This window comes from Achromobacter sp. 1011791174 (assembly GCF_059760925.1).
In genome coordinates this window covers 1-87,556 of sequence record NZ_JCBANH010000016.1, presented here as the reverse complement: position 1 = coordinate 87,556, position 87,556 = coordinate 1, and the positions used below count along the sequence as shown (strand labels likewise).

The following is an 87,556-nucleotide window of genomic DNA, read 5'->3' as shown; positions in this document are numbered from 1 at the left end:
CCCGGGAGGGGAAAGCGGCGTGGCCCTTTTTCTATCGTTGGGCCGCGCGCGGCGCCGGGTTCAGGCGCTTTCGAAGATGCGGGTCAGGACGAACTCGCGATGGCCCAGCGCCTCGGCCGCCGTCCAGCGGCCGTTGGCGGTGGCCAGCATGCAGGCCAACAGCTGATCGCCGGCCTGGTCCAGGTCGATCTCGCGTTGCAGCAGCCCGCTGGTGTCCACGTCGATGTGCTCGGACATGGTGCGCACCGTGCGCGGGTTGGCGCAGATCTTGATGACCGGCAGGATCGGGTTGCCGATCACGTTGCCCTGCCCGGTGGGGAAGAAATGCACGGCATAGCCCGAGGCCGCGCAGAGCGTCACCATCTCGGCCGCCGCCGAGGACGAGTCCATGAACCACAGTCCGGGACCGTCCGGAATCTCGGCCTTGTCCAGCACGCCGTCGACGCGGCAGCGCTTGCCGATCTTCTGGATGTTGCCCAGCGCCTTTTCCTCGATGGTGGTCAGGCCGCCGGCGATGTTGCCCTTGGTTGGCTGCGATTCGGACAGGTCGCTGGTTTTCCAGCGGTCGATCATGGCCTGGTAGCGGTTGAACATGAACATGAAGCGCTCGCGCACCGCGTCGTTGGCGCAGCGTTCGGCCACGATGTGCTCGCCGCCGGTCAGCTCCGAGGTTTCGCCGAACACCAGCGTGGAGCCCAGCGCGTAGAGCTTGTCGAAGGCGTTGCCCACGGTGGGGTTGGCGCCGCAGCCCGAGGTGGTGTCCGATTCGCCGCATTTGGTCGAGACCCACAGATCGGCGATGGGGCACTCGCTGCGCGACAGCGAGGTCGCGTAGTGCACATATTCCTTGGCCTGGCGCGAGGCCCGCATGATGGTGTCGTGGTCGCCGTGCAGCTCGATGCTGAAGCCGGCCACGGGTTTGCCGGTGGCGGCGATGCCGTCGACCACGCGACGGGTCCAGCCTTCCTCGATGCCGATGACCACGACGGCCGCGACGTTGGGATTGCAGCCGGTGCCGATCAGCGTGCGGAAATGCAGCTCCAGGTCTTCGCCGAATTGCAGGCGGCCGTAGGGATGGGGCAGGGCCAGCGTGCCCTTGATGTTGTGGGCGATGGCCTCGGCCGCCGCGTTAGAGATGTCGTCCACGGGCAGCACGATGACGTGGTTGCGCACGCCGACGCGGCCGTTGTCGCGGCGATAGCCCTGGAAGGTGGTGGAAGCGGTGATGAGGGACATGGCGGATTCCTCTGTGCGTGGGCGGGAGCCGCGGGCTACCAGCGCTTGGTCTTGATGTTGTGCACGTGGGCGTGCTGGCCGGCCTGGATCGGCGCGACCACGCGGCCGATGTCCACGCCGTACTTGTAGACCGTGTCGCCCACGGCCATGTCCTTCATGGCGACCTTGTGGCCAATGGGGATGTCCTGCGAGGCGCGCACATGGACGATCCTGTCCTCGTCCATGATCCAGGCGCTGAGTTCGGTTCCGGCCGTCAGGCCTTCCACCACGGCGACCGCCACGGTGTCCTTCGCATCGTGCAATACGGCGTGAATCATGGTCTTGCTCTCCTGGTGTCGGGCGCCGCGGGCGCTGCCGCCCGGTGCGCGGATAACAACGTCCGGCAAATCTTATGGCCGCGTTTATCGTATGTCAACTAAATCATATATATGAATTGTATGAATGAAGATGCCACACTTGAGCGTCGGGTTTGGCCGCCGCTACACTGTCGGCTCCTTGATCACTGCGACGCATCCATGAACACCAGCCTGTCTGCGACTGAGTCTTTGGGCAGTCCCTTGTACGAGCAGGTCAAGCAAGCCGTGCTGGCCGCGCTGGCGCAGGGCGAATGGAAGCAGGGCGACGCCATCCCTCCGGAAAAACTCCTGGCCGAGCGCTTCGGCGTGTCGATCGGCACGCTGCGCAAGGCCATCGACGAACTGGCGGCCGAGAACATCCTGGTGCGCCACCAGGGACGCGGCACTTACGTGGCCGCGCATACGCGCAACCATCATTTCTTCAAGTTCTTCCGCATCCTGCGGCAGGACGGGCACAAGAGCTATCCCGTCACCGAGCTGTTGCGTTTCCGGCGCGTGCGCGCCTCGGCCGCCGCGCGCGAGAAGCTGGAGCTGCCGGCCGGCGCGCAGGTGTTCGAATTCGTGAACCTGCTGTCGCTCAACGGCGACGTGGTGATGACGGACGAGATCTGCCTGCCTGAATCGCGCTTTCCCGGCCTGACGGAAGCGCACCTGCGCGAGCGGCCCAGCACGCTGTACGCGCTGTACCAGGACGTGTTCGGGGTGAACGTCATCGGCACCGACGAACGGTTGCGCGCGGGCCTGGCGGACCGCGCGCAGGCGCGCTGGCTGGGCGTGCAGGAAGGCGAGCCGCTGCTGGAGATCCGGCGCGTGGCGTACTCCTACAACCGGCAGCCGGTCGAATGGCGGATTTCGCGCGTGAACACGGCGGCATACGAGTATCTGGGCAATCAACCCTGGGGCTAGAGTCCCCCCCGCAGCGCCTGCGGCGCTTCCCCCCAGGGGGCGCCGCTACGGACCGGCGGAGCCGGATCCGTGCGGCCTGGATTTGGGAGGGCGTGCCGCGATGAGGCGCGTTTCTTCTGTTTGGCGGCCAGCTGGCTTGGGGGCGGATCGTGTGCCCGCGATGAGAATGCATCTGTGGGATGGATGCGTTGGCGCTTCGCGGCAATGCCGCGCAGCGGCTTCAAAGCCGCTGGCAAGCAGTGCTAGAATGCTCCGGCATTACCTAATTCGGCGCCGATTTGCCTGATCCGCTTGCGGGCGCCTTCCAATAAATCCAGCTAAAGAGGTCTGTATGACCACTCCTGCCCAGAATCCGGCCGGTGATTCGGCCAGCGGGTTCGCGCCCGCTACCCTTACGCGATCCGACGCCGTTGATCCCGGCTCCGTCGGCCTCGTTTCTCCCGTCTTCCTTCGTTTCGACGAGCCGCTGCCCCTGGCCAGCGGACAGTCGCTGGCCGCCTATGAGCTGGCGGTCGAGACCTACGGCACGCTCAATGCCGAGCGCAGCAACGCGGTGCTGATCTGTCATGCGCTGAACGCCTCGCATCACGTGGCGGGCCAGGCGGCGGACACGCCCAGCGATGTCGGCTGGTGGGACAACATGGTCGGTCCCGGCAAGCCGGTGGACACCAATGTGTTCTTCGTGATCGGCGTCAACAACCTGGGCTCCTGCTTCGGCTCGACCGGCCCGGCCAGCATCAATCCGGCCACGGGCAAGCCCTGGGGCGCGGCCTTTCCGGTGCTGACCGTGGAGGACTGGGTGCAGGCGCAGGCGCGCGTGGCCGACCACTTCGGCATCGCGCGCTTCGCCGCCGTCATGGGCGGATCGTTGGGCGGCATGCAGGCGTTGAGCTGGTCCATCACCTTGCCCGAGCGCGTGGCCAACTGCCTGGTGATCGCCAGCACGCCGCGCCTGTCGGCGCAGAACATCGGCTTCAACGAGGTGGCGCGCCGCGCCATCATCACCGACCCCGACTTTCACGGCGGCGACTACTACGCGCAGGACACGGTGCCGCGCCGCGGCCTGTCGGTGGCGCGCATGATCGGCCACATCACCTATCTGTCCGACGACGACATGGCCGAGAAATTCGGCCGCGCCCAGCGCGCGCCGGGCGAGAACGGCGCCTACCACTATGGCTATGACGTCGAGTTCGAGGTGGAGTCGTACCTGCGCTACCAGGGCGAGAAGTTCACCCGCTATTTCGACGCCAACACCTACCTGCTGATCACGCGCGCGCTGGATTACTTCGATCCGGCCCGCGCCACCGGCGGCGATCTGGCGCGCGCGCTGGCGCCGGCGCAGGCCAATTTCCTGCTGGTCTCGTTCACCACCGACTGGCGCTTTCCGCCGGAGCGTTCGCGCGAGATCGTGCGCGCCCTGCTCAAGAACGGCAGCCCGGTCACCTACGCCGAGATCGACGCGCCGCACGGGCACGACGCCTTCCTGCTGGAAGATGCCCGCTATCACGCGGTGGTGCGCGGCTATTACGAGCGCATCGCCCGCGAGCTGAAGCTGGACGCCGCCGCGCAGAACCAAGGACTTTCCGCATGACGACCGCCACCCCGCGCTATGCCGCCGACGCGCTGCGGCCCGACCTGGCCCGCATCGCCAGCTGGATCGAGCCGGGCAGCCGCGTGCTGGACCTGGGTTGCGGCGACGGCGCGCTGCTGGCGCACCTGCGCGACCATCGCCAGGTGCGCGGCGCCGGCGTCGAGCTGGACGACACCTGCGTGATCTCCTGCGTGCGGCGTGGCGTGGAAGTGATCCAGCAGAACCTGGAAGACGGGCTGGCGCTGTTCGACGACAAGCAGTTCGACACCGTGGTGCTGTCGCAGACCTTGCAGTCCATGCACCGCACCGAGCACATCCTGCGCGAAATGGCGCGGGTGGCCCGGCACGGCGTGGTCTCGTTTCCCAACTTCGGCTACTGGCCGCACGGCTGGGCCATCCTGCGCGGCCGCATGCCGGTGACGGGGCAGATGCCTTACCAGTGGTACAACACGCCCAACATCCACCTGTGCACGCTGCGCGATTTCGAGCAGCTGGCCGGCGAGCTGGGCCTGCGCATCCTGGAACGCGCCACCTTCAACGAGGCGCGTGAAGTGAAGCTGATGCCCAGCTGGCGCAGCACGCTGGCGGTCTACCGCTTCGCGGCGGACTAGGCGCGTCCTCGCGGGCGGCCCGCCACGCACGGAACAGCCGGCGCCGGATCCGTTACTGACGGACTGACGCCGCCGCCCGCCACGCCCTACAATTGCGGCACGCCGAGAGCGCGTGCCTGTTGTCCATGCACGGCGCGCGGCGCGGCCAGTTCCAGGAGATTGCCATTACCGCCGCAGCCAATGTCTACGCCAGTCCCCGAGTCGCGCCCCTGCTGGTGCTGGGCTTTGCCAGCGGACTGCCGCTGGCGCTGACCAGCGGCACCCTGCAGGCCTGGGCCACGGTGGAGAACGTGCCGCTGCAGCAGATCGGCTTCCTGACCCTGGTCGGCACCGCCTATACCCTCAAATTCCTCTGGGCGCCGCTGGTGGACCGCTATGCGCCGCCGCTGCTGGGCCGCCGGCGCGGCTGGATGCTGCTGACGCAGGTGCTGCTGGCGCTGGGCATCATGGCGATGGGCCTGCTGTCGCCGTCGTCGGCGCTGCTGCCGCTGGCTCTGCTGGCCGTGACCGTGGCCTTTCTGTCGGCCACCCAGGACATCGCCTTCGACGCCTATTGCACCGACGTGCTGCGTAAGGACGAGCGCGGCGCGGGCGCGGCCATCAAGGTCATGGGCTACCGGCTGGCCATGATTGTGTCCGGCGGGCTGGCGCTGATCCTGGCGGACCAATGGCTGGGCTGGGGCTATACCTACATGCTGATGGGCGCGTTGATGCTGGCCTGCGCGCTGGCCACCTTGTGGGCGCCCGAGCCCGAGGTGCTGGCGCCGCCGCCGCGCAGCCTGCGCCAGGCGGTGGCCGAGCCGCTGCGCGAGTTCTTCACGCGGCGCGGCGCGCTGGCCGTGCTGCTGCTGATCGTGCTGTACAAGCTGGGCGACGCGTTCGCCGGCGCGCTGTCCACCACCTTCCTGCTGCGCGGCGCGGGCTATTCGCCGACCGAGGTCGGCACGGTCAACAAGATCATGGGCATCGCTGCCACGGTGGTGGGCGCGCTGGCCGGCGGCATGCTGATGGCGCGCTGGACGCTGTACCGCTCGCTGATGGTCTTCGGCCTGTTGCAGGCCGTGTCGAACCTGGCGTACTGGCTGATCGCCGTCAGCCCGCGCAGCCTGTGGCTCATGGCCGCCGGCGTGGGCCTGGAGAACCTGTGCGGCGGGCTGGGCACCGCCGCCTTCGTGGGCCTGCTGATGGCGCTGTGCCGCCAGCGCTTCTCGGCGACGCAGTTCGCGCTGCTGTCGGCCTTGTCGGCGGTGGGGCGCACCTATCTGGCCGGACCGCTCACGCCGCCGCTGGTTGAGCTGTTCGGCTGGCCGGGCTTCTTCCTGATCACCGTGCTGATCGCCGTGCCCGGCCTGGTGCTGCTGTACCTGCTGCGCGATCGCATCGAGGACATGGTCAGGGGCGGCGACAGCCAATGATCGGGCCGTCGCCGGCGGTGGACCTATTCCCCGGCGGTCAGGCGCACGATCAGCACATCGCTGGGCAGCGACTCCAGCAGTCGTTCGGCCACGCTGCCGATGGCGGTGCGCAGGATGCCGGTGCGGCCGTGCGTGCCGGTGACCACCAGGTCTGAGCGGTGGTTGAACGAATACTCCGATAGCACCGTCTCCGGCTGGCCGCATTCGAGCACCACCTTGGGCCTGGCGCGCTCGGCCAGTTCGGGCGTTTCGGCCAGGAATTCCTTGGAATTCTGTTCCGCCGCCTTGTAGAAATTGCGCGTCACGGCTTCGTCAGGCACGTTCTTGCCCTGGAAGGGCACGTCGTAGGCATGAAACAGCGTCAGGTCCGCCTTGGGCACCAGATACAGCGCGGCGCGCAGCGCCTGCCGCGAGCCGGCCGAGAAGTCGGTGGCCACGAGCACGTCGCGGTAGGGCCGGCGCGGGCGGTTCTTGACGACCAGCACGGGCTGGCGGGCCTGGCGCGCCAGCTTCTCGACCGTGGTGCCCAGCAGCAGCCGGCCCAGGGTCTCGTCGCGCGCCGTGCCGGTGACGATCAGCGAGCAGCCATAGGCGTCGGCGGTTTCCAGGATGCGGGCCAGCGGGTCGCCCGAGACCACCACCACTTCGGTGGAGACGCCCGAAGCCGCTAGGTCCTCGGCCAGTTCGCGTTCGGCCAGCGCCTTGTGATCGGCCGACAGGCGCCGCCAGACGGGGGTGGTCAGCCTGGCGGTGCCGCCGTGCGATTCCATGACGTGCAGCACGATCAGCTGGGTGCCGCGTTCCTTGGCCAACTGCAGCGCCCGGTCCAGCGCGCGGTCGCCCCGCGCGCTCAGGTCCGTGGCCAGAAGAATGGGGCCGGTTTGCTTGGACATAGGTTTTCTCCCGTATTGGGGCCGGGGCAGCGGATCCCGCATCCGCGGTCCGGCCTGTGCCGCCCTCGCGGGCACGCCTTCATTGTCCCGCCGTCCGTCCCGTCGGGGCTTGACCCACGTCAACGCCTGGCCGGCGCCGGTGGATCCGCGCGGCGCAATCCGGATCCCGGCCGGCGCGCCGGCTCAATACAATGGGAGCCTCGATTTTCCCGGCCCGATCCATGTTTTTCGATATTTCGCCCGTCCTGCTGCATACGCTGTACCTGGTGGCCATCGTGGCGGAAGCCATGACGGCGGCGCTGTCCGCCGGCCGCCGCGACATGGACTGGATGGGGGTCTACATCATCGCCTGCGTCACCGCGCTGGGCGGCGGTTCGCTGCGCGATGTGCTGCTGGGCCACTACCCGCTGACCTGGGTGATCCATCCCGAATATTTGTGGATGACCGCCGGGGCGGCACTGCTGACGGCCCTGATCGCCCCGGTGATGCGGCGCCTGCGCAGCCTGTTCCTGCTGGCCGACGCGCTGGGCCTGGTGGCGTTCACGGTGATCGGCTGCCAGGTGGCGCAGTTGATGCAGTTGCCGGTGACCGTGGTGATCATCAGCGGCATGATCACCGGCTGCGCCGGCGGGGTGCTGCGCGATGTGCTGTGCAACGAAGTGCCGCTGCTGTTCCGCAAGGAACTCTATGCCAGCGTGTCGGTGGTGACGGGCGCTCTGTACCTGGGCGCGCAGGCGCTCGGGCTGAACGCGAATGCCGCCGTGCTGATCGCCCTGCCCGTGGGATTGGCGCTGCGGCTGCTGGCGCTGCGCTTCAACTGGCAGATGCCCAAGTTCGTGTACCGCGACGATTGGGATTGATCCCGTTCCGGAATGTGTCCATGCTCTGCAACAATTTTCCTATTTGTGTTTCAATAAATTTCGAGTATCTTCTCGCATCTCACACACGCATCACGCAGTAACAAGGGGAGCCGATTGGACGTCAAAGCGCCCGCCACGATTCCGTATTTCCTACAGGAACAGATTCGTGAACTGATAGTGGACGGCACTATCAGGCCCGGGCAGCCCTTGCGGGAACAGGAACTGGAGCAGCGTTTCGGCACCAGCCGCAGCCCCATCCGGGAAGCGTTGCGGTTGCTGGAGTTGAGCGGCCTGGTGACGCATGTGCAGCGCAAGGGATTCCGGGTAACGCTCTATTCCGAAACACAGATACGCCATCTCTATCTGCTGCGCGCGGAGCTGGAGGCCTATTGCATCCGCCAGGTCGCCGAGATGGACGATCTGGCGCCGCTGGTGGCCGAACTGCGCGATTACGAAGAGGTCGTCGCCGCCGCCCTGACGCGGCGCGACGTGCGCGCCTACATCGGCGGCCTGCGCGAGTTCTATCTGGCCGGGGCCCGCCATACCGGCAACGCGCCGCTGGCCAGCACGCTGGCCAAGCTGTACGAGCAGGTCGAGCCGCTGCGCTACCTGCTGGCGCGCCAGTCGATGGAGCGGGGCGGCATCCACGGCTATACCTCGGGCATCATCGAGGCCCTGGACGGGCGTGATTTCGAGCGCGCGGCCGAGCTGACGCGCGGCTATGTGCAGGATGTGCTGCCCGGGATCCTGCAGGCCTACCGCCGTGCCTCGGAACAGGATGCCGAGGAACAGGCGCCGCGGCTGCGGCGGGCCTGACCCGGCTCCGCGCCGTCCCTGAGCCTGCCGGACCTGCCCGCGGCAGGTTCCGCTCGCGGGTAGCTCAGGCGCGCGGCACGCGCACTTCGATGCCGGCGTCTTCCAGCGCCTGCCGGATGCCGCTGGCGAACACCAGCGCGTTGGGCTGGTCGCCATGGATGCAGAGCGTGTCCGCCTGCACCGCCACGTCCTTGCCGTCCACCGAGCGCACTTTGCCTTCGCGCACCATGCGCACCACCTGCGCCACGGCCAGATCCACGTCCTCGATCATGGCGCCGGGCTTGCCGCGCGGCGTGAGCGAGCCGTCGTCCTGGTAGCTGCGGTCGGCGAAGACCTCGTTGGCGGCGGCCAGGCCGATCTCGCGCGCCACGCTCACCAGTCGGCTGCCCGCCAGCCCGTACAGCACCAGCGTGCCGTCCACGTCCTTGACCGCCTGGCAGATGGCCCGCGACAGGCCTTCATCCTTGGCCGCCATGTTGTACAGCGCGCCGTGCGCCTTCACGTGGTGCAGGCGCGCGCCCTGTGAGGCGGCCACGCCCGCCAGCGCGCCGAGCTGGTAGACCACCAGGTCGTAGGCTTCCTGCGGACTGGTCGGGATGACGCGGCGGCCGAAGCCGGACAGATCCTGCAGGCCGGGATGCGCGCCCAGCGCCACGCCCTGGGCCAGGGCGGCGGCCACGGTCTTGCGCATGGTGGCGGGGTCGCCGCCGTGGAAACCGCAGGCGATGTTGGCCGAGCTGACATAGCGCAGCACGGCGGCGTCGTTGCCCATCACCCAGGCGCCGTAGCTTTCGCCCATGTCGCAGTTCAAGTCGATGCTGGGATTCATAGTGGTCTTCCTGGTCCGGAGTGGGGTGGCGCCCAGAGGCGTCGATCGTGTCAGAGCAGCGCGCGCATCGGCGCCAGCGCGTCCCGCAGCTGGGCGAAGGCGCGTTCGCGCTCGACGTCCAGGCGCTGCGCCTCGTCCAGCTCGATCTGCTGGAAACGCAGCTCCTGGCCGGGCAGCGATTGCGCCAGCGCGGGCAGGTCCACCGAGGCGATCTGCGCGATCTTGGGGTAGCCGCCGGTGGTCTGCCGGTCGGCCATGAGGATGATGGCTTCGCCGCCGGAGGGCACCTGCACGGTGCCGAAGCAGGCCGCTTCCGACAGCGTCTGGCGCGGTTGCGCCATGGCCAGCGCGGGCCCCTGCAGCCGGTAGCCCATGCGATCGGACTGCGGGCTGATGCGGAACGCCTGGCCGGCGAAGGCGGCGCGGGAAGCGTCGGAGAACTCATGCCAGTGGCGGCCCGGCAGGAAGCGGATGGTGTCGCGCCGCTTGCCGGCCAGCGTGGCGGGCAGGTAGACGCGGATCTGCCACAGCGCTTCCTGTAGCGCCGCGAGATCGCGCCCGACGTCCAGCGGGGCGTGCAGCGGCAACACGTCGCCACGGGCCAGGGCGCGTCCCTGGAAGCCGCCGAAGCCGCTGCGCAGATAGGTGGTCTCGCTGCCCATCACCAGCGGCAGCGCATAGCCGCCATGCACGGCCAGGTAGGCGCGCGCGCCCAAGGCGGGACGGGCGCCGAAGGCCAGCGTGTCGCCGGGCCGGGCGACCAGCGGCCGGTGCATGGGGATGTCCTGGCCGTTGAGCTGCGCGCCCAGATCGGCGCCGGCCAGCGCGAAACAGGCGGCGGCGTCAAAGCGCAGCGTCGGTCCGGTCAGCGTGATTTCGAGGGTGGCGCGGTCGTCTTCGTTGCCGGCCAGTGCATTGGCCAGTCGGTGCGCGCGCTCGTCCATGGCGCCGGCGGCGGGGATGCCCTGGTGCTGGTAGCCGTCGCGGCCGCGATCCTGGAAGCTGGACAGCATGCCGGGCTTGATCACGGTCAGGCTCATGCGCCGGCCTCGCGCAGCCGTTGGAATTCGTCCTCGGCGATGGGTACGAAGCGCACCGAGTCGCCGGGCTGCAGCAGCGCGGCCGGTTCGCGTGCCGGGTCGAACATGGCCAGCGGCGTGGCGCCGATGATGTTCCAGCCACCGGGCAGGCGGTTGGGATAGATGACGGTCTGGCGGTTGGCCACGGCCACCGAGCCGATGGGCACCGCGGTGCGCGGCGAGGGCCGGCGCGGGATGTTCAGGCGTTCGTCGTGCACGCCCAGATAGGCGTGGCCGGGCGCGAAGCCCAGCATGAAGACCATGCTGCGCGGTTCGCTGTGCAGCCGGATGATGTCATCGGGCGTCAGGCCGGCCGCGGCGGCGACCTCGGCCAGGTCGGGCCCGTGCTCGCCGCCGTAACAGACGGGGATGTCGATCTCGCGGCCGCCCAGCTCGCCTTCCGGGAGGCCGCCGGCCAGCAGCTGGCCGATGCGCTCGGCCAGCGCGCCATGGCTGGGGCTGTCGGCGCTGGCATCAGGGCGGTAGTGGATCGCCACCGTGCAGAAGGACGGCACCACGTCGGTCACGCCGGGCAGGCGCGCGTCGCGCAACATGCGCGCCGTCGCCAGGCAGGCCCGGCCGATCGCGGCGTCGATCTGGTCGCCGAACGAAATGATCAGGCTGCGGTCCCCCTGCGGTTCGATGCGCCAGGGGGTTTCGGCCGGAGAAGGTGGTGCGGATATTGCGTTCAACGGCACGAAACCTGATTGGAGAGATTATTTGGCGAACAGGGAATCCAGGTTCTTGAAGGCCTTGAATTCCAGCGCGTTGCCCGACGGGTCGAGGAAGAACATGGTGGCTTGTTCGCCGACCTCGCCCTTGAAACGGATGTACGGTTCGATCACGAACTCGGTACCGGCATCGGTCAGGCGCTTGGCCATGTCTTCCCATTGTTCCATGGAAAGCACGGCGCCGAAATGGCGCACGGGCACATTATGCGAATCCACGGCGCTGGTGGCCTTGTGGCCGCACTCGCTGGGCGCCAGGTGGGCGACGATCTGGTGGCCGTAGAAATTGAAGTCGATCCATTCGGGCGAGCTGCGGCCCTCGGGACAGCCGAGCTTGACGCCGTAGAAGGCGCGGGCTTCTTCCAGGTCGCGCACCGGGAAGGCCAGGTGGAACGGCGGCAGGTTGGTCTGAGCGGTCATGCGTAGTCTCCAGGGAGGCTGGGTAGTCGGGAACTCTGCCGGCGCGGCTTGCCGGGAGGCCGCCGGATGTCGGATCCGGCTGGCATCGCGGCGCTCGCGCCTTGGCATGCACGGCTAGTTTAGGTATTGTTTTTTCGATTGAAAAACGATATTTTTTGTGCCTTAGCATCAAAAATATTGATAGTGATCAAAGAGTTCAAGACCTTCATCGCGGTGGCGCGGGACGGTACCTTCACCGGCGCCGGGGCCCAGCTGGGCCTGACCCAGTCCGCCGTCAGCGCGCAGATCCGTCGCCTGGAGGACTACCTGGGCGTGGCGCTGTTCGACCGGGGGGCGCGCGCCGCCGTGCTGAACGCCCACGGGCGCGAGATGCTGCCGCAGGCCGAGGAGCTGGTGGCCATGGCCGAGCGCATGGCCAGCGCCGGCGGCGCGGGGCACGTCAGCGGGTCGTTGCGCATCGGCGCCATCGCCTCGGTGCAGCAGGATCTGCTGGTGCGCGCGCTGGGCCTGTTCCGCGCCCAGTATCCCGACGTGCGCGTGCGCATCGTGCCGGGCGTGTCGCTGTCCTTGCTGGGGCAGGTCGATGCCGGCGAAGTCGATCTGGCCGTATTGATCCGCCCGCCTTTCGCGCTGCCGCCCGAGCTGGGCTGGCAGCCGCTGCTGTCCGAGCCGGTGGCGCTGGCCGTGCCCGCCGCCATGCCCGAGGCGCCGTGGCGCGAACTGCTGGCCACGCAGCCCTTCATCCGCTACGACCGCGCGTCCTTCGGCGGCCGCGTGGTGGATCTGTTCCTGAAGAAGCACCGCATCCGCGTGCACGAGGCCGTGGAGCTGGACGAGATCGAGGCCATCGCCAACATGGTGCGACACGGCCTGGGCGTGGCGCTGTTGCCAAGGTTGCGCCGCCTGGACATGACGGGCCTGCGTCTGCTGCCGCTGGGCGAGGCCGCGTTCCAGCGCGAGATCGGCCTGATCGGGCGGCTGCCGTTCGAACCCGGCAGCATGCGTGGCAAGATCGCCGAATGCCTGCTGGCGGCCGCCGCCGAACCCTGACCCCGGCGGCCAAGAAAAAAGCGCCCCGGATGGGGCGCTTGCGTGGCGGCTGGCGCGGACTACAGCCGGTCGCAGCGGACCGTGATGGGGTGCTGGCGCAGCGTGCTCATCACGAGGTCGTCGACCTGGCCTTCGACGTCGGTGATCACGTAGCCGATCTGGCCCTTGGTCTGCAGCGTCTGGCTGACGATGTTCAGCCCGTGCTGCGCCATCAGGTTGTCCAGCGTGCCCAGCGCGCCCGGCGCATTGCGGTGCACGTGCAGGATGCGCGTGCCCTCGCCGCGCTCCAGGTAGGGCAGCTCGGGGAAGTTGACCGCGCCCTTGGTGGTGCCGGCCTGCAGGAAGCGCACCAGCTTCTCGGCCACCTCGCGGCCGATATTCTCCTGCGATTCCTGCGTGCTGCCGCCGATGTGCGGCGTCAGGATCACGTTGGGCAGGCCAATCAGCGGGCTGTCCAGCGGTTCGTCCGGACCCTTGGGCTCGGTGGGGAACACGTCCAGCGCCGCGCCGGCCAGATGGCCGGACTTCAGCGCCTGGTGCAGCGCGTCGATGTCGACCACGGCGCCGCGCGAGGCGTTGATCAGGATGGACCCGCGACGCATGCGGCCGATGGTCTCGGCGTTCATGATGTTCTCGGTGGACTTGCCGCCCGGCACGTGCAGCGTGACCACGTCGGATTGTTCCAGCAGCTCGTTCAGCGAGCCGGCGGCGCGCGCATTGCCCAGCGGCAGCTTGGCTTCCACGTCGTGGAACACCACGCGCATGCCCAGGCCTTCGGCCAACGTGCTGATCTGCGAGCCGATGTTGCCGTAGCCCACGATGCCCAGCGTCTTGCCGCGCGTTTCGAAAGCGCCGGACGCGCTCTTGTCCCAATGGCCCAGATGCACGCGCGCGTTCTTTTCAGGAATGCGGCGCAGCAGCAGGATGGCTTCGCCCAATACCAGCTCGGCGACCGAGCGCGTGTTGGAGAAGGGGGCGTTGAACACCGGGATGCCGCGCTGCATGGCCGTGTCCAGATCGACCTGGTTGGTGCCGATGCAGAAGCAGCCCACGACGCGCAGGTCGGGGTTGTCGGACAGCAGACTGGCGTCCAGGTGGGTGCGAGAACGGATGCCCGCCACCTGCGCGCCCTTCAGGGCGCCGCGCAGCTCGGCCGGCGGCAGGGCCGCGGCGTGCGTGACGATGTCGGTGTAGCCAGCGGCCTCGAAGACGGCTCGGGCGCTGGGGTGGATGTTCTCGAACAGGACGATTTGTGCCATGACTGCCTGGGGAGGGGTGGGGAATGCGTTTGATTGATTGTGGCGCATTTTTGCTGCGGTGCAAGGAGAACCCCCTGGCGCGTTGTGGGTGAATTGTTTCAACGCGTGGATCCCCGGACGCGGCAAGCGCCGTCCCTGGGCGGCCACGGCCCGTCCCGTCCGTGGCCGGCAATGACGAATCGGTCTTAGCGATAGGCCTGGAACACCGTCGAGCCGCCCCGTTTGTCCACCAGCAGCACGTCGTGCGGCGTCTTGCGTCCGCCATATTCCGGGCCATCCATGCCGGGCGAGCCCAGCGGCATGCCGGGCGCCGCCAGCCCGGCGGCTTCGGGTTTCTCCCGCAGCAGCCGGCGCACGTCGCTGGCCGGCACATGGCCTTCGATGGCGTAGCCGCCGACGACCGCCGTATGGCAGGAGCCATGGTCGGCCATGCCGGCATTGCGGCGGATGGGACCGGTGTCCGTGACGTCATGCGTGGTCACGGCGAAACCGTTGTCGCGCATGTGCTTGACCCAGTCTTCACAGCAACCGCAGGTGGGCGTCTTCCATACCTCCACGGGCGTGGGCGCCTGGGCCGCGGCCAGGCCGGGCAGACCCAGCGCGGCGGCAAGCGCGAGCCGGCGAACGAGAGGGGCGATGGTCATCAATGCTCCTATGATCAAAATTCAACTGCCACTATCCCGGCGCCCCAACCTGGCACGCCGATTATCGGGATGCCGCGGAGCCGGCTTTGCCGGTCCGCAGGCATGCCCCGGGGGAGGCGCGCGAGCGCTTCGGGGGGACTCTCCCTCCGGTCCGCAGGCATGCCCCCTGGGGGAAGCGCGCGAGCGCTTCGGGGGGCTCATCCCCTCTAGAACCAGAACCGTATGCCGGCCATGATCGCGGTTTGCGAACGGCCGGCGCCGGCCGTGGATGCATAGTCGGCGGTCTGGCCGAATTTCCGTTCGAAGGATACGCCAACATACGGCGCGAACTGGCGCGTGACCTCGTAGCGCAGCCGCAGCGACAGGGAACCCGAAGACAGGCCGGAGCCGATGCCACGCTCGGGGTCGCTCTTGCCATAGAGGCTGGCTTCGAGTTCGGGCGTGAAGACCAACCGCTGCGTCAGCAGCAGATCGTATTCCGCCTTCAGCCCCAGCGCCGTGCGCCCGGATGGGCCGACATAGCCCGTCGCTTCGAGTTCGATCCGGTAAGGCAGCATGCCTTCGATGCCGAACGCCGCCCAGTTGCGTTTGGGCCCGGTGCCGAAATCGCGGCGCGCGCCCAGCTGCAGGTCCCAGAACGGCGTGATCGCGTGGCTCCAGAGCGCCTCGACGCGGCCGCTGGAGCCGCCGTTGGCATTCTCGGCCTCGCCTTCGCTCTTGATCGTCAGGCGATTGGTCGCCGTGCCGTACCAGAAGCGGCCCTCCCACTCGCGCGCGTTCTGACCGTCGCGGTTGCGCGACCAGCCGAACCGCTCGAGCAGCAGCTGCGCCGCCGGCATGTTGTCCATCATCATCATGTGAGGACGAATGCCATAGGTGTCGTAGCCGCGCGCGTCCGAACCGTCGCTGGATGGCAGGCTGCCCACCGGCGGCGCGGCGGGGGACGGCGCCGCGCCATGGTTCATGCCGGGCATGTTGGCATGATCCATCGCGCCGGATGATGCCGGCGCGGGCGTGGCCGCGCCATGGTTCATGCCGGGCATGCTGGAATGGTCCATTGCACCGGATGGCGCGGGGGCGGGCGTGGCCGTGCCATGGTTCATGCCCGGCATGTTGGCATGGTCCATGCCGCCGGATTGCGCCAATGCGGGGCCGGCCAGGCTGGAGGCCAGCGCCAGCGCGGCACATCGGGCGACGGCGGGAATACGGTTCTGTGTCTTGTGTCGCATCGTCTACTCCACCACGACCGCTCTGAACATGCCGGCCTCCATGTGATACAGCAAATGACAGTGGTAGGCCCACTTGCCGCGCGCATCGGCGCTGACCCGATAGGTCAGGCGCTGCGCGGGGTTGAGCGAAATCGTGTGCTTGCGTACCTGGAAGGCGCCGTCGGCCGATTCCAGATCGCTCCAGAGTCCGTGCAGGTGGATGGGGTGGGTCATCATGGTGTCGTTGACCAGCACGAAGCGCACGCGCTCGCCATGCTTGAGCACGATGGGCTTGGCGTCGGAGAACTTCACGCCGTTGAAGGACCACATATAGCGTTCCATGTTGCCGGTCAGATGCAGTTCGATCTCGCGGGTCGGTGGTGTGTTGTCCGCGGGCTCGACCATGGAGCGCAGGTCGGCGTAGGTCAGCACGCGCCTGCCGTTGTCGCGCAGGCCGACGCCGGGATCGTCCAGCCGGGTCGACACCACGTCGGGCAGCATGGAATTGCCCACGCCGCGTTCGGCGGGGTAGGGGTGCTTGACCTCCACCATGCCGCCCGAGCCGGCGGCGTCGCCATGGTTCATGCCGGACATCGCCGCGTGGTCCATGCCCGGCATCGCGCCGTGATCCATGCCCGAGGCGGCCGGCGCGCTGGCCTGGCCCATGCCCGGCATCGCGCCATGATCCATGCCGGCCATGCCGCCGCTCATGTCATGGGCCATGCCCATGTCCATCATGGTCAGCAGCTGGACCGGGTCCAGCGCCGGCACGTCGGCCTGCATGCCGGGGCGCGGCGCCAGCGTGGCGCGCGCGTAGCCGGAGCGGTCCATGGCCTGAGAGAAGATGGTGTAGGCGCGGTCCTCGGCCGGTTCGACGATCACGTCGTAGGTCTCGGCCACGGCGATGCGGAACTCGTCGACCTCCACCGGCCGCACGTCCTGGCCGTCGGCGGCCACCACGGTCATTTTCAGGCCGGGGATACGCACGTCGAAGTAGCTCATCGCCGAACCGTTGATGAAGCGCAGCCGCACGCGCTCGCCGGGCTTGAACAGGCCGGTCCAGTTGCCGGCCGGCGTGGCGCCGTTGGTCAGGAAGGTGTAGGTGGCGCCGGAAACATCCGCTAGGTCGGTCGGCGTCATGCGCATCTGTTCCCACATCAGCCGTTCCGACAAGGCCGCGCCCCAGCCCTTGGTTTCGGCCTCGCGCGCCAGGCTCTGCACGCTGGGACGGATGCGGTTGTAGTAGTCCGGCTGCACCATCAGCTTGCGGAACACGCTCATCGGATCTTCGTCGGTCCAGTCGGACAGCAGCACCACGTGCTCGCGGTCGAAGGCGATCGGGTCGCGCCTGCGCGGCTCGATGACGATGGCGCCGTACAGGCCGGTCTGTTCCTGGAAGCCGGAGTGGCTGTGATACCAGTAGGTGCCGCTCTGGTGCACGTCGAAACGGTAGGTGTAGGTCTGGCCGGGATCGATGCCCGGAAAGCTCAGGCCCGGCACGCCGTCCATGTCGGTGGGCAGCAGGATGCCGTGCCAGTGGATGGAGCTTTGCTCGCGCAGCCGGTTGGTGACGTGCAGCGTGACCGTGTCGCCCTCGCGCCAGCGCAGCAGCGGCGCGGGAATCTGGCCGTTCACCGTGGTGCCGACGCGGGTCGCGCCCGTGAAATTGACCGGCGTTTCGCCGATTTCCAGATGGAATTCGGTGCCGCGCAGTTCGGCCGCCTGTCGCGCGGGTTGCGCCAGCGCCGCGCGCCAGCCGCCCAGCGCCGCCAGCGCGCCGCCGGCGGCCAGACCTTGAACGAAGCGCCGGCGTGCGATGGGAGGGAGTGTGTCTTTCATTTAGTCATCCACGGTGCCGCGCAAAATCCGCGGCGCAGGAACAAGGGTTGCCTCAATGGGATGCCGCATGGCGGAGCGATTCGCGTCCACGGCATCGTTGCCATGAAGCCCAGGCGCCGCTGCGGACCCCACCCGTCCCGAGCAGGGCAGCACGGATCGGGCTCCGCCGGTCCGTGGCTGCGCCCTTTTGGGGAAAGCGCGTAGCGCTTCGGTGGGCTTACATCACAGTGACTGCCCCCTTCATGCCCGCCGCGTAGTGACCGGGCTCCAGGCAGCCGAAGGACACGGTGCCGGTCTTGTCGAAGCGCCACACGATCTGGCCGCTCTTGCCCGCATCCAGCGAGATGGAGTTGGCTTCCTCATGGCGCATGCCCGGGTCCTTCATCATCATGTCGTAGTGCGCCTTGAGGTCGGCGTCGGTGCCCAGCACCAGTTCGTGGCGGATCTTGCCGGCGTTGCGCACGTTCAGGCGTACGGTTTCTCCGGCCTTGACCTCGATGCGGTCGGGGGTGAAGCGCATGCTGTCGTCCATGTCGACGTTCACGGTGCGGGTGGCGCGGGCGGGGTCGCCGGGCTTGCCGATCGAGGCCGCGGCGGCCGGCATGGCGTGGCCGCCATGACCGCCGTCGTGTTCGCCGGCCGCATGGGCGGGCAGGGCGAGGCCGATGGCCAGAAGCGCGGCGCAGGCGGCGGCTTGGGAGGTGCGGAGCAGATTGCCTTTCACGATGGTCCTTTCTTGCAGGAGTGGCGGTGACGGCAATGTAGAAAAACCGGAGTGACCCGGCTCTGTCGCAAAGATTACTTTTCTGTAATGAAGTCCACCCCCGAAGCGCCGTTGGCGCTTCCCCCTCAAGGGGGCGCCGCTGCGGACCGGCAAAGCCGGATCCGCGCGGCCTGGCTTGGGGAGGGCGTGCCTGGATTGTGCGATGTAGCTTCGAGGAAGCGATTGGGGGGCGTGGGGCTGGTGCGTTCCTTGGGAATTTTGGGCATCAGCGGCCGATTGATGGGGGCGTTGGCCTGGTGTTGGGCCGGTGGCGTGGCGGCGTTATTGGCGCGTGGAGGGCGCGTCGGCGTCTTGGCTTGTTGCAGCTCGTTTGTCGGCTTGGCCGCGCAGCGTGATGCCGATCACGGTTTCGCCGGCGGTGGAGCGGGCGTCCACGTCGCCGTCGTGCATGCGGGCGATGGCGCGGACGATGGCCAGGCCCAGGCCGTGGCCTTCGGTGCGCGGGGCACGGCCCTGGCCCGCGCGGAAGAAGCGGTCGAAGATGCGGGGCAGGTCGGCGGGGGCGATGGAGGCGCCGGGGTTGCGCACTTCCACGCGCGCGCCGCCGGCGACGGGCTCGCAGCGCAGCAGGATCTCGTGGCCGGCGGGGGTGGCCTTGATGGCGTTGGAGATCAGGTTGGCCAGCGCGCGGCGCACCAGACCGGGATTGGCCGCGACGGCCGCGTCGCCTTCGCAGCGCAGGCGGATGCCGCGCTCTTCCAGCGCGGCGTCGTAGTACTCGGCCACGCGCCGGGCCTCGGCGGCCAGCGAGATCGCGGACAGGTCGGCGGCGCGTTCGCCGCGATCGGCGCGCGCCAGGAACAGCATGTCGTTGACCATGGTCTTCAGGTCTTCCAGCACTTCCAGGTTGGACTCCAGCGCGTCGCGCAGCTCGGCCGCATCGCGCGGCGAGGACAGCATGACCTGGGTGCCGTTGATCAGGGTGGCCAGCGGCGTGCGCAGCTCGTGCGCCACGTCGGCGTTGAAGCCTTCCATCTGCTGGTAGGCCGATTGCAGGCGGTCCAGCGTGCGGTTGAAGGAACGCACGAAATCCTGCAATTCGCGGTCGGTGTCCTGTAGCGGCAGGCGCGGGGCCAGGTTGTCGGGCTGGATGCGCGCCGCCTGTTCCGACAGCCGGCGAGCAGGCGCCATGCTGCGGCGCACGGCCCAGGCCGCCAGCATCACGGTGGCGCCGACCCAGAGCACGCAGATCAGCAGCAGCGCGGTGCCGTAGGCATAGAGCAGCCGCGCGCCGGCGCCCACGCCCACGGCCACGGTGAGGACGGCGCCTGGCGCCAGGCGCTCGTCCAGCGCCACGCGCAAGCCGCGCATGCGCGAGCCGTCGGGCGCGTGCAGCTCCACTTCGTTGCCCGCCATCCGTTCCAGGATGACGGGCGGCTCGCCGCCATATAACTGGCGGCCGCGGCTGTCCTCGATCCAGATGCCCAGGTGGCCGTGGCCCGCGCGCATGTTGTCCAGCGCGGCGGCCAGTTCGTCCATGCCGCGCGCGCCGCGCTGCATGTCGACCAGGTGCTCGATGAGCTCGAACTTGCCGGTGACTTCGGTGATCTCCTGGCGCGCGACCTCGCGCTTGAGCGCCCAGAACAGCGTGGCGCCGGCCAGGCTGGAGACCAGCAGCGCGATGGCGCCCAGCAGCAGCGTCAGCCGCGCCTGCATGGAGCGCGTCCGGCCGGCGGGCGCGGGTTCCGGCCCTGGATCGGATTCCGAGGACGACGCGCCGGTCGCTGCCCGGCCGCTCATTCGGGGCGCGACTCCAGCACGTAGCCCATGCCGCGCACGGTATGCAGCAGCTTCGCGTCGAAGGGATCGTCCAGCTTGCCGCGCAGGCGGCGCACCGCCACGTCGATGACGTTGGTGTCGCTGTCGAAATTCATGTCCCAGACCTGCTCGGCCAGCGTGGTGCGCGACAGCACCTGGCCCTGGCGGCGCAGCAGCAGCACGAGCAGGTTGAATTCCTTGGCGGTCAGGTCCAGGCGGCGGCCGTCGCGCTGGGCGCGGCGTCGGGCCAGGTCCAGTTCCAGGCCGGCCAGGCGCAGGACAGAAGGCTCTTGCGCGCGGCCACGGCGCAGCAGCGCCTGCACCCGCGCGAGGAATTCGGAAAAGGCGAAGGGCTTGACCAGGTAGTCGTCGGCGCCGCCTTCCAGCCCGCGCACGCGGTCTTCGACGGCGTCGCGCGCGGTCAGCATGAGGATGGGCGTGTCCTTGTGCTCGCGCACCGAGGCCAGGATCTCGAAGCCGTCCACGCCGGGCAGCATGACGTCCAGGATGATGAGGTCGTAGTTGCCCTGCAGCGCGAGATGGCGGCCGTCCACGCCGTCGCGGGCCAGGTCCACGACGTGGCTTTGCTCCGACAGGCCTTTTTTCAGGTAGTCGGCCAGCTTGGGTTCGTCTTCGATGACCAGGATGCGCATGGCCGGAATGTACCATCCGGCCCGCGCGCGCGGCGCATCGCGCCGCGAAATCAGACGCTGCCTTCCACCGCGATCCGTTCGGGCGGGAAGCGCAGCGCGAAGGTGCTGCCCTTGCCGGGTTCGCTGCTGATCAGCAGCTCGGCGTCGTGCCGCATGGCGATGTGCTTGGTGATGGCCAGGCCCAGTCCGGTGCCGCCGACGGCGCGCGAACGGCCCCGATCCACGCGGTAGAAGCGCTCGGTCAGCCGGGGGATGTGGCGGGCCGGGATGCCGATGCCGGTGTCCTGCACGCTGTAGTGCGCGCCGCCGTCGTCCTCGCGTTCCCAGCGCACGGTGATGGTGCCGCCGTCGGGGGTGTAGCGCACGGCGTTGGTCAGCAGGTTGGACAGCGCCGAGGTCAGCTCGGTCTCCGCGCCCAGCACGTCCAGGGACTCGTCCACATGCCATTCCAGCTTGTGGCGTCCGCCGGACAGGGCTTCGATCTGCTGGCGCGCCTTCTGCAGCAGCGCGCCGATGTTCACCGCCCGCGGGTCGCCGCCGGGCGAGGATTCCAGCGTGGACAGGGTCAGCAGGTCCTCGACGATGGCCTGCATGCGCTGGGCCTGCTCGTGCATCATGTCCAGGTACTGCGCGCGCTGCTCGGCGGGCAGGGCGTCGTCGGGCATGTCGCGCAGTGTCTCCAGGAAGCCCGCCAGCACCGTCAGCGGCGTGCGCAGCTCGTGCGAGACATTGGCGACGAAGTCGCGGCGGGTGGTTTCCAGCCGTTCGATCTGGGTGACGTCGCGCGTGATCAGCAGCCGCTGGTTGCTGGCGTAGGCCGTGAGCTGCATCATCATCAGCCGTTCCTGGCCGTTCTGGCCCAGCCGCACCAGGATCGGATCGGGCCAGGAAGCGCGGTGCGCGTATTCGACGAACTCTGGCGCGCGCAGCAGGTTCAGCAGGTTGTGGCCGCGGTCGGCCGGCAGGCGCAGGCCCAGGTGCTGACGCGCCATGCGGTTGCACCAGTCGATCTGGAAATCCTCATTGAGCGTCACGGCGCCGTCGGGCAGGGTCTGGGCCGCGGCCAGCATGCCCTGCATGGTGTCGCGGGTCTCGGCCAGTTCACGGGCGCGGGCGCGGGTGTAGCGGTACAGCGGCGCCAGGATGTCGTCCCAGGGGCCTACCGAGGCCGGCGGGGACGTATCGGGATGGTGGGCCCAGTGGGACACCAGGTGCAGCCGCCAGCTGCGCCACAGCAGCATGGCGACCATGGCGACGCTGAAGACGATCCAGCCTGCCGGGTCTCCGATGAGCCAGTGCGCCAGCAGCGCCGCGACCGCCCACAGGGCGACCAGGAAAAGGGTGCGCAGCCAGATCATCGTGGGAGGAAGTCTTAGCGTGCAGGAACCTGTGCCGTGAAGCGGTAGCCGCTGCCGCGCACCGTTTCGACGTGGGCGTCGTGGCCGCTGGGCTCCAGCGCCTTGCGCAGGCGGCGGATATGGACGTCGACGGTGCGTTCCTCGACGAACACGTGGTCGCCCCAGACCTGGTCGAGCAGCTGCGAGCGCGAGAACACGCGTTCCGGATGCGTCATGAAGAAATGCAGCAGGCGGAATTCCGTGGGGCCGATCTGCAGCGACTGGCTGTTGCCGGACAGGCGGTGCGTGACCGGGTCCAGCTTCAGGCCGCCCACGTCGATGACGTCGTCGGTGAGCTGGGGCGCGCGGCGGCGCAGCACGGCCTTGATGCGGGCCATCAGCTCCTTGGGCGAGAAGGGCTTGGTGATGTAGTCGTCGGCGCCGGCTTCCAGGCCGTCGACCTTGTCCTGCTCGGAGCCCTTGGCGGTGAGCATGATGACCGGGACGGCGCGGGTGCGTTCGTCGTTGCGCAGCTTGCGCGCGACGGCCAGGCCGGAGGTGCCGGGCAGCATCCAGTCCAGCAGGATCAGGTCGGGCAGCTCGGCGCGGATCAGGGTCTGGGCCTGGTCGGCGTCGAAGGCGCGCAGCACCTTGTGTCCGGCGAAGGACAGGTTGACGGCGATCAGTTCCTGGATGGCGGGTTCGTCTTCGACGACGAGAATGGTGCTGGACATGGTGGCTGTTTGGGCACGATGCGGAGCGCCGGCGCGGCGCGAACATTGCGATAGTATGGCCGCAATATTTCAGGTATGTGACCGTAGCGCAATAGTATGGCGCGTGGCGGGCCGCCTCCGTGCGTCCGATAGGCTACCATTGGGCGATATATCGGGAATTCACTATGCAAACCCCCTCCGAATCGCAACATTCCGCGGATTCCGCCTCGCAATCCACGCATTTCGGCTTCCAGACCGTGCCGGAAGGCGACAAAGCCCGCAAAGTCGCCGAAGTCTTCCATTCCGTGGCCCAGCGCTACGACATCATGAATGATTTCATGTCGGCCGGGCTGCACCGCGTCTGGAAGGCCTTCACCATCGGCCGCGCCGCGATCCGTCCTGGCATGAAGGTGCTGGACATCGCCGGCGGCACGGGCGACCTGGCGCGCGCCTTCGCCAAGCGCGCCGGTCCGGACGGGGAAGTCTGGCTGACCGACATCAACGATTCCATGCTGCGCGTGGGCCGCGACCGTCTGACCGACGCCGGCCAGATCGTCCCGGCCGCCGTCTGCGACGCCGAGCGCCTGCCGTTCCCCACCGGCTATTTCGACCGCGTCAGCGTGGCCTTCGGCCTGCGCAACATGACCCACAAGGACCGCGCGCTGGCCGAGATGACCCGGGTGCTCAAGCCGGGCGGCAAGCTGCTGGTGCTGGAATTCTCCCGCATCGCCAAGCCGCTGGCGCCGGTCTATGATTGGTATTCTTTCAACGTGTTGCCCTGGTTGGGCAAGACCGTCGCCAAGGATGAGGCCAGCTACCGCTACCTGGCGGAATCGATCCGCATGCATCCCGACCAGGAAACCCTGGCCGACATGATGCGCACGGCCGGTCTGGAGCGCGTGCAGTACTTCAATCTGACCGCCGGCATCGCCGCGCTGCACGAGGGTGTGCGCCTGGGCTGATATCCCCACTTTTTTCGGACGACCCCCTTACCCACAGGGAACTTGTGGGGCGGGATCTTGTCCGTTATTCTTATGCAATTCAGATTGTTGTAAGGAAAATTCGCGGGTGCGGCGCTACGGGGCGCCGCCTTCGCGAGTACGAGGAGCACACCAACCATGACCAAATTCTGTCTTTCGCGGTTTTTCGCCGCAGCGCTGATCGCCGTTTCCGGCGCGGCGCTGGTGACGGCTTCGTTTGACGCCGAGGCGCGCCGCGCTGGCGGCGGCAGCAGCGTGGGCCGTCAGTCCAGCAACGTGACCCAGCAGCGCCAGGCCACCACGCCGCCGGCCGCCGGCAGCAACACCGCCGGCGCCACCGCCGCGCCGGCAGCCGCCGGCGCCGCCACGGCGGGCGCGGCCACGGCCGGCGCCGCGGCCAAGAGCGGCGCCTCGCGCTGGCTCGGCCCCATCGCCGGCATCGCCGCCGGCCTGGGCATCGCCGCGCTGCTTTCCAGCATGGGCCTGTCCGGCGCCTTCGCCGAGTTCCTGTCGTCCGCGTTGCTGATCGCGCTGGCCGTCTTCGCCGTGTTGTTCATCGTGCGCCGCCTGCGTGGCGCCGCCCCGCGTCCGGCCACGCAGTCCGCCTTCGGCGGCGCGGGTCAGGCCCCCGGCCAGCCGCAGCAACAGCCCATGTGGCGTGAGACGCTGCAGCCGGCTCCGGCGGCTCCCGCCGCGCCTGTGGCCGCTGCCGCTGCCGCGCCCGCCGCGGCCGCGCTGCCCAAGGCTGGTGAAGACGGCAACTGGTACGTGCCGGGCGACTTCGACACCGTCAGCTTCCTCAAGCAGGCCAAGGAGCAGTTCGTGCGCATCCAGGCCGTCTGGGACAGCGGCGAAACCGACCGCCTGCGCGAGTTCCTGACCGACGACCTGATCGTCGAACTCAAGCCGCAGCTGGCCGAACGCGGTGGCGCCGCCAACAAGACCGAAGTGGTCCTGCTGAATGCCGAACTGCTGGGCATCGAGACCGTTTCCGACGGCCACCTGGCCAGCGTCCGCTTCTCGGGCATGCTGCGCGAGGCACCCGGCGCCGAGGCCTTCCGCTTCGAGGAAGTCTGGAACCTGTTCAAGCCCGCCAACGGCGGCTGGTTGCTGGCCGGCATCCAGCAGATCCCGGTCGACTACGCCAGCTGAGCCTGACGTCTGCTGCACCGATCCGGACGGCCCTGGCCGTCCGGTCCCAACCGGCCCTTCTGGGCCGGTTTTTCCATGTCCGGGCGCAAAGCCACGCTACGCCCCGACCCGTTACACTCCAGGCTTGCCCACTGTAAAAAACCGGCAACCCCGCCCCTTGGCCGTTGCCGATTGCCTTTCATGCTGCCTCTTCCGTTCCTGCCCACGCCGTCACGCTTGGCCACCCAGGCGCTCAACATGCTGTTGAAGCGCGAAGACTGGGCGCGCGAGCGCCTGGTCCGCCACGCCGGCAAGACGGTGCGCTTCGCGCTGGGCGGATTCTCGCTGGGCCTGACCATCGGCAGCGACGGGCTGGCGGAGCTGTCCGATCCGGCCGTGGTGCCGGATGTGACGCTGACCGTCTCACCCGAAAAACTGTCGCTGCCGCGCCTGTCCGGCGGCGAGGCACCGGACATGGCCGAGGCCACGCATATTTCCGGCGACGCGGCGCTGGCCCAGGTGGTGGCCGACCTGTCCAAGCAGTTGCGCTGGGATCCCGAAGACGCGCTGGCGCGCGTGGTGGGCGACATCGCCGCGCTGCGCCTGGTGGGCGGGGCGCGCAGGCTGGCGGGCGGCACGTTGCAGGCCGGCCAGCGCGCGGCCGAGAATGTGTCCGAATACCTGGCCGAGGAAAGCGGCCTGCTGCTGGGCCGTCCGGCGCTGGCGCAATGGCGCCTGGACCTGGCCGAGCTGGACGCGCGCGCCGAGGCGCTGGCGCGGTCCGCCGCCGTTCTGCAGACGAAACTGGCCGCCGCTGGCGCCAAGCGGGGCGCCTGATCCATGTTCCCCCTGCTGCGCCTGCTACGCATCATCCTGGTTTCCCTGCGCTACGGCCTGGACGAGCTGGTGCTTTCCAGCCTGAACCACCCGCTGGCCACCTGCCTGCTGCGCGTCATGCGGCTGGGCACTCGTCCGCGCCAGCCACGCGGACTGCGGTTGCGCCTGGCGCTGGAGTCGCTGGGCCCCATCTTCGTCAAGTTCGGCCAGGTGCTGTCCACCCGCCGCGACCTGATTCCGGCCGATATCGCCAATGAACTCGCGCTGCTGCAGGACCGCGTGCCGCCGTTCCCGTCGGCCCAGGCCGCCGCCTGCGTCGAGGCCGCGCTCGGCGCGCCGCCGGACAAGCTGTTCGCGCAATTCGATGTCGATCCGGTGGCCTCGGCCTCGATCGCCCAGGTGCACTTCGCGGTGCTGCACGACGGCCGCGAGGTGGCGGTCAAGGTGCTGCGCCCGGGCATGCTGAGCATCATCGAAAAGGACCTGTCGCTGCTGAAGATCGTGGCCCGCATCATCGAGCGGCTGGGGCCGGACGGCCGCCGCCTGAAGCCGCGCGAGGTGGTGGCGGAATTCGACAAGTACCTGCATGACGAGCTGGACCTGGTGCGCGAGGCCTCCAACTGCAGCCAGCTGCGCCGCAATTTCGGCCCCGAATCGGGCCGTGGCGACATGCTGATCGTGCCCGAGGTGATCTGGGAATACACCGCCGCCACCGTGTTCACCATGCAGCGCATGTACGGCATGCCGGTGGGGCAGGTCGAGCGCATGCGCGCGGCCGGCATCGACATTCCCACGCTGGCCCGCACTGGCGTCGAGATCTTCTTCACCCAGGTGTTCACCGACGGCTTCTTCCACGCCGACATGCACCCGGGCAACATCTACGTGTCCGACCGGCCCGAGACGCTGGGCAGCTATATCGCGCTGGACTTCGGCATCGTCGGCTCGCTGTCCGAGTTCGACAAGAACTACCTGGCGCAGAATTTCCTGGCCTTCTTCCACCGCGACTACCGCCGCGTGGCGCAGCTGCACATCGAGTCCGGCTGGGTGCCGCCCGACACGCGCGAGGAAGAGCTGGAGGGTGCGGTGCGCGCCGTGTGCGAGCCGTACTTCGATCGGCCGCTGTCCGAAATCTCGCTGGGCCAGGTGCTGCTGCGCCTGTTCCAGACCTCGCGGCGCTTCAATGTCGAGATCCAGCCGCAGTTGGTGCTGCTGCAGAAGACGCTACTCAACGTCGAGGGCCTGGGACGGCAGTTGGATCCCAATCTCGATCTCTGGAAGACGGCCAAGCCCTATCTGGAACGCTGGATGCGCCAGCGCGTCGGCATCAAGGGCCTGCGCCAGAGTCTGGAAAAGGAAGCGGCGCAGTGGTCGCAGATGCTGCCGGCGCTGCCCAGGCTGGTCCACGACCATCTCAACCGCCCGAACGTCTCGCCCGCCCTGCTGGCCGAAATGGTCCAGCTGCGCCGGGCGCAAGAGCAGAACAACCGGCTCGTCGCGGCCCTGGTCGGCGTGATCGCGCTGGCTGTCGGGGTGGCGCTGTGGGCATTGACCCGGTAGGCGGCGCGATGCTCTAGACGGTTCCTGTCATGTTTCGTTCATGAAACAGTCATCATAGCTTCGCGGGACGCGGCGAAAAATAGCGCTCGCGGGAGTCGGCGCCACCCAGGCTCCATCCTGCGCCGCGCGCAGACGGAACATGCCGCCCGCAGGCGCGTAGCGCGGCTTCCAGGCCGCGGCGCCATTCGATTTATTTCTATAGCCCCACGCGGGACATATACAAGGGCAGACCATGCTTTATCCTGAACTCTTCAAGACCATGGAAGCCGTGCGCTGGAACATGGCGCATGACATCCCCTGGGATGATTTTGATCGCAGCAAGCTCTCGGACGAGCAGGCCCAGACGATCAAGATGAACGCCATCACCGAATGGGCGGCGCTTCCTGCGACGGAGATGTTCCTGCGCGACAATCGCGGCGACAGCGATTTCTGCGCATTCATGTCGGTCTGGTTCTTTGAAGAGCAGAAGCATTCCCTGGTGCTGATCGAATACCTGCGCCGCTTCCGCCCGGACCTGATGCCGACCGAGGAAGAGCTGCACAAGGTGCGCTTTGAATTCGATCCGGCGCCCGAGCTGGAAACCCTGATGCTGCATTTCTGCGGCGAGGTGCGTCTGAACCACTGGTACCGCCGCGCCGCCGAATGGCATACCGAGCCGGTCATCAAGGCCATCTACAAGACCGTGGCGCAGGACGAGGCCCGCCACGCCGGCGCCTACCTGCAATACATGCGCCGCGCGCTGCATGATCGTGGCCAGGAAACCAGCGAGCAGGCCCGCCTGGCGTTCTCGAAGATCGGCGTGCTGATGGCGTCGGCCGCGCGCACGCAGCAGGCGTTGCACCCGACCAACCTGCACGTGAACAAGCAGCTGTTCCCCAACGACACGGTGCAGTCGCGCCTGCCCGAGCCGGGCTGGCTGGAGCACTGGCTGGACACGCAGATCCGCTTCGATGGCGTCTGGGAGCAGAAGGTCGCCTCGCGCATCCTGCACATCCTGTCCAAGCTGATGGACCGCAGCTTCGAGACCGTCAAGGATCTGAATCGCTACCGCAAGGAAATGACGGCGCTGCTCGTCCCCAAGGAAAAGGAAATCATCCTGGCGGGCGCCTGACCGCTACAATCCGGCCATGACCGCCCGTTTCGAATCCAAGATCCTGTCCCGCGGAGACTGCGTCGCCGCCGTCGCCGCCGGCCGCTATGCGCGCCCGCTGGTGTTCACCAATGGCGTCTTCGACATCCTGCATCGCGGGCACGCCACCTACCTGGATCAGGCGGCCCAGCTGGGCGGCACGCTGATCGTGGCGGTCAACACCGACGAATCCGTGCGCCGCCTGGGCAAGGGCGCCGAGCGCCCGCTCAACCGCATGGAGGACCGCGCCGCGCTGCTGGCGGCGCTGGGCTGCGTCGCCGTGGTGACCTCGTTCCATGAGGACACGCCCGAGGTCCTGATCGGCCAGTTGAAGCCCGACCTGATCGTCAAGGGCGGCGACTACGACATGGAAACACTGCCCGAGACCGCGCTGGTCAAGAGCTGGGGCGGCCGCGCGGTGGCGATCCCGTTCGAGTTCGAGCGTTCCACGACGGCGCTGGTGAAGAAGATTCAGGGCGGCTGAGCGGTCGCGCGTCGATCCTGCAAAGCAAAAAAGAAGGCGACCCGATCGGGCCGCCTTTGTCATCTGCGCGCGGCGCTGGCCGCGATCAGAATTTCCAGCGCAGCGTCATCGACGCGGTCTGGTCGCGGTTGCCCGAACCGAACTGTCCGCTGTAGCCCACCGCCAGCGTGGTGTTGCGCGACAGGTTGCCGTCCAGGCCCAGCTCGACCAGCGCCGCGTTGCGGGCGATGGGCGCGCCGGTCACCGAGAACGAATCGCCGCCGGCGAAGGCCATGGTGGTGCTGGGTTGCACGTCGCCGAAGGTATGCCGCCAGCCCAGGCCGGCACGGAGCGCTGCGCTGATCGAGCCCAGCATGATGTCCTGGCGGCCGCGCAGGCCCAGCGTGGTGGTGGTCAGGGCGTTGCGCTGGCTCTGGCCGGACAGGGCCGCGTAGCCGCCCGATTCGGAGAAGCCACGGATGCGCTGGTCGCTCCAGGTCAGGCCCGCGTACGGTTCCAGCGTCAGCGCCGGCGAGACGCGCATGGCGTAACCCAGCTCGGTGAACAGCTGCGCGGTGCTGGCGCCGTAATCGGCCTGCAGTTTCTGCGTGCCGCCGCCGATCCGGACCATGCGTTCGGTGCTCAGGTCGTGCCAGGTATAGGCGCCGCCGGCCAGGAAGTTCAGCTTGCCCGCGCCCGCCTCGAAGGACTTGCCGGCGTACAGGGTCAGGCTGTAGTTGCTGATGTCGGCCTTGGAATCGACGGCGTCGGCGCGCGCGCGCGAGTCGGTGTAGCCCACCGCGCCGCCCATGCGCCAGCCGCCGCCCAGCGGGCGGTCCGCGCCCATGTAAAGGCCGCCGGTGTGCTGGCGCACCTCGGCGGTGTTGCTGGTGGAACTGCTGCGCTGCCAGTTGCCGATGACCTGGGCCCAGACCGGGCGCACGGTCGAACCGGGCAGCGTGGCCGCGTCGGGCGCCGCATCGCTGGCGCCCGCGGCGGCGCTCGGCTGGCCGGGCAGCAGGGAGGCGCTCAGGTTGCTGCGGAAGTGTTCCAGCGGCAGCGTCGCGGACGTGTTGGCGACGTTGCGCAGCGACGCGGCGTTGCTGGCATGGGTTTCGCCGGACAGCGAGTTGAACGTCGGCGCGGGCGCGCCCACGGGCAGGTTGAGCACGGCCTGGTACAGCGGATTGCTGGTGGGCAGGCTCTGGACGCCGCGTGCCGCCGCGCGCTGGTTGCTGGTGTAGGCCAGGTCCTCGAAGCGGATGGGGCGGTCGGGGGTGACGGGATCCGGGTCGGGCTTGGGCGCCTGGCGCAGGGCCAGCGTCAGCACCACCGTGTTGCCTTCGTTGGCCACGGTGGGCTTGAGATAGGCCAGGTTGGAGGTGGTCGACATGAACTTGTTGCTCAAGGTCTGCGCCGTCAGGATGGTGTAGCGCGTGCTTTCCGCATACGTGCCCGTGCCGGCGACCACGCTGACCGTGCCGTGTATTTGCGCCTTGCCGTTGACATCGAGGCGGTCGGCGGCGGTGGGGGTGGCGCGGACTTCGAAGGTGTCGCCGGGGCCCAGGTACAGGTCGCCCGTCATGGAAGCGGTGGTGGGCTTGCCATCCGCGCTGTTCAGCGCCAGCGTGTTGCGGCCGGTCGACAGGACATAGCCGGTGATGTTCGATCCGTTCGCCAGTTCCAGGCGATTGCCGTCGCCGGTCAGCTTGATCGCCGCGGCCGGCGAGCCGTCGATGTTCTTGCCTCCGCTGATAGTGCCGTAGTTGACGATGTAGACGTTGTCCTTGGCGACGACACCCGTGCCGCCGGCGCCGGCGCTGTATGGACTGCCGGAGTAATTGTTGTTGTCGGCGGCTTCGCCACCCTTGATCTGGCCACGGTTGATCAGGTCGGGCAAGCTGAGCGGAGCGCCAGACGGGCGCGGCGTGTTCGAGCCCGTCGTGATGACGATGCCGTTGCCGCCGTCGCCGCCGCGGGAATTGCGGGTCGAGCTGAAGCCGCCCGCGCCGCCGGTGATGGAGCCTTCGTTGACCATGCGACCACTGCGCAGCACGGCGCCGTCTCCGCCCTTGCCGCCGGGCGCGGGGCCGGATGGGGAGTCGTTGTCGTTGTACCCGCCTTGTCCGCCAACAATCAAGCCAGCATTCTGGACGCTGCCTTTGTCCAGGTACAGCCCGGCGCCGCCGCTGCCGCCGCTGCCGCCCATCGAATAGGTGGCGTCGCCGCCGACCAATTGCCCGTTGGCGGCGACATCGACCTTGCCATCCATCACGATCAGGCCGTCCCCGCCGCCGCCGCCGCCTTCCGCCTGCGAATAGCCGATCCAGCCCGGGCCCCCGATGAGGTTGGACCGGACCGTGATGGTGGCATTGGCGCCGCCGAAGTAGGCTGCCGCGCCGCCGCCGCCGCCGCCGCCGGTGGGGGCGGTACCGCCCACGCCGCCTTGGACGATGGCGGTGAATTCACGGACGGTGTTGGCGGACAGGTCGGACACGGTGACTTTGCCGTCGTTTGGGTCGATGTTCTCACCCTTGCCCTGGTTTTCCCAGCCGCCGCCCTTGCCGCCCGGCTTGTCGCCAGCGCCGCCGGCGCCGCCGGCCAGGGCCTGGCTGGCGGCCAGGGTCAGCGCGGCGCTCAATAGCGCGGTGGTCAACCGGGGCAGGAACGGGGGGCGAGGCGTTGGCGTCAGCGCGATCTGACTGTCGGAAGCGCGGGCATAGTGTGTAGTCATGGAGGCGTCGTCTCATGGAACGAAGCATCGGACGGCCTCGTTCTGCGGCGCGAATCGTAACAGGTTAAGAAACAAAGTTTCTTATCATTTCTCACTATGTCGCAAGAATGCTACTGCTTTGCAGGGGTTTTCAGCGCGGCTCGCGCAGCAGCCGGTTGATCGCTTCCAGGTCGGTCTCGGCCAGGATGCCGCTGACCGCCTTCAGCCGCAGCCCGGACAGCAGCGTGGTGTAGCGCGCCAGCGCCAGATCGCGCTGGGTGGCATAGAGCTGCTGCTGGGCATTGAGCACGTCCAGGCTGATGCGCACGCCCACTTCGTAGCCGGTGCGGTTGGCCTCGACCGAGGCGCGGCTGGATTTCTCGCCGGCCTCCAGCGCGTCGATGCGCGCCAGGCCGCTGGTCACGCCCGTGTAGTGCTGGCGCGCGGCCTGGACGGCCTGGCGTCGGGCGGCCTCGAAATCGTGCCGCGCCTTCTGTTCGAGCTGCACCCGCTCGGTCACCTGGGACGAGACGCCGCCGCCCGAATACAGCGGAATCGACAGCACCACGCCCACGCTGTTGTTGATGGGCTTGCCGGGCGCGCCGCTGCCGTTGCTCATGACCGCGTCGCTGGCGCTGCCGCTGGTGGCGCGCAGGTTCACGGTGGGGTAGTGGCCGCTCCTGGCGATCTGGATGTCGCGGCCGGCAATTCGGGTCTGGAGCTGGGCGCGCAGCACGTCCAGGCTGGAGGCTTCGGCCTGCGTGCTCCAGTCGTTCAGCCGGGCCGGCTGGGGCGAGGGCAGGCGCACGCCGGGCGGCAGCTCCGCCAGCGCGCCGGCAGGCGAGCCCAGGATCTGGGCCAGCACGTCGCGGCGCACGTCCAGATCGTTCTGCAGCCGCAGTTCCTGCGCCAGCACCAGGTCGTAGCGCGCCTGCGCCTCGTAGGTATCGGTGATGGTGGCGTTGCCCAGCTCGAAATTGCGCTTGGCCGATTCCAGCTGTCCCGCGACGGCGGCCTTCTCGGCTTCGGTCGCCGTCAGGGCGTCCTGCGCGTAGAGCACGTTGAAATAGGCTTCGGCCACGCGCAGCAGCAGATCCTGGAAGGCCTGCTGCAGCCGCACTTCGGCGTCGGCGGTCAGCAGCTTGGATTGCTCGTAGGCCTGCCAGCGCGACCAGTTGAACAGCGGCTGCGTCAGCGCCAGGTCCCAGGTGCCGCGGCTGCCGCTGTAGGCCATGCCGAAGCCCTGCGTGCTGCGGGTTTCGCGGTAGGCGCCGCCGGCCTCGGCGCTGATCTGCGGCAACAGTCCGGCGCGGGCCTGGGGTTCCTTTTCCAGGCTGGCGCGGTAGTTGGCACGCGCGGCGGCATAGACCGGGTCGCTGCCCAGCGCGGTGCGCCAGACCTGCATCAGGTCGTCGGCGGCGTGGGCGCGCGACGGACCGACGCTTGCGGCGCAGGTGAAGACCAGTAATGCCGTAAGCGATCGGACGCGCATGATGTTTCGTGGGAGTCGTGCGGCTCCAGGACGTCCGCCCCGCATCCCCGCGCCGGGCGGGGACGGCGCGGGCGGCGCCGGATCAGAACTTGAACTGGGACACCGTCGCGCCGCGCAGCGGCTTGATGACGGTTTCGAACAGGTTGACGGTTTCGAAGCTGGCGGCCGTGGTGCGGGTGATGCGACAGGCGGTCATGACGGGCGCCTGGCCCACGATGACGACCAGGCGGCCGCCCACGCGCAGCTGGTACTTGAGCGCGTCAGGCACGGCCGGCACCGAGCCGGTCACCAGGATGGCGTCGTATTCGGTCGAGCCCCAGCCGTTGCGGGCGTCGCCGGTTTCGACCTTGACGTTGGTGACGTTGTTCATCTGCAGGTTCTGCTGCGCGAAGGTCACCAGGCGGCTGTCGATCTCGACCGAGGTCACCTGCTGCGCCAGATAGCCCAGCAGCGCGGCCTGGTAGCCCGAGCCGGTGCCGATTTCCAGCACGCAGTCCGACTTGGTCAGCTGAAGTTCCTGCGCCAGGCGCGCCTCGATCTTCGGGGCCAGCATGTTCTGCCGGGAGTCGACGCCGTTGATCTGCAGCGGGATCTCCAGGTCGGAGAACGCCAGCGCGCGCAGGGCCGGCGGAACGAACTGTTCGCGACGCACATCGAACAGGGCTTGCAGCACATTGGCGTCAAGCACGTCCCAGGGGCGGACCTGCTGTTCCACCATGTTGAAGCGGGCTTGTTCTACGTCGGGCAGGGTCGAAGCGTTCATGACGGTCAGAGAAAACAGAGGAATCAACTGACCATTGTACCGATTCGTAGCGTCCTGTGACGCCATGGGGCGCGGGCCCGGCCGGGGAGGGGTCAGGCCGCCTCCGGCCGGGGGCAATGTAACCGCGCGCCGCTCACCACCAGGCGTGGAAGTGGTGCACCGGGCCGTGGCCCGAGCCGGCCGACAGGCGGCCGGACTGGCGGATGGCTTCCGTCAGGTAGGCCTTGGCGCGGCGGGCCGCCTCGGGCACGTCGCCGGTCTGCGGCAGCAGCGCGGCCAGCGCGGCCGACAGGGTGCAGCCGGTGCCGTGCGTGTTGGCGGTCTCGATGCGGTGGCCGGGCAGTTCGATCATGCGGTCGCCGTCGTGCAGCAGGTCGATGGTGTCGTTGCCGGGCAGGTGGCCGCCCTTGACCATGACCCAGCGCTCGCCGTCATAGGCCATCTTGTTGCGCAGGCGCTCGGCCACGCGACGCATTTCCTTCACGCTTTCCACCGGCCGCTCTTCCAGCAGCACGCCGGCCTCGGGCAGGTTCGGGGTCAGCAGCGTGGCCTGGGGCAGCAGCGCCTCGCGCATGGCGCTCACGGCGTCGCGCTCGAGCAGCAGGTCGCCGCTCTTGGCCACCATGACCGGGTCCAGCACCACGTGGGCCGGCTTCCATTTGGCGAGCTTCTCCGCCACCACCAGCGTCACGGGCTGCTGGCCCAGCATGCCGATCTTGACCGCCGCGATCGGCACATCGGCGAACAGCGTGTCGATCTGCAGGCCGACGAAGGCCGGCGGCACGGGTGAAATGCCGGTCACGCCCTGCGTGTTCTGCGCCGTCAGCGCGGCGATCACGGCGCAGCCGTAGGCGCCCAGGGCGCTCATGGTCTTGACGTCGGCCAGGCTGCCGGCGCCGCCGGACGGATCGACGCCCGCGATGCTGAGCGTGTTGGGGATGGGGCGGGCGTTCATCGGGCGTGTCCTTGGCGCCGGGAGGCGGCGGCGTTCACTGCACGCCGAGGGGCGACGGCGTTCATTTCGCGGCGCCCGCGGCGATCAGGCCTTCGGTGGGCGAGCTGGGCGCGCCGCTGTAGAGCTTCTTCGGCATGCGGCCGGCCAGGAAGGCCTCGCGGCCGGACTCCACGCCCTTCTTCATGGCGCTGGCCATCAGGATCGGGTCGCGGGCGGCGGCGATGGCGGTGTTCATCAGCACGGCGTCGCAGCCCAGCTCCATGGCGATGGCGGCGTCGGACGCGGTGCCCACGCCGGCGTCGACCACGATGGGCACGCGCGCCTGGTCGATGATCAGGCGCAGGTTCCAGGGATTCAGGATGCCCATGCCCGAGCCGATCAGCGAGGCCAGCGGCATCACCGCCACGGCGCCCAGGTCTTCCAGCATGCGGCACTGGATGGGATCGTCGGTGCAATACACCATGACCTTGAAGCCTTCGTCGACCAGGGTCTTGGTGGCCTTGAGCGTTTCGGGCATGTTGGGGAACAGCGTGTGCGGATCGCCCAGCACTTCCAGCTTGACCAGGTCGTGGCCGTCCAGCAGCTCGCGCGCCAGCCGCAGCGTGCGGATGGCGTCGTCGGCGGTGTAGCAGCCGGCGGTATTGGGCAGCAGCGTGAATTTCGACGGCGGCACGTGGTCGAGCAGGCTGGGCTCGCCGGCATGCTGGCCGATGTTGGTGCGGCGGATGGCGACGGTGACGATCTCGGCGCCGCTGGCGTCCAGCGCCTGGCGGGTCTGTTCGAAATCCTTGTACTTGCCGGTGCCGACGAGCAGGCGCGACGAATAGGCGCGGCCGGCGATGGTGAGGGTGTCTTGGGTGGTCATGGCGGTGTTTCGAAGAGCGGGACCGGGAGCGGACCCGAGGGACGGTCTGAGCGTTGCACGAATGATAAAGCACGCGGCGGCGACGCTGGCGCGATGGGCGGAACGCGGCGTTCCACTATTTGCCGAACCCGGCGGAATTCCGTGGGGGCAGCGCCTATTGCCGCATCGCGTCCAGCGTCTCGCACAGCGCCTCGGCAGCATCGATCAGGCGGGGGCCGGGACGGTACAGGGCATCGGCGTCGATGCCGTACACATGGCCGGCCTGGGCGGCCGGCAGGCCCAGCTTGCGCCAGGCCGCGAGGTTGTTCGCCTTGTCTTCCTGCCGCGACACGCCCGCCAGCACGGCGTCGGGCCGGGCCGCCAGCACGCTTTCCAGCGACACCTGGGGCGCCACCACGGGCGAGTCGGCGAAGACGTTGACGCCGCCGCACAAGCGCAGGGCGTCGCTGACGATGCTGGTCCGGTTCAGCGTGTAGATGGGATCCAGCCCGGCCTGGATGAAGACCCGCAGCGGCCGGCGGTCGGCATGGCGCGCGGCCAGCCGGTCCAGCCGTTCGCGCAGCGCCCTGGCGGCGGGCCGAGCCTGGTCCTGGGTGCCGAACAGCTCGCCCATCCGTTCCACCGCGGCGGGGATGTCCGCCAGTGTCTGCGGGTCGCTGTAGTAGACCGGCACGCCCAGCTTGTCCATGACGCGGACCAGCGGTTCGGCGGCGGCCGGTTGCCAGGCGATGATCAGGTCGGGCCGGACGGCGGTCACGCGTTCCGCGTCGGGTTGCGTGCCGTCGCCGATGACCGGCAGCGCGCGCGCGGCCGGCGGATAGTCGCTGCCACGGATCGTGGCGGCGATACGGTCGCCGGCGCCAGCCGCGTAGACCAGCTCGGTGGCATGCGGCGCCAGCGTCACCGCCCGGCGCGCGGGCTCGGCCAGCACGACTGCGCGGCCACGGTCGTCCTGGACCCGGATCGGCGCAGTCTGCGCCTGTGCCGATCCCGCGAGCACCGCCATGCCAAGCCCGAAGGCAGGCAGCAAGCCACTCATTACTTGCCCATAGCGCCAAATGCTCCGCATGAAGCAGACGCCACTCCAGAGGGATGCCGCGGAGCCGGCTTTGCCGGTCCGCAGGCATGCTCCCTTGAGGGGGAAGCGCGCAGCGCTTCGGGGGTGGGCTTTCACTCTAGTAGCGCAACGTCAGCGAAGCGTAGAAGTTGCGGCCAGGCGCTGGGTACAGGTTGTAGCGCGCCGTGGAGCCCAGGTACTGGAAGTCCGTGTTGGCGCCGCGCACGCCGTAGCTGGCGTACTTGCGATCCAGAATGTTGTTCACGCCCACCGCGCCTTCGATGTTGCGGGTGAACTTGTAGGCCAGCTTGGTGTTGAACAGCACATAGGCGTTCAGTTCCTCGCCGAACTGGTTGGCCTGGTCGTTGTCCATGCGCGACTTGCCGACGTACTGGGCCGACACGTTCCACAGCAGCGCATCGGTGGGACGCCAGGTCACGCCGGCGTTGGCCAGCCACTTCGGCACCAGCGGCACCTGTTTGCCGGCCAGGTCCACGCCGCTGTACGTGCCGGAACGGAACTTTGCCTCCATCCAGGTCAGGTTGGCGTCCAGCGTGATGCTGCTGGTCAGGGCATGGTGTCCTTCCAGCTCGATGCCCTGGCGGCGCGTCGGGTCGAGGTTGATGTTGCCGCCGGTGCCCGGACCCCAGATGCCATCGCCCAGCGGGTTGTACTGGATCTCGTTGCGCAGGTCGTAGCGGAACCAGGACAGGCGCGCGCTGCTCTTGTCCGACTTCCAGGTCAGGCCCAGTTCCTTGTCGGTGGAGGTTTGCGGCGCCAGCGGCGATTTCACCGACACCAGTTCGTCGGCGTTGGCCACGCGGAAGCTGCGGCCGACCTTGGCATAGGCGCCGAAGCCGGCGCCGATGTCCTGGCGCACGCCCAGCTGCCAGGCGGTCAGGTGGTTGCCACGGTCGGACGGCTGGTCCATGCCGGACAGGATCTCCACCTTGTCCGAGGCGTACTGACGGCGCAGGCCCAGTGTCACGAGCGTGCTCTCGGTGGCGCGAATCGTGCCCTCGGCGAACAGGCCGTACTGGCGCTGGCGCGATTCCCACTTCGCCGGCGTGGGCGAGTAATAGGCGTCCTGGGCCGAGGTGGTCTTGGCTTCCTGCGCGTCGGCGCCGAAGACCACGCTGTGGCCGCCGTTGATGGGCAGGCGGTAGCGCAGGCTGGCGAGGTTCTCGGTCAGCTTCTGGTCGCGCAGGATATCGCCGAAGCCGTCGTAGGACACGCCATCCAGCTTCTTCTGGCGGGAGGACGCGTCGGCGTACAGCGTGCCGGCGCCGATGGACTGTTCGACCTGCAGGCCGATGGTGGTCGTGGTGGTCCTGATGCGGTCGATGTCGTTCTTGGCGCCGCGCGGGTCGCTCTCGAACTCGTTCTTGCCGGTGTATGGATCGATCAGGCGCGAGCCTGGCAGGTCCAGGCGCTGCGTGGTGGTGTTGCCGTACAGGCGGATCGAGCCGTTGTCGTGGCGCAGCGTGATGCCGCCGCCGCCGCCCTCGCGGCGCTCGCCGCTGTGGTCGCGGTAGCCGTCGGTGCGCAGCGACTGCATGTAGGCGTCGACGCCGACCTTCTGGTTGTTCATGGCGATGGCCGCGTCATACTGGTGCAGGCCATAGCTGCCGAAGGTGGCGGTGGCGCGGGCGGTGACCGGTTCCTTGGAGAAGTCGCGGCGGGTGATGATGTTGATCACGCCGCCGGTGGTGCCGCCGCCGTATTGCACGGAGCCGCTGCCGCGCACGATTTCGATGCGTTCGACCTGGTCCAGCGGCACCACGCCGAGGTTGGGCGCGGACAGGTCGTTGGTGTTCTGCTTGACGCCGTCCACCAGGATGAGGGTGTTGCTGGCGCCGGTCATGCCGAAGCCGCGCAGGTCCACGATGGCGTTGTCGGTCGAACTGCTGGTGTTCAGCAGGTGGATGCCGGCCTGCGTGGACAGCAGGTCCTGCATGGTGCGCGCGCTGCTGGCGGCGATGTCCTCGGCGGTGATCACCGAGACCGCGACCGGCAGCGTGGCGGCGTCGGAAGGCACGCGCTGCGCCGTGACGGTGATGGGGCTGAGTTCCGTGGGGGCGGGAGTTTGCTGGGCGGCGGCCAGGGCCGGCGCGGAACAGAGCAGGACGCCGGCGCTGCGGCGAAGGGTACGGGCTTTCATCTGCATGACCTCGAAGCGACCCGCGACCCCGCAGGCCATTCACGATGGGAGGACGCCGCGTCCGGCGGACCGGGAAGGGGGCGTCCTGACTGTCGAACAGGCCGGTATCGGGCTGCCATGCGGCTGGCGCATGGGGACCGTTGCGGGGGCAGCACAGGCTGGGCTCGGTCGGCGGGCTTGATGGGCCGCCGGCGGGGATGCCTTCCTGTTTCCCGTTTACCTTTCGCGCGCGGCCGGCAAGTGTTGCGTTCTTGCCGGCAATGTGCGCCGAAAGCACCGGTTCGGGGCCGAAACTGTATCACCGCCGGGCGCGGAAGACCCCGTTTTGTTACGATTACAGGTTGATTTCACGGCGTTTTTCCCCTTTTCGCCACACGTCCAGGACTTTCTCGTGTCTTATCCCCGTCTGCCCTATCCGCCCGAGGCCTTTACCCGCGGCGGCGACTTCGCCCGACTGCTGGGCCAGCGCATCCTGATCCTGGACGGCGCCATGGGCACCATGATCCAGCGCTACAAGCTGGGCGAGGCGGATTTCCGCGGCGAGCGCTTCGCCGGCCACGGCAAGGATCTGAAGGGCGACAACGAACTGCTGTCCCTGGTCCGGCCGGACGTGATCGCCGAGATCCATCGCCAGTACCTGGAGGCCGGGGCCGACGTCATCGAGACCAACACCTTCGGCGCCACCTCCATCGCCCAGGGCGACTACGACCTGCCGGAACTGGCCTACGAACTGAACCTGGTATCCGCCCGACTGGCGCGCGAGGCCTGTGACGCCTACAGCACGCCGGACAAGCCGCGCTTCGTGGCCGGCGCGCTGGGCCCGCAGCCCAAAACCGCCTCCATCTCGCCGGACGTGAACGACCCGGGCGCGCGCAACGTCACCTTCGACGAGCTGCGCGTGGCCTATGTCGAGCAGCTGAACGGCCTGCTCGACGGCGGCATCGACATCGTCCTGATCGAAACCATCTTCGACACGCTCAACGCCAAGGCCGCGATCTACGCCACCGAGGAAGTGTTCGAGCAGCGCGGCATCCGCCTGCCGGTCATGATCTCCGGGACCGTCACCGACGCCTCGGGCCGGATCCTGTCCGGCCAGACCGTGGAAGCCTTCTGGAACTCGGTGCGCCACGCGCGCCCGGTCACCATCGGCCTGAACTGCGCGCTGGGCGCGGCGCTGATGCGCCCCTACGTGGCCGAGCTGTCCAAGATCTGCGATACCTACGTCTGCGTCTATCCCAACGCCGGCCTGCCCAATCCCATGGCCGAGACCGGCTTCGACGAAACCCCGGCCGACACCTCGGCGCTGCTGGAGGAATTCGCGCGCGCCGGGCTGGTGAACATGTCCGGCGGCTGTTGCGGCACCACGCCCGACCACATCCGCGCCATCGCCGACAAGGTGACCGCGCTGACGCCGCGCGTTGTGCCCGAGATTCCGGTCAAGACCCGGCTGTCGGGCCTGGAGCCGCTCAACATCGACGAGGACACGCTGTTCGTCAACGTCGGCGAGCGCACCAACGTGACCGGCTCGAAGATGTTCGCGCGCCTGATCCGCGAGGAAAAGTACGACGAGGCGCTGGCCGTGGCCCGCCAGCAGGTCGAGAACGGCGCCCAGATCATCGACATCAACATGGACGAGGCCATGCTGGATTCGGTGGCCTGCATGCACCGTTTCCTGAACCTGATCGCGTCCGAGCCGGACATCGCCCGCGTGCCGGTCATGATCGACAGCTCCAAGTGGGAAGTCATCGAGACCGGCCTGAAGTGCGTGCAGGGCAAGCCGGTGGTGAACTCCATTTCCATGAAGGAAGGGCTGGACATCTTCCGCGAGCACGCGCGCCTGTGCCGCCGCTACGGCGCCGCCGTGGTGGTGATGGCGTTCGACGAGCAGGGCCAGGCCGACACGCTGGAGCGCCGCAAGGAAATCTGCGGCCGCGCGTACCAGATCCTGGTCGAGGAAGAAGGCTTCCCGCCCGAGGACATCATCTTCGATCCCAACGTGTTCGCCGTCGCCACCGGCATCGACGAGCACAACCACTACGCGGTCGACTTCATCGAAGGCACGCGCTGGATCCGCGACAACCTGCCGCATGCGCGCATCTCGGGCGGCGTGTCCAACGTCAGCTTCTCGTTCCGCGGCAACGAGCCGATGCGCGAAGCCATCCACACCGTGTTCCTGTATTACGCGGTCAAGGAAGGCATGACGATGGGCATCGTCAACGCCGGCCAGCTCGGCGTGTACGCCGACCTGGATCCCAAGCTGCGCGACCTGGTCGAGGACGTGGTGCTGGACCGCGCCGAGCCGGTAGGCAAGACCGAGGCCGACGACGAGCGCACGCCGACCGAGCGCCTGGTGCAGTTCGCCGACACGGTGAAGGGCTCCGGCGCCAAGAAGGAAGAAGACCTGGCCTGGCGCGCCGCCTCCGTCGAGGCGCGCCTGTCGCACGCGCTGGTGCATGGCATCACCACCTTCATCGTCGAGGACACCGAAGAGGTGCGCCAGAAGATCGCCGCGCGCGGCGGCCGTCCGATCGAGGTGATCGAAGGGCCGCTGATGGACGGCATGAACGTGGTCGGCGACCTGTTCGGCGAGGGCAAGATGTTCCTGCCGCAGGTGGTGAAGTCGGCCCGCGTCATGAAGCAGGCGGTGGCGCACCTGATTCCCTTCATCGAAGAGGAAAAGCGCCAGATCGCGGCGGCCGGCGGCGACGTGCGCGCCAAGGGCAAGATCGTCATCGCCACCGTCAAGGGCGATGTGCACGACATCGGCAAGAACATCGTGTCGGTGGTGCTTCAGTGCAATAACTTCGAAGTCGTGAACATGGGCGTGATGGTGCCCTGCGCGCAGATCCTGGAAAAGGCCAAGGAAGAGCAGGCCGATATCGTCGGCCTGTCCGGCCTGATCACGCCCAGCCTCGAGGAAATGGCCTACGTCGCCTCGGAAATGCAGCGCGACCCGTATTTCCGCGAGCGCAAGGTGCCGCTGATGATCGGCGGCGCCACCACCAGCCGCGTGCACACGGCGGTGAAGATCGCGCCGAACTACGAAGGCCCGGTGATCTACGTGCCCGACGCCAGCCGCTCGGTGGGCGTGGCCACCAACCTGATGTCGACGCAGCGCGACGCCTACCTGGCCGAGCTGGCCGGGGAGTACGAGGACGTGCGGCGCCGCCACGCCAACCGCAAGGCCACGCCGCTGGTGCCGCTGGCCGAGGCGCGCGCCGCGCGCCCGCAGATCGACTGGGACGCCTACACGCCGCCGCGCCCCAAGTTCATCGGCCGCCGCACCTTCAAGAGCTACGACCTGGCCGAGATCGCGAAGTACGTGGACTGGGGCCCGTTCTTCCAGACCTGGAGCCTGTTCGGGCCGTTCCCCGCCATCCTGGACGACAAGGTCGTGGGCGAGCAGGCGCGCAAGGTCTATGCCGACGGACTGGCCATGATGAAGCGCATCGTCGAGGGCCGCTGGCTCACCGCCAACGGCGTGGTGGGCTTCTATCCGGCCAACAGCATCAACGACGAGGACATCGAGATCTACAAGGACGAGACGCGCAGCGAAGTGCTGTTCACGTACCGCAACCTGCGCCAGCAGGGCGCCAAGCGCGAGGGCGTGAGCAACAAGTCGCTGTCCGACTTCATCGCGCCCAAGTCCAGCGGCAAGCTGGACTACGTGGGCATGTTCGCCGTGACCGCCGGCCTGGGCATCGAGAAGAAGGAAGCCGAGTTCGAGCGCGCCCTGGACGACTATTCCAGCATCATGCTCAAGTCGCTGGCCGACCGCCTGGCCGAGGGCTTCGCCGAATGCCTGCACGCGCGCGTGCGCCAGGACCTGTGGGGCTACGCGCCCGACGAGGCCCTGTCCAACGACGACATGATCGCCGAGAAGTACGTGGGCATCCGTCCCGCGCCGGGCTATCCCGCTTGCCCGGAACACGTCGTCAAGACCGACATGTTCCGCGTGCTGGACGGCGAGGATATCGGCATGATGCTGACCGACAGCTACGCCATGTACCCGGCGTCCAGCGTGTCTGGTTTCTACTTCAGCCACCCGCAGTCGCAGTACTTCAACGTTGGCGTGATCGGCGAGGACCAGCTGGAAGACTACGCGCGCCGCAGCGGTCGCAGTATCGAGGACCTGCGCCGCACGCTGGCGCCGAACCTGGGCTGAGCGGGACGGGCAGGATCCGAGCCGCGCGGCCGAGGCCGGATCCGCTGGTTTTCACAATATCCCCGACACTGTCGGGGAAATGTTCCGACGCAGGTTCCGACGCGGCAGGCGTTCGCCGCGCGAGCTTCAGCCCGCCGGCGGCGCCAGCCTGCCCAGCACGGCCTCCAGCGCCAAGCCGATGGACAGCACCTTGCGGTCCTCGCCCGGCAGGCCGTCGATCTCCAAGCCCACCGGCAAGCCTGTCGCCGACAGCCCCGCCGGGATGTTCAGGCCGGGCAGGCCGGCGTTGCTGCCGGGGTCCGTGTTGCGGATCAGGCGCATGAAGTGCTCGATGCCGCTGGCCTGCGCATCGGCCGCGATCGGCAGCATGGGCAGCGTGGGGAACAGCAGCGCGTCCAGGCGGTGGCTGGCGAAGGCGCTTCGGTAGGCCGCGATCAGCGCGTCGCGATGCGTCGCCAGGGCGGCTTCGTACAGCGGCGTCATCGGCGTGGGCGCGCCGTCCGGGCCGGGCAGGGTCACCGGCATGATCATGCCGTCGAAGAGGCCCTTCACATCAGGGCTGGCGATGGCCGCCACCACCTGCGTGATATCCACGCCGGTTTCATAGCGTTCCAGGTACGCGGTCAGATCGGTCTTCGCCTCGTGCAGGCAGACCGGCATGCTGACGGCCGCGTTGGCCTCGGCCAGTCCCGGCGTCTCCAGCGCGATGAGTTCCACGCCGGCGCCGCGCAGCTTGTCCAGCGCGGCCCGCGTGACGCGTTCCACTTCCGGTTCCAGCCCGGCCCAGAAACCCGACGGCAGGCCCAGCCGCAGGCCGGCGGCGGGCAGCGTCTGCGCCGGCTGGCCCTCGCCCGCCAGGATCGCGTCCAGCAGCGCGATGTCTTCCATGCTGGCCGCCAGCGGTCCCGGCGTGTCGCGGGTATGCGAGATCGGCGTGATGCCGGCGCCGTCATAGCGGCCCACGCTGGGACGGAAGCCGGCCCCGCCGTTGAGCGCGGCCGGCAGGCGCACCGAGGCGCCGGTATCCGTGCCCAGCGCGGCGGGCGCCAGACGCGCGCCCACTGCCGCGCCGCTGCCCGAGGACGAGCCGCCGGCGATGCGGCTGGGGTCATAGGCATTGCGCGTGCCCGGGCCCTGCGGGCCGGGGTAGGCATGGTTGTAGCCGGACGCGCCGAAGGCCAGTTCATGCATATGGGTCTTGCCCAGGATCACCGCGCCAGCCTCGCGCAGCCGGCGCAGCACGGGCGCGTCCTCGGTCGGACGGAAATGCTTGAGCGCCGGCGTGCCGGCGGTATTGGGCAGCCCGGCCACGTGGATGTTGTCCTTGATGGCGACGGGCACGCCGTGCAGCGGACCTTGCGGCCGCCCGGCGGCGCGGGCCTCGTCACAGGCGCGGGCCTGGGCCAGCGCGCCGTCCCGGTCCACGGTGATGAAAGCGTTCAGGTTCTGGCGCGCGTCGATGCGGTCCAGGTAGGCGCGGGTCAGGTCCAGGCTGGACAGCCGGCCCTCGCGGATCAGCGCGGCGGCTTGGATCACGGTCAGTTCGGGGGCCTGGCCCGGAGCGGGCAGGGGCGTGCGGGACGTGTCGGTCATGCGGTCTCCTCGCGGCGTTGCGATGTCGGGGGATGCGTGATGCGGATCCTTCTCCGGGCTCGTATCTTATCGGCAGCGCCACGGGATCGTTATTTGGTCTACCACTTGTATTCTGGTAAACCATGATAGTGAAAAGTGGTGAACCAATTAGAATTTGGTCTAACCAATTTAAGAAACCATGAACCTGCAACTGATCCCCAAGCCCGAAGAGCCCGCGCAAAAGCCGGGACTGGACCGCGCCTATCTGCGTCTGGCCTCCCAGATCCAGGCCCTGGTGGTCCAGGGAGAATTCGCGCTCGGCCAGCGCCTGCCGGCCGAGCGCGCGCTGGCCGAGCGCTTCGATGTCAGCCGCACCTCGCTGCGCGAAGCCATCATCGCGCTGGAGCTGCAGGGCGTGGTCGAGGTGCGCGGCGGATCGGGCATCTATGTCTGCGAGCCCAAGCCGGGCGTGGCGCGCCTGCCCATGGCGCAGGAGCCCGGCGCCGGCCCGTTCGAACTGCTGCGCGCGCGCTGCCTGATCGAATCCGAAATCGCAGGGCTGGCCGCCACCACCCGCAAGGACGCGGACCTGGACCGCATGTTCGAGGCCCTGAGCACCATGCGCGAGCAGATGATGGACAAGGTCGCCAACGAAGAGGCCGACCGGCGCTTTCACCTGTACATCGCGCAGTCCACCGGTAACAGCGTGCTGCAAGCCACCGTGGCATCCATGTGGGACCAGGCGCGCGGCCCCGTCTGGGAAAAAATCGAGCAGCACTTCCACACGCAGGAATTGCGCCAGGCCTCGCAGGAAGACCATCAACGCATCTTCGCCGCGCTGGTGGCGGGCGATGGCGACACGGCCCGGCTGGCCATGCGCGGCCATCTGGAGCGCGTGATCGGTGAATTCGCGCAGGGGTGGCGCTGATGCGGACCCGCGACGCGACCCTACGACATGGCCCCATGAGGCGGCCTTAGCAGGCGGCCCCCCGGAACGAGCAGGGAAGATACCTTGCCGGCCGGAATCGGGCCCATCAAGACCAGGAGACAAGACATGCAGCGACATTACAAGGGGAGCGGCGCATGGCGCCGCTGGGCGGCGCTGCTCGCGGCCGCCAGCGCGGCCGGGGCGCAGGAAGCGCCCGCGCCGGGCCAGAGTCCGCGCGTGGACGCCATCCGCAAGGCAGGCGAATTGCGCGTGGGCGTGCTGCAGAACGCGCCCTGGTTGATCCAGGACGTGTCCGGCAAGACTGGCGAGGCCTGGAGCGGTCCCGCCTGGTTGCTGGCCAGGGAGTATGCGCGGCGCCTGGGCGTGAAGCTGACGCCGGTGCCCGTGTCGCATGAGACCAAGGTGCCGGTGCTGGCCGCCAATCAGGTCGACATGACCATCAGCCCGCTGGCCGAAACGCCGGAACGGCTGAAGGTGGTGGACTTCGTGCTGTATTCGGCCACCAGCGTCTGCATGTTCGGCCGCGCCGGCAACGACAAGCTGGCCCAGGTCAGATCCGTGGACGACCTGAACCGTCCCGGCATCACCATCGCCTATTTCACCGGCGGGGCCGAGGAAGCCTGGGTCAAGCAGCGCTTCCCCAATGCCACGCTGCGCGCCGTCGCCAATTCCGGCGCCACCGCGCCGATCGAGGAAATCATGGCGCGCCGCGCCGACGCCGCGCCCATCAACCGCGTGCCCTGGGTCGGCCTCAAGCGCAAGGTGCCCGGATTGCAGGTGTTTCCCGCCGAGGCCAATTGCCAGCAGAGCACCGAGAAGGCTTCGCCGGTGGGGCTGGCCGTCGACAAGGGGCAGGACGCCTACCTCGCCTGGCTGCGGCAGGTTGCGGTTTCGATGAAGCCCCAGCTGGACGCCGACGAAACGCGCGTCATCGAGCAGTTGCCTTAAGCCTTCAATCGCGGCTCACCCCGCTACCCAACCGCAACACAGGAACGCCGCGCGCCGCGCGGCTCCGGCGACGCCGCCGGCGGCTGCACGCGCCCGTGACGGATACGCCGTCCCACACTAGGAGACATGACATGCAACAGCGCTTTTCCCGCCGCGCCACCGCGCGACTGGCCCTCTCGGCCATCGTCCTGGCCGGCGCCAGCTTCTCGGCCCGGGCCCAGACGCCGCCCGAACCCGGCGCCAGCGAACGCATCGACGCCATCCGCAAGGCCGGCGTGCTGCGAGTGGGCGTGGTCAACAACCCGCCCTGGCTGGTGCAGAACACCTCGGGCTCGGGCGAGCCGTGGATGGGTTCATCCTGGACGCTGGGCAAGGAGTTCGCCAAGCTGTTGGGCGTGAAGATGGTGCCGGTGCAGGTCAGCCATGAAACCAAGGTGCCGGCGCTCATCGCCAACCAGATGGACATCATGATCGGACCGCTCAACGAGAACGCCGAGCGCGCCAAGATCATCGACTTCGTCACCTTCCCCAGCACCAGCGTGTGCATGTTCGGCCTGGCCTCCAATCCGAAATTCACCGGCGTCACGAAGGTCGAGGACTTCAACCGCCCCGAGATCACCATGGCCTATTTCTCCGGCGCAGGGGAAGAGCCGCTGGTGCGCGAGCAGTTCTCCAAGGCCAAGCTGCGCGGCGTGGCCAACTCGGGTTCGGTCGCGCCGATCGAGGAAGTGCTGGCCGGCCGCTCGGACGTGGCGCCGCTGAACCGCATGCTCTGGCCCAGCATCAGCAAGAAGGTCAAGGGCCTGGCGGTCTTCCCCAAGGACAACAACTGCCAGGACAGCAAGATCTTCGAGATCCAGGCCGGCATGGGCGTGGCCAAGAACCAGCCCGTGTACCTGGAATGGCTGCGCAAGGTCGAGGCCCGCATGCATCCCGAACTGGCCGCCGAAGAGCGCCGCATGACCTTGGAGCTGAAGTAGGCCCCCCCGAAGCGCTGCGCGCTTCCCCCAGGGGGCATGTCTACGGACCGGCGGAGCCGGCTCCGTGACATCTCGATTGGCGGCATCTGTTCTCTTGCGGGAGCGGATGCATGCGGCGCCTGCTGCCTGCGGGGCGTTGGCGCGGTGAATAACTGAAACGAGTATGACTTCATGCTGAATTGCGAAATCCATGGCGCGCAGGACCTGCGCCTGACGGAAGTGGCGCCCGAGGCGCTGGGCCCCACGCAGGTGCGCGTGGGCGTGAAGGCCGTGGGCATCTGCGGCTCGGACCTGCACTACTACCGGCACGGCAGGGTGGGCGACTTCGTCATCCGCGAACCGCTGACGCCCGGCCACGAGGCCTCGGGCCAGGTGCTGGAAGTGGGCGCGGCGGTGACGCGGGTCAAGCCCGGCGACCGCGTGGCGCTGGACCCGGCACGCACCTGCGGCGTGTGCCGCTATTGCCGCCAGGGCGATTCCAACCACTGCGAGGCCGTGCATTTTTTCGGCAGCGCCAGCCGCTATCCGCACATGCAGGGCGCGATGCGCGAGCAGGTCGTGGTGCAGGAAAGTCAATGCCTGCCGGTGCCGGACAGCCTGTCCTTCGAGCTGGCCGCTTTCGGCGAGCCGCTGGCGGTGGCGCTGCACGCGGTGCGCAGCGCCGGCACGCTGCTGGGCAAGACGGCGATGGTGGTGGGCGCCGGCCCCATCGGGGCGCTGGTCGTGATGGCGGCCCGGCTGGCCGGCGCCAGCCACGTCATCGCGGTGGACATCGTCGACCAGACGCTGGCCGCCTGCGCGCGGGTGGGCGCCACGCGCACCATCAACGCCGCCACCGATCCCGGCGCGCTGGACGAGCTGGCGGCGGGCAAGGGCACGGTGGACGTGTGCTTCGAGGCGTCCGGCAACTATGCCGGCCTGGCCAACTGCATCCGCGCGGCGCGCCCGCGCGGCACCATCGTCACGGTGGGCACGCTGTCCGGCAGCAGCGCCGATTGCCCGTTCAACCAGATCATGGTCAAGAGCCTGACCTGCGTCGGCAGCTTCCGCTTCGTCGATGAGTACGCCTGGGCCGTGGATTACCTGAGCCGCGGACTGCTGGACGTGTCGCCGCTGCTGAGCGCGGCCGTGCCGGTGCGTCAGGCGCACGAGGCCTTCGCGCTGGCGGCCGACCGTACCCAGGCCATGAAAGTGATGGTGACGTTCTAGGAACGCGCCGGGACTCGCGGAGACCGCATGGATTTCGATTTTTCTCCCATCGTCGACAACTGGCGCTTCTTCGCCGGCGGGCTGGGCACGACCGTCGCGCTCAGCGCGGCGGCGGCCGTGTCCAGCATCCTGCTGGGCCTGGCGATCGCGCTGCTGCGCCTGTACGGGCCGCGCTGGCTGCGGCCGCTGCTGGTGTTCTACATCGACAGCATGCGCGCCATCCCGGTGCTGGTGGTGCTGGTGTGGATCTACTTCGCGCTGCCGCTGCTGGCCGGCGTGAACTTCGCGCCGTTCTGGGCCGCGCTGGTGGCGCTGACCCTGCACATCGCGGCCTACGCGGCCGAGGTGGTGCGCGCCGGCATCGAGTCGGTGCGGCCCGGCCAGATGCGCGCCGGGTTGGCGCTGGGCATGTCGCGCGCCCAGGCGCTGCGCAAGATCATCCTGCCGCAGGCCATCGTGCGCATGCTGCCGGCCTTCGGCTCGGTGCTGACCGTGGCCATCAAGGACACGGCCATCGCCACCGTGATCGCCGTGCCCGAGCTGATGCACAAGGCCGAGACCATCGCCGGACAGAGTTACCGCCCGATCGAGGTCTACACCGCCGTGCTGGTCGCCTACTTCGTGATCCTGTTCCCGGTCACGCGCGGGGTGGACCGGCTGTACCAACGCTACGCACACCTGGGGCGCTCATGAATCTGGATTGGGGAATCGTCTGGGACTCGCGTCACGCGCTGCTGGAAGGCGCCGGCATGACCGTCCTGCTCACGGTGGCCACCATGGCGCTGGCCGTGCCCGGCGGCATCGTGCTGGCGCTGATGCGGCTGTCGTCCAACCGCCTGGCCAGCAAGGCCGCCACCGTCTTCGTGGAGTTTTTCCGCAACCTGCCGCTGATCCTGGTGATCTATTGGGCGTTCTACGTCATGCCCATGGCGCTGGATGTGCAGCTCTCGCCCTTGACGACCGCGCTGGTGGCGCTGGTGCTGAACATCTCGGCCTACAACTCCGAGACCTTCCGCGCCGGCATCAATTCCATCCGCAAGGGCCAGATGGAAGCGGCGCTGGCGATGGGCATGTCGCGGCGCCAGGCCATGTTCAAGGTGCTGATCCCGCAGGCGGCGCGGCGCGTGCTGCCGGTGCTGGCCAGCACCTGGGTCTCGCTGTTCAAGGACACCTCGCTGGTGTCGGTGATCGCGGTGAGCGAGCTGGCCTACGCCTCGATGCAGATCCGCGCGCAGTCCTTCCGCGTGCTGGAAATGCTGACCGCGATGGCGGCGATCTACTGGCTGATGGGCTATCCCCAGGCCAAGCTGGTCGACTGGATCCACCGCAAGTACGGAGTCAAGGAATGAACGACATGATCATTGAACGCACGGCGCAGGCCGATCAGGCCGCGCGCAAGGGGGCTGATAAGCCGCCCGTGCTGATATACGAGAACGTGCGCAAGACCTACGGCGATTTCGTCGCGCTCAACGGCGTGTCGCTGCAGGTCAACAAGGGCGAGGTGATGTGCCTGATCGGGCCCAGCGGCTCGGGCAAGTCCACGCTCCTGCGCTGCACCAACGCGCTGGAAAAGCTGGACGGCGGCCGCGTGCTGCTGGACGGCGCCGTGGTGCCGGACACGGAGCCCGAGGTGCGGCGCGTGCGCCAGCGCATGGGCATGGTGTTCCAGAGCTTCGAGCTGTTCCCGCACAAGTCGGCGCTGGATAACGTCGCCATGGGGCCGATCACGGTGCTGGGCATGGCGCCCGAGGCCGCCCGCGCCCGCGCCATGGCGCTGCTGGAAAAGGTGGGCCTGGCGGCCAAGGCCGGCAACTTCCCGGCCAACCTGTCCGGCGGCCAGCAGCAGCGCGTGGCCATCGCCCGCGCGCTGGCGATGGAGCCCGAGGTGATGCTGTTCGACGAACCGACGTCCGCGCTGGATCCCGAGACCGTGGGCGAAGTGCTCAACGTGATGAAGAAGCTGGCGCAGGAAGGCATGACCATGATCGTCGTGACCCATGAAATGAGTTTCGCGCGGCGGGTGGCCAACTGGGTGGTGGTGTTCGAGAACGGCGCCATTCTGGAACAAGGCCCGCCGACGCAGATTTTCGACCACCCGCAGGTCGCCCGCACCCGCGACTTCCTCAGCCACCTGGGCTGGGAAGGCTAGGGCTGCCCTGCCGCAACCGATACAGGCCCAGCGCGGCCATTACCCGTCCACCCGGAAACCAAGATGAAAATTACGAACGCACGCGTGATCGTTTGCTCTCCCGGCCGCAATTTCGTGACGCTGAAGATCGAGACCGACCAGGGCCTGACCGGCATCGGCGACGCCACCCTGAACGGCCGCGAGCTGGCGGTGTCGGCCTATCTGACCGAACACGTCATCCCCTGCCTGATCGGCCGCGACGCGCACCAGATCGAGGACATCTGGCAGTACCTGTACAAAGGCGCCTACTGGCGTCGCGGCCCGGTCACCATGACCGCCATCGCCGCCGTCGACACCGCGCTGTGGGACCTGAAGGCCAAGGCCGCCGGCCTGCCGCTGTACCAGCTGCTGGGTGGCAAGAGCCGTTCCGGCGTGATGGTCTACGGCCACGCCAACGGCTCGGACATCGAGCACACCGTCGACGAGGTGCTGCGCTACGCCGACATGGGCTACCGCGCGATCCGCGCGCAGAGCGGCGTGCCCGGCCTGGACAAGGTCTACGGCGTGGGCCGGGGCAATCTGTTCTACGAACCCGCCGACAGCGACCTGCCCAGCGAGCACGACTGGTCCACCGAGAAGTACCTGCGCCACGCGCCCAAGCTGTTCGAGCGCATCCGCGAAAAACTCGGCTTCGAACACCATCTGCTGCACGACGTGCATCATCGCCTGACTCCGATCGAGGCCGGCCGGCTGGGCAAGTCGCTGGAACCCTACAACCTGTTCTGGATGGAAGACGCCACGCCGGCCGAGAACCAGGAAGCCTTCCGCCTGATCCGCCAGCACACCACCACGCCGCTGGCCGTGGGCGAGATCTTCAACAGCATCTGGGACTGCAAGGACCTGGTGCAGAACCAGCTGATCGACTACATCCGGACCACGGTCGTGCATGCCGGCGGCATCACGCACCTGCGCCGCATCGCCGACCTGGCCTCGCTCTACCAGGTGCGCACGGGCTGCCACGGCGCCACCGACCTGTCGCCGGCCTGCATGGGCGCGGCGCTGCACTTCGACCTTTGGGTGCCGAACTTCGGCATCCAGGAATACATGCGCCACACCGAGGAGACCGACGCCGTCTTCCCGCACGCCTATACCTTCAAGGACGGCATGCTGTATCCGGGCGACGCGCCGGGCCATGGCGTGGAGATCGACGAAAAGCTGGCGGCCCGGTATCCGTACAAGCGCGCCTACCTGCCCGTGAACCGCCTGCAGCAGGACGGCACGCTATGGAACTGGTAGGGCGGCTGCATCCGTCGCGCCTGGGCGGTTTGGCCGCCGGCGTGGCGCGGCCGGTCCACGACCGGACCCGCCTGCGCGCCGGCATCGTGCACCTGGGCCTGGGCGCTTTCGCGCGCGCGCATCTGGCGGCGGTCAACGAGGCGGCGCTGGCCGCCGGCGCGGGCGAGGCCTGGGGCATCTGCGGCGTCTCGCTGCGCCAGCCCGACACCCGCGACGCGCTGGTGCCGCAGGAGGGCCTGTACACGCTGGCGCTGCGCGATGCGGACGAACATGGCGAGCCGCGCCAGCGGCTGGCCGTGATCGGCTGCCTGCTGGAATCGCTGGTCGCGCCCGAGGATCCGCAAGCCGTGCTGGCGCGCATCGCCCACGAGGACGCGCGCATCGTCAGCCTCACCGTCACGGAGAAGGGCTATTGCCACGATCCGGCCAGCGGCCAGCTCAACCTGGATCATCCGGATATCGTCCACGACCTGGGCCAGCCGCTGGCGCCGCGCAGCGCCATCGGCTATCTGGCGTGGGGCTTGCAGCGGCGTCGGACGGCGGGGCGCGGGCCGCTCACGCTCATGTCGCTGGATAACCTGCCGGCCAACGGCCATCTGCTGCGCGGCATGGTGCTGGCCTTCGCCGAGCAGGTGGATGCCGGGCTGGCGCGCTGGATCGCCGCCGAATGCACGTTTCCGTGCTCGATGGTGGACCGCATCGTGCCGCGCACCACCGACGCCGACCGCGAGGCGGTGGCGCGGGCGCTGGGCCTGGCGGACGCCTGGCCGGTCATGGCCGAGCCCTACCTGGAATGGGTGCTGGAGGACAGCTTCGCGGCCGGTCGTCCTGACTGGCGCGCCGGCGGCGCGCGTTTCGTGGCCGGAGCCGCGCCGTTCGAGACGCTCAAGCTGCGCAACGTCAACGGCGCGCATTCCGCCCTGGCCTATCTGTCGGTGATGGCGGGTTGGGACACGGTGGATCAGGCGCTGGCGCAGCCGGCGTTGCGGCGCTATCTGGAGCGGCTGATGCGCGAGGAAATCGCGCCGACCCTGCCGCCGCTGCCGGGACTGGATCTGGCGCAGTATCAGGAGCGCTTGCTGCAGCGCTTCGCCAATCCGGCGCTCAGGCACCAGACGCGCCAGATCGCCATGGACGGCTCGCAGAAGCTGCCGCAACGCTTGCTCGACACCGCGCGCGCCAGGCTGGCGCGCGAGCAGCCCATGCCGCTGCTGGCCCTGGCGGTGGCGGGCTGGTTGCACTATCTGCGCGGGGTGGATCAGGCGGGACGCCGCTATGACATCCAGGATCCGATGGCCGGGGCGCTGGCGCGGCGGCTGGAGCAGGCCGAAACGGCGGCGACGCTTGCCGGGCCAGGGCCGGCCGCCATGCTGGAATGGACCGCCGCGCTGGCCGGCTTCGAACCCGTGTTCGGCGAGCTGGGGCAGGATGCACGCTTCGTGCGCGCCGTGGCCCATGCCGTTCATGCGCTGCGCAGCCTGGGCGTGGCCGGCGCGCTGGAGGCGCTTGGCGGCGGCGGGCGCTAGCGCTGTCAGGCCGTGGGCGATCCTGCGGGATCCGCCCGCGCCCGCCAGCCTCAGCCGGGCTTTTTCACCACGAGGGTGGCCGTGTCGCTGGAGAACGAGCCGTCGGCCTGGATCTCGAAATGCGCGCGCACCACGTCCGGCGCGATCGCCAGCAGATGGCGCAGCGCCGCGACCAGCGTGTCGGGCGTGCGCATGCGCGTCACCCAGGATTGAAATTCCAGCGACAGCCGGCGCGGCGTCACGCCCTGCAGCGTGAATCCGGCTTCAGTCAGCAGGCGGGTCCATTCCGCCACCGAGTAGTCGCGCACGTGCGAGGTGTCGCGCAGCGCCTCGATCATCTGCAGCCAGGTGTCGAGCAGGGCCTCGCCCGGCGACACCACGTCAGCGAACACCGCCGTGCCGCCCGGCTTGAGCACGCGGAAGGCTTCGCGCAGGCCGAGTCCGGGATCCTGCCAGTGGTGCGTGGAATAGCGCGACATCACCAGATCGAACTCGCCGTCGGCGAAGGGCAGGCGCTCGGCCTTGCCGCGACAGGTGGACAGGTTGTCCAGGCCGCGTCGCGCGGCTTCGGCGGCCACAACGTCCAGCATCTGCTGCGACAGGTCGTAGGCCGTGACCGAGGCGGCCGAGGGCGCGACATGAAAGCTCACATGGCCGCCGCCGCAGCCCAGGTCGAGCACGCGGGCGCCGGGCTGCGCGGCGGCGATGGCCGCCATCTGGCGCAGGTCCTCGCCCTGAGCGTGGACGGCGCTGTTCAGGTAGGCGGTGGCTTGCGGGCTGAATTGCCGGTGGACGGCATCATCATGGGTGCTGGCGGTCATGGGACATCCTTGCGGGGTGAGTGGGGCCAGGCGCTAAGATAGGCGGGCTCCCATACACGTACAAGACCACAGGTTATCCTGGTATGAATAGTTCCCCTCAAGCGGTGGCCGGTGGCGACGGCTCGGCCCTGCGCCGTCAGGCGCTGGGTGAATTCGTGCGCAGCGCCCGTTCGCGCATCACGCCGCAGATGGCGGGGCTGCCGGAAGGCTCGCGCCGCCGCACGCCCGGCCTGCGGCGCGAGGAAGTGGCCCAGCTGTGCGGCATCAGCGTCACCTGGTACACCTGGATCGAACAGGGCCGCGAAGTGTCGGTGTCGCCCTCGGTCTGGTCGCGCATCGCCGGCGTGTTGCAGCTGGCGCGCGCCGAACGCGCCTATCTGTTCGAGCTGGCCGACTGCGCCGATCCGCAGCCGCCGCGCGACGACGCCGGCGGCGCGCCAGGACCGCTGCGCGCCTGCGTGGACGCGATCCGCGCGCCCGCCTATGTGCTGGACCGCGCCTGGAACCTGCTGGCCTGGAACGAGCCCTTGCGCGAGCTGTTCGACGACTGGCCCCTGCGCGATCCCGAGCCCAATCTGCTGCGCTATATCTTCCTGGACCCGGCCGCGCGCGAGCTGGTGGTGGATTGGGAGCAGCGCGCGCGCCGCGTGGTGGCCGAGTTCCGCGCCGATGCGGGCGCGCACCTGGACGAGCCTGCCGTGCTGGCGCTGGCGGACGCGCTGAACCGCCAGAGTCCGGTGTTCGCCCATTGGTGGACGCGGCACGCGGTGGTCGAGCGGGAAGGAGGCTTGCGCGAATTCCAGCACCCGCGCAGCGGCCAGCTGGCGTTCCAGCAGATCACCTTTCGATTGGCCACGCATCCGGACCTGAAGCTGGTGATGCTGCTGGACGGCGGCGAACGGGGTTGAGCCGCCGGCGGTAGCGCGGCGGGGCCGGATGACGCCGGCCCCGATCGTATGGCTCAGTCCAGCGAGATATTGGCCTTCTTGACCACTTCCGCGAAGCGCGCCGAATCCGCCTCGCGCGCCTGCGACAGCTCGGCGGCGCTGGCGGGCCAGGCCTGGAAGCCGAAGGTCTCGAAGCGCTTGAGCACAGCCGGCGACTGGACCGCCGCGGCGATGCCTTCGTTCAGCTGCTTGCGCACCGGCGCGGGCGTGCCCTTGGGCACGAATGCCGCCACCCAGGTCTTCAGCTCGAAGTCCTTCGGCCCGCCGGCCTCGGCCACCGTCGGCACGTCCGGGTACGAGGGCAGCCGCGCCGGCGCGGCCAGCGCCAGCAGCTTGACCCGCTTGGCCTGGTACAGATTCTGCACCGTCGCCGCCGTGCCGAAGGCCCAATCGACCTCGCCCTTGGCGACGGCGGTGTAGAGCTGGGACAGGTCCTTGAACGGCACATGCGTCATGCGGGTGCCGGTGGCGTCCTGGAACATGGTGGTGCCGACGTGCGCCACGCTGCCCATGCCCCAGGTGCCATAGGTCAGCCTGTCGGGCTGCGCGCGCGCCGCCGCGACCAGGTCGCCGACGTTCTTCCACGGCGAGTCGGCCGAGACCACGACGAAGAAATGCGTGTGGTAGATCGGCGCGGCCGGTTCGAAGTCGCGCACGGGGTCGAACGGCAGGCTGCGGTACAGATGCGGTTGCAGCGTCATGTGGGTGTTGTCGACGATGGCGAGCGAGTAGCCGTCCTGGCCGCCGCGCTTGACGTCGCCGATCGCCAGCCAGCCGTTGGCGCCGGGCTTGTTCTCGACGATGACCGGCTGCTTCCAGGCGGCGGTCAGCTGTTCGCCCAGCATGCGCGCGACCGCGTCGGGGCCGCTGCCCACCGAGTAGGGCAGCACCATGCGCACGGGATGGCTGGGGTAGGCGCCCGACTGCGCCATGGCCCCGGCACAGCCCAGCGCCAGCGCGGAGGCCGTCAGCCAGCGCGCCGCGTTCCTGGCCGGACCGTTGCGGGAGGGCGGGCCGGCGCGTCCGGCGGGGCTGCAATCGTGCGCAGCGTGAGGGATGTTCATGATGTCTCCTCCATGTTCCATGGATGGTTATGCGGCGGCTCGGCGGCCGCCTGTCGTGGGTGCTGCGGGTATGCGTGCTGCGGATGTGCGTGCTGCGGTGCTGCGTAATGCCGTGCGGCGCGGCGTCCCGGCGGCCGGGAGGGCGGCCGGGACGCCGGTACTCAGGCGGTCACCGGGTGCCGCGCCTCGTAGGCCGAGGCGAAGGCCGGGTCGCGCTGGCGCAGGTCGTCGTGGCTGACCTGGCCGGTGCGGCGCATGTAGTCGTAGGCGAAGTCGACCGGGTCCAGGTGCATCTTGTCGGCCACGTTCTCGTACCAGTCCAGGCTGCGCGCGGCGGCGGCCTGGAAGCTGGACGAGGCCGGGCGGCGCTGCGCCTCGAATACCGCGAAGGCGGCGCGCGCGTCGCCCGGGTGTTGCAGCAGCCCCTGGTGCAGCGCGATCGCGTCCTGCATGGCCATGCGGGTGCCCGAGCCCAACGAGAAATGCACCGTGCGCAGCGCGTCGCCCAGCAGCACGATGTTCTGGTGCGACCAGCATTCGTTGCGCACGATGTTCGCCTCGAACCACAGCGAGCGATTGCCCAGCAGCTCGTTGGCGCCCAGGTCCTCGCGGAACACTTCGGCGCAGTAGCGCCGGCTGTCGTCCTCGCTGGCCGTGTCCAGGCCGGCGCGGCGCCAGCTGTCCGGATCCACCTCGACCAGAAAGGTGCTCAGGTCCTTGCTGTACTGGTAGCTGTGGGCGATGAAGATGCCGTGCTCGGCCTCGCGGAAGATCAGCGACACGGGGTGGAAGCGCTGGCGCGTGCCGTACCAGGCGAACTTGTTGCGGCGGCGTTCGAAGGCCGGACGGAAATGCTCGGCGTACTGCTTGCGCACCGCGCTGTTGCTGCCGTCGGCGGCGACCACCATGTCGACCTCGCCGGCCAGTCTCGCCACGTCCTCTATGCGCTGCTGGTGGCGGATCCGCACGCCGGCCTCGCGGCAGGCCTGCTCCAGCACGGCCAGCATGTCGATGCGGGACGTGCGCGAGAAATGGTTGCCCTGCACCTGGACGCGCGTGCCCTGATGCACGATTTCCATGTAATCGCAGCGCTCGTGATGCGCGACGAACCTGCCGAAGAACTCCAGATCGGCCTCGCGCAGGAAGGCCAGGCCGATGTCCGAGAACACCACGCCCCAGCCATAGGTGGCGCCTTGCGGGTTCTGCTCGTAGATCGTGATCTCGTGGCTGGGGTCGTGCTTCTTGGAAAGCAGCGAGAAATACAGGCCGGCCGGGCCGGCGCCGATGATGGCGATCTTCATTTGTCAGCGCTCCCGCTGGTTTGCGCCTGCGCGCAGGCTTCCTGGTAAGACAGCAGCCGCGTGCGCAGCGCGTCCGGCACCTCGATCGCGCGCCGCTCGCCGCGGGCCACGCAGATCGGCGTCAGGACGGCGTCGAAAGCGGGCTTGCCGCGCGCGCTGCCGTGGATGTGAAGGGTGTAGGTGCGGGTGCGCACCTCGTGCACCGTGACGCGCATGTCGAATTCCTCGTCCGGCCACAGCGAGGCCTGGAAGTCGAAGGACAGCGCGCGCGTGGGCGTGCCGAAGCCATGCTCGTCCTTGATGCGCTGCGGCGTGCCGTCGAACAGGTAGCCGTAGAACAGCTCGGCGGCCGACAGCACGTATTCGCCGAAGGTGACGGTGTAGACCACGCCGGCGGGGTCGCAGTCGCCCCACTTGACCCGCCGTCGCACCACGAAGGGCCGTTCGCTCACCACGTATTCAGTGCTGGTCATCGTCTTGCTCCCTGGCCTGCCCGGCCTCCTGGTTCAGCATGGTCGCCACGGCCTGGCGCAAGGCGGCCTTGTCCAGCTTGCCGACCTTGGTGACGGGGAAAGCCTCGATGCTCTCGATACGCTCGGGGCACTTGTATTTGGCCAGACCGCGGCCGGTCAGGAAGGCCGCCAGCTCGGGCACGGTGGGCGCGGCATGGCCAGGCCGCAGGATCACGAACAGGCAGCCCTTTTCGCCATAGAACGGATCGGGCATGGCCACCAGGCGGGCCTCGGCGATGGCCGGATGCGCGCCGACCTGGGCCTCGACTTCCTCGCAGCCGATCTTCTCGCCGCCACGATTGATGTTGTCGCGCAGCCGGCCCTCGAAGACGTAGCAGGTCTGTCCGTTCACGATGCGCGCGGTCATCATGTCGCCGCTGCGGTAGAAGCCGTCGGACGTGAAGGCGCCGGCATTGGCCTGGGGCGCGTCGAAGAAGCCCGGCAGCGTGGCCGGGCCACGGAAACAGAGTTCACCGGCTTCGCCCGGCGCGGCCGGTTCCTCGGCGCCGGGGCGCAGCAGCCGCAGCTCATCGTCGGGACAGCCGGAAAATCCCTGCGTGTGATGGCGCGCCTGCGCCGGGGCGCTGGCGGGCGAACCCAGCAACAGCCCTTCTGTGATGCCGAAGAGGTTGGAACAGGGCACGCGCAGATGCGCTTCCAGCCGTTCCGCCGCGCTCATGGTGATGAACAGCCGCAGCGAACTGAGATCATGGTCGGCCAGGCGGTCATAGGCCATGATCTGCGGGGCGATGGGACCGATGGACATGGCGCGGGTGACGCGGTGCCGCTCGATCAGCGTCAGCATGCGCGGCACGTCCACGCGCGGCATCAGCACGGCCGACACGCCCATCGCGACCACGGGTATCAGCACGTATACCTGGGCCGCGTTGTGCAGCAGCGGCAGCGACCAGATGATGCGTTCCTCTTCCTCCATCTGGTAGCGGCGCGCGCAGGCCAGCGCGTGGCCGAGGTACTCGGCATGAAAGCGCGGAATGATCTTGGGCATGCCGGTGGTGCCGCCGGACAGCTGGAAGCTCAGCACGTCCTCGCAGCCGGGGCCTTGCCGCGCCAGCAGGGCAGTGGCCTCGTCCAGCGGCATGGCATCGATCAGCGCCTGCATGGCCGCGTGGGCGCCGGCGTCGCCGCGAGCCACGATCAGGTGCGCCAGCGTGTCGTCCGTGGCCAGCATGCCGGCGGCGAAGGCCACCAGGTCGAAGCTGCCGAAGTCCGCCTGCACGAAGTAGCCGCGCGCCCGCGTCTGCCGCGCCAACTGGCCGATCTCCAGCTCGCGGTGCTGCGGCAGCGTGCAGACGGGCACGATGCCGGCCTTGTAGCAGGCCAGCAGCGCGACCGCCGTTTCCAGCGTCGTGCCCATCTGGAAGATGGCGCGGTCCGATGGGCGCATGCCCAGCTTCAGCAGCGCCGCGCCCAGCCGTTCGCTGCGCTGGTCCAGCTCCTGGAAGCTCAGGCTGCCTTCGTCGGTGATCAGCGCCGTGCGTTGCGGGCAACGGGCGGCGGTGGCGCGCAGCGCGTCACCGACCGTGCGGCGTTCCCAGGCGCCGCTGGCGAAATAGCGCCGGGCGCGGTCTTCGGGGTGGTAGATCACGCCCTCTATGGGGCAGCGTATGTCTCGCATGTCTGTCTCCTCCTGCCGCGGCGCTATCTGCCGACCGGCGAAATCCGCACGCGGTCGCGGTCGAACACGTCGATGGCGCCGCGCACCCCGCCCGTGAACAGGCCATACCAGACCGCCGGCTTCAGGCCCAGCGTCTTGCGACGGAACTCCAGCGGGCCGTCGGCGACGATGCAGTCGAATTCGTCCGCCGGCAGCACGGCGCAGTCGGCTCGGCGCGAGGCGTCCTCGATCAGCGCGGAGAATTCCTCGACGCGCGGCACGAAGATGCGCACGCCGGATCCGGCCGCGTCGTCCCGCAAGTCCAGCCGGGCTTCCAGCAGCGCGGCCTTGCGCGCCCAGATGTCGTCCACGTGGCGCACGCGCTGTCCCCGCGACTCGGCATCCGCCTCGGCCTGCATGGCTGCCTGCAGGGTCAGCGCCGCGTCAGTCGCGTCGATGCCGGCCAGCGGGCGCAGCTTGCGGGTGAATTCGATGAAGTAGCCGTTGGGGTCGCGCACGTAGATCGATTCGATGACTTCGTGCCGGGTCTCCACCGAAACGTCGAGCCCGGCGTCCTGCAGCTTCTGCTTCCAGGCTTTCAGCTCGTCCTCGCTCTCGACCTGCCACGCGGTGTGGGTGGCGTCGGACACGTGGTCCTCGGGCAGCGGCCGCGAGGCCGCCCTTCCGCGCATGGCTTCCGGCTCCTCGGAGCCCAGGTAGTAGAAGAACGCGATGGTGCTGCCGCGCCCGCTGTCGAAAAAGAAGTGCAGGAAATCGGGATGGGTCGCGGGGCCCCAGCCGCGCGCCGAGATGACGTGCACCAGCGGCAGTCCCAGGATGTCGCGGTAGAAGCGCACGGTCTCGCGCAGCTTCCAGGTGGGGCGGGCGGTGTGGTCCACGCCATGCAGGCGCAGCGCGGGGGAGGTCGTGGCGGTCATGATCGGATCCAAGGATGTCGGGTTACAGAAAGCGCGCGCGCAGCCACGCCGCCAGTTCGCGCCCCGCCGCGTAGCGGCCGGGCTCCTCGCCCTGGGCCAGCGCGCGGCCGTGGTGGTCGCCGCGAATGCGCAGGTGGGTCTTGTCGGCGGCGGGAATCGTGTCGTGGATGGCGCGCACGTCGGAAGGAAAGCAGGCCTGGTCGCCCGTGTATTCGATGATCAGCGTGGGCTGGACGATGCCCTGGGCCGTGCGCGCCAGGCTGGCGTTGGACGACAGGCCGGACCAGGTGGACAACCAGCTTTCCGGCGTGCAGAAGCGGGCGAAACCGACCGCGCCGTAGTTCGACGCATAGGGCTCCTTGCCCCACAGCGAACCGGGGTGGCGGTCGGACGGGTCCAGGCTCAGGTCCAGGCAGCGCAGGTCGGCGTCGCTGCGCCAGACCACCATCACGGGCGTGTGCGCGGCCTGGCGGCGCAGTGCGGGCGAGGGCTCGGTCTGCTGCTTGAGCGCGGCGCGCGCCTGCATGCGCTCGGCGATCATCCGCCGCGCCTGCTCGTCCAGGCGCGCCACGCGCTGGCGCTGCGCCTCGCGGTAGCGCTCGACGAAAGCCGGCGCGTAGCGGGCGCGGCCGCCGGGCTGGTAGCCATTGGCGGGCGCCAGCGGGTCCAGTTCGGGCGCGACCGACAGCGCGTCGTTCTCGTCGGCAACGGACGGATCGATGCAGTTCAGCAGCAGCGCGCCCTGGCCGGGATGGGGGCCGATCAGCACCATGCCGTCGACCGTGGGCATGTCCAGCTCGTTGAGCCCGCTGCGCTTGCCGCCGGGCGTGCGGGCGATCCGCTCGGCCGCCGGCAGGCCCGACTGGTGCGCGTAGAAGGCATAGAGCCCCGCGCCGCCCGAATTGCCCAGCAGGACGATGCGCTTGAAGCCCTGGCCGCGCAGGTGGGCCAGGCCGGCGGCCACGTCCAGCAGGGCGGTTTCGTGCTCCAGCCGCAGGTCGTTGCCGACCGAGCGGGCTCCCTGCGACCAGGCCGCGCAGCCGGCCCCGACGATATCGGGAATCAGGTAGTGACAGGCCATGAACTCGCGCGGATGCATCACGCACACCACGGTGTCGGGCCGGGGGCCGGCGGGCAGGTAGAGCGATCCGGAGGTGGCGGCGCCGTCGGCGGTGCGCAGCACGACGTTGCGGGTGGAGGCGCCCGGCGGGAGATCGCGGGGGTTCCAGTCGGTGTTCAGGAAGCCAGCGGTGACGTGGCTGGAAGGACTGCCGGAAGTCATATCCGTCTCCTTGGATAGTCGTTTCGGGTTTTATTTGTCAGATTAGACAAATATTTGACTTTGATGTCAATCAAAGTCGAAAAACTGACGCTGTGGTCAAATCGGACGAATGTCCGCGCTGCGCGGACCCCTGCAACGGAGCCGGCTGGCGCGCCCGCTCCCGCCACGATCCGCCCGCGCCGGGCGGCCATAGAAAAGGAAGAACGCCACCGTGACCGACGCAAGCACCAAGGGAAGCCTGAAAGGCGAGGCGCTGCGCAGCGCCATCCTCGACGCCGCCGCCACGCTGTTCATCGAACGCGGCACCGGCGGCACCAGCATGCAGGACATCGCCGAAGCGCTGGGCCTGAGCCGCACCGCCGTCTACTACTACTTCAAGAACAAGGACGCGATCCTGCGCGCGCTGACCGAAGAGGTGCTGAACACGGCGCGCAAGCTGGCGGGCGACACCGTGGCGCGCGCCGACCTGGATCCGGTCCAGGCGCTGGGCGCCCTGGTGATGCAGCACGCCGACCTGATCCTGTCGCGACCGGCGGAATTCCGAGTGGCCGACCGCACCGAGGGCGACATGACGCCCAAGCAGCGCGCGGCCCTGCAGGCGGCGCGGCGCAGCCTGCTGGAGAACTTCAGCGTGGTCATTGAAAAGGGCGTGCGCGACGGCCAGTTCCGCATGGTCGATCCGCACATCGCGGCCGTCAGCCTGATCGGCATGTGCAACTGGTCGGCCTGGTGGTACAAGCCGGGCGGCCGCCTGAGCCGCGCCGAAGTCGCCGCCATCATGGCGGACATGGCGGTGCGTTCGCTGCTGCGCGACGAGGCGCGTCGCACGCGCAGCCCCGACGTCAGCGAGTCGCTGCGGCTGCTGCGCGAGGACCTGGCGTATCTGGAGAAGTTGGTGTTGCCGGACGGGAAGGGGCCAGACGTGCATCGCGGCTAGGCTGGAGCCGGGATATTCCCGGACTTAGTCTGATTTTTTCGGCCCGTGCCGGGGACTTCTGCGGATCTCGTAATCCTACGATTTGCCCAATTGAATTCCTCCGTTACGTTGTTGTTCCGCCGTGTACCTGGCGGGGGCAGCGGTAATGGACAGGGGAATTCATGCGGCAGGCTTGGCGCGCATGGAACGTTGGCGCGTGGGCCGTGCTCGGCCTGTGGTCGATAGGCGTTCCGACATGGGCTCAGATACCGGACAACGCGGCGCAGGAACTCCTGCGCCAGCAGGAGCGAGAGCGCGCGCTGCGCGAGCAATTGGAAGCGCCGCCGGACGAGCGCCTGCCAAGGCCGGCTCCGGCCTTGCCCGGGCGTCTGCCCCAGCACGAGCAACCCTGCTTTCCCATCGCGCAGATCCGGCTCGACGGCGAGGAGGCGGAACGTTTCTACTGGGCCTTGCGGGAGGGCGATCCGGCCGATGACCGCGCGACGGGCCGTTGCCTGGGCTCGGCCGGCATCAATGTGGTGATGACCCGCATCCAGAACGCCATCATCGCGCGCGGCTTCGTCACCACGCGGGTCCTGGCCCGGCCGCAAGATCTCAAGACGGGCACATTGGTCCTGACGGTCGTGCCGGGCCGCATCCGCGACATCCGCTACGCGCCCGGCACGTCGCTGAAGGCCACCGCCTGGAATGCCGTCCCCGCGCGGCGCGGCGAGCTGCTCAACCTGCGCGACATCGAGCAGGCGCTGGAGAATTTCAAGCGCGTCCCCACCGTGGAAGCCGACATCCAGATCGTTCCCGCCGAAGGCGCCGATGCCCGGCCTGGCGACAGCGATCTCGTCATCGCCTGGCGGCAACGTTCCTTTCCGGTACGGATAAGCGCCACGCTGGACGACTCCGGCAGCAAGACCACCGGCAAGGTGCAGGGCGGCATCACGGTCTCGCTCGATGACCTGCTGATGTGGAACGACCTGCTCTACGCCAATTTCAATCATGACGTGTTCAACGGCAACACCCGTGGCACGCGCGGCTATACGGCGCACTACAGCGTGCCATATGGCTATTGGACGCTGGCCGCCACCCTGGGCGGCTACAAGTACCGCCAGACGGTCGCCGGCTTCAGCCAGAACTATGTCTACAGCGGCTCCAGCGACAACGCCGAGCTGCGCCTGTCCCGGCTGGTCTATCGCGACGCGAGCCGCAAGACCGGTCTCCATGCCCGATTGTGGATGCGCAAATCGGACAACTACATCGACGACACCGAAATCGAGGTCCAGCGCCGCCGCACGGGCGGCTGGGAGCTGGGCCTGAATCATCGGGAATACCTGGGCGCGAGCACGCTGGACGTGAATCTTGCCTATCGTCGCGGCACCGGCGCCTTTCGCGCGATGCCGGCGCCGGAGGAGGACTTCGGCGAAGGCACGTCGCGGATGCAGGTCATCACCGCCGATGCCCAATGGCTGATTCCGTTCCAGCTTGGCGCGCAGCGCGCCCGCTATATCGGCAGCTGGCGCGCCCAGTGGAACCGCACGCCGCTCGTGCCGCAGGATCGGTTCTCCATCGGCGGACGCTACACCGTGCGCGGTTTTGACGGCGAACTGACGCTGATGGGCGAGCGCGGCTGGGTGTTGCGCAATGAAATCGGACTACCGGTGGGCGCGGGCCAGGAACTCTACGCGGGGGCCGATTATGGCCACGTGGCCGGCCCGTCCACGCGCTGGCTCCAGGGGCGCAACCTGGCCGGCGCGGTCATCGGCGTGCGCGGCGGCGCCAAGGGCTTCCAGTGGGATCTCTTTGCCGGCGCGCCGCTGGCCAGACCAAAGGGTTTTCAGACCGCCGCCGTGACCACCGGCTTCAACCTGAGCTGGTCCTACTGAACGCCGCGGCCCATGCCCGAGCAAGGAAAGTGACGCCATGAACAAGCACCTTTACCGCATCGTTTTCAACCGGGCGCTGGGCCTGTTCCAGGTCGTCGCGGAAATCGCGCGACGCGATGGACCGGGCGCCGGCGCCGGCAGCACCGCCGCCGGCAGCCGCATTCTTGCCACGCTCAAGCCCTTGCGCCTTGCCCTGGCGCTTGCGCTCGGCCAGGCCATCATCGTCCCGTTCGCCCACGCCCAGGTCGTGGCCGATCCCGGCGCGCCCGGCAACCAACGCCCGACCGTATTGCAAGCGCCCAACGGCGTTCCGCTGGTGAACATCCAGACCCCCAGCGCCGCCGGCGTGTCGCGCAACACCTACAAGCAGTTCGACGTCGACCAGCAAGGCGCCATCCTGAACAATTCGCGCGCCAACACGCAGACCGAACTGGGCGGGTGGGTGCAAGGCAATCCGTGGCTGGCGCGCGGCGCCGCCCGCGTCATTCTCAATGAGGTGAATTCCAGCAATCCCAGCCAACTGCGCGGCTATGTCGAAGTGGCGGGCAACCGCGCGCAGCTCGTCATCGCCAATCCGGCGGGCATTTCCTGCGATGGCTGCGGCTTCATCAATGCCGACCGCGCCACCATCACCACTGGCCAGCCCATTCTCAACGGCGGCTCGCTGGAGGGCTACCGGGTGCAGGGCGGCGCCATCCAGGTCCAGGGCAAGGGCATGGACGCCCGCGGCGCGAACTACACCGACCTGATCGCCCGCTCGGTGGAGGTGAACGCCGGCATCTGGGCGCGGCAATTGCAGGTCACGGCCGGCGGCAACGAGGTCAGCGCTGACCACGCCAGGGTGCAAAAGACCGCCGCCAGCGGCGATGCGCCGGCCTTCGCGCTGGATGTGGCCGCGCTGGGCGGCATGTACAGCCAGAAGATCGTGCTGGTCGGCACCGAGCAGGGCGTGGGCATGCGCAACGCCGGCGCCATCGGCGCGCAGGCCGGCCAGCTGGTCGTCACGGTCGATGGCCGCCTGGAAAACAGCGGCACGATGCAGGCCAGGACGGATACCCGGATCGACGCCGGCGGCGGTCTCGCCAATGCCGGCACTCTTAGCGCCGGTCGCGAACTGGCCGTGAGCACGCCGCGGGATATCGACAACCGCCAGGGCGCGCTCAATGCCCGCCGCATCAGCGTCGATGCGCGGTCGCTGCGCAACCGGGACGGCACCATCGAACAGACCGGTCTCCAGGACCTGGCCCTGCGCGCCGCCCAGACCAGCAACCGCGACGGCGGCCGTATCGGACTCTTGGCAGCCGACGCCGGCACGCCCGCGGACAAGGAAACCTCCCCGGGCGGCAACGCAGGCGGCGCGGGCGGCGCAACGGCAGGAAGCAGCGGCGGACAGGGTGAAGGGAGCGTCGGCGACGATCAGACCGGCGCCGATGCCGCGCCGCTGGCAAATGGCGTGCTCAACATCAGCGCCACGCTCGACAATGACGGCGGTCGCATCCTCGCCAGCGGTCGGATCGACCTGAGCGCGCAAGCGGGCCTGGACAACGACGGCGGACACCTGGGCGTGAACCAGCTCGACGTCAGCGGCGGCGACCTGAACAATCGCCGGGGCGAACTCCGGATCGCGGGCGATGCCCGTCTTCAGGTCGGGCAACTGCGCAACGACGCCGGTCAGTTGCTGGCGGCTGGCGCGTTCGACCTGCGCGCGCAAGACGCCTCCAACCGGGGTGGCACGGTCCTGCACAGCGGCAACACCGACACCCGGCTGGCGATCCAGGGCAAGCTCGACAACAGCGGCGGCACACTGGCCAGCAATGCGCAGCGTCTGACCATCGACGCCGGCCGGTTGGTCAATGAAGACGGCAAGATCACCCATGCCGGCACCGGCGGCCTGATGCTCAGTGCCGGTCGCGTCGATGGCGCGCGCGGCGAGACGGCCACGGCGGGCGTGGCGACATTGCGCCTGGGCGTGGTCGACCATCGCCAGGCCGCCGTCAGCGCCGGCCAGATCGACCTGGCCGCGCAGTCCTTCGACAATCGCGGCGGCAAGCTCATCGCCACGGGCGCGGATGCCAGCCGCATCGCCGCCGCCGAGCTTCTCGACAATGGCGACGGCGGAGTCATCGCCGGCAATGGCGACCTGGCCCTGCGCGCCGGCACGCTCGCCAACGCGCGCGGCCAGATCCTGCACGCCGGCAACGGTCGCCTGGACATCGCCGCGCGGACGCTGCTGGGTGCGCAAGGCACGATCACCAGCAATGGCAGGCTGGCGCTGACGGGCGAGACCACGGACTTGACCGGCGCCGCCACACAGGCGCAAGCCATCCGGATCGATACCGGCACGCTGACCAACGCTGGCGGCAAGCTCGCCGCCAGCGGCAACGCCCCGTTGGAACTGACGACGCGCGGCGCGCTGGACAATCAGGGCGGCGTCATCGCCAGCAATGGCGCGCTGAACCTGTCGGCGCGATCCCTGGCCAATCGGGACGGCACGATCCAGGCCGCCGGGCTGGACGCGACCCGCGTCACGGTCCGGCAGGTCATGGACAATGCCGGCGGCACCCTGCTCGCGGCTGGCAGGGCCATGGTCAATGCGGGTGAGCTGGACAACCGAGGCGGCAAGGTACTGGCGTCTGGCGACGCCGGCCTGTCGCTGGATGTGGCGGGTCATCTCGATAACCAGGCCAGCGGCCTCATTGCCAGCACCGGCAGCGCACAAGTCACCGCCGCCACGCTGGACAATCGCGGCGGCGTCATCAACGCCACCGGCCCGCTGCAAACCTCCGTTCAGCAGGGCCTGGACAACCGTGGCGGCAGATTGGTCAGCGCCGCCGATCTCGGCGTTCAGGCGAAAACACTGGACAACCGCGCCGCTGGCATCGTGGCCTCCACCGCTGGCTCCCTCACGGTGGACACCCGTGGCCGCACCGAGAATCGCGGCGGCACGCTGCAAGGCGGCGATGTGGTCCTCGTCAATGCCGGGTTGGACAATACGCAGGGCGCCGTACTGGGCGCGTCCGTGACGGTCGACACCCGTCAGGCCGCGCTCGACAACACCGGCGGCACCCTCGCCAGCACGCGTGGCGACCTGACGATAGCTAGCGGCGCGCTGACCAATACCGGTGGCCTGCTTCAGTCCGCGCAAGCCATGCGCGTGGATACCCACGGCCAGGCGCTGATCAATACCGACGCTGGCAGCGCTGGCGGCATCCTGAGCGGCGCCGCGCTGGCGTTGACCAGCGGCGACCTGGACAACCGGGGTGGATTGATTCAAGGCCAGGGCGATGTCAACGCGCGCAGTGGCAGCATCGACAACACATCCGGTCAGCTGGGCGGTAACGCGAATGTCGCTATCAACGCCGCGGCGCTCGGCAACGGCGGTGGCAAGATCCAGGCAGGCAAGGACCTGAGCGCCACGCTCGCCGCCGTGGCGGACAATACCGGCGGTCTGATGGTCGCGGGTGGCGATCTGACGGTCAGCGCCGCACAGATACGCAACCGCGACACACAAAGCGCGGACGACAGCAAGCCGCTCGGCTTGCAGGGCAACAGCGTCGTCCTGACGGCCGGTCACACTGACAATACTGGCGGTCTCGTCGCCGCTGATCAACGCATCAGCATCCAGGGCAAGGGTAGCGTGCTGGACAACACGCGCGGCAGCCTGTCATCCGGCGGCGCTATTGTGGTCGATGTCGGGCAACTGCTCAATCACGCGGGTACGCTGCTTGCCGGCCGCGCCCTGGATATCGCGGCGGATACCGTGAGCGGCAACGGCAGCCTGTTGTCCAAGGGCGATCTCACGCTCGCCTTGCGGCAGGGCCAGGCCAATGACCAGACCATCACGGCCAACGGCCGCGCGCGCATCAGCGCGGCGGGCACGTGGACCAACCGAAGCGTGGTGCGCGCGAACGATCTGGAGGTGCGCGGCACCGACATCGACAACAGCGTGACCGGCGAGATGAGCGGCGTGCGCAGCGCCCGCATCGTCGCGGATGGCACGCTGACCAATCGTGGCCTGATCGACGGCGGCCAGGCCCGCATCGAGGCCGGCGCCGTCGACAACCTGGGCAGCGGCCGCATCTATGGCGACCGCCTGGCAATCCAGGCCGGCACCCTGCGCAACCGCGAGGAAGGCGACAAGGCCGCCGTCATCGCCGCGCGTCAGCGGCTGGATATCGGCGCCAGCGTCATCAACAATCGTGAAAAGGCGCTGATATTCAGCGCGGGTGGCGGCGGCGATGCGCTGAACATCGGCGGCGCGCTGGATGCCGACGGCGCGGCGACCGGCCGCGCCGATCTCGTCCTCAATGAAAGCGCCACCATCGAATCGCTGGGCGGCATGACGCTGGAGACGGACCGCCTGCTCAATGCCAATCTGCATTTCCGCACGGAAGTGGTCCAGGTCGGTGGGCCGGTCAAGTACCTGTACATCCAGCCCGAGGGCGATCGCGACAAGGCTCTTGTCGACGAATATCGCTGGGAAAGCTGGAGCAGGGCGGGCAGGTACCGCCACAAGGAGACCGGCCGGCAGATACGCAACTGGACGCAGTACGACGTGACGCAGACCGAGTACCGCACGCAAGTCGCCGAGAGCGCGCCCGCGCTGATCCGCGCGGGCGGCAACCTCACGCTGCGCGGCAATGAACTGATCAACGACAAGAGCCAGATCATCGCCGGCGGCGTCTTGCTGGGCGATGTGGGCCGGCTCGACAACGTTGCCGCCCTGGGCGAGCACATCGTCCGGCAGACCGGCACCAGCCAGTTCACGCGCTCACGCTGGCGCGGAGGCACGAGGCGGTATTTCGACCGGAGATGGGATGGAAAGATCGCCTACACCCCCGCCGACGCGGTGCAGACGATCACGCTGGATGTCTCCACCGTCGTGCAGAACGCCGCCGCTGGCGGCAGCGGCCATGTCATTGACGGCCGGCAGGCCGGGCAGGTGGGCGGCGCGATCGAGGCCAGCGCCGGCGCGACGGGCGAAACCCGCCGCAGGTCCATCACCGAGGTGCAGGCGACCGTTTCCGATCCGCGCGGGCCGGGCCGTGGCGACGTCAACACCGCGAGCAGCGCCAGCGGCAATGCGCCGATCCGCGTCCGCACCGTCCAGGTGGGCACCGATGCCCCCGCCGCCAGCCTGTTCCGCAGCAGTCCGGGCGCGGGCGGCTACCTGGTCGAGACCGATCCGCGCTTCGCCAATTACCGCGACTGGCTCAGCTCCGACTACATGCTGTCCCAGCTGGGCTACGACCCGACCACCATGCACAAGCGCCTGGGCGACGGGTTCTACGAACAGAAGCTGGTGCGCGACCAGATCGGCCAGCTGACCGGCCGCCGTTTCCTGGACGGCTACGCCGACGACGAAGCGCAGTACCGCGCGCTGCTGAACGCGGGCAGCACCTACGCCCAGGCGTGGAACCTGCGCCCCGGCGTGGCGCTGACCGCCGCGCAGATGGCGCAGCTGACCAGCGATATCGTCTGGCTGGTGGAACGGGAGGTGACGCTGGCCGACGGCACGGTCACGCGCGCCCTGGTGCCGCAGGTCTACGTGCGGGTGAAGGCGGGCGATATCGACGGCACTGGAACCCTGTTGGCCGCCAACGCCATCGACCTCAAGCTCAAGGGCGACCTGGTCAACGCCGGCACCATCGCGGGGCGCACGGCGGTCAGGCTGACCGGCGAGAACCTGCGCAACCTGGGCGGACGCATCAGCGGCGATGCCGTGGCGCTCACGGCCCGCAACGATCTGGACAACATCGGCGGCGCGCTCGACGCGGGCTCGACGCTGCTGCTCAATGCCGGGCGCGATCTCAATATCCTCAGCACCACGCGCGGCGACGCCAAGCGGGCGGGCGCGAGCGATTTCAGCCGCACCAATATCGATCGCGTGGCGGGCCTGTACGTCAGCAACCCGAACGGCATCCTGCTGGCCTCGGCGGGCCGTGACGCCACGCTGATGGCGGCGCAACTGATCAACAGCGGCAAGGACAGCCAGACCGCCATCGTCGCGGGCCGCGACCTGACGCTGGGCACGGTCAAGATCGCCGCGCAGGAGAACAACGTCCGCAACGCCAGCAACTATCTCAAGCAAGGCTATGAGCGCGATGTAGGCAGCGCCATCACGACGACCGGCGAGGTTCGCCTGCAGGCTGGCCGCGACCTGAACGCCGTTGCCGCCAATGTCACCAGCGAGCAGGGGGCGGTGATCGCGGTGGCCCAAGGCGATGTGAACATCCAGGCGGGCGTCGCGGACAGTAACTGGAGCGAAGGCCGCCAGCACAGCTCGCGCAGCCTGCTGGGCTCCAAGACCAAGATCACCCGCGCCAGCCTGGATGAAACGCAGGCCGTGTCCAGCACCTTCAGCGGCAACACCGTCGCGGTGCAGGGCCGGAACGTGACCGTCACTGGCAGCAACGTGGTGTCCGACGCGGGCACGACGATCGTCGCCCGCAACGACCTGACGATCCAGGCGGCCACCGAGACCGCCAGCCAGAGCCAGTTCAAGGAGACCAGGACCAGCGGCTTTCTCTACAACGGCGGCGTCGCCTTCACCCTCGGCAGCCAGATGCAGAGCGTGGATCGCAAGGACGTCAGCACGCGCGCCGCCGCGTCCACCGTGGGCGCCACGACGGGCGATGTCACGCTGGTGGCGGGCAATCAATATCAACAGATCGGCAGCAAGGTCCTGGCGCCGCAGGGCGACATCGACATCCACGCCCGGCGTGTCGATATCGTCGAGGCGCGGGAAACCGGCAAGAGCGTCGAACAGAACCGGTTCCGCCAGTCCGGCCTGACCGTGGCGCTGACTTCGCCAATTCTCTCTGCGCTGCAGACCGGCCAGCAGATGGCGAGCGCGGCCAGCCAGACGTCCGATGGGCGCATGCAGGCGCTGGCCGGCGCCGCCACGGGACTGGCGGCCAAGAACGCCTACGATGCGGTGCAGGCCGACCCCAAGGCCGCGGGCGGCGTCAATATCTCGATCACGGTCGGCGCCAGCAAGAGCGACAGCAAGTCCACGACCACCTACGACACCGCTGCCGGCTCGACCGTGGCCGCGGGCGGCGACGTGCGCATCAGCGCGACCGGCGCCGGACGGGATTCAGACCTGACGGTGCGCGGCAGCAACATCAGCGCGGGCGGCAACGTCGTGTTCAAGGCCGACGGCGACATCAATCTGCTGGCGGCCAGGAACACGCAGGAGACCGACCGCAAGAGCAGCAGCGCCAGCGCGGGGGTGGGCGTGGCGATCTCCCTGGGCTCGAATGGCGCGGCATTCGGGGTGACGGCCAATGCCAGTGGAGGCCGGGGCAAGGGCGAAGGCAGGGACGTGACCTGGACCAACACGCAGGTCAGCGCGGGCGAGGGCCTGACGCTGGTCTCGGGCGGCGACACCACGCTGCGCGGCGCGGTTGCCAGCGGCAGGCAGGTGGTGGCCGACGTGGGCGGCAACCTTGCCATCGAAAGCCTGCAAGACACGAGCACGTTCAAGAGCAAGGACCAGAGCATCGGCGGCAGCGTGACGGTGGGCGCGGGCTTTGCGGCCAGCGGCAGCTATGCCAGCACCAAGGTGGATGGCGATTTCGCCAGCGTTGTCGAGCAGTCCCGCATCGCGGCCGGCGACGGCGGCTTTCAAGTCAAGGTGGGAGGCAATACCGATCTCAAGGGCGCGGCGATCACATCATCGGAGTCCGCCGTAACGAATGGCCGGAATACCCTCGAGACTGGCAGCCTGACCGTCAGCGATATCGAGAACTACAGCAAGTACAAGGCGACGGGCGTCAGCCTGTCGGGCGGATTCAGCGTCGCCGGAGGGGGTGACAAGAAGTCGGACGGCAAGACCGAAGGCGACCGAGGCGCCAAGGAGCCGGATAAGGCCGCCGCCACCAACGTCGCGGGCAAGGGCAGCACATGGTCCGCGCAGAACTTCGGCAACAGCGTCAGCGCGGGCGCGCCGGGCATGAGCGTGCGCAAGGGCAGTGAAAGCAGCGTGACCCAGAGCGGCATCAGCGGCGCCGTCGTGACGATCACCGATATGAATGCGCAAAGGGAGCGTACCGGCAAGACCGCCGACCAGGTGCTGGCGATGCTGGATCGAAGCATCCTGACGGGCGATGGGTCTGGCGGGCTGGCCAAGAAATGGGATGGCGAGCAACTGCGCCGACAGGTCCAGGCGGAAGCCGAAATCGTCGCGGCGTTCAGTCAGCAGGCGGGACAGGCAATCCAGAGCTACACGGAGAAAAAGCGCGCGGAGCTTCGAGAGCAGATCAAGGCCACGGACGATCCTGACAAGATCCGGGGGCTTCAGACGCAGATCAATGAGCTCAATACGCAGGAGCGCTTGCTGAACGTGGCTGTGGGTGCGTTGGGCGGATCGGGCGGAGTCGCGGCGCTGCAGGCGGGGCTGTCGGAAGCGGCGGATCGGATGCGACAGTACACGATTGAGGATTCGAAGAAATTCGCCGGCATTACCGATGGGGAAACTACCTTGGATAACAAGAGCGGGACAAGTGCTGGGATACGGGGGGATCAGTTCAAGACGGCGGGGACGCGGGCTGTTCTAGATATTCTTTGCGGAACAATGAATGAGCGATGCAAAATTCAGACTGAAAACGGGCTTCCAATACTTGATGAAAGGGGAGTTCCACTTCTCAAGCTGGATAAAAATGGCGGGGTTGCCTTTGATACGGACAGAGCAAACATGACACTTGCCAAGTTTCTTGAAACCGACGACGGCAAGAAAATGGCAGGATTAACAGGAGGTAATCAAGGCGGTCCTGGGACGCTTGCTGGCAGACCCTATCCTCCTGGGGGAATTCTTGACTGGATGCACGAGGCCTTTGGAGGGTCACACGACTTTATCGGTGGCACTTTGAGTGGTTATTACGATAAATATGGCAATGCCAAGCGTGGTCTAACGCCAGGACAGGATCGCATGTATGGAATTTGGAGCGGTATTGCGCTCGTGCCGGCAACACCGTTTGCACTATCGGAAGCCTTGCCTCCGCAGGCATGGAAAGCTCTGGATATTTTACTGAGAGTCACACGGTGAGAGTCATATCTAGGTTAATTGTAGTTTTTATATTTTTTTTGTTAGTGACTGGTTGCTATATCAGCAGGAAGGGGGAAATTTGCAGCATTACCATGCCACAGGCCTATTGTGATCGAGAAGCATACGATCGGCTGACTAAGCCCGGTACGGCTATGGAAGATTGGTCGATCAGTGGTCGAACTGAAGATATGCGTCTAATGGATTGGAAAAAATGCGGCGGGGCTGACAAAGGATATTATGGCCTTGAGCCTCTTCTTAGTGGTCAAGAGCGTACAGCGGAACAAGAAAGACGGGAGTCAGGCATATTGTTTCGCCAGATTCAGCGCTGCATGCTGAAAAAGAATTACCAATATATCGGAAAATGCTATGACAACGAGATATCTAGGAGTCATCCCGCTTGCGGCGCTCCGTGACTACCCTTGCGGTAGTGATATACGGATACGCTGACGTTCCTGCGGTTCATCTTGGCCTGCACTATCGCGCGGCGCGGTCGCCAGCGGAAATCGGGTGGTGGCCGACGCGGGCGGCAATCTTGTCATCGAAAGCCCGCAAGACACGAGCACGTTCAAGAGCAAGGATGTACTGAGATGGTATTCACCTGACACCGGCCCCAAGCCGGTGTGAGCTCAAGCAGCCTCGGCGTACACATCCTCCGGGTCGGGCTGCTGGGTCTTGCCGACATCAAACATCTGTACCGGCGTTTTGCCTTCCATCATTCGGCCTTGATGCGGCCGCTCGTAGTTGTAGTGATTGCAGATAGGCATCAAAGTCCCCCTGCATTTGGTCGATCGATTCATCCCAGGCCGTGCGGCCCTCAATGCGGAGGTGCTCGTCCAGCAAGGTGCGATGCAGCTGCTCGACGAAGCCGTTGCTTTGCGGGCGTCTGACCCGGGTCGTGCGGTGCTGGATGCCCTCCAGTTGCAAGAACAATTCGAACGGTTGCTGATCGGGCCTGCCGCGGTATTCCCTGCCGTTGTCCGAGAGCAGAGTTTCGATGCGCAGGCCTTGCTGCTCGCCCCGCGGCAAGCCGGCCTGGGCGGCTTGCAGCCAACCCTCGCCTACGCCCGGAACGAATCGACGAAGAACGCGTCGACGGCCGCGAGCTCGCTCGTGTGCTACCCCTCTATTTGACGTGCGCGAAGCCCTCCGCGCCATGCTGCTCACGCTTGTGCGGGCGTGACTTGCGGAATTTCATACACCAGCTTGGCGTACAGATCGTTCAGGTACCGCATGCGCCGCCTTTCTGTAAAACCCAAGCCCAGATAGAACCTTGCCACGTTGGGCTTGCCTACATCGGCCAGCAGGCCGACCTTGTGCAAGCCCACAGCCTCTGTCTCCCTGATGACGGCGCGCACCAACTGCTTGGCGATACCACCGCCCCGGTGGTCGGGATCGACCGCCAGCGAATCAATGTAGATTTCGTCGTCGTCGGACTCTCGCGGAAGCTCGTCCGCCTGGCCGTCCGGCGGCGCGTAGCGGTCTTCATCCGCTCCCTTGAAGTAAAGGATGCAGCCGATAACCTGGTCGTTCTTGCGCGCGACCATCACATTCTCGACGTTGAAGTACACGTCGGCGCGCGAGAAGTCTCGTTCGTAGTGGAGCAAGGCTTCGGGCAGGCTCGCCTGCCCCGAGATTTCCAGGACGGCATCTTCGTCAGCCAGGGCGATAAGGCGCACGACTGCCTTGGCGTCGGTGACGCGTGCCTTTTCGATCTTCAGTTCCGTCATCATGGAAAATCCGCATATCTGTTGTACTGAGATGATACCCAGCTGACGCCAGTCCCAAGCCGGTGTTTGCTTAAGCAGCCTCGGTGAACACGTCCTCTGGATAGGTGATCCATCCCGATGCCGCGACTCTTCATCTGCCCATGATGCTGCTTGCCTCAAAGTCTCATATGCGCGAGCGCGCATGAATGCCGCCGGCCTGATTGCCGCGAATACCACTTTCGTGCATTTTCGATCGATTGATTGCCAAGGCACTTGATCCGCGGATCACGCTCATTTCTAGTTCCCTCAGACATTTTCCAGTCATCGCAAACCTCACCGGTTACTTCGTCTGATTTGCCCTGCGGAAGCCCGCAAGCAGCGTCACAAGCGAGGACGGAATCGGTAGCATCCCCCGTGCCCATTGCCTCGCAATCCAGATGTTCGTCACTTCATCGGCGCGCTGGTGATGCGAAGGCGGATGCGGCGTGGACAAGAGGCATGAATAGAAAAGGGGGGAATAAAGACTCAACGTTGCATGCGCTAGCAGGGATGCGTGAGCGGCCATGTTCGGGCTGCCGGAAGTTCTCGCTCATCGCCGGCGTGGCGCGCCTTGATCCGCGTCTTCGACGCCCAGATGAAAAAACAGCATTAAGCCCGGTGTATTAATAAAGGATCTGGTTATGAAATTTCTATTTTCTGCATTGACTGCTCTACTGACTTCGACAAGCGCCTTCGCCGCGGGCCATGACTGGTCCGGCGCCTATCTCGGCGGGCAGATGGGCTACGCCTCGGGCACGTCCCGCTACAGCAGCGATATCGATGAGCAGCTCAAGTTCAGCCCGGACGGATTCCTGGGCGGCATCTACGGCGGCTACAACCACCAGTTCAGCAACAACATGGTGCTGGGCCTGGATGCGGATTTCAGCCTTGCGAATATCAAGAACAATGGCAAGTACTACGACGGCGGCATCCGCGATCCCGAAGTGGGAACGTCGATCAAGATGCGTTGGAATGGCGCGGCCCGGATCCGCGCAGGCTATGCCGTCGATCGGTTCCTGCCGTACGTCGCGGCGGGTCTTTCCTATGGGAAATACAAGCTGTCGGTCTGGGATGAGGAAGGCAGCATGCTGGATGTATCGAAGACGCGCACGGGCTGGACCATCGGCGCGGGCCTGGACTACGCCGTGACCGACAACCTGATCGCTCGCGTTGAATATCGCTATTCCGATTTCGGCAAGGCCAAGATTTTCAGCGACGTGTCCGATTCCCTCAGCTTCAAGACGCACGACGTGCGCCTGGGTATCGCCTACAAGTTCTGAGGCGCGCCGACTGCATCGGACAGCCGGGTCGAGCGGCGCGGGCAGGGCCATTGCAGCGGGCTCTGCCCGCGTTCATTTTTTCCGGGGTTTTCTGGCTTGCCCAGGGCCTTGCCTCAGGCCGGCCCGATCACCTGCCAGGCTTAGAACAGCCGACCCTCGGCCGAATTCGCCTGCGCCAGCCCCGTCAGCAGTTTCTTCACCGGCGCCGGCAGCGCGGTGGATGCCAGTTCATCGGCCGGCACCCAGCGCGATGGCGGGCCGCCTTCGCGCAGCGCGGCCGAGCGCACTTCCACCCACCACGGCCGGATATGCAGCCGGTAGTGCGTGAAGGTATGCGAGAACGCGGCCAGCGCGCTGTGCCGTTCCGGTTCCAGGCCCAGTGCCCGGGACGCCGCGCCGGGATCGCCGGCCGCGTCGAATTCGGGCAGGCTCCACAGGCCGCCCCAGATGCCGGGCTCGGGCCGCTGCTGCAACAGGTAGGCGCCATTCCATTGCAGCACCAGCATCGCCGTCTCGCGCTCGGGCACCGCCTTGCGCGCCTTGGGCGTGGGCAGCTCGGCCTGGCGGCCTTCGCGCCTGGCCACGCAGGTATCGGCCACCGGACACTTGTCACAGGCCGGCTTGCCGCGCGTACAGAGCGTGGCGCCCAGGTCCATCAGGCCCTGGGTATAGGCGGCCATGTCCAGGTCCGGCGCCACTTCGACCTGCGTGTCGGCCAGCGCCCACAGGCGCTGTTCGACCTCGCGCTTGGACGGATCGCCGGCGATGCCGAAGTGGCGCGTGAACACGCGCTTGACGTTGCCGTCCAGGATCGGCGAACGCTCGCCGTAGGCGAAGGCGGCGATGGCGGCCGCCGTGGAGGGACCGATCCCCGGCAGGGTGGCGATGGCTTCGGCCGTGGGCGGGAAGCGGCCCTGCCAGTCGCGCGCGATTTCTTGCGCGCAGCGGTGCAGGTTGCGGGCGCGCGCGTAGTAGCCCAGGCCGGCCCAGTACGGCATCACGTCTTCCTGCGCGGCGGTGGCCAGCGCGGCCACGTCGGGAAAGCGGGCCAGGAAGCGCTCGTAGTACGGGATCACGGTGGCGACCTGGGTCTGCTGCAGCATGATCTCCGACAGCCAGATGCGGTACGGATCGCGAGTGTTCTGCCAGGGGAGATCGTGGCGGCCGTGCAGGCGCTGCCAGGCGACGATGCGGGGAGAAAATTCCATGCGTGAAAGTATAAGGCCCACCCCGAAGCGCCTGCGGCGCTTCCCCTCAAGGGGCGCCGTGGCGGACCGGCGGAGCCGGATCCGCGCGGCCGCGTTTGTGCGGCGTCAGGGGCTGGCGCGGGGAGGGCTCGTGTGTCCGGCGTGGCTGTTTGCCTTGGCTGTCGAGGCGGCATTCCGGGTTCATGGGACGCGCGACGCAGGCGTGCGGCGGCGCGCGCTTGAATGCATAATGGCCGCAGGCGTCCAGGACGCTTTCCTCTTTGCCAACGGAGGAAGCCGGAGCGCGGCAACTTCAGGCGCGGCGGCGGGTTTGTGCTGTGGATTTATGTATTGCGATTGCAGGTCGAGTGACACTCACTGGAGCGATGTACATGAATGCGCCTCTTTCGCCGGCCGTGCTGGCGGCCCTCGAATCCGTCCAGCTGGACGACAGATACACCCTTGAGACCGGCCGCGCCTGGATGAGCGGCATCCATGCGCTGGTGCGCCTGCCGATGATGCAGCGTCTGCGGGACTCGCGGGCCGGGCTCAACACCGCCGGCTTTGTGTCGGGCTACCGGGGGTCGCCGCTGGGCGGCGTGGACCAGAACATGTGGAAGGCCGCCAAGTACCTGAAGGCGCACCATGTCGAGTTCCAGCCCGGCATCAACGAGGATCTGGCCGCCACCGCGGTCTGGGGCACGCAGCAGGTCAACCTGTTTCCCGGCGCGCGTTACGACGGCGTGTTCGGCATGTGGTATGGCAAGGGGCCGGGCGTGGACCGCTGCGGCGACGTGTTCAAGCACGCCAACGCCGCCGGCACCTCGCCGCATGGCGGCGTGCTGGTGGTGGCGGGCGACGATCATCCGGCCAAGTCCTCCACGTTGCCGCACCAGAGCGATCACATCCTGAAGGCCTGCATGATTCCGGCGCTGTTTCCGGCCAGCGTGCAGGAAGTGCTGGACTACGGCCTGCATGGCTGGGCCATGAGCCGCTACGCGGGCGTCTGGGTGGGCATGAAGTGCATCACCGACATCGTCGAGGTGTCCGCCTCGGTCGACGTGGATGTCGAGCGCGTCAGGATCCTGCTGCCCGAGGATTTCCAGCTGCCGCCCGATGGCCTGAACATCCGCATTCCCGACACGCCGCTGCAACAGGAAGCGCGGCTGCTGGACTACAAGCTGTACGCCGCGCTGGCCTATGCGCGCGCCAACCAGCTCAACCGCGAGCCCTGGCACGTGCCCGCCAGCGAGGCGCGCTTCGGCATCATGACGTCGGGCAAGGCCTATCTGGACACCTGTCAGGCGCTGGCGGACCTGGGCCTCTCGCCCGAGGTTTGCCGGCGCATCGGCCTGCGGCTGTTCAAGGTGGGCATGGTGTGGCCGCTGGAATCCACCGGCACGCAGCGTTTCGCCGACGGGCTGGACGAGATCCTGGTGGTGGAGGAAAAGCGCCAGGTGCTGGAATACCAGCTCAAGGAAGAATTGTTCGGCTGGATCGGCAGCGGCAAGAAGATCCCGCGCGTGGTCGGCAAGTTCGATGACAAGGACGGCGGCGAATGGGCGGTGCCGCAGGGCAACTGGCTGCTGCCCGCGCACTACGAGTTCTCGCCCGCCATGGTGGCCAAGGCCATCGCCTCGCGGCTGCTGCGCTTCGCGCTGCCCGAGGATGTGCGCGCCGGCATCCAGGCGCGGCTGGACGCCATCGCCGCGCGCGAACAGGCGCTGGCGCGCCCGCGCGTGGTCGAGGAGCGCAAGCCCTGGTTCTGTTCAGGCTGTCCGCACAATACGTCCACCCGCGTGCCGGAGGGCTCGCGCGGCATGGCCGGCATCGGCTGTCACTACATGGTGACCTGGATGGGCCGCAACACCCAGGCATATACCCAGATGGGCGGCGAGGGCGTGCCCTGGATCGGCCAGGCGCCCTTCACCGACGAGAAGCACGTGTTCGCCAACCTGGGCGACGGCACCTACTTCCATTCCGGGCTGCTGGCTATCCGCGCGGCGGTCGCGGCCAAGGCGCCGATCACCTACAAGATCCTGTTCAACGACGCGGTGGCCATGACCGGCGGGCAGCCGGTGGACGGTCCCATCAGCGTGCCCATGATCAGCCGCCAGGTCGCGGCCGAGGGCATCGACAAGATCGTGGTGGTGACGGACGAGCCGGACAAGTATCGCGGCATGGCCGGCATGGCGCCGGGCGTGCCGGTGCATCACCGCGACGAACTTGACGCGGTGATGCGCGAACTGCGCGACCACGCCGGCGTGTCGGTGCTGATCTATGACCAGACCTGCGCCACCGAGAAGCGCCGGCGTCGCAAGCGCGGCGCCTATCCCGACCCGGCGCGGCGCGTGCTCATCAACGAGCGCGTGTGTGAGGGCTGTGGCGATTGTTCGGAGCAGTCCCATTGTCTGTCGGTCGAGCCGCTGGAGACCGAGTTCGGTCGCAAGCGCGCCATCAACCAGTCCAGCTGCAACAAGGATTTCTCCTGTCTGAAGGGCTTCTGCCCCAGCTTCGTGACGGTGGAAGGCGGCAAGCTGCGCAAGCCGCAGCCGCTGGCGCCGGAAGGCGCGATCGACGACACCCTGCCGGCGCCCGCCGCGCCGGGGCTGGCGCGGCCCTACGGCGTGTTCATCGCCGGCGTGGGCGGCACCGGCGTGGTCACCATCGGCCAGCTGCTGGGCATGGCCGCGCATATCGAGGGCAGGGGCTGTTCGGTGCTGGACATGGCGGGCCTGGCCCAGAAGGGCGGCGCCGTGTATTCGCACGTGGTGCTGGCCGCCGCGCCGGATCAGCTGATGAACACACGCGTGGCGATGGGCGAGGCGGACCTGGTGCTGGCCGGCGACCTGGTGGTGGCCACCAGCGCCGACGCCATGGCGCGTCTGTCGCCGGGACGCACGCGCGTGCTGCTCAACAGCGATACCGCCCCGACCGCCGCTTTCGTCAAGAATCCCGACTGGACCCTGCCCGGCGCGGCGCTGGCCTCCGAATTGGAAGGCGTGTGCGGCAAGGAGCATGTGGACACGGTGGATGCGGCCGCGCTGGCGGTGGCGCTGCTGGGTGATGCCATCTACGCCAATCCGCTGATGATGGGCTATGCCTATCAGAAGGGCTGGCTGCCGCTGTCGCGCGAGTCGCTGCTGCGCGCCATCGAGCTTAACGGGCAGCAGGTGGCCGCCAACCAGGCCGCCTTCGCCTGGGGCCGGCGCGCGGCCCAGGACCTGGCCGGGCTGAACCGGCTGGTGGCGCAGGGGCCGAAGCCGGCGTCGGTCTATCCGGAAGGCATCGTCGAACTGCGGCGTCCGCGCGCCGCCGCGCCGGTGGCCGAGCTGAAGAAGCCCGCGGGCGAGCTGGAGCAACTGGTATCGGTGAGACGCGAGTTCCTGACCCGGTATCAGGACGCCGCCTATGCCGCGCGCTACGCCGACCTGGTCGACAAGGTGGCGCGCGCCGAGCGCGAGGCCACCGGCACGCAACGGCTGGCGCTGGCGGTGGCGCGCTATGCCTTCAAGCTGATGGCCTACAAGGACGAGTACGAAGTGGCGCGACTGTACTCCGATGGCGAGTTCGAGCGTCGCGTGGCGCAGCAGTTCGAAGGCGACTGGAAGCTGCGCTTTCATCTGGCGCCGCCGCTGTTCGCGCGGCGCGGCCCGGACGGCAAGCCGGTCAAGCGCGCCTACGGACCGGGCACGCTGCGCCTGTTCCGTTTGCTGGCGCGGCTGCGGCGCCTGCGCGGCACGCGCTTCGATCCGTTCGGCTACACCGCCGAGCGGCGCGCCGAGCGCGAGCTGGTCAGGGAATACCACGAGACGCTGACGGCCATCCTGCCCAAGCTCAATCGCGGCAACCTGGACCGTGCCGTGGCGCTGGCCAGCGTGCCCGAAGAAATACGCGGCTACGGTCATGTGAAGGAGGCAGCCATGGCGCGGGCGGCGCAGCGTCGCGAGGCGCTGCTGAAGGATTTCACCGCGACGGTCGTGAAGCTGGACGGGACGCGGGCGGCCTGAAGACGGGGCAGGGCGTCGTGGCCCCTGCACGGGGGATGCCGGACAGGCGCGGATCGGCGTTCGCGCCGATCCGCCCGGAATCAGCCGGTGGTTTCCGTCTTGTTGCGGCGGGTGATGCCGGTATCGAAACGCTCCACGCCAGGGCGCGCGGCGCCGGTGTTGAAACGTTCCACGCCGGGGCGGTTGGGCGCGGTGTCGAAGCGCTCCACGCCGGGCCGCGCCGCCGGACGCTTGAACAGCTCCACGCCGGGGCGCGTGAAGCGCTCGACGCGCGGCGGGCTCTCGGTCTTGGCCTGCACGCTTTGCGCGGCGACCTGTTCGCGCTTGGCGATGATCTCCTCGGCGCGCTGGTGGTGCGGCGCCATCTTGCGCACCATGACCCGGCCGTCGCGCGGGAAGTAATTGATGCGCCGCGCATGCACGTCGCCCAAGTCCTGGGCCTTGACGGGAATGCCTTCGGTCTTCAGGTAGTTCAGCACGAACTGGCCGTTGCGTTCGCCGATGTTCATCTGCTGCATGGCGGACAGCACCGCGCCGCCGCCGAACACCTTGGCTTCCAGGCGGTCGCGCGAAGCGCCGGCCTTGAGCAGTTCGTTGATCAGCACTTCCATGGCGAAGGCGCCATAGCGCATGGTGGCCGAGGCGGGCGACTGCATGTCGCCCTCCGGCAGCATGAAATGGTTCATGCCGCCGACCCCGGTTTTGGGATCGTGGATACAGGCGGCGACGCACGACCCGAGCACGGTCGAGATCATCAGGTCTTCGTCGGTGACGTAGTACTCGTTGGGAAGTACTTTCACCGCCTGACATTGGAACGCGCTGTCGTAGTAATGGCGCGTTGCGCGAGCTTCAAGACGGGAGACCATGGCGCGGAATATTGGGCAAGGGCAACGATAGGGACACGAAGTGCACTGCTACGGAAAACAGAATTCGTTTCAAAATATGTAAAAAATTTGCGCTTTATTCTTGCATATTCGCAAGACCAGCGGGAGAAATGCTGTGTAACGGCGGCGACAATGCGTCCCTGCTTATATGGCTGGCTGCGTCTCCTGTGTTTTGTTCTTTCCGTTCCACGGCGGCGGCCGCCGCAAGGCCGCCGCCTCAGGGCCGGACTTGGGTTTCGCCGTCTCCGCGGGCAGGGGCCGCGCCAGTCGCGCGCGGTCCCGCCGGGATGATCTGGGACCATCCTACACGGGGACTGCGCGCGGCTTTTCCCCGATCACGGGGAAGAAGGTGCTTTATACGGGGCTTTAGAACGGCGTTTGACGCCGGTTCAGAAACGTGTGCTGCGCGTGACCGACCAGCGCGCCGACAGCGCGCCCAACACGGCGGCGGCCAGCACGGCGCCCGCCAGCACGGGCGTGCCGGGCAGGCGCAGGGCGAACTCGGCGCCGTAGCTGCGGGCCAGGCCGAGCAGGGCGTTGTTCAGCGGCGACAAGGCCAGCGCCGCGACGCCAATGGCCAGCAGCGAGGCCAGCGCGCCCGACAGGCCGCCCAGGTACAGGAAGGGACGGCGCACGAAGGATTCGGTGGCGCCGACCAGCCGCGCCACGGCGATTTCCTCGCGTTGCGACAGCGCCTGCATGCGCACGGTGTTGAACACCGTCGCCAGCACCACGACCGCCACGCAGGCGGCCAGGAAGCCCAGGCCGATGCGGGCGAAGCGCAGGATGGCCTCCAACCGCTGGACCCAGGCGCTGTCCAGCTGCACCAGGTCGACCTGGTCCCATTGCTTCCATATCTTGGCCAGCCGGTCCGCGCGGCCCGATAGGTCCTCGCCGTCGGCCAGCGTGACCACCACCGCGTCGGGCAGCGGGTTGCCCGGCAGCACGGCCAGCGCCTGCTGCCAGGCGGGATTGGCGCGCAGGCTGGCCAGCGCGTCGTCGCGGCCCACCACGCGCACGGCGCGGATGTCGTCCTGGTGCTCGGACTGGATGCGCTTGGCCACGCCGGCGGCCGCGCCAGCCGGAGCGTCCACGCGCATGAAGACCGTGACCTCGGGCGTGACCGACATCTGGCGCGCCACCGGCTGCACCGATACCAGGATGGCGCTGCCTAGCAGCGGCAGCGCCAGGGCCAGGGCCATGACCAGCAGGTTGGCCAGGGAGGAGAAGGGTTGCTTGATCAGCCGGCGCACGGTGACCATGAGCGCGTAGCGGTGTTGGCGCAGCCAGGCGTTCATGCTTGCGCTCCTTCGCCGGCGGCCGGCGCGGGCGTGGCCGGGCCGTGGGAATCGGAGAACTTGCCGGGGTCGATGCGCAGGGTGCGCGTGGCGTAGCGCGCCATGAGTTCCTGGTCGTGCGAGGCGATCAGCGTGGTGACGCCGACGCGGTTGAAGTCGCGAAACACATTCATGATGCGTTGCGCGTTGTCATGGTCGAGATTGGCGGTGGGCTCGTCGGCGATGAGGATGGCGGGGCGGTTGACGATGGCGCGGGCGATCGCCAGGCGCTGCTGCTCGCCGCCGGACAGCTCGATCGGGTTCAGTTCTTCCTTGCCCGACAGGCCGACCTTGTCCAGCGCCGCGCGGGCGCGCGCGGCCGCCGAGTCCCAGGCCTGGCCGGTGACGGCCAGCGGCAGCATGACATTTTCGAACGCGCTGCGATCGAACAGCAGATGGGTGTCCTGCAGGATGACGCCGACGGCGCGCCGCAGATAGGGGCGCGCGCGGGCCGGCAGCTTGTCCAGCCGTTGCCCGTTGACCTGGATGGAGCCGCGGCTGGCGGGCTCCAGCCCGCCGATCAGCTTGAGCAGGGTGGACTTGCCGGCGCCGGACGGCCCGGACACGAAAATGAACTCTCCCGCGCTGACGCGGAAGTTGATGTCGGCCAGGATGTTGCGGCCGCGGCCATACGATTTGAAGACGTGCTGGAATTCGATCATGGCGGCTGTCGGATGAAGCCGCAATAGTAACTCGGGGACAGGGATGCGGACGCATTCCCGCGTGATGAAGACGTTTCCAAAACACGCGTGTGACCGTGCGGAAACACAAGATCTTCCAACGAAAAGCCGTCCCCATTTTTCATGATGGACGATCGTTTTATTGATCCAGTGTCCCTATATTTCGAGGGAATTCCCCGATGCGCCGCTTGCTGCGCCGCCGCTACCATTCGGCGCATGTGCAGGGCCCACACGGCCCGGTTACCGGCTTCGATTCACCCACACGGAGATCACGATGAAAGTACTGAAACTCGCTGCTGTCGGCGCCGCCTTGTTTGCTGCTTCCGCAGCTTCCCATGCGGGCGCGACCTTCGACAACGTCAAGAAGAAAGGGTTTGTACAGTGCGGCGTTTCCACGGGCATTCCGGGGTTCTCGATCGCGGACAGCAAGGGTGAATGGAAGGGCCTGGACGTGGACCTGTGCCGCGCCATCGCCGCCACCATGTTCGGCGACGCCAGCAAGATCAAGGTCACGCCGCTGAACACGCAGCAGCGCTTCACCGCGCTGCAGTCCGGCGAGGTCGACGTGCTGACCCGCAACACCACTGTCACGCTGACGCGCGACACCACGCTGGGCCTGATCGGCGTGGGCGTGAACTACTACGACAGCCAGGGCGTGATGGTCTCCAAGGACCTGAACGTCAAGAGCGCCAAGGAACTGAACGGCGCCACCATCTGCGTGCAGCCCGGCACCACCACCGAGCTGAACCTGGCCGACTGGTTCCGCGGCCAGAAGATCGAATTCAAGCCCGTCGTGATCGACAAGTACGACGAGATCATCCGCGCCTTCTCGGCCGGCCGCTGCGATGCCTTCACGACCGACAAGTCGCAGCTGGCCTCGACCCGCACCACGCTTGAGAACCCGGACAAGTACGTGATCCTGCCGGAAGGCTTCTCCAAGGAGCCGCTGGGCCCCATGGTGCGCCAGGGTGACGAGCAATGGTTCAATGTGGTCCGCTGGTCGCTGAACGCCATGCTGGAAGCCGAGGAATACGGCATCACCAAGGCCAACGTCGACGAGATGACCAAGAGCACCAACCCCAACATCCAGCGCATCCTGGGCGTGACCCCGGGCATGGGCAAGAACCTGGGCGTGGATGACAAGTGGGCCTACAACATCATCAAGCAGGTGGGCAATTACGGCGAGAGCTTCGAGACCACGCTCGGCCAGAAGAGCGCCATGAAGCTTGAGCGCGGCCTGAACGCTTCGTACAAGAACGGAGGCCTGATGTACGGCTGGCCCGTGCGCTGACACGCGGGGCTGCCCGGGGGCGGGACCCGATGTCCCGCCCTGCCCGCCGCGAGCGGGCGGCAGGAGTGGGCGGCGCGACCCGCAAGGCGCCGCCGCCCGGTATCCGACTTCTGTAGAAGTGATTCATGACGAATTCCAACAATAATGCCCATCAGCCGGCGCCGCGGCCTTCCGCGGGCGCCCAGCTTGCTCCCAAGCGGCGGCTGAACTGGAACGATCCGGGCGTGCGGGCGGTGGTGTATCAGGTGGTCGCGCTGGGCGCTGTAGCGCTGGCCGTGTGGTTCCTGGTATCGAACACCCTGCACAACCTGGCGGTGCGCAACATCGCCACCGGCTTCGGCTTCCTCAATCGCGAGGCCGGCTTCGCCATCGGCGAGACACTGGTTTCCTACACACCCGCCGACACTTATGGCCGCGCCATCTGGGTCGGTCTGCTCAACACCCTGCGCGTGGCGGTCATCGGCATCGTGCTGGCCACCATCCTCGGCACGCTGATCGGCATCGGCCGGCTGTCGAAGAACTGGCTGATCGCCAAGATCACTTCGATCTACGTCGAGGTCATGCGCAACGTGCCGCTGCTGCTGCAGCTGTTCTTCTGGTACGCGCTGATCACGGAAAACATGCCGGGTCCGCGCCAGGCGCACAACCCGCTGCCGGGCGTGTTCATCTCCAACCGCGGCCTGAAGGTGCCGGGGCTGGAGGGCAACTCGCTGGACTGGATGCTGGTCGGGCTGGCCGTGGCCATCGTCGCCATCCTGTTCCTGGGCCACTGGGGCAGGAAGCGCCAGGAAGCCACCGGACGCGTGTTCCCGCTGGGCCGCGCCGCCATCGGCCTGATCGTGCTCGGCCCGCTGGCCGGCTGGCTGGCCAGCAGCGCGGCGAATTCCGGCGACAGCGTCAGGCCGCCCGAGAAGTTGAAGCCCTTCAGTTCCGGCATGTCC

Annotated in this window: 67 protein-coding genes, 2 pseudogenes and 1 riboswitch; of the genes and pseudogenes, 32 read left to right on the top strand and 37 right to left on the bottom strand. The window is 68.1% G+C overall.

Annotated features, from left to right (window positions below; translation table 11 throughout):
• Positions 1-60 precede the first annotated feature (60 nt).
• Both AC6LJ5_RS08520 and AC6LJ5_RS08515 read right to left on the bottom strand, forming a co-directional pair.
• Positions 61-1,236 carry a UxaA family hydrolase gene (locus AC6LJ5_RS08520; protein WP_498140264.1) on the bottom strand — a complete coding sequence of 392 codons (1,176 nt, stop codon included), beginning with the start codon at positions 1,234-1,236 and terminating at the stop codon, positions 61-63.
• A 35-nt stretch (positions 1,237-1,271) separates the two neighbouring features.
• Complete coding sequence (locus tag AC6LJ5_RS08515; protein WP_103272210.1) at positions 1,272-1,553, bottom strand: UxaA family hydrolase; 282 nt, start codon at positions 1,551-1,553, stop codon at positions 1,272-1,274.
• Between the two features lie 198 nt (positions 1,554-1,751).
• On the opposite strand from AC6LJ5_RS08515, the gene AC6LJ5_RS08510 reads away from it, so the two are divergent.
• The 4 genes from AC6LJ5_RS08510 (at position 1,752) to AC6LJ5_RS08495 (ending at position 6,115) form a co-directional block, all read left to right on the top strand.
• The gene (locus AC6LJ5_RS08510) at positions 1,752-2,498 is read left to right on the top strand and encodes a GntR family transcriptional regulator (protein WP_103272211.1); all 747 of its coding nucleotides are present in this window, start codon (positions 1,752-1,754) and stop codon (positions 2,496-2,498) included.
• 260 nt (positions 2,499-2,758) lie between these two features.
• Positions 2,759-2,840, top strand: a riboswitch (SAM riboswitch).
• Positions 2,830-4,089, top strand: a complete 1,260-nt coding sequence (gene metX / locus AC6LJ5_RS08505; protein WP_498140263.1) for a homoserine O-succinyltransferase MetX — start codon at positions 2,830-2,832, stop codon at positions 4,087-4,089. (Overlaps the previous riboswitch by 11 nt.)
• Positions 4,086-4,700, top strand: coding sequence for a methionine biosynthesis protein MetW (metW, locus tag AC6LJ5_RS08500; RefSeq protein WP_103272213.1), 615 nt, complete (start codon positions 4,086-4,088; stop codon positions 4,698-4,700). The genes metX and metW overlap by 4 nt, the downstream gene beginning before the upstream one ends.
• Positions 4,701-4,825: 125 nt before the next feature.
• A complete protein-coding gene (locus tag AC6LJ5_RS08495; protein WP_498140268.1) occupies positions 4,826-6,115 on the top strand; it encodes a muropeptide transporter in 1,290 nt (429 codons plus the stop codon).
• A 23-nt stretch (positions 6,116-6,138) separates the two neighbouring features.
• Here AC6LJ5_RS08495 and AC6LJ5_RS08490 read toward each other — a convergent pair whose 3' ends face one another.
• Entirely contained in the window at positions 6,139-7,008 is an 870-nt protein-coding gene (locus tag AC6LJ5_RS08490) for a universal stress protein (protein ID WP_103272215.1), read from the bottom strand.
• 221 nt (positions 7,009-7,229) lie between these two features.
• Here AC6LJ5_RS08490 and AC6LJ5_RS08485 point away from each other — a divergent pair, with 221 nt between their 5' ends.
• Together AC6LJ5_RS08485 and AC6LJ5_RS08480 are read left to right on the top strand one after the other, a co-directional pair.
• A complete protein-coding gene (locus tag AC6LJ5_RS08485; RefSeq protein ID WP_498140262.1) occupies positions 7,230-7,868 on the top strand; it encodes a trimeric intracellular cation channel family protein in 639 nt (212 codons plus the stop codon).
• A 114-nt stretch (positions 7,869-7,982) separates the two neighbouring features.
• Positions 7,983-8,684 carry a GntR family transcriptional regulator gene (locus tag AC6LJ5_RS08480; protein WP_498140261.1) on the top strand — a complete coding sequence of 234 codons (702 nt, stop codon included), beginning with the start codon at positions 7,983-7,985 and terminating at the stop codon, positions 8,682-8,684.
• A gap of 64 nt (positions 8,685-8,748) precedes the next feature.
• Here AC6LJ5_RS08480 and AC6LJ5_RS08475 read toward each other — a convergent pair whose 3' ends face one another.
• The 4 genes from AC6LJ5_RS08475 to AC6LJ5_RS08460 are packed head-to-tail and all read right to left on the bottom strand — an operon-like array spanning position 8,749 to position 11,740.
• Positions 8,749-9,513, bottom strand: coding sequence for a LamB/YcsF family protein (locus tag AC6LJ5_RS08475; RefSeq protein ID WP_103272218.1), 765 nt, complete (start codon positions 9,511-9,513; stop codon positions 8,749-8,751).
• 50 nt (positions 9,514-9,563) lie between these two features.
• Positions 9,564-10,553 carry a 5-oxoprolinase subunit C family protein gene (locus tag AC6LJ5_RS08470; protein ID WP_392413331.1) on the bottom strand — a complete coding sequence of 330 codons (990 nt, stop codon included), beginning with the start codon at positions 10,551-10,553 and terminating at the stop codon, positions 9,564-9,566.
• Entirely contained in the window at positions 10,550-11,284 is a 735-nt protein-coding gene (gene pxpB / locus AC6LJ5_RS08465) for a 5-oxoprolinase subunit PxpB (RefSeq protein WP_392413330.1), read from the bottom strand. The genes AC6LJ5_RS08470 and pxpB overlap by 4 nt, the downstream gene beginning before the upstream one ends.
• Positions 11,285-11,308: 24 nt before the next feature.
• Entirely contained in the window at positions 11,309-11,740 is a 432-nt protein-coding gene (locus tag AC6LJ5_RS08460; protein WP_103272221.1) for a VOC family protein, read from the bottom strand.
• 183 nt (positions 11,741-11,923) lie between these two features.
• Here AC6LJ5_RS08460 and AC6LJ5_RS08455 point away from each other — a divergent pair, with 183 nt between their 5' ends.
• A complete protein-coding gene (locus AC6LJ5_RS08455) occupies positions 11,924-12,790 on the top strand; it encodes a LysR family transcriptional regulator (RefSeq protein ID WP_103276295.1) in 867 nt (288 codons plus the stop codon).
• A 59-nt stretch (positions 12,791-12,849) separates the two neighbouring features.
• Here the strand turns inward: AC6LJ5_RS08455 and serA are convergent, their stop codons facing one another.
• The 9 genes from serA to phoB form a co-directional block, all read right to left on the bottom strand.
• The gene (gene serA / locus AC6LJ5_RS08450; RefSeq protein ID WP_498140260.1) at positions 12,850-14,049 is read right to left on the bottom strand and encodes a phosphoglycerate dehydrogenase; all 1,200 of its coding nucleotides are present in this window, start codon (positions 14,047-14,049) and stop codon (positions 12,850-12,852) included.
• 185 nt (positions 14,050-14,234) lie between these two features.
• Positions 14,235-14,693, bottom strand: a complete 459-nt coding sequence (locus tag AC6LJ5_RS08445; protein WP_103272223.1) for a DUF411 domain-containing protein — start codon at positions 14,691-14,693, stop codon at positions 14,235-14,237.
• A gap of 206 nt (positions 14,694-14,899) precedes the next feature.
• On the bottom strand, positions 14,900-15,820 hold the full coding sequence (locus tag AC6LJ5_RS08440) for a copper resistance protein B (protein ID WP_498140267.1): 921 nt from the start codon (positions 15,818-15,820) through the stop codon (positions 14,900-14,902).
• A 105-nt stretch (positions 15,821-15,925) separates the two neighbouring features.
• On the bottom strand, positions 15,926-17,740 hold the full coding sequence (locus AC6LJ5_RS08435; RefSeq protein WP_498140259.1) for a copper resistance system multicopper oxidase: 1,815 nt from the start codon (positions 17,738-17,740) through the stop codon (positions 15,926-15,928).
• Between the two features lie 217 nt (positions 17,741-17,957).
• Positions 17,958-18,464 carry a cupredoxin domain-containing protein gene (locus tag AC6LJ5_RS08430; protein ID WP_498140258.1) on the bottom strand — a complete coding sequence of 169 codons (507 nt, stop codon included), beginning with the start codon at positions 18,462-18,464 and terminating at the stop codon, positions 17,958-17,960.
• A 321-nt stretch (positions 18,465-18,785) separates the two neighbouring features.
• Positions 18,786-20,180, bottom strand: coding sequence for a heavy metal sensor histidine kinase (locus AC6LJ5_RS08425; protein WP_498140266.1), 1,395 nt, complete (start codon positions 20,178-20,180; stop codon positions 18,786-18,788).
• An 80-nt stretch (positions 20,181-20,260) separates the two neighbouring features.
• Positions 20,261-20,935 (bottom strand): heavy metal response regulator transcription factor, encoded by a 675-nt coding sequence (locus AC6LJ5_RS08420; protein WP_103272225.1) that lies wholly within the window; start codon positions 20,933-20,935, stop codon positions 20,261-20,263.
• A 50-nt stretch (positions 20,936-20,985) separates the two neighbouring features.
• The gene (phoR, locus tag AC6LJ5_RS08415; protein WP_498140257.1) at positions 20,986-22,293 is read right to left on the bottom strand and encodes a phosphate regulon sensor histidine kinase PhoR; all 1,308 of its coding nucleotides are present in this window, start codon (positions 22,291-22,293) and stop codon (positions 20,986-20,988) included.
• 14 nt (positions 22,294-22,307) lie between these two features.
• Positions 22,308-23,006 carry a phosphate regulon transcriptional regulator PhoB gene (gene phoB, locus AC6LJ5_RS08410; RefSeq protein WP_103272227.1) on the bottom strand — a complete coding sequence of 233 codons (699 nt, stop codon included), beginning with the start codon at positions 23,004-23,006 and terminating at the stop codon, positions 22,308-22,310.
• 164 nt (positions 23,007-23,170) lie between these two features.
• Here phoB and ubiE point away from each other — a divergent pair, with 164 nt between their 5' ends.
• The 6 genes from ubiE (at position 23,171) to rfaE2 (ending at position 29,103) form a co-directional block, all read left to right on the top strand.
• Positions 23,171-23,947: a bifunctional demethylmenaquinone methyltransferase/2-methoxy-6-polyprenyl-1,4-benzoquinol methylase UbiE gene (gene ubiE / locus AC6LJ5_RS08405; protein WP_103272228.1), complete on the top strand. Its 777-nt coding sequence runs from the start codon at positions 23,171-23,173 to the stop codon at positions 23,945-23,947.
• 156 nt (positions 23,948-24,103) lie between these two features.
• Positions 24,104-25,117 (top strand): Tim44 domain-containing protein, encoded by a 1,014-nt coding sequence (locus AC6LJ5_RS08400; protein ID WP_498140256.1) that lies wholly within the window; start codon positions 24,104-24,106, stop codon positions 25,115-25,117.
• Between the two features lie 180 nt (positions 25,118-25,297).
• Positions 25,298-25,933, top strand: a complete 636-nt coding sequence (locus tag AC6LJ5_RS08395) for a ubiquinone biosynthesis accessory factor UbiJ (protein ID WP_498140255.1) — start codon at positions 25,298-25,300, stop codon at positions 25,931-25,933.
• Between the two features lie 3 nt (positions 25,934-25,936).
• Positions 25,937-27,490, top strand: coding sequence for a ubiquinone biosynthesis regulatory protein kinase UbiB (ubiB, locus tag AC6LJ5_RS08390; RefSeq protein ID WP_103272231.1), 1,554 nt, complete (start codon positions 25,937-25,939; stop codon positions 27,488-27,490).
• A 232-nt stretch (positions 27,491-27,722) separates the two neighbouring features.
• Entirely contained in the window at positions 27,723-28,601 is an 879-nt protein-coding gene (locus AC6LJ5_RS08385; RefSeq protein ID WP_103272232.1) for a ferritin family protein, read from the top strand.
• Positions 28,602-28,617: 16 nt separating this feature from the next.
• Complete coding sequence (rfaE2, locus tag AC6LJ5_RS08380; RefSeq protein ID WP_103272233.1) at positions 28,618-29,103, top strand: D-glycero-beta-D-manno-heptose 1-phosphate adenylyltransferase; 486 nt, start codon at positions 28,618-28,620, stop codon at positions 29,101-29,103.
• An 85-nt stretch (positions 29,104-29,188) separates the two neighbouring features.
• Here the strand turns inward: rfaE2 and AC6LJ5_RS08375 are convergent, their stop codons facing one another.
• The 7 genes from AC6LJ5_RS08375 to AC6LJ5_RS08345 all read right to left on the bottom strand — a co-directional run bounded on the left by AC6LJ5_RS08375 (position 29,189) and on the right by AC6LJ5_RS08345 (position 39,088).
• The gene (locus AC6LJ5_RS08375; RefSeq protein WP_498140254.1) at positions 29,189-31,816 is read right to left on the bottom strand and encodes an autotransporter family protein; all 2,628 of its coding nucleotides are present in this window, start codon (positions 31,814-31,816) and stop codon (positions 29,189-29,191) included.
• A gap of 130 nt (positions 31,817-31,946) precedes the next feature.
• The gene (locus AC6LJ5_RS08370) at positions 31,947-33,287 is read right to left on the bottom strand and encodes a TolC family outer membrane protein (RefSeq protein WP_498140253.1); all 1,341 of its coding nucleotides are present in this window, start codon (positions 33,285-33,287) and stop codon (positions 31,947-31,949) included.
• An 82-nt stretch (positions 33,288-33,369) separates the two neighbouring features.
• Complete coding sequence (locus tag AC6LJ5_RS08365) at positions 33,370-34,050, bottom strand: protein-L-isoaspartate O-methyltransferase family protein (protein ID WP_103272236.1); 681 nt, start codon at positions 34,048-34,050, stop codon at positions 33,370-33,372.
• Between the two features lie 133 nt (positions 34,051-34,183).
• Entirely contained in the window at positions 34,184-35,005 is an 822-nt protein-coding gene (thiD, locus tag AC6LJ5_RS08360; RefSeq protein ID WP_103272237.1) for a bifunctional hydroxymethylpyrimidine kinase/phosphomethylpyrimidine kinase, read from the bottom strand.
• A gap of 61 nt (positions 35,006-35,066) precedes the next feature.
• Positions 35,067-35,870, bottom strand: coding sequence for a thiazole synthase (locus AC6LJ5_RS08355; RefSeq protein ID WP_103272238.1), 804 nt, complete (start codon positions 35,868-35,870; stop codon positions 35,067-35,069).
• A gap of 154 nt (positions 35,871-36,024) precedes the next feature.
• Positions 36,025-36,909 (bottom strand): cobalamin-binding protein, encoded by an 885-nt coding sequence (locus AC6LJ5_RS08350; protein WP_498140252.1) that lies wholly within the window; start codon positions 36,907-36,909, stop codon positions 36,025-36,027.
• A gap of 136 nt (positions 36,910-37,045) precedes the next feature.
• Positions 37,046-39,088, bottom strand: a complete 2,043-nt coding sequence (locus AC6LJ5_RS08345) for a TonB-dependent receptor (RefSeq protein WP_498140251.1) — start codon at positions 39,086-39,088, stop codon at positions 37,046-37,048.
• 391 nt (positions 39,089-39,479) lie between these two features.
• Between AC6LJ5_RS08345 and metH the strand changes: the two genes are divergently transcribed.
• Positions 39,480-43,253 (top strand): methionine synthase, encoded by a 3,774-nt coding sequence (metH, locus tag AC6LJ5_RS08340; protein ID WP_392412774.1) that lies wholly within the window; start codon positions 39,480-39,482, stop codon positions 43,251-43,253.
• Between the two features lie 126 nt (positions 43,254-43,379).
• On the opposite strand, the gene iaaH is transcribed toward metH, so the two are convergent.
• Positions 43,380-44,846, bottom strand: coding sequence for an indoleacetamide hydrolase (iaaH, locus tag AC6LJ5_RS08335; protein ID WP_498140250.1), 1,467 nt, complete (start codon positions 44,844-44,846; stop codon positions 43,380-43,382).
• A gap of 178 nt (positions 44,847-45,024) precedes the next feature.
• Between iaaH and AC6LJ5_RS08330 the strand changes: the two genes are divergently transcribed.
• The 9 genes from AC6LJ5_RS08330 (at position 45,025) to AC6LJ5_RS08290 (ending at position 53,861) form a co-directional block, all read left to right on the top strand.
• The gene (locus AC6LJ5_RS08330) at positions 45,025-45,753 is read left to right on the top strand and encodes a FadR/GntR family transcriptional regulator (RefSeq protein WP_498140249.1); all 729 of its coding nucleotides are present in this window, start codon (positions 45,025-45,027) and stop codon (positions 45,751-45,753) included.
• Between the two features lie 126 nt (positions 45,754-45,879).
• Positions 45,880-46,722 (top strand): substrate-binding periplasmic protein, encoded by an 843-nt coding sequence (locus tag AC6LJ5_RS08325; protein ID WP_498140248.1) that lies wholly within the window; start codon positions 45,880-45,882, stop codon positions 46,720-46,722.
• A 131-nt stretch (positions 46,723-46,853) separates the two neighbouring features.
• Positions 46,854-47,702, top strand: coding sequence for a transporter substrate-binding domain-containing protein (locus tag AC6LJ5_RS08320; protein ID WP_498140247.1), 849 nt, complete (start codon positions 46,854-46,856; stop codon positions 47,700-47,702).
• Positions 47,703-47,873: 171 nt separating this feature from the next.
• Positions 47,874-48,911, top strand: coding sequence for an L-idonate 5-dehydrogenase (locus tag AC6LJ5_RS08315; protein ID WP_212319632.1), 1,038 nt, complete (start codon positions 47,874-47,876; stop codon positions 48,909-48,911).
• Between the two features lie 27 nt (positions 48,912-48,938).
• Positions 48,939-49,604 carry an amino acid ABC transporter permease gene (locus AC6LJ5_RS08310; protein ID WP_392412781.1) on the top strand — a complete coding sequence of 222 codons (666 nt, stop codon included), beginning with the start codon at positions 48,939-48,941 and terminating at the stop codon, positions 49,602-49,604.
• Positions 49,601-50,260, top strand: coding sequence for an amino acid ABC transporter permease (locus AC6LJ5_RS08305; RefSeq protein ID WP_498140246.1), 660 nt, complete (start codon positions 49,601-49,603; stop codon positions 50,258-50,260). Before AC6LJ5_RS08310 ends, AC6LJ5_RS08305 begins: the two co-directional genes overlap by 4 nt.
• 68 nt (positions 50,261-50,328) lie before the next feature.
• Entirely contained in the window at positions 50,329-51,060 is a 732-nt protein-coding gene (locus AC6LJ5_RS08300; protein WP_498140265.1) for an amino acid ABC transporter ATP-binding protein, read from the top strand.
• Positions 51,061-51,123: 63 nt separating this feature from the next.
• Complete coding sequence (manD, locus tag AC6LJ5_RS08295; RefSeq protein WP_392412783.1) at positions 51,124-52,335, top strand: D-mannonate dehydratase ManD; 1,212 nt, start codon at positions 51,124-51,126, stop codon at positions 52,333-52,335.
• The gene (locus tag AC6LJ5_RS08290) at positions 52,323-53,861 is read left to right on the top strand and encodes a mannitol dehydrogenase family protein (RefSeq protein ID WP_498140245.1); all 1,539 of its coding nucleotides are present in this window, start codon (positions 52,323-52,325) and stop codon (positions 53,859-53,861) included. The genes manD and AC6LJ5_RS08290 overlap by 13 nt, the downstream gene beginning before the upstream one ends.
• A gap of 50 nt (positions 53,862-53,911) precedes the next feature.
• Here the strand turns inward: AC6LJ5_RS08290 and AC6LJ5_RS08285 are convergent, their stop codons facing one another.
• On the bottom strand, positions 53,912-54,682 hold the full coding sequence (locus AC6LJ5_RS08285; RefSeq protein ID WP_498140244.1) for a class I SAM-dependent methyltransferase: 771 nt from the start codon (positions 54,680-54,682) through the stop codon (positions 53,912-53,914).
• 83 nt (positions 54,683-54,765) lie between these two features.
• On the opposite strand from AC6LJ5_RS08285, the gene AC6LJ5_RS08280 reads away from it, so the two are divergent.
• Complete coding sequence (locus AC6LJ5_RS08280; protein ID WP_392409264.1) at positions 54,766-55,590, top strand: helix-turn-helix transcriptional regulator; 825 nt, start codon at positions 54,766-54,768, stop codon at positions 55,588-55,590.
• Positions 55,591-55,643: 53 nt separating this feature from the next.
• On the opposite strand, the gene AC6LJ5_RS08275 is transcribed toward AC6LJ5_RS08280, so the two are convergent.
• The 6 genes from AC6LJ5_RS08275 to AC6LJ5_RS08250 form a co-directional block, all read right to left on the bottom strand.
• Complete coding sequence (locus AC6LJ5_RS08275) at positions 55,644-56,693, bottom strand: Bug family tripartite tricarboxylate transporter substrate binding protein (RefSeq protein ID WP_498140243.1); 1,050 nt, start codon at positions 56,691-56,693, stop codon at positions 55,644-55,646.
• Between the two features lie 161 nt (positions 56,694-56,854).
• Positions 56,855-57,994 carry an FAD-dependent monooxygenase gene (locus AC6LJ5_RS08270; RefSeq protein ID WP_498140242.1) on the bottom strand — a complete coding sequence of 380 codons (1,140 nt, stop codon included), beginning with the start codon at positions 57,992-57,994 and terminating at the stop codon, positions 56,855-56,857.
• Entirely contained in the window at positions 57,991-58,467 is a 477-nt protein-coding gene (locus AC6LJ5_RS08265) for an acyl-CoA thioesterase (protein WP_498140241.1), read from the bottom strand. Before AC6LJ5_RS08265 ends, AC6LJ5_RS08270 begins: the two co-directional genes overlap by 4 nt.
• A complete protein-coding gene (locus AC6LJ5_RS08260; RefSeq protein ID WP_498140240.1) occupies positions 58,454-60,142 on the bottom strand; it encodes an AMP-binding protein in 1,689 nt (562 codons plus the stop codon). Before AC6LJ5_RS08260 ends, AC6LJ5_RS08265 begins: the two co-directional genes overlap by 14 nt.
• A gap of 23 nt (positions 60,143-60,165) precedes the next feature.
• On the bottom strand, positions 60,166-61,059 hold the full coding sequence (locus tag AC6LJ5_RS08255) for a VOC family protein (RefSeq protein ID WP_498140239.1): 894 nt from the start codon (positions 61,057-61,059) through the stop codon (positions 60,166-60,168).
• 22 nt (positions 61,060-61,081) lie between these two features.
• The gene (locus AC6LJ5_RS08250; RefSeq protein ID WP_498140238.1) at positions 61,082-62,341 is read right to left on the bottom strand and encodes an alpha/beta fold hydrolase; all 1,260 of its coding nucleotides are present in this window, start codon (positions 62,339-62,341) and stop codon (positions 61,082-61,084) included.
• Positions 62,342-62,552: 211 nt separating this feature from the next.
• On the opposite strand from AC6LJ5_RS08250, the gene AC6LJ5_RS08245 reads away from it, so the two are divergent.
• The 4 genes and pseudogenes from AC6LJ5_RS08245 to AC6LJ5_RS08230 all read left to right on the top strand — a co-directional run.
• The gene (locus tag AC6LJ5_RS08245; RefSeq protein ID WP_498140237.1) at positions 62,553-63,278 is read left to right on the top strand and encodes a TetR/AcrR family transcriptional regulator; all 726 of its coding nucleotides are present in this window, start codon (positions 62,553-62,555) and stop codon (positions 63,276-63,278) included.
• A 161-nt stretch (positions 63,279-63,439) separates the two neighbouring features.
• Complete coding sequence (locus AC6LJ5_RS08240; RefSeq protein ID WP_498140236.1) at positions 63,440-65,152, top strand: ShlB/FhaC/HecB family hemolysin secretion/activation protein; 1,713 nt, start codon at positions 63,440-63,442, stop codon at positions 65,150-65,152.
• Between the two features lie 37 nt (positions 65,153-65,189).
• On the top strand, positions 65,190-74,201 hold the full coding sequence (locus AC6LJ5_RS08235; protein ID WP_498140235.1) for a two-partner secretion domain-containing protein: 9,012 nt from the start codon (positions 65,190-65,192) through the stop codon (positions 74,199-74,201).
• A 492-nt stretch (positions 74,202-74,693) separates the two neighbouring features.
• Positions 74,694-74,825: pseudogene (locus AC6LJ5_RS08230) on the top strand (hemagglutinin repeat-containing protein); the annotation flags it as partial.
• Positions 74,826-74,827: 2 nt separating this feature from the next.
• Here AC6LJ5_RS08230 and AC6LJ5_RS08225 read toward each other — a convergent pair.
• Positions 74,828-75,316: pseudogene (locus AC6LJ5_RS08225) on the bottom strand (integrase core domain-containing protein); the annotation flags it as partial.
• Between the two features lie 45 nt (positions 75,317-75,361).
• On the bottom strand, positions 75,362-75,931 hold the full coding sequence (locus AC6LJ5_RS08220) for a GNAT family N-acetyltransferase (protein WP_498140234.1): 570 nt from the start codon (positions 75,929-75,931) through the stop codon (positions 75,362-75,364).
• Between the two features lie 656 nt (positions 75,932-76,587).
• Between AC6LJ5_RS08220 and AC6LJ5_RS08215 the strand changes: the two genes are divergently transcribed.
• Positions 76,588-77,226 carry an outer membrane protein gene (locus AC6LJ5_RS08215; RefSeq protein ID WP_498140233.1) on the top strand — a complete coding sequence of 213 codons (639 nt, stop codon included), beginning with the start codon at positions 76,588-76,590 and terminating at the stop codon, positions 77,224-77,226.
• A 140-nt stretch (positions 77,227-77,366) separates the two neighbouring features.
• Here the strand turns inward: AC6LJ5_RS08215 and mutY are convergent, their stop codons facing one another.
• Positions 77,367-78,434: an A/G-specific adenine glycosylase gene (gene mutY, locus AC6LJ5_RS08210; RefSeq protein WP_498140232.1), complete on the bottom strand. Its 1,068-nt coding sequence runs from the start codon at positions 78,432-78,434 to the stop codon at positions 77,367-77,369.
• Positions 78,435-78,805: 371 nt separating this feature from the next.
• Between mutY and AC6LJ5_RS08205 the strand changes: the two genes are divergently transcribed.
• Positions 78,806-82,423 (top strand): indolepyruvate ferredoxin oxidoreductase family protein, encoded by a 3,618-nt coding sequence (locus AC6LJ5_RS08205; RefSeq protein ID WP_498140231.1) that lies wholly within the window; start codon positions 78,806-78,808, stop codon positions 82,421-82,423.
• Between the two features lie 80 nt (positions 82,424-82,503).
• Here AC6LJ5_RS08205 and cheD read toward each other — a convergent pair whose 3' ends face one another.
• The 3 genes from cheD to AC6LJ5_RS08190 all read right to left on the bottom strand — a co-directional run bounded on the left by cheD (position 82,504) and on the right by AC6LJ5_RS08190 (position 85,306).
• On the bottom strand, positions 82,504-83,289 hold the full coding sequence (gene cheD / locus AC6LJ5_RS08200; protein WP_498140230.1) for a chemoreceptor glutamine deamidase CheD: 786 nt from the start codon (positions 83,287-83,289) through the stop codon (positions 82,504-82,506).
• 407 nt (positions 83,290-83,696) lie between these two features.
• The gene (locus AC6LJ5_RS08195) at positions 83,697-84,605 is read right to left on the bottom strand and encodes a cell division protein FtsX (RefSeq protein WP_498140229.1); all 909 of its coding nucleotides are present in this window, start codon (positions 84,603-84,605) and stop codon (positions 83,697-83,699) included.
• Positions 84,602-85,306 (bottom strand): cell division ATP-binding protein FtsE, encoded by a 705-nt coding sequence (locus AC6LJ5_RS08190; protein WP_103272244.1) that lies wholly within the window; start codon positions 85,304-85,306, stop codon positions 84,602-84,604. The genes AC6LJ5_RS08195 and AC6LJ5_RS08190 overlap by 4 nt, the downstream gene beginning before the upstream one ends.
• A gap of 292 nt (positions 85,307-85,598) precedes the next feature.
• Here AC6LJ5_RS08190 and AC6LJ5_RS08185 point away from each other — a divergent pair, with 292 nt between their 5' ends.
• Positions 85,599-86,615, top strand: a complete 1,017-nt coding sequence (locus AC6LJ5_RS08185; protein ID WP_103272245.1) for an amino acid ABC transporter substrate-binding protein — start codon at positions 85,599-85,601, stop codon at positions 86,613-86,615.
• Positions 86,616-86,740: 125 nt separating this feature from the next.
• On the top strand, positions 86,741-87,556 hold an 816-nt coding region (locus AC6LJ5_RS08180), incomplete at its 3' end, for an ABC transporter permease subunit (RefSeq protein ID WP_498140228.1).

Coding starts and splice junctions, on each gene's coding strand:
- AC6LJ5_RS08520 (WP_498140264.1), bottom strand. CDS start 1,236: ATGTCCCTCATCACCGCTTCCACCACCTTCCAGGGCTATCGCCGCGAC.
- AC6LJ5_RS08515 (WP_103272210.1), bottom strand. CDS start 1,553: ATGATTCACGCCGTATTGCACGATGCGAAGGACACCGTGGCGGTCGCC.
- AC6LJ5_RS08510 (WP_103272211.1), top strand. CDS start 1,752: ATGAACACCAGCCTGTCTGCGACTGAGTCTTTGGGCAGTCCCTTGTAC.
- metX (WP_498140263.1), top strand. CDS start 2,830: ATGACCACTCCTGCCCAGAATCCGGCCGGTGATTCGGCCAGCGGGTTC.
- metW (WP_103272213.1), top strand. CDS start 4,086: ATGACGACCGCCACCCCGCGCTATGCCGCCGACGCGCTGCGGCCCGAC.
- AC6LJ5_RS08495 (WP_498140268.1), top strand. CDS start 4,826: ATGCACGGCGCGCGGCGCGGCCAGTTCCAGGAGATTGCCATTACCGCC.
- AC6LJ5_RS08490 (WP_103272215.1), bottom strand. CDS start 7,008: ATGTCCAAGCAAACCGGCCCCATTCTTCTGGCCACGGACCTGAGCGCG.
- AC6LJ5_RS08485 (WP_498140262.1), top strand. CDS start 7,230: ATGTTTTTCGATATTTCGCCCGTCCTGCTGCATACGCTGTACCTGGTG.
- AC6LJ5_RS08475 (WP_103272218.1), bottom strand. CDS start 9,513: ATGAATCCCAGCATCGACTTGAACTGCGACATGGGCGAAAGCTACGGC.
- AC6LJ5_RS08470 (WP_392413331.1), bottom strand. CDS start 10,553: ATGAGCCTGACCGTGATCAAGCCCGGCATGCTGTCCAGCTTCCAGGAT.
- AC6LJ5_RS08460 (WP_103272221.1), bottom strand. CDS start 11,740: ATGACCGCTCAGACCAACCTGCCGCCGTTCCACCTGGCCTTCCCGGTG.
- serA (WP_498140260.1), bottom strand. CDS start 14,049: ATGGCACAAATCGTCCTGTTCGAGAACATCCACCCCAGCGCCCGAGCC.
- AC6LJ5_RS08445 (WP_103272223.1), bottom strand. CDS start 14,693: ATGACCATCGCCCCTCTCGTTCGCCGGCTCGCGCTTGCCGCCGCGCTG.
- AC6LJ5_RS08440 (WP_498140267.1), bottom strand. CDS start 15,820: ATGGACCATGCCAACATGCCGGGCATGAACCATGGCACGGCCACGCCC.
- AC6LJ5_RS08435 (WP_498140259.1), bottom strand. CDS start 17,740: ATGAAAGACACACTCCCTCCCATCGCACGCCGGCGCTTCGTTCAAGGT.
- AC6LJ5_RS08425 (WP_498140266.1), bottom strand. CDS start 20,180: ATGCAGGCGCGGCTGACGCTGCTGCTGGGCGCCATCGCGCTGCTGGTC.
- AC6LJ5_RS08420 (WP_103272225.1), bottom strand. CDS start 20,935: ATGCGCATCCTGGTCATCGAAGACGAACCCAAGCTGGCCGACTACCTG.
- phoR (WP_498140257.1), bottom strand. CDS start 22,293: ATGATCTGGCTGCGCACCCTTTTCCTGGTCGCCCTGTGGGCGGTCGCG.
- phoB (WP_103272227.1), bottom strand. CDS start 23,006: ATGTCCAGCACCATTCTCGTCGTCGAAGACGAACCCGCCATCCAGGAA.
- ubiE (WP_103272228.1), top strand. CDS start 23,171: ATGCAAACCCCCTCCGAATCGCAACATTCCGCGGATTCCGCCTCGCAA.
- AC6LJ5_RS08400 (WP_498140256.1), top strand. CDS start 24,104: ATGACCAAATTCTGTCTTTCGCGGTTTTTCGCCGCAGCGCTGATCGCC.
- AC6LJ5_RS08395 (WP_498140255.1), top strand. CDS start 25,298: ATGCTGCCTCTTCCGTTCCTGCCCACGCCGTCACGCTTGGCCACCCAG.
- ubiB (WP_103272231.1), top strand. CDS start 25,937: ATGTTCCCCCTGCTGCGCCTGCTACGCATCATCCTGGTTTCCCTGCGC.
- AC6LJ5_RS08385 (WP_103272232.1), top strand. CDS start 27,723: ATGCTTTATCCTGAACTCTTCAAGACCATGGAAGCCGTGCGCTGGAAC.
- rfaE2 (WP_103272233.1), top strand. CDS start 28,618: ATGACCGCCCGTTTCGAATCCAAGATCCTGTCCCGCGGAGACTGCGTC.
- AC6LJ5_RS08375 (WP_498140254.1), bottom strand. CDS start 31,816: ATGACTACACACTATGCCCGCGCTTCCGACAGTCAGATCGCGCTGACG.
- AC6LJ5_RS08370 (WP_498140253.1), bottom strand. CDS start 33,287: ATGCGCGTCCGATCGCTTACGGCATTACTGGTCTTCACCTGCGCCGCA.
- AC6LJ5_RS08365 (WP_103272236.1), bottom strand. CDS start 34,050: ATGAACGCTTCGACCCTGCCCGACGTAGAACAAGCCCGCTTCAACATG.
- thiD (WP_103272237.1), bottom strand. CDS start 35,005: ATGAACGCCCGCCCCATCCCCAACACGCTCAGCATCGCGGGCGTCGAT.
- AC6LJ5_RS08355 (WP_103272238.1), bottom strand. CDS start 35,870: ATGACCACCCAAGACACCCTCACCATCGCCGGCCGCGCCTATTCGTCG.
- AC6LJ5_RS08350 (WP_498140252.1), bottom strand. CDS start 36,909: ATGAGTGGCTTGCTGCCTGCCTTCGGGCTTGGCATGGCGGTGCTCGCG.
- AC6LJ5_RS08345 (WP_498140251.1), bottom strand. CDS start 39,088: ATGAAAGCCCGTACCCTTCGCCGCAGCGCCGGCGTCCTGCTCTGTTCC.
- iaaH (WP_498140250.1), bottom strand. CDS start 44,846: ATGACCGACACGTCCCGCACGCCCCTGCCCGCTCCGGGCCAGGCCCCC.
- AC6LJ5_RS08330 (WP_498140249.1), top strand. CDS start 45,025: ATGAACCTGCAACTGATCCCCAAGCCCGAAGAGCCCGCGCAAAAGCCG.
- AC6LJ5_RS08325 (WP_498140248.1), top strand. CDS start 45,880: ATGCAGCGACATTACAAGGGGAGCGGCGCATGGCGCCGCTGGGCGGCG.
- AC6LJ5_RS08320 (WP_498140247.1), top strand. CDS start 46,854: ATGCAACAGCGCTTTTCCCGCCGCGCCACCGCGCGACTGGCCCTCTCG.
- AC6LJ5_RS08315 (WP_212319632.1), top strand. CDS start 47,874: ATGCTGAATTGCGAAATCCATGGCGCGCAGGACCTGCGCCTGACGGAA.
- AC6LJ5_RS08310 (WP_392412781.1), top strand. CDS start 48,939: ATGGATTTCGATTTTTCTCCCATCGTCGACAACTGGCGCTTCTTCGCC.
- AC6LJ5_RS08305 (WP_498140246.1), top strand. CDS start 49,601: ATGAATCTGGATTGGGGAATCGTCTGGGACTCGCGTCACGCGCTGCTG.
- manD (WP_392412783.1), top strand. CDS start 51,124: ATGAAAATTACGAACGCACGCGTGATCGTTTGCTCTCCCGGCCGCAAT.
- AC6LJ5_RS08290 (WP_498140245.1), top strand. CDS start 52,323: ATGGAACTGGTAGGGCGGCTGCATCCGTCGCGCCTGGGCGGTTTGGCC.
- AC6LJ5_RS08285 (WP_498140244.1), bottom strand. CDS start 54,682: ATGACCGCCAGCACCCATGATGATGCCGTCCACCGGCAATTCAGCCCG.
- AC6LJ5_RS08280 (WP_392409264.1), top strand. CDS start 54,766: ATGAATAGTTCCCCTCAAGCGGTGGCCGGTGGCGACGGCTCGGCCCTG.
- AC6LJ5_RS08275 (WP_498140243.1), bottom strand. CDS start 56,693: ATGAACATCCCTCACGCTGCGCACGATTGCAGCCCCGCCGGACGCGCC.
- AC6LJ5_RS08270 (WP_498140242.1), bottom strand. CDS start 57,994: ATGAAGATCGCCATCATCGGCGCCGGCCCGGCCGGCCTGTATTTCTCG.
- AC6LJ5_RS08265 (WP_498140241.1), bottom strand. CDS start 58,467: ATGACCAGCACTGAATACGTGGTGAGCGAACGGCCCTTCGTGGTGCGA.
- AC6LJ5_RS08260 (WP_498140240.1), bottom strand. CDS start 60,142: ATGCGAGACATACGCTGCCCCATAGAGGGCGTGATCTACCACCCCGAA.
- AC6LJ5_RS08255 (WP_498140239.1), bottom strand. CDS start 61,059: ATGACCGCCACGACCTCCCCCGCGCTGCGCCTGCATGGCGTGGACCAC.
- AC6LJ5_RS08250 (WP_498140238.1), bottom strand. CDS start 62,341: ATGACTTCCGGCAGTCCTTCCAGCCACGTCACCGCTGGCTTCCTGAAC.
- AC6LJ5_RS08240 (WP_498140236.1), top strand. CDS start 63,440: ATGCGGCAGGCTTGGCGCGCATGGAACGTTGGCGCGTGGGCCGTGCTC.
- AC6LJ5_RS08235 (WP_498140235.1), top strand. CDS start 65,190: ATGAACAAGCACCTTTACCGCATCGTTTTCAACCGGGCGCTGGGCCTG.
- AC6LJ5_RS08220 (WP_498140234.1), bottom strand. CDS start 75,931: ATGATGACGGAACTGAAGATCGAAAAGGCACGCGTCACCGACGCCAAG.
- AC6LJ5_RS08215 (WP_498140233.1), top strand. CDS start 76,588: ATGAAATTTCTATTTTCTGCATTGACTGCTCTACTGACTTCGACAAGC.
- mutY (WP_498140232.1), bottom strand. CDS start 78,434: ATGGAATTTTCTCCCCGCATCGTCGCCTGGCAGCGCCTGCACGGCCGC.
- AC6LJ5_RS08205 (WP_498140231.1), top strand. CDS start 78,806: ATGAATGCGCCTCTTTCGCCGGCCGTGCTGGCGGCCCTCGAATCCGTC.
- cheD (WP_498140230.1), bottom strand. CDS start 83,289: ATGGTCTCCCGTCTTGAAGCTCGCGCAACGCGCCATTACTACGACAGC.
- AC6LJ5_RS08195 (WP_498140229.1), bottom strand. CDS start 84,605: ATGAACGCCTGGCTGCGCCAACACCGCTACGCGCTCATGGTCACCGTG.
- AC6LJ5_RS08190 (WP_103272244.1), bottom strand. CDS start 85,306: ATGATCGAATTCCAGCACGTCTTCAAATCGTATGGCCGCGGCCGCAAC.
- AC6LJ5_RS08185 (WP_103272245.1), top strand. CDS start 85,599: ATGAAAGTACTGAAACTCGCTGCTGTCGGCGCCGCCTTGTTTGCTGCT.